This is a genomic window from Methanobrevibacter millerae, assembly GCF_900103415.1.
In the GTDB taxonomy this organism is placed as follows: domain Archaea; phylum Methanobacteriota; class Methanobacteria; order Methanobacteriales; family Methanobacteriaceae; genus Methanocatella; species Methanocatella millerae.
This window is the reverse complement of sequence record NZ_FMXB01000001.1, coordinates 115343-224934: the sequence shown is the minus strand read 5'-3', so window position 1 is coordinate 224934 and position 109592 is coordinate 115343. Positions and strand designations below refer to the sequence as shown.

Sequence of the window (109592 nt, the reverse complement as noted above, 5' to 3'; positions counted from 1 at the left end):
TTTTTTATATAATGATTTTTGAGTGTAGGGTTCATTTTGGAAGGATGCTTCATCAAATAAGACAATAATATCTTTTGAAGATAAATTGTGTTCTTCTAAGTTTTTTTTAGCTGTTCTTCTGCATCTTCAGGAGATTTCGAAAATTTAGGATATGCTTTACTGTAATTGTATCCTAATTTCCTCACAATTTTTCCTATTTGCTTTAAACTATAATCTACATTAAATTTTTCATTAACAAGAAGATGTACATCTTTCATTGACATATTTGGTGTTTCTTCAATGATTTTATCTAATTCAATTAATTGATCATAATTTAATTTTGATGGCCTCCCTCCGCCAAATGATGGTTTTAATCCTTCTAATCCTTCAGATTCGCAAATTTTTATCCATCTGTGGACTGTTTGATAGGATTTTCCCAATATATTTGCAGCATCTGCAATTGTATTTCCTTCACTAACTATTTTAACTGCAATTAACCTCTGATAGTACCTATGATAAGCCACATAAGCACTTATTTCTTCATCTAAAGCAGTTTTTGTCATTTTGTTAAAAACATTAATTTTAGATTTGCCTGACATAATTTATTATTTGTCAGTCATCTATAATAAAAGTTTGGTTAGTAACTATAAAAATAAAAAGTGTAAAAAGATAATAGCTAAAAGCTATTTCCATAGCCTTGGATAGGTGTCCGGTTTCATTAATACTTTGGAGGTATTGACTACAAAACCGCCTTCGGCTTCAAGAATCCCGTCGCTGTCAAACAATGCGTTACCGGCACCGACAAGTTCACCCTTGAGGGTTTCAATAGCTACTATATCACCCTTTTTAATATTATCAGACAGGTAAGCTACTCCGCCGCTTGCCAAATCGGCCCCATGACAGATTGCATCCACGGCAGAATCCTTAAGAATGACTTTCGGCAGGTAATCCGCCGCCCTTTCCATAGGCATTATTGCCTCACGAAGGAATGACTCGTCACCGTCTTCAATATAGAAATGATATGCGTCGGTTACGTCCTGGAGAGTAACCAGATTCTCCCTTTCACGAAAAGATCCAACCTGAGTTCTTCTCAGTTCAGCCATATGGGCTCCGACGCCCAGCGCTTCACCGATGTTGTGGCAGTAGGTTCTCACATAGGTTCCGGCTTCACAGCCTATTCTGAACAATACGTCACGGCCTTTTATTTCATAGATTGTGGCGTAATAGACATTACGGGTTCTCAGTTCACGCTTTACTGCAGACTTGACAGGAGGCAACTGGAAAATCTTTCCTGTGAACTCTTCAAAAACACGGCGAATCTCGCTTTCCTCAACGTCTGCGTGGAATGTAAGAAGACAGACGTATTCCTTTGGAGCTGTTAACAAGAGCTGAATTGCACGGGTGGCATCGGCAAGTCCTACAGGCAAAACCCCTGTGACCTTAGGATCAAGGGTACCGCCATGGCCGGTCTTGTCAAGCTTTAAAATTCGTTTAATCCAGGAGTCTACTTCATGTGATGTTGGTCCGGAAGGTTTGTCCAGATTGATAACTCCTTTAGAAATGTAATCGTTAATTTCCCTTTCTTCAGGCTTGCAGCCATATTCGGGATTGGTAAATGATTTGGATTTTGTAATTAAATTTGTTTTCATAAATGAAACCTAAAAAAATAGTAAAAATAATGAATAAAGTTAATTATTCATCTATAAATCTGCTAAAGCTGCTTTGATAGAGTCAGCGTCACCGGAAACATCGATAGAATCTTCGGTTGGTTCTAAGTGAGCGATGTTACATCTTCTGTTTTTAACAGCTTCACCAATAACTTCTACAAAGTTTTCATCGATAATTTCAACGATTGCACATTTTTCGCCAGCTTCTCTTCCAGCAGTTTTAATACATACTCTTCCTACTTCGATTGATGCCATTATATCACCTTTAATGTTGTTAAAATGATTTCTGATACCTGTTCGGGATCGAACGTACCAGTATTGATTATCAAATCATAAATATCCATGTTCTTAATGTCAATATTATGGATATCCATGTATCTTAAAGCTTCACTGTTTTCACGAGTAATTATTTCCTCTTTTGCCACTTCTACAGATTTGGATTCCCTTTCGGCAATTCTTGAAGAACGCACATCAAAGGGAGTCACTAACCAAAGTTTTAAGTCAGCTTCAACAAAGTAAGCTGATAACCTGCCTTCAACTATTAAATTTTCTGCAGATTTGGCCAGTTCAGCCTGTCTTTTGTCAATTTCTTTATCTATATCATCATTACCTTCAGCAAATTCACTGAACTCCAGAACGGACATTCCTCTCTCGCTTGCCATTTGCCTGAAAACAAATCCTGCAGAGATGTATGGAATATCCAATTTTTCACTGAGCAATTCAGCAGTGGTTGTTGTTCCGGTACCAGCCAATCCGCCAACAGTAATTATCATTATTTTCTAGCCTCTTGTTTGAAAAGTTTACGCATACATTTAGTACATAAGTACCCACCGTATGGACGGCTAGGTCTTTTAGCAGTTTTTGAAAGCTTACCAATTTCGTATGGACGTCCGCGAGGAACACCATGTAAAATTGCACCGCATTCAGCACAGACGTGCTTAGACGGTTTCTTCTTTTTGTATCTTAAAACATTTTCTCCACCAGGAGTGTTTTTTCTCATTCTTTTATATGATCTTGATCTAAACCTATTTGCAGGCATTTAATCACCTTGATTAATTTTATAATAAAAAATTTAATAATTGTGTAATAGCGTATTCAAAATAGAATACTATTACTATATCTTTCATCATTAATAAATGTATAAGATTCAAGGGTTAAATTAGAACCCTTGTTTGAATCCTAAGAATTTTCTTAATATCTGACTCATACCGAAAGTACAAATCATATACCATAATAACCAGCCAATACCATAAGGAATAGTAGCTTTTCCTCCATATAAGAATTGACCAATGAAATGCCATAATGGAGTTAAAGTAACCCAATAAGCCGGTACAGGCATGATAAGAACCAAATTATGAATAGCTGAAGTTCTCATCCAGAAGAAAATCAAAATGATTGGAATGAAAGTAACGAACATAGGCTTGAATGATTCCATCATGACCGCATTCTGGTTTTTGAGCATTTCAGTCTGCTCGGCCTGAAGTCTTGCGATTTCCTTGCCGTCTCCTTTCTTTTGGGCTTCTCTCATTTTGGAGGAAAGCTCCCTTGACTTTTTCTGATTTTCATTCATCTTGTCTTGGTCAACCAGATATTTGTTAGCAATAGTTGTAATCAATGAAACCAAAAATGCAATAACCAATACAGTTAACGCAGGATTTTGCGGATTTGGATCCATTGCTAAAATAGGATTGAATATGGTATTCAGCGCATCAATTGCGCCAGTTGAAAGCATACTAAAAATATCAGCCATTTAACTCACCTATTTTAAAACGTCAACCAGTTTTGAGATTGTTTGATCTAAATGATTATCATGGTTTTCGATGATCTTTACGGTAGCTCCAGTCATTGTTGCATATGCCATTGAAGCAGCCCTATTCATTTCCTGATGCAGTTGAATATTTTTAGCCTTTTCAACGTCTCTGGAACGGGTATCATCATTCATTCTTCTGTAAATAATCTCATCAGGATTTGCTTCTACCAAAATAAACAGGTCAGGTTGTAACTGTTCTAAAACCCAAATCGGAAGTCCCGGCAAGAATCCTGAAGGAGTGTTGATTGTACAATGAGTGTCTACAATAACATTATTTTCCTGGGACTTTTCATTGATTCTTTTAGCGGCTTTGGCCTGAATCTCCTTTTGAGTTTCAGCAGGCAATTTCCTTAAAGCATCCCTATCTTCAACAAGTTTTTCTTCGATTGCAAGTTCAGTCATTATGTCTCCATAATTTAAGTGCAAATAATCCACTTCTTCAAGTGCCTTATTTAGGATAGTGGTACTTCCTGAACCTGGAATTCCTGTTAATACTACAAGTTTCATAATAACCCCTCATTAAAAAATGTTGGAGAAGATTAATCTCCTCCCAAGAACTTTCTGAGTAGTGGATTTGATGACATGAGCTGTTCTTCAGCCATTTCTTCATAAAGCTTATGTACAATACCTACAGTAAGCAATACACCAGTACCTCCACCTAAAGCACCGGTTAAATCTGCAAAGAATGCAATGAGACCTACATATAAACCACTTAAAATGGTAAGTGCAGGAATATATTTCTTTAAAATCTTATATAACTGACGTTTACTACTTCTGAAACCAGGTATCTGAATACCTGAACTGTAAAGTTGTTCTGAAATTTTCTTAGCGTTCAATCCACTGATTTCAACCCACAGGTATGAGAACAGTACACAGCATGCAAGGAAGAAAATCGCATAGAAAATAACATGCACGGGCTCAGAAAAGAACATTGAAACATTGTTAGGCGTTGACAAAAGCCATGCCAGACCGCTTACGGCCTTACCCTGGTTGACTTCACCTAAAATAGGGAATCCAATCTTTTGGAAAACGTTTGCAAGAAGTGAAACGTTAACCAGAAGCGCACTTGTCAGAATAACAGGCATGTTACTTGCATAAACGAATTTCAATGGATATTTACCGACTGAACCTCTGATTCTTCCGTGACCTCTAACTGAACCGTGTGAAATCGGAATTTCAACGCGTATGGATTCACCATATACAACAACCGCAAATACACAGATAGTTGCAATCAATGGAATCAGCAATGAGAAATTGGCAGAGCCGTTGACTACGGACTGGATAAATCCAGGAATAGCTCCGGTGAATATTCCTTCTGCGTTAGGTATGAAATAGAACGTTCCGACAACGATAGCTTGACATACACCTGCAGCAATGAACAGACCGATACCACTTCCGAATCCCCATTTTGAAACAACTTCATCCAGATAAATTACTAAAACTGCACCGATTACAAGTTGAAGGAATAATACACCAAGATAAGAATTATCAATAGGTACTAAATTACCTGTTAATACTAAAACACCGGCTTCAAATATTGTAAAGACAATAGATAAAAGCTTTTGTGTAGCTTGAAAGTGTGATTTATCCTTGTGTGAAGAAAGATCCAAATCAAGAAGGTTTGAACCTACTAACAATTGCAATACAATAGACGCAGTAACGATAGGACCAATTCCTAAAGTAAGAATTGAACCGAAACTTCCAGCCATAACTGCCCTTAAAGCAGCAAAGTTGTCTACAGCAGCAGCGCTTAGACCATATAATGGTATTTCAGTTAAGAAATAATATAATACCAAAATAAGAGCAGTCCATTTAAGTTTTTCATTGAAGTCCTGATTGTGAACAGGAGATTTTACTTCAGGCAAAAACCTAAACAATGGCTCTAATACTTCGAGTGATGACATTTTATTCCTCTAAAAAATTTTTAAGGAAAAAACTATAATTCTATAGCTTCTCCTCCTACTTCTTCAATTTTTTCGATTGCAGATGCTGAGAATTTTGGAGCGGAAATCTTGAAAGTTTTAGAAATTTTTCCTTTTGCTAAAACTTTGTCATAACCTAATTCGGTTACGTCAATGACGATTGCATCTCCATCCATGGATGCCTTGCCACTGGCAATTAACTCATCTGCTTTTTCTTCTAAGTAACTTAAGTTAACAGAATTAACTTTTTTAATCATTTTTTGAGGTCTTTTGAAACCGTGTTTACCAAAGTGATCTGGGTCGTGAATTACTGTCCAGGTCCAGTGTTGTTTTCCGGCTCCAGCTTTACCTTTTCCACCTTTGTTACCTGCACCTCTACGTTTTTTAGTACAGCCTCCTCCGTTGGATCTAGAACCTCTGAGCTTGTTGATTTTACGTTTTGTTCTAATCATAATAAACACCTATTATTTAAAGCATTCTTTTTGCAAGATCTTTAATATCTTCGCCCCTGTAACCTAAGGATCCACCTTCGTTAATGGATAAACGGATGTCTTCGTATCCTTTTCTAGGAGGGTGTAAACGGAATACAGGTTTAATTCCTACATCAGCCAACTTAACATCAGAATTAATTAAAGCTTCAGCTAATTCAGCAATGTTTGCGTAATCAGAATTTTCAGCTACGAATTCATCAGTAACTTTGTTATTACCTTCGATTCTGCCTCTTTTAGCAATAATTTCAGCTAAAAGTTCAGCGTCAATTTCTCCCCAGGTAATGTAATCCTTTGATTTTTGAAGCATGCCTTCATAACTTGGATTTTCTTCAACTAATACTGCATGGTTGATTCTGTTAAGTCTTAACATGTGTAAGGTGTCAGCAACCTTTTGAATGACACCGGTTGTTCCTCTTACTCTAATAACTAAAAACATAATCATCACCAATTAATAGTTAACTCCCATTTTCTTAAGGTCTTCTTTACTTGCTTTAACTTCACTTAAAGTTTTTAATGCATCAAATACTGCATTTGCGAAGTTAACGGTAGTTTGAGTTTGACCGAAAGATTGAGACCATACGTCGTGAATACCAGCGAGTTTTAAAATGGTTTTACCAACATCACCAATTACCAGACCCACTCCTGCAGGTGCAGGCATTAATGTTACGTTTACACTACTGGTTTTACCTTGTACTTTGAATGGTACGGTGTGTTCTCTTCCACAAACACAACCCCAATCACCACAGCCTCTTCTTACTTTGATAATGTTGTATTTTGCATTATCGACTGCTTTTCTGATTGCAGGTCCAACCTCTTTAGCTTTACCTTGACCTAATCCAACATAACCATCTTTGTTACCTACAGCAACAATTACTCTGAAATTAACTTTTCTACCGGATTTGTGCATCCTTTGAACTAAGTTAACATCCATTACTTCCTCTTCTAAATCCGGAATCAAGGCATCAACTATTTCTAATTCCATAATTGGAAGACCTTTTTCAAAGATTTCATCGATGTCAGTAATGGTTCCATTCTTAACTAATTCACCCATTTTAGTTTTAGGTTCCCATTCATCAATATTAAAACTCATAGTTATTCCTCTGCCTCATCAATATTCTTAATAGTTTCATCAAAGTTTTCAGGTAAATCTGCAGGTTCAAGACCTCTTTCTAAATACTTTGAGAATTTTTTAGCTTTCTCTTCATCGTCTAAAGATCCGGCATATTCAGCTACATGTTCTCCCCTGATACGTTCATCTTCAGGGAAAATGAAGTCACCATGAGGTACTTCCAAACCAGCGTCAACAGCACCCTTGAGAGCTGCGAAGATTTTGGAACCTTTGATTGGGGATCTTAAACCGATGTCCAAAATTGCATAATCGACGCCAGCAGCCAATGCCCTTTTAGCACAAAGGTAACCGGTTAAGTAAACTCCGGTGATATTTCCGGTGTTTCCTAAATATCCATAGTTTGCTAATTGTTTACCAACAGCTGATGCAATTGTAATGTCTCCTTCAGGAGCATAATCAACAACTTGAACAGTAGCCTGAGCGTTAGAAATTCTAACGACTAGACGGGATTTTTCATAATCGATTAATTTAATCCTAGCACCGTAATCAGTTTTTCCTTCTCTTCTTCTTCTAAATGGTACTTTGTAATTTGATCCTTGAGCCATGTTTATTCCTCTCCTTTAATTAAATCATGGTCACGTGCGTAGTTTCTCATGTAAGATTTGCTTCTGAATGCTCCACCTTTAGCCATCTTGTATAACTTGCGGTATGTAGTAGCATCAATAATTTCTTCTTCACGCATTTCCTTAAGGTCTTTTCTTAAAGCCCTGATTGTAGTCATCCATTGTTTCTTCTTAGGAGTACGGGCTTTTTTAGCACCTTTTCTACTACCTGCACCTTTTCTTTTTCCTTTTTGCTTTTGTTCTGCGATTTTTTTAGATCTGTAGCTACTAATACCTTTTTGAGGTTTCGCTTTAATAGCTCCATCGTTAATTAACTGCTTTACGCCTTCCCTTGTAATCGCCATGGAAACTTCTTCGATTCTTTCAGGATCGATCCATACACGATTAAGCCCTACTTTGAGAATGCTTGCAGCTAATCTCTTTTGAGTTGTAAGATTCATATATATAATCCTCCATATTTCAGCTTAGCTGATAAATTTAGATAAATTATCTAAACTCCCTTAGTTTTTTTATTTTCAATGGTTAAACCAATTCTATAAAAGCCCCTGAATTGACATAACCTATAAACATAATTCATGATTTTAAATATTTTTATTTAAAACCTTAATTCCTAACTCAGATGCTTTATCTAACATCAAAAGTTTTTTTCTTTTACCCATAGAAGCACTGATTCTTGCAGCATCAGTTTCTGGGTTTAATGCTTCTAATTCTTTCATGTTGTGAACAAGAACGTCATTATATCCTGAAGGATGTAAATTCCTTATTGCTCTAGGGGTTCTGTATCCGATAGCAGGCATATCAGGTTTTCCTGCTTCGTATCTTCTCATTTTACTGGTTTTACCTCTAGGGCGTCTCCATTTTATTCCAAGTTTTTTATAACGAGCATATTCTTGTCTTTTAAATCTTTTATTAGCCATTATAATCACCAATTTATTCTTTGCTAGTTAAGTATATTCCGTCTTGGAATACTCTAGGATCTCTACCTTTAATTTTAGTTGCTTGTTCCAAGTTAGCCATGGTCTGGCCGACTTCTTCCTTATTGATACCGGTAATTGTTACCTCATCACCTTTTACTGCTACGTTAGCACGACCGACAATTTTAGCGGTTCTTGGGTGTCTTTCCCCGAGGAAATTATCTATAGTTACGATATCTTTTTCAACTTTTACAGTCATTGGAAAGTGAGCAAATACGATTTTCATGTGATATTCGAAACCGTCGGTTACACCGGTAATCATATTGTTGATGTGTGCCCTGGTGGTTCCAATCATTGCTTTGTCTTTCTTTTTTGGGAATGCTGTTTGTAAAACAACATTGTCTTCTTCTTTATTAATACTTACATTAGGATATGTAAATTTTCTGGAGTCTTCTCCATTAGGTCCTTTTACTGTGACCTCATTTTTTTCAATTATAACTTCGACGCCTTCAGGGATTTCAATTTCTTCCCTTATAGCTGCAGCTACTACCATTTTATCACCTAATACATGTAAGCCAACAAACGACCGCCAATTCCTCTTTCCTTAGCCTCATAGTGAGTCATAATTCCTTCAGGAGTTGTAACGATTAAAATACCAAAGTTCTTTGCTGGCAAATATCTTTTTTCAAATTTCTCAAATTCATCTTTCTTTACAGCGTGACGAGGCTTGATAACACCACATTTGTTAATGTTACCTAATAATTCAACTGTGAATTTTCCTGCCCTGTTGTCATCGATGTATTCAAAGTTTCCAATATAATTCTCTTTTTGCATTGTGCTTAAAACCTGTCCAATCAATTTGGAAGCAGGAGAAATAACGCAAGAGTCGTTTACCTGCAATTCGTTATTTCTGATGTTTGTTAAAGCATCTGCAAGAGGATCCATAAGACTCATATTATAACACCTTAATTATATTTTTTAAATCCGATTTTAGGAGCGATTTCTCTAAAACATTGTCTGCATAAATTTAGTCCGTATCTACTGACCATAGCAGAATGGTCTCCGCAACGGGTACATTTTTTTGATGCTTTTCCATATTTTCTTGGCAATCTAATCACCTATTTCAGTTACGTAATTAACGTTAAAGTTCTCTTCCATGTATTTCATGGTTTCTTCTTTGGAAATTCTGTGCTTTTGAGGAACCTTCTTTTGCTGGATTTTTCTTCTGGCAATTCTGTAACCAGGTTTTTCAAAAGTGATAGAAACGTTCATACCGAAAATACCGATATCAGGATTATATCTCATTCCAGGAATATCGATGTGTTCTTTAATACCAAAGGAAAGGTTTCCTTGAGCATCAAATTGAGTAGGTTTGATGTTTCTGCTGATTCCTTCCAAAACCATATCAATTGCTTTGTCAGCTTTTTCTCCACGTAAAGTTAATTTACATGCGATTGGTTGGCGTTTCCTGATTCCCCATTCAGGGTTGGTTACGGTGGAGTAAGTCTTAACAGGAGTTTGATCGAACATTTCTTCCAAAAGGGTAATTGCACGGGATAATTTTTCACCTGCTTCTCCTACACCAATGCTGACTGTAGCTTTTTCGATTCTAACTTCATTCATTGGGTTCATTTATTTACCTCCAATAAAGAAATTGCTGGAGCATCTCTGCCAACTACAAATGCATAATCTTTCAAAGTTAAAAATTCATCTTTAGCACTATTTTCAATTAAGATAGTGTTTGGATTTGATGATTTATTTTCAATAATTTCAGTTACGGTACCTAATTCACCGGTGTGTTTACCACCAGTAACTAGAACGGTAGCGCCGATTTCTAAAGGATAAACTTCAGCGATTTCCTGTTCAGGTACTTTTAAACTGATAACGTCCCCAACTGCGTAATCATTTTCTTCAAGGATTACGTTTTTACCATCGTGTAAGTTTAATTGGGTTTTACCTCCTTTGATGGTAGTTTTATTAACGATTTTAGCTAATTTTGAATCGTTTTCATCAATTGGGTGTAATTGTAATCTTCCTTTAGTATCTAAAAGAACTCTATAAATTTCTTCGGTTTTTGGGATTTCAATGATGTCCTGGAAACCGACTGGGAATTTATAATCTTTAACAACTCTGCCATCCACTAAAACGTTACCTGAGTTGATGATCCTTTTAGCTTCTCTGGAGTTATCAGCTAATTTTAAAATGTCTCTGATAACTAAAGTTAATGGAATTGCATCAACAATAGCGTGAGCACCTGCGGAAGGTTTTACTGTCCAGGTATCTTCTTTAGGATGAATTGGCCAAGTTTTAGGCGCTTTGTATCTTTTAAGATGTTTTCTTGATCCCATTTTAGCCATTTTAATTATCTCCTCTATTTTTAATTCTTCTATCGTCTTTTGTATCAGCGTCAATAATCATTAAGTTAGATGGGTCTACCGGAAGGAATACTGCAGTTCCGTCAGGTTTTGATAAGGTAACTTCTTCAATAGTAACTTTGTAAGAACCGTAATCAACACCTAAAACTTCTCCTTCGTGACCTTTGAAATCTCCACGGAGAACTCTAACTTTGTCCCCTGTTCTGATAGGTAATGATCTTTTACCTAAGTTAGCTCTCAAGTCTTTGCTTAAGGTAGCACTTAAGTGTTTACCGCGAGCGTGAGCAGGAGCATTATAAAGAGCTTTTCTTTGTTTTCTTGGTTGTTTTGACATTTTTTCACCTTATACTAAAATATTTGCTGCACTACCTACACTAGGCCATCTGTCAGCTGCTTCTTTAGCTACAGGACCCCTAATTTCTGATCCTTTTAATACTCCTTCAGGAGTGATGATAACAGCCGCATTATCTTCAAATTTAACACGAAGACCATCAGCACGTCTATATTCCTTTTTTTGTCTGATAACAACTGCGTTGACAATTTCTCTTCTCATGTCAGCAGTTCCTTTTTTAACAGAAGCAACAACTAAGTCTCCAACACCGGCAACGTCTAATCTTCTTCTTACCCCTTTGAATCCTTTTACGGAAATGATTTCGATTTCACGTGCACCAGTGTTATCGACACATTGGAGTCTTGCTCCAATAGGTAATGCTTTAGATACACTTGATGTTAATGGTTTCATATTATTTACTCTCCTTTAACCTCAACTAAAACAAAATGTTTAGTCTTACTTAATGGTCTGCATTCTGCAACTTTTACAGAATCACCAACGTTCACATGCATGCAATCTGGTTTGTGAACATTGATTTTAGATTTTCTCTTTTCGTATCTTTCATATTTTCTAATGAATTTATAGTAACTACGTTCTACACTGATAGTCCTTTCAGCCTTGTTACTGACAACAACTCCTTCAAGAACTTGACCTCTTACAGGTAAAGTCCCGTGGAAAGGGCAGTTAGGATCATCGCATGTAGTTTCTGGTTCTTGAACATTAAGCCCAACCATATTATCACCATTTAAATTTTTTTAAACCTTTTTTTTATTCTATCTTCAGGACGAATTGACAAAATGTCACCAATCACTTCGACTTTTTCACCAGACGGAATCTCGAAAGTGAAAATTGAACCTTTTTTGGGAATTATCTTTTCCTGACCCGACGATTCAATTTTGAAGGTGTTTTTTGTCTCATCAATAACCGTTCCAAATAAATTAAGAGATTTATCCGTTTTGCTTTTTACATCAACATTCAATCCGATGAACTCATGATGGACCAAATTATTTTTAGTTATCATGTTCCCAAATCTCTTAACTAAAACATTTATAATAAATCATGCAGAAAAATTATAAAATTTTATTGAACTATATCGAAGGATTATCTCCTCTTTTTACCGCCTTTTTTGGAATCACGAATTTCGATATTGTCGGATGAGAAACCCATTTCAGACAAGACCTCTTTGACTCTGACCTTGTGGTCTCCTTGAAGTTCAATTTGACCGTTTTTGGCGGTTCCGCCACAGGCGCATTTTGCTTTAAGAGTTTTTGTGAGATCTTTAATATCTATTTCGTGTTCATCGATACCTTCGATAATTGTCATGAGTTTTCCAAATCTTCTTCTGACTGTAAAGACCTTTACAGCCTGAACTTCACGTGCAAAGTCGTCGCAAGCGCAAAGTTCCTCAGGAAGCCCACATACATCACAGATTTTTGACATTTAATTCTCCTTCTGTTTTTCATTCAATATTGTAAGAACACGAGCAATTGTTCTTTTTAATTCTCTAATTTTTCCAGGGTTTTCGTTAACCCCGGCAGCTGCACTTTTAGAAACATTTTTGGATAATTCAGCTCTGAGTTCAATTAACTTTTCTTGAATCTCATCAACTTCCATGTCCCAAATTTCTTTACTTCTTAAAATCGCCATTGTTCCAACTCTTTTAAGATAATTAAATTTAGTATTTAACTATCATCTTCTTCTACTTCTTCAGTAGCTTCTTCTTCAACAACTTCTTCCAATTCCTCTAAATCTTCGATTTCCTCGATGATTTCTTCCTCTTCGATGACTTCTTCAGTTTCAACATCGATTTCTTCTTCAATGACTTCACCATCTTCTTCTTCGATGATTACTTTTGGAGGAAGGATTTCTACGGAATCAGGTAATACAGTATTAGGAGGCATGATTCTTACATAAATACCTAATACACCAGGCTTTAACTGTACGGTTGCAAAACCTTCTTCAACAAATCTGATTGAAGGTTCACCACATTTCTTGATATATCCTTCAACGAATTTAGCTACAGCAGATCTTGAACCTCTGATTTTACCTGAAATGGTAACTTCTACCCCTTGAGCTCCTGCTCCCATGATTCTGCGGATGGTGGAGTAAGCAACTCTTCTGAAGTGCATACCTCTCTGCAACATGTTAGCAATTTTGTAAGCCATAATTTTAGGGTTAAGTTCAGGAACAGCAACCTCTTTAACTTCAATTTGTGGATTGTCTAATCCGAATTCGTTTTTAAGAGTGTTGGTAATGGATCTGACGTTTTTTCCACCTCTACCAATAACCATACCAGGTCTTTCTGCGTAAACGATGACCATAGTACCTAAAGGTGTGATTTGAACTTCCATACCCCCGTATCCTGCTCTTTCGAGTTCTTTTTCTAAGTATTCATCAATCCTGGTTCTTCTAAGGCCCTCTGTGACAAAATCTTTTTCTATCATTAGTTAGCCTCCTGTAAAACTATTTGAATATGAGTTGTAGGTGTATTGAACGGAGTCATTCTACCGAATGCTCTTGGGATGTAACCTCTGATAATAATACCTCTGTGGCTTGAAATGTGTTCAATGAACAGTTTTTCAGTATCCATACCTTTGTATTCAGCATTAGCTTCAGCGTTTTCCAATACTTTTAATATTTGCTCAGCTGCTTTTACAGGGTATCTTCCGCTAGGCCATCCTTCCTGTCCTTTCCTGTGACCGACACCTTTGTTGTGTCTTTTGAAAGGAACAGACTTTTTCATTTCAATAACATCTTCCAAGTAAGCTTTAGCTTTAGCTACTTCCATTCCTCTGATTGCGTTACAAATTTCAACACTGTGTTTTGGGGAAATCTTGAGAGATTTTGCCATAGCACGTGCAGTTTTTGCCTCATCAACTTCTTCATTATAAGCATATTTATTATTAGCCATGATCTAATCCCCTATTTAAGTGGTACAAACATAGATGATCTTGTAGCTCCCATACCTGGGTCACCGTGCTGAACTCTTTGTCTGGTAGGTGCATATTCACCGAAGTAATGACCGAGCATTTCCGGTGTGATTTTCACTTCAACAAAGTTACGGCCATCGTAAATACCGAAAGTGGTTCCGACCATTTCAGGTAAAACGATCATATCTCTACAGTGGGTCCTGACGACAACAGGACGACCATCTTTAGTTCCTTCTTTATTCAACTTTCTCATTTTATCCAAAACTTTTTGCTGTCTTGGTAAGAATCCTCTTTTCAAAGACCTTCTTTGTCTTGCAGGATATAATTTCATTACTTCCTCCAAAGACATTTCCTGTAACTCTTCAAGAGTATAACCTTTATATTTAAATACTTTTCTTGCCAATGAAACACCCTCTATCTATCTTTTTAATCCAGTTCTTCTAGCTGCAATTGAACCAACTTTTCTTCCTGGTGGTGCGTGTCTTGAAATAGTGGTAGGACGACCAGGATGTTGTCTGTTACCTCCCCCGTGAGGGTGATCTACTGCGTTCATTGCTACTCCTCTAACGGTCATGCACTTCTTACCTTTAGCTTTAAGAGCATGCCATCTTTTACCTGCTTTAAGATAAGGTTTATCTTTTCTACCTCCACCGGCAACTACACCGATACTTGCACGGCAGTTAGGGTTAAGATATTTTAATTCTCCAGATGGTAATTCAACAACAGTTTGGTTAGCATCGTGAGTAATTAAAGAAGCATAAGTTCCGGAAGATCTTACGAAACGGCCTCCGTCTCCAGGAGTGTTTTCGATATCATAAATTGGAGTACCTTCAGGGATTTCAGCGAGCGGTAATGTGTTACCGAATTTGATAGGAGCGGAAATACCACATTCAATTTCGTCATCGACTTGAATGCTTTCAGGTGCCAATATAAATCTTTTTTCTCCGTTTTCGAATTTAACTTCTGCAATAGGAGCGGTTCTGGCTGGGTCGTGTACGATATCAGTTACGATACCTTTGAGACTGCCTTCTTTTTCCAATGCATCGAAAGATCTGTATCTGATTTTATCTTTAAAACGATGTGAAGCAACACGATGAGTAGGAGTTCCTTTACCTCTTCTTTGATGTATTAAACGTTTTCCCATTCAAATTCCTCCTTAGAATACTCCTATTCTGACAGCAAGTTCTTCTGCCATTTCTTCTTCGACAAGTTTAATGTATGCTACTTTTTCACCTTTAGGGGTAATGTGAGTATTCACTTTTGCTACTTTTTCTTCGTATAGCTCTTCAAAAGCCCTTTTGATTTGTCCTTTGTTGGCTGAACGGCGAACGACAAAAGTGATTTCATTATTTGCATCTATAAGGTTCATGGTTTTTTCAGTAACATGAGGTTTAATAATAATTGAGTATGAATCCATAATAATCACCTTAATTTATCCAAATTATTGGAATAAACCTCCTAACTTTTCTACAGCAGATTTAGTGTAAATAGTAAGTCTTCCTGGGTGAGTACCTGGTGCTAATAATTCTGCGTTTAAGTTTTCGACAACAACAACGTCAACACCAGCGTGGTTTCTTGCACCTAAGCTAATACCATCATCTTCACCGACAACTAAAAGAGGTCCTTTTACTTTTTTGTATTTTCTTCCTCTTGTTTTACCTCTACCTGCTCTGATTCTTTTACCTTCTTTTGCACGAATGATATCATCATAAACGCCTAAGCTCTGGAAGATTTCACGGGTTTGTTTTGTGGTTTTAACAGAACAGATTTCGTCTTCAACGATGATAGGAACCTGTTCGAGATCTTCTACCCTGTGACCCCTGTTTTCAACTAACTCTTTGTTTGCGGTTGCTGCAACAGCGGATCTGATTGCAAATCTTCTTTCTTTTATGTTGATTTTTTCGTGATGATTTTTCTCAGCTCTTGTTGGGTGAGCTTGTCTACCGCCAATAGCCATTGGTACAAAAGCTGCTCTTGAACCGTTTTTAATCCTAGGAACTCTAGCAGTACCTCTACCTGAACCCCATCCTTTAGCGGAAGTTCTTTTACCTGCCATAGGGTCATTACCCCAAGGTTGGATTCTAGCAGATTGTGCTGATAAAACAGCCCTTTTGATTAAATCTGGTCTGTATACTTCATCAAAAATTGCAGGAAGTTCGATTTCTTCTTTAACTTCCCCGTTAATAGAATAAACATTAGCCTTCATGATTATACCCCTTGTTTAGATTTTGTACTTATGTAAGTGATTTGAGGTATATCCTCAGATTTCTTGCTAGGTCTGATAGCTTGTCTTAAAATTACTAATCTTTTAGCTGGACCTGGGAGGGAACCTTTAACTAATACGTAATCGTTTTTAACGAGACCGTATTTGAGGAATCCACCATCAGGGTTGATTTGATCAACTTCATCAGCTGATGCAATTTTTAACACTTTTTTATTGAATTCAGTTCTTTTATGGTATCCCATTTGACCTGCCTGAGCTACAGTCCACATGGTTCTTCTTGGAGTCCAAGGACCAATTGAACCTACGTGTCTTCCTTTACCACTTCTAGTAGCTTTACCATACTGAATTCTAATATTCCATCTTTTAACTACACCTTGGAATCCTTTTCCTTTTGTAGTTGCGATTGCATCAACAAACTGACCTTCATTCAAGATGTCACTAGCTTTTACTTCGTTACCTAATAATTCCAAAGCAGTATTTAATTTTTCTTCAGGATTTGCTCCTCCTATACCACATTCAAATATATCCGGTTTCTTCTTAGGTACGCTAGTTACTTTCGGATTGGTGTGTACTAAGACTTTGATATCTTCTGTGCGATCTAAAACACCTTGTATTTTTGCAATAGCTTCAGACTTGTTGTATTCTTTAGGAAGTGAGATTTTCCTAGAGAGTTCTTCATCCAAATTATCTGCAAGTACTTCAGTGATTACTTTCAATCCACGAGAAGTTCTTTCATATGCTCTTATTCCCATCACTACGACCGGAGGGACTTCCAATACGGTTACTGGAGTAAATATTTCCATACCATTAGTTGGAGAGTTTTTATCGGTATCTGTGACCAAAGCATGAGTCATACCGACTTTATACCCTGCGAGGCCTAGTAATTTTGGTTCATCATTTTGCGGCCAAGCCTTTACTCTAGGGGTTTCTTTTGCTGCTCTTTTCCTTGGACTAAAAGCAACAGACCCTTTTCTTGGCTGGTGATGTCTTACCATTCATTAACCTCCTTAATATACATTTTTCCTTTATTTCAATTATTTTAAATTTTTTTTATGGCTTTAAAAAAAAAGCCATTTTGACAAAACCATGCAAGCACGATTTCATCGAATAATAAATAGCTGTAAAAATGATTACAACTAGATAAATATTATTTTAATATATTCTAAATGAGCTAAAATTCATTTGAAGCACAATAAAGAATTTATTCAATGCATAAATTATTCTGCGCTAAGTTATTTTTGGAGAGTCCCAAAAATATCAATGTATAAAAAGTTGAGCAAGTAATCTATTAGCAGTGTAAAAACTAATAAACGAAGTGAATTAATATCTCATAAAGTTGAATAAAGAAAGCGTAGCGACAACTGCCTCTTCAGTTCTAACAGTTTCAGTACCCTGATTCGGAATGGTATTTAATTTGATTAAATCCCAATTTGCATTAGATACATCTTCCTGAATTGAAGAATAAGGGCCACCAAATAAAATAGCAATACTTTTAGATTCTTCTACTTTATGCTTTAATTCATCAAAAATAGAATCAATATAATCTCCATATCTTGTAGTTTCAATTACAAGATCCGGTTTAATTAATTTTAAGCTATTTTTAAGACTCTTATTAGAGGATATTACATCATATCCCCAGTAAATGTCATCTGGTTTATCAGGTGTGACTATTACTTCTTTCTTAGCTATTTTAGCAATTTTAAAGTCAAAAATCTTTTTGACTGAAAGTTGCTCTTTGCAGAATGCAAGTTTATCCATACCAATATCCACAAACGTTCCCTTATTGTTTCGCTTGACTGTGAAACCTTGCCTATAATCACCGACGTCAGGTTGATTATTCAAGGGATGATGCGGAGTTCTAAGCGGCGGCAGTATTCCTACATGCTTGAGTTCCTTTTTAATCGGAAATGCCTGTTTCCTAAGGTACTGAGGCGTGTCCATAAAACTTAAAACTTCAGCCATGAATGCTGCGTCACTTTCCCCATCTTCATTTTTCACATGATCATCGTTGTAGATAATCACATTATCTGCTTGAAACACGGCCAAAGCCCTGCCTAGAATTCCCACTTTGTAAGTACGAACCTTCAGGTCTTTAGACTCAGATAAAAACGAATTTGGAATAAATATAGATAGCTCATCTTTATACATCATACATAATATATTATGTAAAGTATATAAAGATTACCCTACATCTATAGCTTCACTAAAATAGATTTACACATTTTTAAAGTATTATATCAATTATAATACCCGTAGCTCTTTTTATGCTACCAACTTTTTTATACTCAGAGAATATATTACTATTATATATCAAGTATCTACTATATAAAGGTATTGTTTTTTAGCATGAAAAATAGGAAAAAAATAAGGTTCTTAAAAAAATTAAATAGCTTTTTTAAGTTAAATTTCTGCCCGTATGACAATTACGTCAACATCACGTGATTCTTTGGTATGAAATTCATATATTTTTGGAATTGAGAATGAATACCTGAAGATATGGGTTATTGTAAATGACAGGCTTTCATAATAATTAATTAAAAAATCTTCAGTTGAGGCCATGTGAAAGGAATACAAAACATCAGGAGACAATTCATAAGCCTTTTTGACGAATTTCAAATCAGCTCCCCTGTCCGCCCTCTTTTGAGATCCGAAAGGGGGATTCTGGAATATCGTATCGACATCAAAATCATTTCCCAACTCACAGACATCACTTACTATATAATTAATATTGTCAATGCCAAAATCACCGGCACATTTACGAGCCATTTCAACTGCGTCCTCATCAATGTCAACGCCAATGGCTGAATTTGCCCCAAGAAGCATTGAACCGATTGAGAATATTCCGCAGCCACAACCCAAGTCAAGAATATTTCTGTTTTCGATATCTCCCAGAGATAAAGCGTTCCAGAGCAAATCGGAAGCTATGACTGAGGGAGTTGCGTACTGCTCAAGCTCCACTTTTGGTTTCGGATGATTTGGAATTGATTGAATTCTCATTTCAAGATGTTTTTTTCTGGTAATTTTTTTCATTTCATCAACATATTTATTATTTGTATTACATATAATTATATTATTAAAGAAAAATTTTTTCGAGGTTTCAAATGTTTGAAAAAGTATTAATTGCAAATAGAGGAGAAATTGCGATTAGGGTTATGCGTGCATGCCGTGAACTTGACATAAAAAGCGTAGCCGTATACTCTGATGCAGATAAGACCTCCCTTTATACAAATTATGCGGATGAAAGCTATCCTTTAGGTAATCCTTCACCTGCCAAATCCTATTTGAATATTGAAAAGATAATCAATATTGCCAATGAAGCTGGAGCTGATGCAATTCACCCAGGATACGGATTTTTAGCAGAAAATCCTAAATTTGGAGAAGAGTGTGAAAAAAACGGAATAAAGCTTATCGGCCCTAGCGGAAAGGTCATTCATGAAATGGGAGACAAGATTACGTCAAAGGCATTGATGAAAAAGGCCGGCGTTCCGGTCATTGAAGGTACTCCCGAAGGTGTCAGCGATATTGAAGAAGCAAAGGAAATAGCCAGACAAATCGGATATCCCGTAATTGTCAAGGCTTCTGCAGGAGGCGGAGGAATAGGTATGCGTGCTGTCTATGAGGAAGAGGAACTCGTGCGTGCAATCGAATCCACACAATCCGTTGCAGCCACAAACTTCGGTGATTCAACTGTATTCATTGAAAAGTACCTTGAAAAACCAAGGCACATTGAATTCCAACTGTTGGCTGACGAACATGGAAACATCATTCACGTGGCGGACAGGGAATGTTCAATCCAGAGAAGACACCAGAAGCTGCTTGAAGAAGCTCCTTCCCCAATCATGACCGATGAATTGCGTGAAGAGATGGGTGGAAGCGCCGTTAAGGCAGCAGAATACATCGGATACACAAGCGCAGGTACAGTAGAGTTCCTTTATGACAACGGAAACTACTATTTCCTTGAAATGAACACCCGTATTCAAGTGGAACACCCAATTACCGAGCTTGTAACCAATACGGACCTCATTAAAGAACAGATCAGGATTGCCGCCGGAGAAGAGTTAAGCTATGAGCAAAACGACATTAAGGTAAACGGCCACGCAATCGAATGCCGTATCAATGCAGAAGATCCTTTAAATGACTTTGCACCTAATCCTGGTAAAATTACAGGTTACAGATCTCCTGGAGGTCCGGGAGTACGTCTGGACAGTGGAGTCTACATGAACTATACCATTCCTACATTTTACGATTCAATGATTTCCAAACTGATTACCTATGGAAGAAACAGGGAAGACGCCATTAACAGAATGAAAAGAGCATTGAGCGAATACATCATTTTAGGCGTTAAAACCACAATTCCATTCCATAAGGCTGTTTTGAGAAACCCTAATTTCATTAGCGGAGATTTGAATACTCACTTTATTGACCAGTACAAGAAAGGAATCGAAAGCGAAATGGATAACGTCATTGCCGAGGATGCGGACTACGTTAACAGGCTCAAATCCACATTCATGCCTGGCAAAAAGATAGCTGCCATTTCTGCAGCGGTCGGTTCCTATCAAAACATGGCAATGAGTCATAAGGCTAAAAAATAATTTAATGGGGATTAAAATGGAAAATGAAATTATAAACCTGTTAAAAAGAGAAGAAAAGTTATCTGACAAGACTATTGATGAAATCCGTGAAGTCAAAATCCATGATTTTGCAGACATAATCAAGGAAATGGGACAGGAAGAAACCGAATACCTGAAAAGGGAAGAAATCGTTGATGGTTTGGATACAAAAATAATCGGAAAAGAGATGTATATCTTTAAGGAAGTAATGTCCACAAATACTGTTGCAAAATTCCTATCCCTAAACAATGTTTCAAACGGATGTGTAATTCTTTCAGAAAAGCAAAGCAAAGCAAAAGGAAGACTTGGAAAAGCATGGCAATCCCCGTTGGGCGGAATCTGGTTATCCATGGTTTTAAATCCTCAGGTGGACCATTCAAAGATTTCAATGATTACCTTAGCTACTGGCGTTGCAGTCGTGAAAACCCTTGAAAAGCTTGGAATCGAAAGTGCTGAAATCAAATGGCCTAATGACGTGATGATTAACGGCAAAAAAATCTGTGGAATCCTTACAGAAGCCATTACAAAATTCAACACCATTGAAAACGTCATTATCGGAGTCGGAATCGATGCCAACTTTGACGTTCATGAACTTCCAGAAGAGCTTCAGGAAGGAACAACGACTTTAGGCATTGAACTTGGCCATAAAGTCAACGAAAATGAAGTAATCAGAATCTTCCTTGAAGAGTTTGAAAAAATTGGCTCAATATTCATGGATGGAGAATATGAAGCCATTCTGAAAGAATGGAGAAAATATTCCTACTCAATCGGAAAGATTGTGGAAGTAAGGGAACCATTCAGTAAACCTTATGACGCTTACGTCTTAGGAATAAGCAGAGAAGGCGCACTGGTCGTTGAAAAGATTGACGGAAGTTTAGAAAAAGTAATTTCCGGAGAATGCATTATTAAAAATTAAATACAATCTCCCTACATTCATCTTCATTAATAACCAATTCCTTAAGGTTATTGAATGAAGATACTATTTTTTTATTTAAATCATCCAAATCCAACTTGAAAGCATCACTTGTTGATAAATCGAATCTTATTGTAGCGGATGCTCCCGGCATTGATACCGGAGGAATGGTGATTATTCCATGCTCCTTCAATAAGATAAATGAGAATACGTAAGCAACGTCATCATCTGAGAGATTATGCTCCACGTCAAGCTCTGATGCCAAATCCTCAGGAGTTATCATGACCCCGGTCGGAGTGGATTTGAAATTGGTGAAACTTAAAGACAACAATTCCAATAGCTCATCCTTTCTTGAAAAGCTGTTGATTAAGTTGTCTCCATCGAAATTCTTGATACCGTTTACCATTGCAAGAATAGCTGGAGGCTGAGCTTCCAAACCGAACTGATTGACCTTTACCTTAATCTCATCAATCAATTCCTTTCTACCTGCCATTAATCCTCCCCTAGGACCCGGCATTAACTTATCCGTACTTGTTATTGAAATGTCAGCACCCAGATCGCATGCCTTCGGCTGGTTGAACACAACAGTTCTAAGCCTTGCTCCAGAAGCGTCATCAACCATTACCGGAATATCCTTTTCATGAGCCATTTCAATGACCTTTTTGAAGTTGTCCAGGTCAATGACCTCATGGTCCATCGTGGAGCCGGTAATTACCACAAGGGAAGTGTTTTCAGGTATGAAAAATTCATCAAAATCATCTGTTTCACTGTAATTGGCACCTACTAGAGCACAGCTTCTTGGAATTGAAGGGTGCGCAGGCAGCTTGGCCAGGTAGTGAACCACATTAGTATTTTCACCTACAAGAGTTAATATCGTTGCAAGAATTCCTGATGAAGTCCTGTTTAGAGGGAGAACCTTTTCACCACCCATATGCTCAATTCCGACTTTTTGAAGTTCCTCTTCGAAAATGGCCGGACCGACATAGGTTTCCAGAAGGTTAATTTCGGAAGGACTTGCAATGAATCCTCCGGATAAACCTGTCAAGTCGTATAATGAATCACGGGACTTGTTTAAAACCCAATCCTTAATTATGGCAAGGGCATTTTCCCTTTTCTTGACTTCATCCAATGAGTTGTTAACTATCATTTAAATATCATCCATTTCTAATTTGAAATCTGATAAAGCTTCTAAAAATGGTTTTAAATCTTTTTCAGTTAATGGAATGGAAGTGTATTGTTCTTCTTCAGGTTCCTCATAGGAATATTCGGCGTCGAGAATCTTTCCTTCAGGAGTAACCCATATCATTAAACTGTCGCTGACGGTGTCAGATTTTTTGGTAGGCGGGAAAAATATTTCAAAAGAAGTACCTAATTGAGAAAAAAACTTTTCTTTTTCCTCTTCAGATTTATTACATTTTTTAATTTTCCTAATTCTTGATTTTAATCTTTTTTCTGCAAGTTCATTTAAGTCAGACATTTTCAAAAACTCCTTAATTTAGTAACTATACATATTTTTAAAATTATATTATATAATGGTATCTTCAATCATATAAACTGTTGCCTTTACTGTCCATTGCAACGATAAGCGGTCCGAAATCCTTGACCTTTAAATTCCATATTGCCTCAGGCATTCCCAAATCGAGCCAGTCAACGCTCTCTATTTCCTCAACAGCATCAACATACAAAGCGGCGCATCCTCCGGTCGCCACAACATAAATCGCCTCATTTTCAATCAGGGCTTGACGGACAGTGTCATCCATACCTCCCTTTCCGATAACTATTTTCGGACCCATTGCGATTACATCGCTTTGATAGGGATTCATACGCATGGAAGTTGTCGGTCCTATAGCCACCATTCTGTAATTTCCGTCCTCTTCGGCGATAATTGGTCCTGCATGGAAAATTGCGGCTCCGGAAATGTCTCTTGGAGCACCCTCTTCAAGTATTCTTTTGTGAGCCTGATCCCTTGCAGTCAGTATGTGTCCGGTCAGGCTGATTACGTCACCCGCTTTCAAATCAGCAAGACTTTCATTTTTAATCGGTACGTTAATATCTATCACCATTTATTACACCTATAATAAAATATATATTATTTAAAAAAACAAACTTAGATATATATAAATTTTTTAGATTTAATAAAGTTAATGGATAAAGTGTGAAAGTATGTCAAGTATGGGCAGCGTTGCAGGATTGTCAAAATATATTAAAACCCTTCCGAATACGGAAAAGTCAATTTGCGGTATTGCAGTAATAAGTTTCCTGACGGGAATTATCTATTTTTCCATTACGCTTAAGGAATTGACTTTCACAGACGTAATAACAGGAGGAATAATAAGCTTTGCAGTATTGGGAATAAGTTCCATACTGAGCGGAAGCCTTAACCAGCAGGGAGTGAAGGTACTGCATGGAATAAACCTGAAAATAAAGCATTCAATGTTTTTATCACTGCTTTCCATGTCTTTCCTTGCATTTGTAATCATTGTCGGCGGAATCATTACAAGGATATTTGGAATTGACCTCCTGATTAATTCCATGGTATTCGGATGCGTACTCATTTACGGGTTCAATACTCTTGTATTATGGAGTACAACCCAAATAGGATTCGGAAAATCCGCCGTTATCGCAACATTCCAGCCGTTATTAATACTGGCCATGGGCGTTCTGGTACTCTTTTTATCAACTGACGCGTCATTCTTTTCAACGCCGGTAATGGTCAACATAATCATCAAGACTGTTGTTGCATGCCTGATATTCGTTCTGGCAATATATTCATTCATCATAGTTGCCGCTTCACCTTTGAAAAAAAATCTTGGAATCGGAATGCTGGATTTGATAAGCCTATTTATTGCCCACATGAACGAAGGGTCAAACCTTCTGGAATCCACATTCGAGAATATGGGCGAATCAATTGATACATTAGTCACTTTCATAAGCTTTAAGGGCGAAAATGGCATCAAGTCATTATTCATTTCCCCGTCCGTGCATCCGGGACCTCTCGGCAACATCGGGGGATCCAACATGCCTACCATTCTTTCAGGCAAATTCGACCACTTCACCATGGTGGCTCACGGACCGTCCACACACGACTTCAACCCGATTTCAACTTCAGAAATCGACAAAATCGAAAAAAGCGTGAAGGAAGGCCTTGCAGAAGTGGAATATTCCAAAAAGGCAAGTACGTTCAAAAGGTATTCCTCCAATGCCGCAAACGTAGGAGTGCAGTTTTTCAACAAGGGAATGGTAATCCTTTCCACATTCGCACCGAACGGAAGCGACGACATTGAATTCGGCGTCGGCCTTACCATGATGACCCAGAGCATAAGCAAATGTAACGTTAAGGATTCCATAATCGTTGACTGCCACAATTCATTCACTCCGGAAAGCGGTGAAGTCCTTCCCGGAAATGCTGAGGTATTTGACCTTATAGACGTCATCAACAAGATTGAAGTGGAAAACGTCGAATACCAATCTATCAAGGTCGGATGTCATGCTGACGTCATGGGAGATCTTGACAAGCATGAGGGAATCGGAGAAAGCGGATTGAAGACCATGATCATTGAAGTTGACAATCAGAGAACTGCATATGTGCTATTTGATTCAAACAACATGGAAATAGGCTTCAGGCAGGAAATAATCGATGCAACAAAAGACCTGGACATCGACGAGATTGAAGTGATGACAACGGATACCCATACCGTAAATACATTGTCCAGGGGATACAATCCGGTCGGAATAGAAAAAAGGCCCGAAATAATAGAATATGTAATAAAAAGTATAAAATTAGCTATCGATGATTTGGAAGAAGTTGAAGTTGGAACTGGAACTAAAAAAATCAAGAATCTAAACACTTTCGGCCCTAAAAACTCAACCGAACTTATCTCAACGATAAGCTCAATCGTTGCCGTCAGTAAGATAATAGCTCCAGTTTTATTAATTACCGCGTTATTTATAGTATTTATATGGATATTTTACGGCTACATATAGTTAGCAATCAATACCCATACGATAATCCATGAGAAAAAGAACGGGAAAAACCAGTCCCATATTTTTTGAGATCGGTCTAATTCTTCATTTACTATCTTATTAGTAGTCTTAGATAATGCGTAAACAGCTATAATGGCAAGCAACAAGCCGACCATATCGTTTTTAAATCCTAATGCGCCTATTGTGAATAATCCTGATATGACACCGACAATTATTCCAACAATGACACTGACGGATGTAAGTTTAATTGTATCGTCCAAGATATTTCCTCCAAAAAATAAATTAAATAGAATAAATATAATTTAATAATTAATAGTATATTAAAGTATTGATAATTAAAGGTGTTTAATATGAAAGCAATGTCTAACGTAGACATTTTTACAATTAGTGATGAACTTAATAATTTATTGACTGGCGCAAGAGTGGACAAATCATTCCAGCCTACCAAAGATATCGTAGTTATGAGATTTCACGTTGCTGGAACCGGCAGAGTAGATTTGGTGATGCAGTGCGGTTCAAGAATACATACCAGCAAATATCCTCTTGAAAATCCCACCAATCCGCCAACGTTTCCAATGCTTTTAAGAAAAAGGGTTAAAGGAGCTCACGTTGAAAGCGTAAAGCAGCACAATTTCGACAGAGTAGTTGAAATTAGAGTCAAAAAGGATAAATACTACACCATCGTGGTTGAACTCTTCGACAAGGGAAACATCATTCTTTTAGATGAGGAAAACAATATCATATTGCCTCTTAAAAGGAAACACTGGTCAACAAGGGACATAAGCTCCAAAAAGGAATACATATTCCCTGAAGAAAGGGGCATCAATCCGATTACGGTTACCGAAGACGGCTTTAAGGAAATCATCATAAATTCCGAAAGCGACATCGTAAGAACCCTTGCAGTCAACGGTTTCGGAAGCCTATACGCGGAAGAGATAATCCAGAGAGCGGATATCGACAAGAACACCCCGACAAAGGATTTGACAGACGGTGAACTTTCAAGACTGTTCAACTCACTGAAGGAAGTCTTTGACATACTAAGAAACGAGGAATATAAGCCGCAGATTGTAAAGGACGGAAGAAAGGAAGACGTCGTTCCTTTGGATCTTGTTAAGTATGACGGCTTTGAAAAAACATACTATGAAAACTTCAATGAGGCCTGTGACGAATACTATTCCAAAAAGGTCAACACCGACATCAAGGATGTCAAGGAAAGAGCCTGGAACAAGAAAGTAAACAAGTTCGAAAAAAGATTGAATCTGCAGCAAGAAACCCTTGATAATTTTACAAGAACAATCGAAACTAGTCAACATAAGGGAGAGTTAATTTATTCTAATTACACGACCATTGAAAATATAGTAAATGTCGTCAACACAGCTATCAGTAAAGACTATTCTTATAAGGAAATCGGCAAAACTCTCAAGAAAGCCAAGGAGGACGGGATGGCCGAAGCCCAGATTTACGAGTCAATCGACAAGATGGGCGTTTTGACCTTGAACATTGAGGGCGAATCAATAATTATCGATCCAAGCCTTTCAATACCTGAGAACGCTGAAAACTATTATGAAAAAGCTAAAAAGGCCAAAAGAAAATCCAAAGGTGCCGTCATAGCTATTGAAAATACCAAAAAGCAGCTTGAAGAGATAAAGGCCAAAAAGGAAATTGCCATGGAGAACATTTCAATTCCTAAAAAGCGCGAGAAGAAGAATCTCAAATGGTATGAAAAACTCAGATGGTTCATCACCTCAGACAACACTTTGGTCGTCGGCGGTCGTGACGCTGCCACCAATGAAGCCATTGTGAAGAAATATCTTGACAATAATGATATTTATCTGCATGCAGATATACATGGTGCAACTTCAACTGCCGTAAAATTAGGTGGCAAGTCATTAAATGACACAATCCTTAAAGAATCCGGCGAGTTTGCAGCTTCATTTTCATCTGCTTGGTCGAAAGGTTTCACAACACAGGACGTATTTTGGGTTCATCCGGACCAGGTTTCAAAAACTCCCGAAGCGGGCGAATTTCTGGCCAAGGGATCATTCGTCATAAGGGGAAACCGAAACTATATCAGAAGCGCAAGGGTAAAGATAGCTATTGGAATAGTTGACTACGAAGGAAAAAGAATAATGGCCGGACCTGTGGAGGCACTTGAGGCACACTGTGACAATTATGTAGTTTTAAAGCCAGGATACACCAAAAAAGAGGCAATAGCCAAAAAGATACTGCATAAGATTAATGAGGATGATTTAATAACACTGGATGACATCATAAGAGTATTGCCATCCGGAAAATGCGATATCGATGAAGAGTATCATCAAAGAAAAAAATATGAGAATTAATCCTGATAGTTTTCAGGATTATATTCAAAGTATTCGTTAGGATTTAGGATTACTGTGTTTATTTTTGGATTAAACTGCATTACAAAGTTTGCAAATACAGTTGGGTCTTGTTCTATAGGCGGGAAAGTGTTATAATGCATAGGAATAGTAATTTTAGGGTTTAGCCACATAGAAGCAAGAGCCGCTTCGAAAGGTCCCATTGTGAACTTGTCACCGATAGGAACCATCACAATATCCGGTTTGTAAATATCACCGATTATCGTTTTCATATCACCAAATAAACCAGTATCACCACAGTGGAATATTGTAGTTCCGTCTTCAAAAGTAATCAGAAAGCTTGCAGCAACTCCGCCAGGAACGACTTCCTCGACCATGTCTATGTCTGAGGAGTGCTTTGCATCAAGCATCGTGAACTTGACGCCTCTGTAAATGAAGGAACCTCCTATATTAACGCCTATGGTTTCAATACCTTGCTTAGATAAGAATAAAGATATTTCATGAATAGCTGCAATGGGAGCGTTTGTGGAATTGGAAATATCCATTGCATCACCCAGATGGTCTGAATGACCGTGGGTAACAAGAATAATGTCCGGATTCAATTCCTCAACGGGAACAGGACAGGACGGATTGTTGCTGATAAAAGGATCAATCAGAATGTGAACGTCATCATCGGTTATGATTTCGAAAGCTGAATGACCCAGCCATCTAATCTCCATCAGGCTGTGCCCCCAATACTATTTAAGATTACGTTTTCATCCAGATTGGATGCTATGTTCCATGTTTTTTCAAAGTCGGAACGGATATTTGAAATAGATATTCTGTCATCATAAATAGCACCGTATTCACTGTCTCCTGCAGGATATCCGTCTGAAATAATCATTGCGTAAGAATCATCAGTAATCAAGTTGACAACATGCACTTTAGGCACGGTCTTGATGTGAACTCCCTGTTTTAAAAGGGAAGCGATTAATACTGTGTATGAAATGTCTGAGAGGTCAAATTCGTCTATGATGACTCTTGAATAGATTGTAGGCACGTGTGACAAGAACCTGTCAGATAATGTGTTCAGTGAAGGAATTTCAAGCATGATTTCCTTGTTAACACCGACAGCCAGTTCTTCAAATGCCTCTTGGGATGAAATCAGACTGTCGTCCTTTAAGACGCTGCCTTTAAGTGAAGATGGAACAGGAAGCTTTTCAGGATGGTTGATATCGATTTCAATGTCCCTTGCCTGAGGGGTTTCGGATACCCTGCTGATTTCAGGTTCGATTTCTTCAGATAATGCTTTCCTGATTTCTTCGGATTTGTCCTCGACAGGAGTAATTTCATCATAAATTTGATTAGCTGAACGTTTTTTAGGTTTTCTAGTAACTTTAATTGGTTTTTCATAGTAAGGAGTGAAATCTAATTCATTTTCCAAATCCAAATCCTTTTCTTCCCTGTTAACTACACGCAATACTGCTTTGGATTCGTCGATATCAGGGACAGCAAAGAATTCTCTAGGAGATTGGGAAGAAGGTTCTTCTGATTCGTAATATTCCCATAATCCACTGTCATCAATATCAGCACCGTAATCATAATCATCATTTTCATCCCTCATTATTAACGGACCATTATTGTCAAAATTCTTTCTTGAAGAAGATTTTCTTTTTGGCAAATTAATGGATGATGTATTGAAATCTGCTGAATTCAAGAACTCTTTAATTAGACCACTGGTTTTTTCGGCATTAGCATCCACGAAATAGCTAATGACCAGCACAATACCGACTATTGCTATTAAAAAACCGACCATCAATAAAACATCTACAAGGTTATAAACCATCACTTCATAGGTTATAACCACACCAACTACAAATAAAATAATTCCTGATACAAATTTTAATGAATTTCCCAATTTGTTCACCCTTCATCAATTAATATTCACTCTAATACTATTATCTATTGATTACACTACTTATAAACCTAATGGTTGAAAAACTCTAACAAAGCAATAAAATTGTTCTCAAAAAAACATTTTATTTAAATCTATCCGAAATATGACTTTAAGTAATGTTCATATCAAAGGGAATGCAACAGTAATATGGTGAAGAAAAATGAATATTCTGAAAAAAATACATAAAGACAATACCGGTCAAGGCGCCGCCGAATACATTCTTCTGTTCGGAGGCGTCATAGTAATTGCTCTTTTAGCACTAACCATCTACAGATCATATATGGAAACCAGTGACAAAAGTTTAAAAGCAAAAGACGACATAATTGATGTCAGGAATACTATATTGGACAACAGGACACATGTTTAGAAAAATAGACAATAAAGGACAAAGTAGTGCTGAATTAATACTCATAATTGGCGGGCTGCTGGTTGTGGTATTGTTTGTCGGGAGCTATATCTCAAGCATAACCGGCACTACTCAAAGCTCTTTCAAGACATTATTGAGTCAGGAAAGAGAAAAATTAATAAATAAAATATAAGGGGAGAGATTCTCTCCTTATTCATCTAAAACTTTGTTTAAACATTCATTCCAAGATTCGGAAGTGATGTTGGTTAACTTCATTGAAGTTCTGCTTATTTGCCTAATGTTTTGAGGACATGCGGTTATGCATGCTCCGCATAAATTACAGAAAGTCAAGTTAGTAACTGCTTTTCCGTCAACGATTTCAACCGCATTGCATGAACAGACGTCCTGACATGCGTGGCATGAATCGCCTTTACAGACGCTTTCTTCGGTTTCAACTACTTCTAGCTTACCTTCAAACGGTTTTGTGACGTTAATCGCATCAACCGGACAGATTTCCTTACACCAGCTGCAGTTAACGCACTCGTTTTCAATGATGAAAGTAGTACCGGTAACCTCAGGAACTTCAATTTGATCTTGCAGCATACAGGTTGAACAGATTTCGGTAATCGCATCCTGAGGACAAACTCTCTTACAAACTCCGCAGAATACGCATTTTGACGGATCAACTTCAATGCTGCTGTTTGATAAATCCACACTTGATGTCGGAACGTTAGTGATTGTTATTGCGCCCGGAGGACATAATTCAGCACAGAATGAACAATAGATACATTTCTCATCATCAATATCTATTTCCCCTCTGACCAGCGCTTCCCTTGCAGGCAAATTCCTTTCAAACACTATTGCGTCCCTTGGACATGCAATGGCGCATCTGCCGCAGTAAACACAATCATCTTCACATACATCAGATTCAACTTCCCAAGTAGGATAATTGGCCATTTCCTTAATGTCATTACCGTCAACTGTCAATGATAATGCATCGAACGGACAGGCAACTGAACATATACCGCATAAAACACATGAATCAGCGTTTACAGAAAGATAATCCATTTCAATCAATCCACGTGCTATCGGCACTATAGGTCCCAATCTTAAGGAAGTTGTTGGACAAACTTCACTGCAGATTCCGCATCCTAAACATTTGGAATCATCATATTTCAACTTACGAATTTCAGAACCAGTTCTCTCTACATTAAACATATACTATCCCTCTCATGCTTTGGATATAGCTTGGTTAGGACAATTCTGAATACATAAATCGCAATCATCACAATTTTCAGGGACGATTTTTACGTCACCGTCTTCTTCTATGATTGCTCCTTGTTCACAGAGTTTAATGCATAAACCTTGAACTGGACAATTTTCAATATGTCCGCAAACATCAGAATCAATTTTAACTGCCATATAACCACCTCTAATTACATAACTTCATTAATTTTTTTATAAAATTAACAGGTCATGCTAGTTAATTATTTATCGAAATGTATTAATAAACATATCGATTATATTTTCTGATTTTTTAGAATTAACCCGTTTTTATTTATTTCGCCCCTCCTAATTCTAGTGGACGAAATCGGATTTCCATCTTCGGCAAGTACAAAACTAACAACAACAATATCAAGAGGTTTCATATCTTTTGAAGCTCTAATCTCATTGATTTTAACTGCAGTAGGTTCAGTCTCTTCACTGACAACGATAGCGTCAAAATCCGCATCATAAATGGTAGTTCCATATGGGTCATCAAGTGACACAACATGAAAATTACTTTTGTTCGAGAAAAACAGCTTAAGATTTCCCATCCTCTCTTTACAAGAATCAATATCTCCCTTTTGTCCCCCGAAGGCATCTGAAGTCACGCCAATCTCGACCCGATTGCCTATTTCAAAAGCGGTTGATAATAATTTCTTATGGCCGTCATGAAATTTATCGAAAGTTCCACCAACAGCCACTTTATTATACCTATTATTTCCCATAATGTTGCCCGGTTAGTTTGTAATTAAGAATTTATGCAAACTATTATAAATTATTAGCTATTTGAAAAAAGAAATTAATCAGAAAGGAAGGGAAGCATAGTATCCCTTAAGCTGATAATTGTAGTTATTCCAGTTATTGACCTGGCCAGGCAAGTTTCTGCGGTTTATTGAATCGCTGACAATCCAAGTGTTTTCAACTAAAACCTGAGACCATACATGACCGTCAACGTCGCCGTCATTGAATACACACGTTCCGTGAACATATCTTGCAGGAAAACCGGCAGCCCTGTACAATGCAATTGACAGATGAGCCTGATCTACACAGTTTCCTGCCTTATTGTGCAAGGTTCCAACAGCGCCGTATTTGGTATTGTAATAGTAGCTGTAAGGTATGTCCCTAACGAATTCGAATATTGCCCAGACCTTATCCAAAGGATTTGTAAGGCCTTCGGTCAGCTGTCTTGCAAGGGCAACGATTTCGGCATTTGAAACCTGACAGTTTCTGGAATCTGACAGATATGCGTCCAAATTGGAAATAGTGTTTTTGACATTCAATACACTGTCAGATACATGGATGTATGACTGGCCGGCGTCATTTTCCTTAATGTAGTTATAGACGATAGGGAAATCTCCTCCCGGCAAATTGTTAACTTGGATTGTGGCTACACCCTGAGCATTGGTAGTTGCGCGCTTGGATACACCATTATACGTAAACTCGACGACCGCATTCGGAATCGGATTTCTATATGCGTCAAGAAGCGTCACTGAATAATCCCGGGTCATACGTGCAATGGTGTTTAAATCACTTGCAATGAAAATGCTGCCGTCAACCAGAATATGATTGGATTTGCTCTCTGCATTATAAATATTATTGTTCAATGAAGTTTTGATTTCATAATATCCCACCGGCTGATTTATGTTGAGTTTGGCAACGCCTGAAGCGTCCGTGGTTCTTGTGTATGAAGAACCGGAAAAATCAAAGATAACGTCAATTCCCTGCAAAGGAGCATTATTTGCATCGGTTAATGTTGCGGTAAATGCACCTCTTTCACCATAATCAAAGGCAAGGTCACTGGTAGTGAAATAGGCCGGAAGCTTTGATACGGTTATGGTATTTAATCCCCGGTTATAATCCAAATCGTCAACGTCGCCATGGCTGTATGAAATATCATAAGTGCCCGGAACCAGGTTAATGGTCAGGCCCGCAACTCCATTTTCATCGGTAGTGCGGTCATATGAATTACCGTTGATATTAAAGGTAATTGTCCTGTTTGCCAAAGGATTGGATTTCAAATCTGTTAAGGTAACCTGGAACTTGGAGCCGTCCTTATAAACCATCTTTAAATCCTTTCCGATTAATTTGGTGGTCGGATTTTCCACGGTTAAAGTTACTGATGACTTGTACGGATTATAGTTCTTGTTTCCCTTGAATTCAAATCCGAGAGTGTAATTGCCAACGGAAACGTCTGAAATGGTAATCGTTGCAACGCCTTCCTCATCAGTGACTGCAGTTACAGTGCCACCGTTGCAGCTGAAATCAATTGAGTTTAAAGGAATGGTCTTGTTGTTTGTGCCCATTAACGTAACGCTGTAGTCCCTTTCAAGGCCTGCGATAATATGAGCGTCACGGGCTTCAATGAGTGAATCTGATTTGGAAACTGTTATTGTATTTGAAACTGACAATCCTTTTGAATTAGTGGCCGTTATCACATATTCTCCAACGTCAAGATTGATATTCAAACGTGCATTGCCCTCATTATCGCTTGCACGCGTGTAATAAATACCGTTAATGTTGAAAGTTACATCGCTTTTGGCCAATGGATTGCCATTATCGTCAATAACATGAGCTGTGAATCGGCTTCCGTCCCTATAGCTCATTTTCAAATCTTCGGCAGTTATTGTGGGAAGCACTTCAATGTTGTTTGAGTGCATCTCGCCGTTAATTGGATGGGCTGAAGTGATTGTGTAGTTTCCGGGATTCAAATTGATATTCATTCTGGCAACGCCATTGTCATTAGTGGTTCTTGTATAGAAAACCCCATTGATGTTGAAGGTAACGTTCTGATTGGTTACAGGATTTCCCACATCGTTTACGACAGTTACATAATACTGGGAGTCATTTTTATAGTATTTTACAAGATCCTCCGCATATAAAGTGGTGAGTACAGATATATCATTTGAAGACATTTCACCGTTTGCGGGATTGATTGCGGTTAAAATGTATTCTCCTGAAGGCAGATTGATGTTAAGCCTTGCAGTGCCCTTTTCGTTGGTCTTTCTTTCATAATAAACGCCGTTGATGTTGAAGGTAACTGCGGTATCGACTAACAGATTGCCTTGGGTATCGACAAAGGTGGCATAATACTGGGTATCGTTTTTAAAGTACTTTTCAATGTCCTGCCCGCTGATTGTTGAGAGTACCTTAAGGACATTAGTGGCATTGCAGGCCGCATAAGTGTCCGTTCCGGAATAATAGGACGTTATATCATAGCTTCCGGAATTCAGGTTTATCTTTATGGAAGCAATACCATTATCATTGGTTACTCTCGTATAGTTATTGCCGTTGATGCTGAATATTACACTCTGATTTGACAGTGCTGTGCCGTTAACGTCAGATAATGCGACCTTAAATGAGGTCCCGTCCTTATAATACATTTCAGTATCATTTGCAGTTAATGAAGTAGTTACACTTCCATTAACCAGGATATCACCGAATTCATCCTGAGAAATCAGTTCTGATGAGAAATCGTCACTTGCATTATTTAAATCCAGCGCTGAAACTGAAGATACAGCAAAAAAGAATATTAAAACAATAGTAAAAATCATTGCGTATTTTTTGTTTGAAATTTTTCCACCCCAGTACTCATTACCAAAATTTTTATAATTTGATAATATATAAATTTTTTTGATAGAATAATCTACAAAATAAAGCAGAAAAATATGTTAAAATTAATAAAAAATAGAATATTTTGTTAAAAAAAATAAAAAAAGATAAAGGAATTAATTAGAATGATATAGCTGCATAATATCCTTTTAAAGAATAAGCATAGTTATTCCAATTAACAACTTTACCGAAAGAGTTTCTAGTACTCGTTGCATCAGCTACAACCCACGTATCACCGATTAGAACCTGAGTCCACACGTGTCCGTAAGTGCTTCCGCTACTGAATGTACATGTTCCGTGCACATATCTTGCAGGAAGGTCGGCTGCCCTGAACAATGCAATCAGCAGGTGAGAATGATCTACACAGTTTCCTGTTTTTGCATTTAAAGTGCCTACAGCACCGTATTTGGTATCATAATAGAAGCTGTAGGATACCGTATCCCTCACGTAATTGAAAATTGCGGTAGCCTTTTCCACGGAAGTGGTTAAACCTTTCGTCAATGATTCCGCTAAAGCAACTATCGTCGGATTATCTGCCTGACAATTCTTGGAAGGATTCAAATAAGGTTCCAAATTGGTAATAGTGTTCTTTGAATCCAATACGCTTTGGGAAGTATAGATTACCAAGGATTTGATAGCTACTGAAGTAGGCAGTTTGGCCATTGAACCATAGTACACCATAACTCTGGTAAAGGCATAGACGATTCCATCATAACCGATTTTGCCTAATTCTGAGTCCACTGAATTTGGAGTGGTGCCTGAATCCATACTGTCCAGTATGCTCCTTGCAACAGCAACGTATTTATTTAAAACACCCATATTTGCAGCTGCACCAGGATTTGTTGGATTATTAACGTTAAATACGTACAGATTAGACTTATCACCATTATTTAAATTGTAAATGGCTTCTGAAAGCAGATATAAATACTGAGCAGTGGTAAATGTCAAATCACCGATAGTAACAGTTGAAGGCAATTTTGCATTCTTTTCAATATAGAGATTTACAGTATTTGCTGCTGAAACCAAACTTGCAATTGGAATCGCTCCAAATACATGAATATTGGCTTCACCCGCAGTATTATCTCCAGTATACCTGTAGACAATGAGATAATCTCCTTTTGCCAAACCGTCAATGGTTATTGATGCAACACCTTTTGAATCCGTTGATGCTGTTTTGGTAACGCCCGCATAGGTAAATTCAACTTCAGCGTTCGCCCTAGGATTTCCATAAGGGTCAAAGAGATATGCTGAGTAAGTGAACTTGTTTCCTGCAACGACTTCAACATCCCCGTCACTGGTCAGGGTTGAACCGTTGACCAGAACGTGCCTGGATAACTCTTCAGCCGCATAAACCACATTGTCAATTGATGCAGTGATGGTATAGAACCCTACATTAAGGCCTATATTCAATTTGGCAACACCTGAAGCGTTGGTAGTTCTGTTATATGAAACTCCGTTGATTTTAAAGGTAACCTGCATGTCTTTAACAGGATCGGCGTTGGTATCAGCCAGCCTTACGATAAATGGAGCTGTTTCACCACCATTCATTACCAAATCTTCCCCATAGAAAATTGCAACGAGTTTAGCGACGTTAATGATATTGGAAGATTGATAATAGTCTTCCGCATCAACTTCACCATGGGTGTAGGTAATTTTGTAAGAGTTAGGGAACAGGTTGATTTTGATTCTGGCGGTTCCGTTCGCATCGGTCGTACGGTTATAGTCAACACCATTAAGATTGAAAGTTATGGTTTCGTTGGCTAATGGATTTGAATCCAAATCGGTTAATGTAACGTTGAAGCTGGATCCGTCCTTATAAACCATGTCCAGGTCTTCAGCGGACAATATCACGGTTGAATTTGCCACAACAAAAGTGCTGTTGGATTTGCATGGATAATAATTAATGTCTCCAAGGAATCCGTATTCAACAGAATATGTACCGATTGAAATGTTGGAAATCGTAATGGTTGCTTCACCGTTTTCATTGGTGAGTGCGGTCACGTTTCTTCCAGCATATGAGAAATATACTGTAGCTGAACGGACTGACTTATTGTTTAATCCCATTAATGTAACCGTGTAATCCCTGTCAACGCCATAAATTATATGGGCGTTGCTGCCTGAGATAGTTGAATTACATTTACTGATGTTGATTACATTGGAAACGGAGAGTCCCTTATCGTTTGTAGCGGTTATGACATACTGACCGACGTCAAGATTAATGTTTAAGTATGCATTACCCTCATCATCACTGACACGGGTATAGTGAATGCCGTTGATATTGAACGTCACATTGCTTTTAGCCAATGGGTTGCCATTACCATCCAAAACATGTGCCTTGAACCTGCTTCCGTTCCTATAAATCATATCCAAATCATCTGCGAATATTGTAGGCAATACCTCAATATTATTGGAATGCATTTCATCATTTACAGGATTGATTGTAGTAATAGTGTAATTTCCCGGATTAAGATTGATATTCATCTTAGCTATACCACTTGAATCAGTAGTACGATTATAATAAACACCATTAATGTTAAAGGTTACGCTTTTGTTGATTAATGGATTGCCTGTAGCGTTCAGGACACTAACATAATACTGAGTATCGTTCTTATAGTACTTTACAATATCAGCCGCATATAAAGTAGTCAATACAGTAACGTCATTTGAATGCATTTCACCGGTAACCGGGTTGATTGCAGTCAATACATAATCCCCTGAATGAAGATTGATGTTAAGTCTTGCCGTTCCGTTTTCATTGGTCTTCCGTTCATAATAAACGCCGTTGATGTTGAAAGCAACAGTGGTATTGTTCAGCAAGGCGCCCTGACTGTTGACGAATGTAGCGTAATATTGAGTAGCATTTCTATAATATTTCTCAATATCGTCTCCGGAAATCGTAGATAACACTTTAATAATATTTGTAGCATTGCAAGGTTCGTAAACACTTGTTCCTTCGTAATAAGATGCTATGTCATAGCTTCCTGAATTCAGATTGATCTTAATGGAAGCCGTACCGTTTTCATTAGTAATTCTAGTGTAATTATTACCGTTGATTGTAAAAATTACGCTCTGATTTGTTAATGGAGTACCGTTAACATCAGACAATGAAACTTTAAATGAATTTCCACTATTAAAGTAAAATTCGCTATCATTTCCAACCAATGACGTTGCAACTGTCCCATTAGCCAGAATATCATCAGAGATATATTGAGATTGCAAAAATCCTTCATCATCATGAGAAATAGTCTCTGAGATAGAATCATCACTAGAAACATCTAAAATTTGTGAAGAAAAAACAACTTTATTATTTTCGCCTAATAAATTTGCATCATCAATTGTACTGTCTAAATCTACTGCTGAAACTGAACCCAAAAACATGAACAGAATGCAGACAATAGAAATAAGCATTACATTTTTTATCTTAGAAATTTTTCCACCTCTTGGTTCTCATTACGAAAATTTTAATAAAAATATGATATATACTAAGATTAGTATTCATAATGAGTAAATTAATGTTATATTTTAATAATATATAAATGTTTTTCATAGATTAATATTGAAAAAAACTAATTTAAAGAAGTTAAATTAACCAAAATAGCTTAAAAATATGCATAAATTAATAATAAAAGAACATTTATGTTGAAATAAGCTAATGCAAGATTAAATATCTTGAATTTAAATTCATCAATAAGCGACCTATTGAAAGATAAATATTTAGTTCATAAGCCTATTAAATCGGAAATTATAAAAAATTATATAAAATCAATTAAAAATATAAACTATCAAATAAATTAATTGAAAAAATATTGAAAAATCATTCAGAAATCGAAAAAATAAGAAGAATAAAAGAAAAAATGAAAATCGGTGAAAAATGATAAGTGAAGACAATATTTTCATCAAGGATTATAAAAAGGTAGACATCAGATTTGCATTGACCTATCCGAATATTTATCGAACGGCCATGTCATCACTCGGCTATAATATATTATATAATTATATTAATGAAAGGGCAGACACATGGTGTGAGAGAATAACATACCCCAATATCCATTCAATTGAATCAAACACCCCCCTTAAAAGCTTTGATATCATCAGCTTCTCACTGCAGTTCGAAGAGGACTATTTCAATGTTTTAGAGATGCTGAAACAGACAGAAATCCCTTTAAGGCGGGAGGATAGAAGCTCTAAAGATCCATTAATTATAGCCGGCGGGCCGTGCGCCACCGCAAATCCAATGCCGATGTCACCATATATCGACATATTCATTATAGGCGAAGGTGAAGTGATTATAAACCAGTTCCTTGACAAATACCTTGAAAATAAGGAATTAAGTTCATTTTTAGACATTAAAGGCATCTACATTCCCGAATTCGACAATGATGCAAATATTGCTATCGTTAATGAGATGGAAGATGCGTACCACATTACCCGTCCGATAATATCCCGAAGCGACGATGACGAGTACAAAACCGTCTTCAGCGATTCGATAATGCTTAACGTGTCAAGGGGATGCACGAGAGGCTGCAGATTCTGCATGTCAAGCTATCTTTATAGGCCGATGAGGGAAACCAACATCGACAAGCTGGTTGAAACAGCCATCGAAAGCCGTGAAAACACCGGATTGAATAAAATCACGTTAATAGGGGCTGCGGTAAGTGACTATGATGGAATAGAAGAACTTATAAAAAGACTTGAAGGCAAGGGCTTTCAGATTTCAACCCCATCACTCAGGATAGAATCGATTACCTACGAAAGCCTCAGACTCCTTAAGGAAAGCGGGCTTAAAACTATTACGCTGGCTCCCGAGTCGATTGACTCCTTAAGAAAAAGAATCAATAAAAGCATTCCGGACGAAAAGATATTTTCAGTTATTGAGGATGCGGTGAAGCTTGACTTCAACATAAAACTTTACTTCCTCATCGGTCTTCCTCATGAAACGATGGATGACATAAAGGAACTTTGCGGGTACATCGAAAGGATTGCAAACATGCATACCTCAAGACACAAAATCAAATTCAGCATAAATCCCGTTGTCCCAAAACCCCACACTCCTATGCAATGGATGAGCTATGATTTTAAGGACATCAAACGAAAGAGCAAATATATTAAAAAGAATCTTCGAAAATATAGCATCAAAATAGAAAGTCCTAAAAAAGCATTAATCCAATATATATTGTCCTGTGGAAATAGTGAAGTTTCTGAAATTATTGAAAGGTCACTTACCCGAGACGTCAACATTCACGAGTGGATGGGCTACCTTCCCGAGTACGGCATTGACGATGAGCTTCCCTGGGACGGGATTGATGTGGGCGTGAAAAAGGAATTTCTTAAAATAGAATACAAAAGACTCGAGACCAAAAAGCAGACTCCATGGTGCAACAACTCGACATGCTATAACTGCGGGTCATGTGACTAACATTAATATTATATAATATATAATTATTATAGAGGAATTAATATGATAAATCCAGCACAAAGAACAAAAGCAATTGAACTGTCTCAAATCAGAAAAATGTTTGAAATTACAAATCCGGATGCCATCAATCTGGGAATTGGAGAACCTGATTTTGACGTACCTGAAAATATTAAAAATGCAATGATTGAATCAATCAATGAAAACGATACACATTACACTCCGAACAAGGGTTATATTGAGCTCAGGGAAGAGATTGTCAAGAAGTTCAAAGATGACAACGGAATAAAAACAAACCCTGAAAACATAATAGTGACCGTCGGAGCAAGCGAAGCGCTGTTCATGTGCGCACAGGCATTCGTTGAAAGTGGAAACGAAGTTCTGCTTCCAAATCCAAGCTTCCTGTCATATGAAGCATGCGTAAAGATTGCCGGAGGTAAAATTACTCCTGTTGAGTGCAGCATGGAAAACGAATTCAAGCTTAAGGCGGATGACGTTGCTGAAAAGATTAATGAAAACACAAAAGCCATCGTATTGAATTCCCCGTCAAACCCGACCGGAGCGGTAATGGAAAAGGAAGACATAAAGGCAATTGCTGATTTATCAATGGACAAAAATTTCCTCATCATTTCAGATGAAATCTATGAAAAAATCATTTACGATAAAAAGCATTATTCTCCTGCAAAATGGAGTGATAACGTAATTACAATCAACGGATTTTCAAAAACCTATGCAATGACCGGCTTAAGGATAGGCTATCTGAACGCAAACGAAGACTTGTGTGAAGAACTGCTTAAGATACACCAGTATAACCTTGCCTGCGCCACAACAACATCACAAAGAGGCGCAATTGAAGCACTTAGAGGACCGCAGGACGAAGCGGTGAAAATGGTTAACGAATTCAAAAGAAGAAGAGATTTGATTGTTGAAAGATTGAATAGAATGGGATATGAAACTGTCAATGCGGAAGGAGCATTCTACGTATTTCCAAAAATCGATGATGAAAACTTTGTCCAAAAGGCAGCCAAAGCAGGAGTCATAACGGTTCCCGGTGCAGCTTTCGGTTCAAACGGAAAGGGACACGTAAGAATGTCTTACGCAAATTCATATGAAAACATCGAAAAAGCTATGGATATTCTGGAGGAGCGTCTAGTTAATGGATGAGCTAAGAGAAAAAGGCGGTAAAAAGGCCGCAACGGTAGCAATAACAGCGAACTGTTTTTTAACGGCATTCAACATACTCGTCGGAGTGATGAGCGGAAGTTACGCTTTGATTGCTGAAGGAATGCATACCTTTTCAGACGTTACCACATCAGTTATAGCATATATAGGATTTAAAATCGGCCAGAAACCTGCGGATGAAGAGCATCCTAGAGGCCACGGCCGTGCAGAGGCAATAAGCGGACTTGTTATAGTAGTATTCTTAACGATTGTAGGATGGGAAATCATTGATACGGCCAAAGACCAGTTCTTAAATCCGAGTTTAATTACCGTTCCCAGCTTTTACGCTGCAATAATGGCAGTATTCGGAATATTCATTAATCTGGCCATAAGTACATATATCATTAAGATCGGTGAAGAGATACACAGTCCGGCCATTGTAGCTGACGGAAAACACCAAAGAACAGATATCTTTTCATCAATAGCTATTTTATGCGGCGTTGTAGCATCAAATATAGGTTATCCAATACTTGACCCAATAGTTGGATGTTTAATTGGACTTTTAATCCTAAAGACAGCATTTGAAATTGGAAAGGAAAACATTGACAACATCATGGGAAAAGTTACGGACGATAAAATCATCAGAAAGATTGAAAGGGTAGCAAATAAAACCCCGAATGCATATGAAGCCCACAACATTAAGGTAGACAACTATGGGGCTTACGTTCTTGTCAATCTTCACGTGAAAGTCAACGGCAGCCTTACAGTATCCCAGTCACATGAAATTGCGCATAATGTTGAGAAAAATATCCTTAAAAAGATCCCAATAGTAAAATCAGCGACAGTGCATGTCTGTCCATTGGGATCAGAGTACGACCATTCCCAAGATATAGATAAAAAATAATAAAAACGCCGGGACCGGGATTTGAACCCGGGTGGTCATATGACCATCGGATTAGCAGTCCGACGCCGTACCAGGCTGGGCCATCCCGACAACAAATAAAACAAGATATAACATTATATGTAAATAAGTTATTTATAAAGTTATTTATTTTTAAATAATGGCATGTCCAGAAGTGGACAAATCGCAAAAACATGAGTGATCTGAAAACCCGACTCCACCCCGGGATACTACAAGCATCAATTGTTAATAGTAGAGCTGCTCCCTTCCGGGCCTGACACGTTCCTATATCAAAGATGATTCTTCTTTACCCTCCAGTAAAGACCTCATCACCATTAATCCTGTAGGACGAAGTTTCTATGCCGTTTTTCCAGGCTCACATTTCATTGAAAAGCCGCCTTCTGAACTTCGACTGCACCAAAGGGGGTGTGTGCTTACAGAGGACCCCTAACCCTCCAGTCTAGCCACTATTATTTTATATCATTAATATTATATAAATGTTAACAATTACTTGAAAAAAATTATTATTACAGTAACTCGGTTAAAATCCATAAAATGATGATTAATTAATTCAAATAGAAGTAAATCAAAAAATACAATTAAACATTAATTAATGATAAATAATAAAAGAAAAAAAAGTGAAATTTTTAAAATCAAAAAGATATGAAAAAAATTAACAAGACCATTACTGGAAAAAATATGCTTTTACAGTAACTGGCTTAAAACAAGTAAAAAATAATAAAAAGAAAAAACAAGAGCTTTAATTAAAATAACTCTTGAATGATATCTCCATCGGAAATAATACCAACCAATTTATCATTTTCGACTACAGGCAACTGGTTCAAAATTCCGGAACCGGTGGCTTCCTTCATGACCTTGATTGCATCTTCAATGCTGTCCTTAGGGGAAACCGTTACAACATCCTTAATCATTATTTCCTTAACGCTGGTCCCCAGTTCATACTTGTCAAGGATTAAATTATGACCAACGTCAGTTGCAGTGATTATTCCCACCAGTTTATCGTCTTCAACGACAGGCAGAGAGCTGATTTTGCATTTCATCAGTTTTTCAAATGCACATACAACATCGATATCCGGAGTTGCTGTAATCACATCTTTAGTCATTATCTGTTCCACTTTCCTCGTTTCCATCGTTTTCACCTCCAAATTCTTTAATTATTTCATTAACCATTGAATCTATGGTAGTTCTGAAATCCACATTGTTAATAACATGAGTATTATGTATTTTGGCCTGATCAACCAGGAACTGCTGGGTCTTTCTAATCGTTTCGAAATTTTCCATATAATGCTCCAGAGACCTTTTTACCCAAGGCGGCCTGCATCGGGTGTAGAATCTTTGTTTGTGCGTTTCCTCATCGTCAACCGTCAGTATAAGCATGATTACGTTGTCTTTTTTGATTAAATCTTCACGGATAAATCCTGGAACTACATGGACTCCTTCAATAATTACGCTGATACCTTCTTTAAGTGATCTCTCGATAATGGCCTCAACGCCAACATTAACTACGTCAACGTGACTTATAAATCCTTCAATAACTGCATCTACACGGATTGCTGGAGTCCTTATGCTCTCATAAGCGTCAAAACTGGACTTGTGGATAACCGGATTCAAATCTTTGGATACGATTTTACGCATTACCTCACGAATCATATCCGTACTTATAATGTTTTTCAATCCCAAACGATTTGCAAGCTCGAAAGCCATTGAAGAGGTTCCAACACCGGAAGCACCTCCAATCAATATAATTAAAGGCTCATCGGACTTTCTGACCTCTCTCCAATTTTTGTATTTGGATGACACTTCGGGATCTACATTATTAAGGTAATCTGCAACATAAGTTGCCAAATCATTTACAGAAATCTCATTGATGTCCCGTTCAAGAAGTTCCTTTTCTATTTCATTTGCAATCTCATAAGCCTGGTCAAGTCCCAGTCTTGAAACACGCAGTGAACGGGCCAAAACACCTTTTGAAAAGGGTTCCTTATACTGATTTCCTTCAATATTTCCAACAACCCAAATCATAAATATCACTCTAAAATCATTTTGCTAAAAAGATATTTAAAAATAATAATAGATAAAATTTGTTATTTGATTTTTGTAAAAAAAAAGAGAGAAAAAGTCATTAGATTATTCATCTAATGAAATAACATTAATATCGAACGTAGCACCGTCTGTAATGTCAATGAGAACAGCGCCGTTGTCCTTTAACATTCCAGGATTGGCAACCTTAGTAGTATTGCCTATCTGGCTTAAGGATTTTGCTTCGTGGATATGTCCGCAAATGTTGATTTCAGGTTCAAATTCGTGAATTGACTTTAAAATTCCTGAACTTCCGACATGCTCGCCTGTTGAAGTCTTATCCGCATCAGTATTGAACGGTGGAGCGTGGGTAACAAGGATTCTGACCTTAGGAACATCCTTGTTGTAGACATAGTCATAGTTTGCCATCAATTCATAAACGTCACCGTAAATCTTTAAATCGTCGATTTCACCTGGAGTGTCGAATGGAGTCGGATTGGATCCCCCATATCCGAATAGGATAGCATCACCGTATCCGATGATTTCGTTGTGAAGACAGAATGCTCCGGATTCTCCGATTGCCTTACAGATTCCCGCAGGGTCGCAGTTTCCAGGGATTGCAATTACGTCACAGTCATATTCAAATATCTTGCCTATGAATTCGCCTACAAATTCAAGAGGTCCGAAATTTGTAATGTCTCCAAGTATAATGACCAAATCAATATCATTGTTGTCTAAGTATTTGTATAAGTTTTCGTTTTCTTCTCCATGAACATCACTAATAGCTAAAATTTTCATATTATTTATCTCCTATAATTCTTCCAAGAAAAAAGAACCCATTTCTTTCAAGCCAATCTGCAAATCAGGCTTGTCTCCATGAAGAGCAACAGTAACATCATCATCGAATTCAATGATTAAACCGTGCCATTCGGCGATTTCCTGAACTCTTTCTTCAGCTAAAGGAACCTTCAAATTGATTCTTCCGGTTGTCAGTCCCGGAGGAGAGTTGACCAGAAATGTTGAACGGGATTTTGGAAATTCAAAGACTTCTTCTCCCCTCATAGCCCTTTTGAAGTAACCAAGCCATTCGTCAACGTATTCTTCTCCTTCTTCTTCTGCAATAACAAGAATGGTTCCCTGAATTTTATTTAAAGACATCTCTGCCTGAGCCAAACCATTAATCAAATCCGGATGGGTAGGATCTCTTTTGTATGAACTGATAGATGACCTGATTAATCCCATCTCCGGGTTAATTCCTTCGGGAATCTCGTATCCCCTTTGAGTTAAGTCTGAAATAAGATTAAAAAGAACTAACCAATTTTGTTCGGAAGGCAAGCTCATAAATGTCCACCTATAATTTTTAAAGTAGTATGGTTGATTTTAGCGTCAGCTTCTTTCAATTCCTTTTCGATTTCTCTGGTATTTTTATATGAATCCAGGAATAAGACATGATGAGTTGAAGTGCCTGAAATGTTTAGAATAGCCAATTCATCATCAGCCTTAAGTTCTCTTTTTTCAATAGTCGCTTTGAACTGAACGTAAGGTTCATATTCTTCAGGAAGGTCTTCATATTTAAAAATACCGTCTAAAGTTGCCACAAACATATTTTATACCTCACTTATTTTATAACATTTAAATTTTTTAAATTAATGATATATAAAATTAATTAAAAATCATTCGTATGTTAACGAACAAAATAAAATTTTAAAAAAAAATTGCTACTTAAATAAGTAACAATACCCGAAATGTGTTTTCAATGCCTAAAAAATAAAAAAAGAATAAGGATAAAATCCTTAAACTTATTTAGCGTTTTCACCTAAAGCTTTAGCTAAAGCAGGAGCTGCATCGATTTTTTGTGCGTCTAAAGTTAATTCGTCAGCAGATAATCCCATAGCTAATCCGTATAATTGAGCTAAGTGGAATACAGGAATTGCGAAGTCAGTTCCGTATTTTTCGTTAACTTCGGTTTGTCCTTGATCGAATTGCATGTGACAGAATGGACATACGTCGATGATTGCGTCTACGCCTGCTTCGGCCATGTGGTCGAGTTTTTCTTTGGTGTAACTTGCGGTTACATCTAAATCTCTAGCTCTTAAACCTCCACCTGCACCACAGCACATCATTTTGTCTTTGTAGTCGACAGATTTAGCACCGGTGATTTCAACAAGATCATCTAAGATGGATGGGTTTTCAGCCTGTTCTTCGATACCGATTTCAGCTGTAGGTTTTAAGAAGTGGCATCCGTAGTGGACAGCAACGTTTAAATCTAATGGTTTTTCAATGAGGGATGCTAATTTTTCGTATCCGACATCGTCTCTTAAGATTTGAGCTAAGTGTTTTACGTTAGTAGTTCCTTTGAACTCTTTACCGATTTCTGCTAAGTTAGCGTTGATTTTAGCTCTTTTGTCATCGTCTTCTTTTAACATGTGGTTAGCTTCAAATAAAGAACCGAAACATCCGTTACATTCGGTTAAGATGTCAGCGCCCATGTCTTCTGCAAGAGTTAAGTTACGTGCAGCAATGGTAGCCCAGGTTTCTTCATCAAAAGATCCGAATACACCAGGAGCAGGACAACAGGAAGCTCCTTCCATGTCTTTTAATTCAATATCTAATGCGTCAAATAATATACGGGTTGCTTTTTCAATACCAGGATAACGGTTTGGCATGATACAACCTAAGAAATATGCGATTTCCATACTAATACTCTCCTAATCAAATCTATTCTTTTAATCCGCCGGTTGCTTCATCGTAACCGATTAATTCATCAAAAGCGGTAATTTTACATAATTTTTTAACTTCTTCTAATGCTCCAGCATCTGCGTGAGTAGTTGGAGGTACTTCTGAAAGACCAATTTGGCTTCTTAATGCTTTAGCAGCATCGTTGATAGGTACAGCGTGACCTGTGTTGATTACGAATACACCAGTCATTTTGTGTGGTTTTGCCATGTATCCAGCGTGTGCAGCAACGTTACGTGCTTTTTTGATGATTTCAACAATTTTAACACTTCTAGGACATCTTTCTTGGCAGGTGTAACAGGTAGTACACATCCATAATGCGTCGTCAGCGATTACTTCTTCTTTTAATCCGAGTAAACATTTTCTGACTATTTGTCTTACTTTATAAGGAGTTCTCCTTCCTGAAGGACATCCTCCACCACAGGTACCACATTGGAAACAATGTTTAACCGTTTCAATTCCAGCATCAATAAACTCAGCAGTAAATTCTGGGTCACGATTTGCGTCTGTTAATAATTCTTTATCAGTCAATAAAGTCATATTATCTCTCTTTTCTTCTTTATTTTCATTTTCAGATTCAGCTTTCTCAGCTGCTTCTTCTTCATTATCAGTGTTAACATCTTCCTCTTGTGAAGAAGTATTTTCTTCAACATCTAAAGATTCTTCCACAGGAACTTCTTCTTCAATTTCTGAAGTTTCATCGCCATCTTCCTCAGCTGCTTCTTCAACTGCTTCTTCAGCAGCTTCTTCAGCTGATTCAACTTCTTGAACTTCTTCTACATCAGAGTCTTCCTCTGCCTCAGGAATTTCTTCATCATTAGAAGGTTCAGCTTCTTCTATTATAGGAAGATCCTCTTCAACACTTTCTTCTTCGATGGAGCCGACATTCTTTTTGAATGTTATCTCCTTACTGATTGTGTCCCCTTCTTTTTTAACAACCTCTGAAATTGATACGGTTGTTTTTGTGCCGGACACAATAGTATTTCCCAAATTTGAAGATGTAACTTCGGCATCATCAGAAAACTTATCTGCGATGCCTTTTTCTTCCATATCTTTTTCCTCTTTAAACAAGGATTTAAGACGATTTATAATAGACATTGAAAACACACCTCGGATTTTCATTGGATTAAATTACCTCCAATCCTTAATTATAATTTATTTGAAAATCCTATATAAAGCTTACTAAATTTTTTGAATGTGTAATCAAAAAGCTTACACCCATTAAATTTTTTAGGATATCCTAAAATGCTATAAACTATGAAAAACAAAATTATTTTGATGATAAGAAAATACGAAATAAAATCACATGACGGACCCGGAAGATACGGCAAACTTGACGGCGAGAAAACCCCGAAAATATTTTATGAAGAGGACCTGAAAATAGCTCCGTCACATGGCTCAGCCTACAATATCGACAAGGAAATAGCCAAGCTCAACGTCAGGGAAACCTTAAGGCTTGCAAAAGAAAATGCCGATGAATGCGACTGCGCAGTAATTCAGGGATCAAAATACATCAACCTGAGAATAGAATGCCTTAAAGGCCTTGAGGAAATCGGATACAACGTATTCGTCATAGCAAACGGGGATGAACTGTTAACTAATCCGAGAGAGCTGGTTGACATTGTCGTTAATTTAAGGAAAAATGCTCATCCTTCAAGTGTGCTTATTTTCACTTTTGCCGAAAGCTCATTCATGCCCATATTAACATACATGGGAATAGACGGGTTTTTAAGCGATGCGAGCAATTACTACAGTTATTTGAATGTTCTGCAGACCCCGACAAAGGCATATGACCTGAACAGCTATGGGATTTATGAAGACCTCACTCCTGAGGAACTTGAAGAAAAAAATCTGGAATGCCTTGAATTCGTCATAAAGGAAATCCAAAGCCATATGGAAAACTCTTCCCTTAGAAACCTGGTTGAAGAGCGCTCAACTACATCACCACAAAACGTGTCAACATTGAAGCTTCTGGACAAGAATTACATGGACTTTATCCTCGAATACAGCCAGCTATTCTAATTTAAGGGAATCGACCATATCTTCATATTCGGATATTGTTTTTGATGAATAGTCAGTGGTTCTAAGCTCAAATATGTAGATATCGCCCTGCTCTATAAAAACGAAAGTGTGAATGTCAAAAGTGATTTGGGGAGTTTTGATATTTCCATGAAGCCTTATGGCATCCATTGAAGCTTTTTTTACAAAGACAGATTCGAAAATTGTTCCGCCATCATCGCTGATGCATGTCTCCATGAATTCCTTGTATCTTTCCAAATCGGTTTCTGTCGGAAAGGCAACGATGTTTAAAAGGTTATTTTCGCCCTTTGACAGGGTTGCAATGCAGTCGGGATTGTTTGAAGTGTCCGGATTTTCTGCCTGCCATGTATCTGGATATTCAAAGCTCAGGTTTCCTGAACGGAATAGGTTAAACTCCATGAATCATTCCTCTTCCTTTGAATTGATGTCAATGGTTTCGGGTGCTTCCTCAAGGGTGTCGATGTATTTGGAAAATGGTTCTGGAAGCTTAGGCATTACTTCCTTTAGTATTTCGGCGGCATCCAATTCAAGTGCCTGGCCTGAAAGCAGCTGCTCGACGTCAAAATCAAACTCAAAAGGTTTAAGCAAATCGTCTGTAGGTACCCTTAAGTTAATCTTCTTTTTGTTAAGTATCATTTTAAGAGTGCTTGTGTTTCGAATCTGCTCATTCATGTCATCGATTGTGCTGTTTATGTCATATGCTATAGCTTTATTCTTCTCATTTACTTCATGCTTTGATTTTGATATGGACTTTTCCAAATCGGCAACCAGCTGGGCGTTTCTCTTGTTGATGTTTTCCCTTGCCTCATCGATGACGACGTTAATGGCGTTCAGAATGGATTTGTTCAGCTCAACGTTGTAGGCAAGAATCATCTTGTTTTTATAGTCAAGTTCCTTGAAAATAGCTACCCTTTCTTCGTCAACGCTTACGAGTTTTTTGTTCAGCTCATAGATTTCATCCTTGGCCTGAATCAGCTGTTCCTTATCTGAAAGCTGATCCTTTAGGGAACCGACATCATCAAAGAATGAAGACTTCAAGGTATCAAGCTGGTCCTGCAGTTCTGCAATCTGGGCATCCTTTTCGGCTATGATATCCTCATCGACCGCTTCAGACGGATTGTTTGCAATAAGCTCTTCATATTCCTCTTTTGGAAGAACTTTAACAAGGTCATTGTCTTCAAATGGATCTTCTTTTTTAAGACTTACCTGTTTCTGCTTTGATTCCTTTTCTATTGAGTTACCATCTTTATCTTTACTTGAATATTTTTTAGTGTACACCCGTACGGTTCTGAATTCGTCATTTTCCATATCCAAACACCTACTTTAATTATATCTAAATTGTTCATAATTTAAATAGTTTGTCTAAAAAAATGCAATTGAGGAGAATTGAAAATATCCGAATCACTTCTCCTCATTTTCAATCCACAATATCATTGCTTCCTCAACAGCCTTTGAATACCATCCGCTGGTAAAAAGCAGCTTGGAGGAAGCCACTTTACGGAAATATATATCCAAATCATTATTAATGCTAATGGTAACTCTTTTGTTCTTTGTCATACATGAATATTAAAAAACTTCTAGTAAATAAACTAAGCAGTATTTTTTGAGCTTAATTTTACTCTTAAATGATAATAATTATGAGGGAAGGTAAAAACAAGGTAAATTAGAAAAGAAATCTTCTTGAAAATTAGCTAAAACAATTATCTTTGTGTTAATTAGCGGGTGAAATGAAAATCGAAAATCACCTTTTGAAATTTTCATGACAATATTATGGGCATTAACGAAAAATGATTTGACATCTTTGAAATTGAATTTTTGCCTCGGGCGAAATATTGGCCTGTATCATTTTTACAAAATTTTTTCAAAATACATTTTCATGAAGCAATTTCAAGAGGGATAATGTGGGCAATATATTTGATTGCATGTAGATACCTTTGATGAATAATGCCGGAAATAAAAATATACTTATGGATAATTGAAAAATCAGTTGAATAAATGATGAAGTCATGATGAAAGTATTGATTTGAGGACATGTTTGCCGCATTAAAAAATAGGAAAAAAACAGCTGAGAAAATTAATCTCAGCCGGTTACAGTAATTTTATTTGCGATATTGGTTCCGTCATAGCTTGAGGTTATGATGTATTCTCCAGGCATCAAGTTAATGTTGAGCTTGGATTGACCTTCGGAATCTGTTGTCTTGCTGTAGAAGACTCCATTGATGTTGAAGGTTACGTTTTGGCCTGTATAAGGGTTGCCCTGACCGTCAACGAGCGTTGCAACGAACTGGTCCGGAGTGCCGTACTTTTTAGTCATGTTATCGGCGGACAATACCTGAAGGACAGTGATGTTGTTTGAAACCATGCACCCCTCATACTCAGCAGTTATGACATAGTCTCCAGGCTGCAGGTTAATGTTGAGCTTGGCAATGCCTGATTCGTTGGTAGTCCTTTCATAGAAAACACCGTTGATGTTGAACTTGACCGTTACATTGGCGCCTACAGCTTTTCCATCATCACCTATGACTTTAACGGTGTACTGAGTGGCATTACGATAATATTTGGTTATGTCACTGTTTTCAATGATTTTAGGTAAAACTGTGATGTTATTAGCAGTGTTTTCTCCAGTAACCGTATTTATTGCAGTAATTATATATTCACCCTGTTCCAAGTTAATGTTTAATCTTGCCAGACCTTCATTTCCAGATACCTTGCGGTCATATAATACACCATTAATGTTAAATTGAACATCAGTTCCATTAGCCAGGAATTTGCCTTCGCTGTCAAGGAACGTTGCATAGTATTGGGTTGCGTTTCTAAATACTTTAACAACGTCAGTGCCATTAACGGTAGTCAAGACAGTGACTGTTGCATTAACGGAAGTGCCATCATAACTTACGACAACAGGATATTCACCGGAGTTCAGGTTAACGGCAATTGATGCTGAACCGTTTTCATCAGTAACCCTAACATAACCCAAACCGTTAAGAGTAATGCCTACAGTAGCATTTGCAATAGGATTGCCTTGTCTATCCGTAAGGTTTACTGAGAATCTTTCAGACCCGCCATAGTATTTGGTTAGATTCTCGGCTGTTATGATGAATTTGTCTTCAATGGAAATCGGACAGACAATTTCAAATCCGTTGTATATGTCATCTCCGCCATAGATTAAAGTTGCATTATATTCCCCTGAAGGAACATCGCTTAAGTCAAATGATGAGGTTCCGTTTTCAATCGGTGAGACAATAGTTCCATTGCCAATAGACAATGTGATATTGCCTTCTGCATCTTCAGGAACTTCAACCGTGACATTTGTATCGTTTACCGTGACGTTTGAAGTGCATGATACTTTTGAGACCTTGAAAGTGCCGTTTGCGCTTGACTGCTCGTATGAATCACTGCCGTAAACGGCTGAGATGTTGTAATCTCCCGCAGGATAGGCTTTGTTATAAACAGGCATTAACAATGCTCCGTTAATTCCCCTTACGGTAGTGGCGTTAATCTCTATCGTGAAATCATCGTCATTAATGCTTACGGATACGTTGCCTCTTGCATCGCCCGGCAATCTGATGAGCGCAACAGCAGCATTAACGTCAGTCACATTAATGTCAAAAGTGTTAATGGTAATGTTATAATCCGCTTTCAATACATTAAATACAGCGTTATCTCCTGATGAATTGTAATATTCATTTCCTTCATAGGTTGCTGAAATGTTATATTCACCGACATCCAAACTGCCGTTTCTGATGAAGAGAACTGTTTTATCTGAGATAATTTTGTGTTCGGATGAGTTGATGTCATAGACTGAAGTATCGTTTCCGATTGTTACTCTGACATTTCCTGTCGCATCGCCAGGTAAAAGGATATCTGCAATAATGCCGTTCCATTCGCTGTAGCTGACATTATGGGCTTCAACGGAAATGTTGGAATCTGCCTTAATCATAGTAATGTTATTTGCAGTATTTTCGCCCGTCACAGGATTGGTTGCAGTAACTATGTATTCGCCGGCAGGCAAATCTACGTTTAATTGCGCCAAACCACTATCTCCTGAAACGTTTGCATTATAGATTACGCCATTGATGTTGAACTTAACCCCGGTTCCGTTTTCAAGGAAATTGCCTTTACCGTCAAGGAATGTTGCATTATAGCTAGTTCCATCCTTATAGACCTTTGTAATGTCTGTTCCGTTAACGGTTGACAGTACAGTAACTGTCACATTAACTGTTTTATTTTCTAAGCTGGCACTCGCAGGATATTGCCCGGTGTTTAAATTAATATTGAGTCTGGCAATACCTCTTTCATTGGTAATCCTGTTATATGTAACTCCATTGATAGTAATCTGAACGGTTTTACCTCGTAAAGGCTGGCCTTTAACGTTGATTACTTCAACCAGAAACGCTTCGCTTCCGCCATAATATTTGGTAAGATTTTCAGCCATCATATTGAAGTCAGATTTGATTGAGACAGGCACGATTTCTTCAAATCCGTTATAAATGTCATCACCAGGATAGGTCAAATTAGCATCGTAATCGCCGTCAGGAATCTCCGATAAGTTAAATTCAGCAATTCCATCATTAATTTTAGATATTAATGTATTATTTCCAAGAGTTAATGTGATATTGCCTAAAGCATCATTAGAAACATTAACGGTCATTATAGTATCGTTTAAATTAATTTCTGGAGCAATATCAACTTTATTGATTGTCAGATTAACATCCATAATGTTAGTTTCATTGAAAATATCATCACCATGATAGTAAACAGACACAATATAATCTCCAGGATCCAAAGTATCAACAAAAGTGAGCGTTCCATTTAAAGTTTGATTTAAAGCAATAATAAAACCACCAGAACCAGCAATACCAATATCCACCATACCAGTAGCATTCTCATTATAATCCAAGTAAAGCACAATATCTTCACCGAATGTGATAGTCGGAGCTTCAACAGACAGCTCAGAATCCAGTTTGTTTATTATTAATGTTGCATTTGCAGTTGCACTTTCAAATATTTGGTTTCCAAAGTATTCAACGGTCACATTATAGACATCAGGAAGAAGGCTGAACTCTATAATGACTGTATTGTTTAAAGGCTCATACCATGCATCGCCACCATATTTTTCGCCTTTAAAGTAGATATTTGTCAATCCAGTTGCATTATCGTTGTAGTGAAGGATTATCATTATTATTTCACCATAAACGATGACGGAATCTTCAACTGACAATTCAGGTTTTAATTTATTGATAATTAATGTTGCATTTGCAGTTGCATTTGTGAATGTTTCATCCCCACTATATGAAACAGTTATATTATAATTGTCCGGCAAAATCATTTCTGGAAGCGTAATGCTTGCATTTAATGCAATATCTTCAAATGAGTAATTATATTCATCACCGGTTAAAGTTATATTGACCTTTCCTGTTGCATTAACATTATAGTCAAGGAGAATTGTGGTATTGCTGCCATAATCAGTCACCTGAGAATCAACTGCAACAGATAATTCAGGGTCTACATTCATGTTTTCTAAAAAGATTGTGCATTCTTCATCCCGAAGAGGAGAATTATCCAAAACACTTCTAAAATTATTATAAGAAGCAATATTAGAAGTATCACCTCCATCAGCCGCACTGGCATTCACATACCAGTCACGATTATCGCTTGAAATTACATTATCCTCACATGACAGGCCGACAGCATCATCAGATACGCCGGCTGACAATAATTCATTGTCTGCTGTATGGTTTACATAATCACTGGCTGATACGCCAGCTACTGACATTAAAAAAAGTACCATTAAACAGACACAAATCAAATATTTAATTTTCATAATAAATCATTCTCTCCATAATATATTTTTAGTTATGCTATATTATGCACAATATAATTTATAACAGCATACATTTTTTCTAAAAAAAAGGCGATTTAAACAAACATCACGCAACAAGGATTTCATGCCCTGAAAAATAACGGGCCAAAAAGATTGCACAAATGAAATTCAAAGAAAAGATTTATATAGTATGAAAACATAATAATAAACGATGTGAAATAAAATTCATGTCTACAATGAACATCAGTCGATCATTTTATAATCTCCAAATTTAGTTCATTGCAATTAAAAACACGAAGTAGAACTAAATGATTCTACTTCCCCCCTCCCCTAATCACCTACACCATAAAAATAACTATTGCTCCAACACAATCGCTTATTTTAACGTTTAACAAATAAAAACACAATATCAATAATTAACTTAATGATTTTATAGCCAAATTTCGAATTAAAACCGTGATTTTTAAAAAATACTAATCAAGACATCATTAAATATGGATTTAAAGCCTAAAACAAGAAAATTTTAATCATAATAGAGTATTACCATAAAAAGATTTATATATAATTAAAACATAATATTAAACGATATGAAAAAAACTTCATGTCTAATAGAACAAATTTAATATTATTTAATCTCCAGATTTGTTCAATACACCAAACAGAATGAAGTAGACAGTAAATCTCTACTTCTTCTTCCCCTATTTTTTATTAAACATCATCCAGAATGGAAGAATCGGCGCCTGCAATCTCAACGAGATACTCAGCCTCAACGATATGTAATTCGGCAGGTATAACGATGCAGTGAAGCGGTCCTCCAAAGTCAAAATCGATTAAATCAGATATTTTTCCCGCCTTTACGACAACGTCGCTTGAACCTACGCGGGCAATACCTACAGCCAGAGTATCTTCACCGACCAATCCGTCGTAATCCAGACTATCGCGTATATTCATCAGGTATTCCAGGCCTTCGTTAACCGTCATGTAGCGGTCATTGTGTGCCTGAATGTCAAGCAGAACGAGGGTGTGAAGATTTGACTTCAGGTTCTCTTCAATTGCCATATATGGAGATTTAGGATAGAAATTATAGTCCGGGAACGGAATGGTTGTCACCTTACCGAACTTGTATCCCTGAAGCCCGGAAATAGCCGGAGCGGAAGATAAAATTGATGATCCGTGAATGACCTCATATTCTATTCCCTTTTTGGAGCACTGAATAAGAAAATCACTGTGAGTAGTTGCAATAAGGGGATCTCCTCCGGTAATCAGCGCAACGTCAGAATCCCTTGCCTCTTCAATGAATTTGTGCTCCTCTTCGACTTCACCCCTGACAAGAACCTCAATCTTTTTACCGATTAAGGATTCAATTTCATCAAAACTTGAACCGAACAAGCGGGAAGTGAAGAATTCGGCATAAATCTTATCTACATTTTTTAAACATTCCAAACCCTTTAGGGAAATATCCTTTTCATCAAATAAACCTAAACCTACTAAATAAAACATGATATTAATATATATTGAATAAAACATAAAAAAGTTATTATGAAATCAGTGAAGGTTCCATTAAAAAAGCTTAATGACGTTCGAAAGGAGTTAATTGAAAAGGAATTAATGAGAATGGATTACCGCATAAAAGCCGAAAAGGACTACGGTTACATTCCGGTGAAGGAAGATATTGAAGGCTATGAAATCGTCGATGCTGACCTGGAAGAGCTAAATACCCATCCCCACAATTTCTCCGAACTGCTTGAAGACGAACTGAGCGAAGAAGAAATCGAGAATCTGAAAACTTCCTTCGACACTATCGGCGATATTGTTATTTTAGAGATTCCCGATGAACTGGAAGAAAAGAAAAACATTATAGGAAAGGCAACGCTGGACTTCACCAAAAGAAGGTCAATCTACATGAAGAAAAGCGCCGTGCATGGAACCATCAGAATAAGGGACCTGGAGCTGATTGCCGGTGAGGACAATCCCATTACAATCCACAAGGAGCATGGGGCAAGACTGAAGCTTAACGTCTGCGAAGTCTACTTTTCACCAAGGCTTGCAACCGAAAGAAAACGCGTAAGCGATAGCGTTCATGACGGAGAAAATATTCTGGACATGTTCTGCGGAATAGGTCCGTTTCCGGTGGTGATAGCCAGAAACAATGACGTTGAGATTACCGGCGTTGACATCAATGAAAATGCGATAAAGTATTTCAAAGAAAACATCAGGTTAAACAAGCTCAAAAACGTTGAAGCCATCTGCGGCGATGCGAGAGAAATATCTTCATCATTTAAATGCAAGTTCGACAGGATAATCATGAACCTTCCCGGCCTTGCCTATGATTTCCTTGATGTTGCAATGAATCTGATTGAAGATGGTGGAACAATCAACTATTATGAATTCTCAGATGGGTATGAACAGGGTACAAAAAGGTTAAGTGATGCTGCATTGAAAGCCGGCAAAAACGTTGAGATAACAAATACACGAAAGGTCAAGTCCACATCCCCAGGAGAGTGGCACGTGGCAATCGATGCAAGGATAACTTCCAAATGACCACCATTTCATTATGCGAAAAAAAATCTATTGAAAATTTAGGTATGAAAAAAAATATATATTTGTTCATGAACAAAATCATAATCATATAAAAAAGATATTCAATATGGAGTGAGATATTATAAACATCAATAGAGAAAAATCATTGATTCGTTCCAGAGAGCTTGATGAAATAGCTATTGACGATATGAAGCACAAGTCAAAGGTTAGAACCGGTTTTAGCGAATTTTCTAAAAAAATATATGAAAATAACAAAAGTAAAATCCTGAATGAATTGAATGCAGGTGAAGAAGACTGGAACAATCCGAAATGGCAATTAAAGAATCGCATTTGTACAGCTGACGAAATTTCAAAATACACAAGCCTTTCAGATGATGAATACGAACACATTAAAGAAGTCAGCGAAAGATACAGATTTGCAATAACTCCATATTACTTTTCACTTATTGATTTTGACAATCCCGACTGTCCCATAAAGCTGCAGTCCATTCCGAACATTGAGGAACTGGATGAGGACGGAGAGCTTGATCCCATGAAGGAGGAACAGTCCAATCCTTTAGGAAAAATCACAAGAAGATATCCCAACAAGCTGATAATCAATGTCACCAATGCCTGCCCGATGCTTTGCAGACACTGCCAGCGCCGCAGACTAATCGGAAACACCGAAAAGCACACTTCCAAATCAGACATTGACGAATCAATAGAATTCATTGAAAATCATGAAAGCATAAGGGAAGTGCTGGTTACCGGCGGAGACGCATTGCTATTGCCGAACGATAAATTGGAGTACATATTTAATAGATTGTCCCAGATAAATCATGTTGATGTGATGAGAGTCGGAACAAGGACACTGGCAACCCTTCCATTCAGAATTGACAATGAACTGGCCGTTCTTCTTAGAAAGTATAAGGTTAACGTGTCAACGCAGTTCAATCATGCCTGCGAGATTACTCCGGAGGCCGTAAGGGCTGTCGATACATTGACTGACCATGGAGTTCTCGTAAGAAATCAGATGGTGTTGTTGCATAACATTAATGACGACAAATACTGCATTCAAAAGACAAATGAGGAACTGCAGAAATACCGCGTAATACCGTATTATCTCTTCCATCCAAAAGACATCAAGGGCACCAAGCACTTCCAGGTCGATATTGAAAAAGGTCTGGAGATTATGAAGCATCTGGAAGGAAGAACCAGCGGAATGTGCAAGCCGACATACGTGTTCAATTCCCCCGGTGGGCTCGGCAAAATACCTCTGGTGCCTATGGAAAATATTGAACATCAAAAAAACGGCTATAAGTTAACTACGTGGGAAAACAAGACCATTATCCGTGATTAGAATTATTTCATTTATTTTAAATAGGATCAATAATGCCGTTTTCAGTAATGATACCGGTAATGAATTCGCTAGGAGTGATGTCGAAAGCCGGATTGATTACTTCAGTGCCTTCAGGACAGATCCTGGCACCACCATAATACCTTACCTCATCGCCATCACGCTCTTCTATAACCGTATCAAAGATTGATGCGTCAAAATCAAAGGTTGATAGGGGAGCTGCCACATAGAATGGAACGTCATGCTGTTTTGCTGCCATCGCAACCATGAATGAACCAATCTTGTTGACGACACCGCCTTTTGCAATCCTGTCTGCGCCGATTACGACCTTGTCGATTTTTCCCTGAGACATCAGAAATCCTGAAGCGACATCCGGAATCAGTTTGACCGGAATGTTTTCCTGCTGCATTTCCCAAACGCTCAAGCTGGCACCCTGGCCTCTTGGCCTTGTTTCATCACATATTACGTTAATGCTTTTTCCTGCATCACGGGCTGCCCTGAATACTCCAAGGGCGGTTCCGTAATCAACACATGCAAGAGCTCCAGCATTGCAGTGTGTCAATACCGTATCGCCGTCATCGATTACCTCAGCGCCGTACTTTCCGATTGCCATGTTGGTATCGATGTCTTCCTGATACATCTTCAGGGCTTCGTCAAGGGGATTATCGCTACCCAATACCCTGTCAACTGCCCAGAAGAGATTGATGGCCGTTGGTCTTGCGGCCTTGATTTCATCGGCTGCCTTATCCAAATCCTCGCCATCCAGATAGGCAAGAGCCATTCCAAATCCTGCGGCAACACCGATTGCCGGAGCGCCACGAACAATCATGTCTCGGATTGCCACAATGACCTCATGATAATTTTCGCAGTAAACGTAAGTCAATTCATCCGGAAGTTTCGTCTGGTCTATTAATTTCAATCTATTGTCTTCCCATTCCATAGTTCTCATAGTTTCACCAAAAATATTAATCCTTTGTTTTTCTCAATCATTTCTTCCAATCTATCGAATTTCCTATTAAATATTAAATCTGAATCATAGTTATCTTTATAAAAAAGAATATTTAATGCTATCATTTTTAATAATTTGTTAATCAAATAATAGAATATGCGAATGTCAAAATCGAAAATAAACACTTATATCAAATGTCCTAGGGAATTCAAATACCGTTATATCGACGAGATTGAAGTCCCTCCAAACGAATACATGGCACTGGGAAGCGACGTTCATCTAATAGCTGAAAAGTACGCCGAAATATACGGGGACAACCCTCAGGAAAATCCGAGATACTTCCTTGATTTGATATCCGAGCAGCTGAACATCGGCGTTGATGACATTGACGTTCATCTTGAAAGCCTGTCTGACTTTTTTAAGCTGGCGCTGATTGAAAAGGACTTTAAGATTTTCAGCCAGGAGGAATACCTTACAAATGAAACCCATAACTTTACGGGCATTACCGATTTGATTTTGGAAAATTCCTCAGGAGAACTGATAGTAATAGACTACAAGACAGGTTCCTCATCCTCGTTCAGCAAGTGCCGCCTGGAGCTTGGATACTACAAGATGCTTGTTGAAAGCGCCTATGACCGTGACGTCATCGGTGCAGGAATATTTTTCACAAAGGACAATAAGCTGAGAGTTTTGTACTTTGAAGACGAGGAAAACAAAAGGAAATTCATGCACTCAAAAGAGCTAGAAGAGGGAATAGATACATTATATAAAGTAAGAGAGAAAGTAAATGCCGGAAAATTCCCGAAAAACAGACAGTACATTTGCAGATTCTGCACTTACGAAGAAATCTGCTATAAGGATTTTGATTAAAAAAAAAAGAATTGAAAAAGTGATTATTTTTCTATTACATAACCACTGTTTTGACCTTTAGTTATAAATATTGGAGCGTCTTCGCCCAAAAATTCCCTGGTTGCTTTTAAGACGCTTTCACGGTTTCTATCATCTACAACGGAATAAATTGTAGGTCCGAATGAACTCATACCAACACCGTATGCACCGTTATCGCGCAAATGCTGCATCAGATTATGCATCCTTTCATCGTATAACGTTAATTCAGCCTTCTGGAAACCTCTTTTGTGAATTTCATCAATGCATTTGCCGAAAGCTTCAATATCCTTTTCAAGCATTGCAGGAATCATATTCATGAAAACGATGTGTGAGAGCTGTTCGACTTCCCTTTGCGGAAGCGGACAGAATTTCTGGAATAAATTAATCTCTTCACCGTCGTGAATTGAAAGTCCGTATGGTGGAATGGCTACCAGCACATCCCATTCCTGTGGAAACTCATATCTTCCAATAAGTGGCGGTGGAGATGCACTTGATGCTGAAGAAGGCAGGAATGTTGCCTTTTCCTTTAAACTGTGTCCTCCGTCAGCTATGAATCCTCCGTCTTCAAAGCCGTAAGTTCCAATACCTGAGGTTCCTCCCCTTCCAACGATTGTGGACAGTTCAACTGATCCCTTTTCGATTCCGACAGTTTCACAGATTAACTTAGCCGTTGCAAGGGCAATCTGAGTTCCGGATCCGAAACCTGAATGTGCTGAAAAGGCGTTGTGAACCTTAAAGTTGAATCCAATATCCAAATCGAAATGACTGCAGATGTCTTCATAAGCCTGTCTAATTTTCAGGTTACATTCTTCAATAGCTTCTTCATCAGTAATGCTTTCATCAAATTCAACGGTAACTCCGCTTTCAGTTTGAGTGCTTTCTAAAATAAACTGAGGGTTTTGCAAGGAAAATCCTATTCCCCCGTCAATTCTACCATAAGAACCATTTAAATCCAATAAGGTTATGTGTATTCTAGCAGGTGTTCTGATTATCATATTTTCGCCCATTAAAATTAAATATAATATTGTTTTTAGTTCATATTAAATAAAAGTTATGTTAATTCGTTATGAGGATTAGGCCTATCATGCAGACAACAATGCCTAAAATCTGCTTTAAATTAATATTCTCCTTATATAGGATGTATCCGACAAAAAGAAGCGTAATCGCAAGGCAGATATTGGCAACAATGGATCCGTTGCTTACTTTCCATCCCGCACGATACATCAGTATATAGCCGGTTTCAAGCCCAACGATTGAAATTCCCAAAACGATTGAAGTCCAGTTGACGTTAGCTATCTCACAGGTTATGTCACTTGAATTTCCGAAAAGGAAAAACAATACCAAAGTAACTGCCGCAGCAACCAGATATGTGAAAAACAGCGTAATGAACGGATTTACCTCTGAAGGCGTTGATTTGGTGCAGACGTTATACATCGTATTTGCCAAAACGACCATCAATACAGGCAGGAAAAGACCCAAAACGCTATTGTTCATATTATCACAAATTTATTCAACGTCAAAATCGACTATTTCACCATTGTCATTAACTATTTTTGCTATGGTATCCTGGGCGTCTTTCAGTTTATCGTCACAAGCTTTTACCAAATCCATGGCTTTTTTAAACTCTTCAATCGCATCATCCAATGGAACGTCACCTTTTTCCAATTTTGCAACGATTTCTTCCAATTCTTTTAAATTATCTTCAAAACTATCATTTTCCATACTAAATCACCTTCGTATTAACGTTACCATCCATAAATTCAACTTCCAGTACGTCACCAGATTTCAACTGCTTTGAACTTGAAATAACCTTTCCATCACTTTTCGCTAAAGTATAACCTCTTTTTAAAGTATTCAATGGATTTAAAATCTCCAGTTTGGAGAACTGCAAGAGATAGCTTTCTTTCTGCTTTGCAAAAATCTCTTGTGGATTCTTAAATACCTTTGAATTTTTAATCAAATCCAATTTTGCATTATTTTTCATAATCAATGAATCTGATGAATGCTCCAGGCGATTGACAATATTGTCAAGCATCATTTCCTTAGGAGCATAGATTTCGCGAGGATTTTTAAACAGTCTTTTTGAGACAATGGCTTCCAGTTTGGCCTTGTTTTCATCAAGTTTTTTGTTGATGGTAAGGTTTGCCCTTGACTCGAGCTGGTCCACGCCGTTTCTGATTTCAGCATAAGGCGGAACTGCAATCTCAGCTGCTGCTGTCGGAGTGGCCGCCCTCAAATCAGCGACAAAATCAGCTATCGTGAAATCGATTTCATGACCTACTGCACTTATTACAGGCGTGCGGCATTCATAAATTGCTCTTGCAACGATTTCCTCGTTGAATGACCACAAATCCTCAATGCTTCCTCCTCCCCTTCCAACAATCAGAGTATCCAAATCAAAGTTTTCAGACCTTTTGATTTGATATACAATGTTTTGGGCCGCATTTTCTCCCTGAACCAGTGAAGGGAAAAGGATTACTTCACACAATGGCCAGCGTCTCTTAATGGTTATTATGATGTCTCTAATGGCTGCACCGTTTGCAGCAGTTACAACGCCGATTCTTTTTGGAAAATTAGGAATTTTCTTTTTGTGTGCAGGGTCAAAGAGACCTTCTTTATTAAGTTTTTCCTTTAATTTTTCGTATTTCCTGTGCAAATCACCGATACCGTCTTTGGAAATCTCGCTTACATACAACTGATAGGTTCCATAATTCTTATAGACCTCGATTTTTCCTTCGATTAGTACTTTCATACCATCTTCGGGCTTGAATTTAAGTCTATGGCGAGCGCCGAACATCACTCCCTTGATTTGGCTGTTTTCATCCTTTAAAGTGAAATACAAATGCCCGCTTCTATATAATTTAACATTAGACAGCTCTCCCTTGATAAAGACATGCTTTAAATTCGAATCACTGCCGATGAGCCTAACAATATAATCCGTGATTTCAGATACAGTGATATACTCCCCGTCCATTAATATCACCTTGGTTAATACTTTAGCATTAATTAGTACAATAATCTTTTCCTTTTAAATAGCTTAATCAATAAAATATTAATTAGGAAATGATAACATGACCGATGAAGATTTGAGATTGGAAACAAAGTGTTATGACGCCAACGAATACGGATATTTATACGGCCTGAATAAGAGGATTCCAGATGAGGAATTTGAGAAAGTAAAGCCATACATGAGAAATTTCAGAAGAAAGGACTTTGTGGATGGCATCATTAAAGTCACCGGAAGACCTGAAGGCTACAGATGCCTTGAAAAGGACGTTTCAAAAGTCGAAGAGATACTGGGAATCGAAAAAACCATTGAAAAGAAATGGGCCAATATACATGCATCACTTGATGACCCCGTAAAAAGGGAAGCACTTCTGGATAAAACCTATGACTGGCTGAACCTTCTTTTCAAGAAAGGAACAAGACCAAAGCAGGATTTAAGCAGACTGGCAATTCATTCAACAAAAATATACGATCCTGAAGACAGCTTTAAAAACGAATCAAAAAACGGCGAAGGATCACTGTTCATTTACACTCCCCATGGAATGTGGTACATTATCAATAACTGTGGTCCCAACAGCGATTTATCATTAAACAATGTTAAAACGGATGCTGGCGGAGCCATTGGCTACAGGTTAATGTATGAGGATACGGTAGATACGCTAATCAGAATCTACACGGAAGAAAACGAGTATTCTGGTGAAAAATTATATTGAGGAAGTTTAAAACCTCCCGCTTTTCAATAATTCTGCATTGAATGCCTTTCCTGCAACATCACCTAAAACCCTGTAGTTTTTAGTGTTTCCGTCATAGGATATGAATTCAATAGCTTCAGTGTCAACGTTGCCTTCCTCATCGACGAATTCGTCATCAACGACAGCGTTAATTACCTTTCCGACAACAAGACACCTGTCCGGAACCACCTGATGCATGTCCATAAGTTCGCATTCCAGAGTGATTGGAAACTCTTCAACGATTGGAGCGTTTACATTTTCCGCTTTTTTAACTGTTACGCCAGTTCTTTCAACCTTGTCAGGAGTTTTTGAAGCTGAAACAAGACCGAAGTAATCTGCAATTTCCAAAGTGTCTTTGGTTGCGTAAGCTACAGTGAATTCCTTATTATTTTCAATGTTTTTGAGAGTCTGACGGTTCAGGGCAAAGGTAATTGCAACGTTTTCAGGACCGCACTGGCCTGCCCATGCAGCGTTCATAACATCCGGAGTTCCGTCTTCACAGTAAGTACCGACCATAAAGACCGGCAAAGGTTGTACAATTGCTTTTTTAATATTTTTTGCCATATTTATCACATTTAAAATTTATATTTGAAAATATATTTAAAAGTTTAGTTTTAATCATTCTATTTATTTTTAATGGTAATTACTGTACTGTTTAAACCCAATACTCTTGAGTAGTCTATTTTATCGGCAATACTGTTCAATACGGAGATGTTGTCAAATTCCAATTCTTCATTTTTAGCTACAGGATTGAAATCGATTCCCATATCCTTGACTGATATCAATATGTTTAGGGGCCTGAATTTTTTCGATTAAAATTCGACCTAATTTGTTCTATTTTTCTTATTTTTTATATTCATTTTCGATGGTTTGTAAAAATACAATTTCATTAGCATTAATTTTAATAAAAAGAGTCTTAATATCGTTAAATTTAAATACAATGCATTACATATATTTATTTGGCGATTTACATGAAACACAGATTAAATTTAGATATTAAAGACCAAATTATGCTTTGTTGAAAGAAATATTTAAAATTATGGATTCCAGAGAAACTTCCAAAATTTTAGCTTCATTTGGCTTTAAAAACTTGGATAAACAAGTATTTACTTTTAAAATTATATTTATTAGTATGTTTTTTGGTTTAGACATTCCTTTCATTTTAAATGAGCTTAAATCTGAAGAAAAGCTTCGTAAATACTTTAATATTTCTGAAGTTTTGAGTCCTGATCAAGTTTACAAAACTTTATCACTTCAGGACTCAGATAATCTAATGAAAGCCTTAAATCGTATTTTAAATTCAAGAAATCGTGTAAAAAGAAGAGGAAAAAAGATTTTTCTTGTTGATGCAACACCAGTGGACTTAGATTTTAATTTTCACAGAAATAAAAAGACAAAAGAACATCTTCAAACATTGAATTTGAAATGGAGCTACTCATCCTCCAAAGGATTTTATATCGGATTTAAAGCAACTGTAGTCATTGATTTCGATAGTATGAATCCTGTTTGTATTTTAATCCATTCTGGAGCCCCAAACGATGCAAAACTTTTTGACCCCATTATGGAAACTCTACAAAAAAGACGTATAATTCAAAAAGGAGACATATTAATTTATGATAAAGGTTATTACAGCTATGAAAACTACCAATTAGGAATTAGCAAATACAAAATCGTTCCTTTCATTTTCCCAAGAGACAATTTCAAAAAAAAAACAAACTCAATGACCAGTTATCCTACCCATTACAAGCTTTTAAGAAAACCAAGAAAATTTTAACCGAAAAAAGATTCTACGACAACTTAAAATATGAATTATTAAAAAAATTAGATAATTGGGAAAAATTCAAACCAATAAGGGAAAAAATAGAAGACTTTTTCAAATTACTCAAACAAGGACTCAACATGAGAGAAATACACAAATACACACCAAAATCCGTTGAAAAAACAGTATATTTAAATGTATTTTTAGGAGCCCTAATCATATCGCAAGGATTCTACTCAAAAACGGCCATACAACAATTATCTGAGAACTAAAAAATTCAGAACCCTAAATCATTGACATTCTCATCGCTTACATCAAACGTTTCAACATTAAAGTCATTGACATCCGCATAATACTGCTTAAAATCACCGTTTTCATCATGCATGATTTGTAAAGTCAGATAGCTTTTACTAATAGTTTCAATAGCTGATTTAACATATTCAAAATCCTCTAAAGCATAATCCTTCCTGAAATTAAGATAAAAAGAATCGTTTAAAGGATCGTTTATTTCCGAAAACAACAACATTTTCTGAGCTGAAGACAAGTTAAATAAATTCATTTTATTCACCACTATTCCCTGATTGCCTATTTTGGTATATAAAACCTGTTTATAAACTAAATGCTCCATAAATTAATTCAGATAATATTTGAATATTGTTTAAAATATCTAATTAATTTTGCATTATTTATTAATTATATATCAAGAATATTAAATATATAGTTTTTTGAGTGCAAGTACTCACATACAACATTAAAACCGTTAAATTAACTTATTTTGACTTTTAATGAGTATAATTAATGATAATTAAAATCACAACTGCAATTTCATAAATCATGGATTAATCATTATTGCCAAATTTACAATTAGATTAAAAAAAAATATTAGAAAATATTAAAAGTTAATGAAAAATAATATATTATCAATAATTAATGAAAAGAGATATCATGAACATTTCAAAAAATTATAATGAAAAAGAGTTGACATTAACTGTTGAAGGTCGCATTGATACAATCACTTCAAAGGAGTTGGAAAAAGAAATTAATGACGAAATCGGCAATTTTGACTCATTGATTTTGGATTTTACCGATTTGGAATACATTTCAAGTGCAGGACTTAGGGTGCTGATTGCAACCCAAAAGAAACTGAAAGCGGACAACATTCCTTTTGTCATTAAAAACATCAACGATACGATTAATGAAATATTCAGAATGTCAGGTTTTGATAAAATTTTAAAGATAGAATGAACTCAATAACATTAAAACCTGATTTGAACGAGCTATATGCTTTAAACGAACTTGTCTTAAATGAGCTTCCCGAAGAAAACCTTCAGGTCAATTTAATCGTGGAAGAGATATTCGTTAACATTGTATGCTATTCAAAATCAGAATTCATTACCGTTAATGCAGAATACATCGACTCAAAGCTAATACTGGAATTCATAGACAATGGAATTAGATTCATATCATTCATCATAGGAATAATAGGTATTTGGGTTTCCAAAAAGATTAATTTTATCCATACTCCTCAAAAATCCAAAAGAAAAGCAAACAAACGATTATATAAAATATTATTTTCCATCTTAATAATTCTCACGGCAGTTCTTTTTATCCAGTCCCACATGCAAATGAACATTGCGATAGCAATAGCGGAACTGGCACTTGTCATAATCATATTATATGCTTATCTGACAAAGCCTATCGAATCCGAAGTAGCTTCAATTCAAATCAGTCCGATATCTGAAAAAATCATGAACATATTCCTTTTTGCAACATTAATTATCGCAATATCCGGATTATTATTCTCAATCTTCGTAGCAAAAAGTTCATTCATAGATTTTGAGGAATTAGTTACCATTTCAGAACTTATGCCATTTTTAATGATTACTGACATCATAATCCTTTTGTTTTTCATACCCGGAATGATTGTTGTGAAATATGTTGAAAATACGCTAATCAACCCTATAAAATCATTTTCACAGATTGGAGAATTCGTGCATGAAAACCAGAAAATCGAAACGGAAGGACTGCTCGACATCTATTCAAAATATATTAATGAGAATAATGAAATCGGAACGCTCGCCCAGTCATACACTGATTTGATAAACTACAACAACAATTATATTGAAAACATCCAGGAAATTGAAGGTGAAAAGGAGCGTTTGAATGCGGAAATCGATATCGCAACCAAAATTCAGGCGGCCGCCCTTCCAACCGAAGCGATTATAACCGAGGATTTTACTGTTGACGGATATTCCCGTCCAGCAAAAGAGGTAGGAGGAGATTTCTTTGACTATTATCCATTGGACGATGATAATCTGGCCATTGTAATCGGTGACGCTTCAGGCAAGGGTATTCCGGCAGCAATCGTTGCAATGATTACTCAGGTCATGATTAAACAGATGCTTAAAGACAATCACAATCCTTCAGAAGTCCTATACTCATTAAACAATCAGCTGAATGAAAATAATCCCGAAACGATGTTCATTACATTATGGCTTGGAATCTATAACAGGACAACGAGCAAATTAACATTTTCCAATGCAGGACACAACCCCCCGTTAATCAATGAAAACGGTGAATTCAAATATTTGAATATGGATACAGGAATTGTTTTAGGAATTATGGAAGATTTCGAATACGAAAACGAAGAGATAACGTTAACAAATGGAATTGTCGCATACACTGACGGAATAACCGATGCAAACAATAAGAACAATGAAATGTACGGCGAAGAGAGACTTTTGAAGTTCTTCAATGAATTCAAAAGCGATGAAGACCCAATCGTGCCGTTATTGAATGACATCAACACTTTTACCGAAGGCAATGACCAGTTTGACGACATGACATTATTATATTTAAAGATCAAAAATGATTAAATTAGCTTACTGCAATGTGGAGAATCTGGATTTAAGCAAGGGTTACGCCCGAGTTTCACCGGAAAGACAAGAAAAAATCGATTTTTACAGATTTGAAAAGGACAAGAAACTCAGCTGCGGCGCATACTTACTTTTAATGAAACTTCTGGATGATATGGATATCACCAAACCTCACTTCAAAATAGGAAAATACGGTAAGGCATACATATCCAACTATGAAAATATTTATTTTAATATAAGTCATTCAAGCAAAATGGTTGCATGCACAATTTCCGATAGGGAAGTTGGCATTGATATTGAAAATATTGACCCTACAATTGATTTAAACATAGCTAAAAATTACTTCTTCAACAGAGAATATGAAAGCATAAAAAATTCTAAAAATCCGGCAGACGAATTCTTCAGCTATTGGGTTTTAAAGGAAAGCTACATGAAATACACTGGACTTGGATTTAATCTGGACTTGGACCGCTTTGAAATAGAAATCGATGATGAAATAAAACTTAAAGACGATAAAAACAACCTTAAATTCAACTTGTTTGACATGAAAGACTATAAGCTGGCGGTATGTTCACACTATGATGTTAGCGATTGTTTTGAATATTCGGCCAAAGAATTGCTTTAAATTTGAAAAAAATTTATATTCTAATATTTTAAAAATTAATATTAGTAATTATTTCTAAAAAATCAGATAGGATGTATAACCATGTTGATGAATGAACATGAAAAGCTTACAAAAGATCATTACAAGATTTTCGCATTAAGCTGGGCAGGATGGGTCTTTGATTTCTACGATTTGATGTTATTTACCTTTCTTGTATCACAGCTTCAAAGCAGTTTGAATTTTACAGCGGAAATGCTTTCCTTATGTTTGGGAGTATCACTTTTTGCCACAGGTTTAGGAGGAATTGTTTTCGGAGCGCTTGGAGACAAATACGGTCGTAAGACAGTGCTTCAATGGACAATCATAGTCTATTCTATAGGTACATTACTATCCGCATTTTCATGGTCATTCTATTCCCTGATAATATTCAGATTCATCACAGGGTTGGGTGTCGGTGGAGAATGGGCTACAGGACAGACCTACATTAACGAGACATTCCCGGATAAGCTGAGAGCCCGATACGGAGCTTTCATGCAGTCCGGAGCGCCTGTTGGAGTGATTCTGGCTTCAATAGTCGGAGGATTAATAAGCCCTATTATCGGCTGGAGACTTACATTTTTAATTTCAATCATTCCTGCAATTACAGTCATATTCATCAGAAGACATCTCAAGGAATCCGATGTCTGGATTCAAAACAGAGACGAATACGTCAATAAAAATATTTTCCAGGAGTTCAAGCAATTAATAACCAAAGAACACAGGAAAATATTTTTAATCTCATTAATTTTGTGTCTTTTCGGTATGTCAGCATACTGGTATACTTATTCCTGGCTTCCGACCTACCTTACAAAGGAAAGGGGTCTAGCTGCCGTTGGAACCACTCTCGGAATCATTCTAATCCAAAGCGGAGATTTCCTTGGATATACCTCATTCGGTTTTGTAGCCGAAAAGCTTGGAAGACGTCCTGCATTTACGATATACAGCTTCATTATGGGAATAAGCATATCCATGATAACCCTTTGCTGGAATCAGATTGAAGCAGTCCCAGATTTGATATTCGTATTCATGTTCCTCACAGGATTCGGAACCGGATTCTTCGGAGGATTCGGTGCGCTGTTCTCAGAACTTTTCCCGACAAAAATCAGAAATACGGCTGTTGGAACTGTATTCAACCTTGCACGTGGAGCGCAATTCGTAACTCCAGTAATCATTACTCTCGTTGCAACATATTTCGATTTAAGCTACGGAATAGCTATCGCATCAATATTTGCAATACTCTGCGGCATATGGATTTGGGTATTCCCTGAAACCAAAGGAACAGTCCTTAACGAGCTGGATTGAGTTAATGAATAAAATAATTTCGGTAAAAAAAGAAATTAAAAAAAAAAGATTTAGTAATGACTTTGTGGAGTCATTCCTAAATGATGATCTTCGCTTTTCTTACCAGGAATTCCGTATGCATCCGCCCTGCATTGAGTACATGCTCTGAATACCGGAATTATCTCTTCGACCTCTTCACGAACCCTTTCCATCATTGAACAGTCAGGGCGTGAATAATGCTTCATTTTTGCCAGAGGTATTAATGGCAAGATATTCATTAATGCAGCACCTCTTTTCTTGACTTCCTTTGCGATTTCAATGATGTGTTCGTCATTCAAACCAGGAATCAGTACTGAATTGACCTTTACGACCAATCCGTTGGCTGCCGCCTTTTCAACACCTTCCAGCTGATTTTTGATTAAGATTTCAACAGCCTCATAGCCTTTGTATACCTTTCCTTCATATTTGATGAATGAATAGATGTCAACTGCAATATCCGGGTCGATTGCATTAATCGTTACGGTAACTGAGTTAACTCCAAGCTCTGCAAGCCTGTCAGCATACTTTGGAAGCAAAAGCCCGTTTGTACTCATGCATTTTATCAGGTCAGGATGTTTTTCAGCCATCTTTTCAAAGAATTCAAAGGTTTCTTCATTGGCCAGAGAATCTCCAGGACCTGCAACACCAACAACTGAAATTGGACCGTCTGCGGTTACTTCATCGATATGTGCGATTGCATCGTCAGGATTCAAGATGCAGCCTGCAACCCCAGGCCTGTCCTCTTCGTTATTAATATCCCTTGTACAGAAGTTACAGAAGATATTGCATTTTGGTGCGATTGGAACATGAGCTCTACCAACTTTATCGTGCATTTTTTCATTAAAGCAGGGATGTGCTTTAGTTATATGTGCAAATCTGGAACCTTTATGTTCATTCATTTCAATCACTACTCTCCCTAATTGATTATAGATATTATATAACAGGTGTTATATAAATCTTTCTACATTCCATTTTCTAATTCACTTATATAAACATTAGCTTTTTCAATCCAAGCATCCATAATCAGCTCATCGGTAGCGACAACTGCAACAATATCCTTAGTGGACATGTCCTTGATAATCTTGAAGCCTTCAGGCAAAATCCTGAATATGGCATCGTAAATCCTTCTTTGAAGATTGGATTTAGGGTCGTCGATAATCAATGTTTCCAGATTCATCTGATTTCCTGAAATTTCAATGGTGAATCTGTTAGGCTGATAGATTTCATCCCTTGAAAACATCCTCCATAACCTTTTCAAGATGTTCGGAAGGTAATTTTCATCCTCAATGAAGATGCTTGTTATGTCGTTTTCCTTAACATAAGTAAAAGTGGCGACATCCTTGAATTCAACGACGGTTGAAGTCTTTTTCATTTTAATAGCTAATATAAATACAGGATCGTCAGGATTGACAAAAGCTTTTAAATCATCAACGGCCGTACCCAGAACCAAATCCTGGAAAATCTGCTTTATGATGATTTCATAAACCTCTGCGCCTTTCTCATCATAGCATTCAACTAACATATAACCAACTCTTCTTATTTGTTATCCTGCCTGTGTCCCATTCCCGATACGAGAAGAGCTGCGCCTACAGCACCGATGTGTTGGGAATATTCAGGAACTATAACGTCAATTCCACCCAGGGTTTCACTGACGGCTTCAACAAGACCTGAAATCAAACTTGTTCCCCCCACCTGTATCAGAGGTTCACGTATATCAATTTCCTGAAGTTGCTGTTCATAAACCTGCTCTGATACTGAGTGACATGCAGCCGCTGCAACGTCAGCCTTTGATCCGCCTGCAGCAAGAGTAGTAACAAGGTCCTGAATACCGAATACAATACAGTATGAGTTAAGCATAGCCTTTCTCCAGTCTCCCTGAACTGCCAAAGGACCAAGCTCAGTAATGTCAACGTCAAGCCTACGGGAGGTCATGTCCAGAAATCTTCCGGATGCCCCTGCACAGATACCACCCATGGTAAAGTTGTCCGGAATACCGTTGTTTACGGTAATTACCTTGTTGTCCATACCACCGATGTCCAATACTGTAGCTTCGCCTTTCTGACGGTCTGCAAGGTATACTGCGCCTTTTGCGTTAACGGACAGTTCTTCCTGAATGAGCTCGGCTCCGAATTCCTGACCCATGGTGAACCTTCCATAACCGGTGGTTCCGATACCGTCCAAATCATCCCAGTCATAATCGGTTTCGCCAAATGCTTCTGCTGCTGCAGTCTTTGCGGATTCGATAATGTCCTTGGTTGCGGTCCAGCCAGTTCCGATAACCTGGTTGTTTTCCATTAAAACAGCCTTTGTAGTGGTTGAGCCGGAGTCCAGACCGAGGGTAAGTCCTTCCTGCTTTTCACGTGCAAGAATACTTCTTCTGGTTACTGTAGTGGCCAGAGCTTCCATACGTATGAACAGTTCGTCAGCCTTAGTCCTTTCAGTGAATGAATAGGTAACTACAGGTATACGAGTATTGTTCTGAATGAAACGCCTTACCTCATTTCTGACAAGTGCTGCTTCGGCACATCTGAAACAGGTGGCGATAAATACTGCATCAGGCTTTGACCTGCCTTCGACAATGGCCATTGCCCTTGCAATCATTAACTTTAAACTTGAACTCTGAGCAGAAAAGCCGAATTTCTCATAAGCTTCATCAATGTAATCCAAATCGATTTCGGGAAGAATAATTTCTGCACCAAACTTGTTAGCTGCCTTTTCAATTTCCTTTTGAATTCCACTATATTCAGTTCCGCATGAAACTAAAGCAATTTTAACCATCTTTATTCCTCCTCAACTTTTTCTTCTAGTGAATCAACGAACTCATTGATGTTGTTTACCATAACGTAGGTTTCATCCTGATTTGTCGGATAATCCACTTCCAGAATAGGAATGTCACGATTCCTAAGTAAGAATATTGATAATTCGTTTGTTCTTGCACAACCAATACAACCGAAACCGTAAGGTGCGCCGTCAACGATGATTGCGGCTTCAGCCTCATCAATCAGAGGTCCGATAATTGCCATTCTGCCACGAACACCTGACGGAACCTCGATAGCCGCATATTTAAGACCCTGAATCGGGTCGTCTTCTGTAATGTTCATCGGAGGAGAATCAATCTCCGGATCTTTTATCTTTTGTCTAATTTGTTTTTGAAGAACCAAAGGAGTATGACCTTTCCTTTCAATTAAATCTGCCAAGATTAATGAATTTGGAGGATAAATAGCTACTTTAACCATATTTTCACCTGTTTTATTTGTTTTCTAAACTTTCATACATTATTTCTTTAAAATCATCAACTTTAACCGGTTTTTTCTTTTCAACCGTTACGTCTTTCGGATTTTCCAAAGCTTCGCCAACATAACCCAGTATTGTGTATTCCTTTTCCATTTGATGGAATCCTTCCCTAGGTCCGAATCTATGACCCCTGCATCTTCTAGGGTCACCCGGAGCGAATCCTCTTTCCTTTGTGAATATGTGCGGAGGGTCAAGCTTTCTGATTTCCTCAATCGCCTTGTAAACGTCTTCCTTTTTGCCACTAATCATTGATCCGTAGCATGTGTTCTTGATTGTTAAAGGAAGGCCAAGCATGTGGAATTCTCCCACAATCTCACTTTCACTTACGCGAGCTCCAGGTCCGAGAATTATCATACGAGTAATTACGTCCGGATCCCAATCTTCACTACTCATGTTAACTTTAGGACATAGATTCTCTGACATATACTTCAACTCCTTCTTTTAAATCTTCTAAACCTTCAGTATTGGCTACCATTTTACCTATAATGTTTGTAGCGCCAAATGATTCTGCAGTCGGTCCGAATTCCCTGTTAGGCTCAAACCTTACACCAATCAGTCCTGCTGCCTTTGCAGACATGTTGGTGATACCAATTTCACATTCATTTACAACATCTACAGGGTTGTTTTCGGGAATGAGTCCCTTAGCCAGTTTTTTGTCCCCTTCAAAGATGGTAATGTGCATTCCAGGCACCGCAAAGTGAATCTTGATTTTTCCGACAGGGTTTTCCAAAAGGCCGGATATTAACTTAAAGTACTTGACTGATCTTGGCGCATTGTCAACGAATTTAACTTCAACCACTTTTTCAGGATCAACGGCTTTTGTTACGACTTTTCCTTCATTTAAAATATCAATGGTATGTCTAGGAGACTGCTCTACGATTAATCCATCATCATCGGTAACTCCTTCACGGATATGCTCAATTCCGGCTTCGGCCAGCAATTTGCTTGCTTCGCCCTGACTTTTGCTGAGCAGAAGCAATCTTTTCTGCTTGGATTCAACAGTAATGAAATCATCCTTTTTCGCAATATCAATAAGCTCCATTCCTGCAGTGATTCTACCCACCGTAGTGTGATTTGGGGTTAAAACCCTGTTTTCACGATAAACGTACATTCTGCCTACGCCGCCACCATTATTTCTAATGGTTATGGTTCCTCGTACCCTTTGGGTAGTATTTTCCTTAGGTTTGTCAATGCCTTCAAGGTCATAAAAGCCCAAAAATGAATTTGAATCAAAGTGAACCTTAATCCTATTGCCCTTAATTAATGAAAACAAGTGTTCGACACAGACCGGTGAGTTCTCATCAATTTCAAAGGAAATGTAGGTGTAAAGTTCATTTCCCGCTTCAAGAACAGTGCTCAAATCGGAAACGGATGCGCTGTCCGTTGTTGTACTTCTTTCAATGATCGGTTCAATGGAAGTTACCTCATCGTCATCAGTCAATTCCGCCAAAGTCTTTTTACCACCGATAATGCGTGCAAAAATACCCTTGTTGTATGGGGGCACGCCATATACGTTAGTGGTATTTTCCTTAAGAAGAATCAAGTGCGTTGACTCGTTACTGAAACTAGATAAACTTAAAACAACATCACCCTCATAATACTTGAATTCGTCATGGGTAGGCTCCAAATCGGTTACGATAGGTCCGATTGCCACTTCCGTAGGGGTGGACCACCTTATGGATAAGTCGGTGAATTCCTCATACTGGTTTTTCCAAACGTCAACAAGAGGTTTTGCCTCCTCATCATCTAAAAGTTCGATAATGATAGAACCTTGGGTTGTCTTAATTTTATACTTAGTTATATTCTTTTCCAGTTCTTTTTTACCCTTAATTAGACAAATAATACTACCAGGAGTATATGGGGCATTGGTTTCATCAATAACGTCCTGGATTGTTGAACCTTCTGCCACATCAATCTCTTTGCCATTAACTTTAATTAACATACAATCTCCTAATATATTGTTTAATATGTTAACTTTATTTTTTAATATTAAAATAGTTACTTATTTGAATTGAATGGGATGGAAAAAAGTACGGGCATATTAAAAAAGAAGTGACGGATTATCCAAAATTAATTCAAAAAAATAAAATGGGAGAAATAAGTTCATCTTATTTGGCAAGGATACCTCAACCCCTGTAGATTGAGGAGGAATTGCCTTCTCCTTTTTATTAACTTAATCTCTTTTTAACTTGACAGAAGAATTTAATTATTCCACCATCAAGTTTTTAATTTGAAAGTTAATTCCTTATATACTTTATAATCAAATAGATTCCAAGAATTGCACTGAATAGAAATCCTAAAAATCCGATTGCAGAAATATCCCAAACTTTCGGTCCCTTATCCGCCATGATTGCAATGGATGAACCTACAAGCAATGCGGATACGATTAATGATATGGACAGCTGATTTTTCAAGTCATCCAAACCAGTGTGGTTCATAGTTAATTCAATTTCGCCTTTTTCAACCTTATCGAGAGTGCTGTTGAGCCTGTCAGGCAAATCTTTCAGCAAATGCTCGATTTCAACAATATAATTGAATCCGCCACCTACAAGATTTCCAGGTTCGAATTTTGACTTGATCATGTCCTTAGCGAATTTTTCAAGTTCAGCGGTTAAGTTGAAGTGAGGATCAAGCTTGTCTCCGGCTTCCTCAATGAGAATTATTCCCCTTCCAATCATTACGAATTCCCTTGGAAGGATAATATTGTGCCTAATCATGACATTCATCAAATCATCGAATATGCCGTCCATCTGGTCCATGTCAACGCCGAGGTATGAATTCAGCAAATCGTCAATGTCTTCCTTGAATTCATCAGTGTTCTGCTCAGGAGTTATGATGTTCATATAGAGCAACTGATTGATGAGATGATGTGAATTTCCATCCAGCAAGAGCAATACCAATTGGGCGAAGTTTGATCTGAAAGTATCATTTACGACACCTATCATTCCAAAATCAATGTAGCAGAGCCTATTGTCACGGGTTACAAAGAGATTTCCCGGATGAGGGTCTGCATGGAAAAATCCGTCAATCAACACTTGCTTTAGATAGGATTGACATCCGTACTGGGCAATTTCCGCGTTGTTGATTCCTTCAATTTCATTGTCATAGAGGTCAGGCAATTCATATCCGTCGATAAGCTCCATGTTAATGACTTTGGAGGTACAAAGCTGAGGATAGACTTCAGGTATCTTGATGTATTCAACATCTTCAAAGTTTTTGGTTATTTTACCGATGTTTTTAACTTCTTCCAGGTAGTTCAATTCTTTAAAGATGGATCTTTCAAATTCCTTGGCCATTGCAGGTAAATTATAGGTTCTTGATTTAGAAACATACTTGTCTACCGTTCCGGCAACTTTAATCAATATTTTTACATCAGGCTCGATAACTTCCCTGATTCCAGGCTTTTGAACCTTTACGGCAACATCCATGCCGTTTTCCTTTAACGTCGCCTTGTAAACCTGGCCGATTGATGCGAAACCGAGAGGTTCTTCATTGAATTCAGAATAGATTTCTTCCAACGGCTGTCCAAGTTCTCCTTCGATAACTTCCCTGATTTCATCAAAAGGAGTCAGTGGAGTATTGTCCCTAAGAAGTTTCAAGTCATCAGCAATCTCATTACCGACCATATCGGGCCTTGTAGCCAATAGCTGACCCAATTTGATGAATGCAGGACCCAATTCCTCCATTGCATACCTTAAATCTGAAACTTCAAAGTTCTCATCTTCACCTTTGTCCTTTAACAGATTTGCCAAATGGTGATTTTTTGCAACACCCATAATTTCATCAAAACGTTTTCTTGCAACTTTCTTTTCTTCTTTTCCCATTTTTTATCGCCTTGTGCTTTAAATTTTCTATTAACGTGAATATTAATCAATAATTCGTATTTTCAAGATAAATTCTTCTTTTTTGATTTTTCTTTGACCCTTTTTTTAAGAAATTTTTCCTTTTCTTGTTTTAAACCCTCAAATCACCCCATTTTTAAATCCATATAAAAATAGGGGGCATTAGATTATATGAAACTGACTATTTTATTTAATAAAATTCAATTATAATTATTAATTAAGTAACAAAATCATAATAACAAACACAACATTTTATGAAATTATTCAATTTCACTTTCATTTTTTCATGACTGCTTCATAAATATAATCAATCATTTATTATCAAAATCTAGAATAAAATATGGTTTCCTAAAAAAAATAGTAAAAAAGTGTGGTTAATTTATAATTTAAAGACAGGATTCTTATTTTGGTCAAATACTTCAATGGTCTGGCCTTCGTAAGTAACGTTAAGCGTCAATTCATCGGTTACTTCGCCGACCACATTGGCTTCTATTGAATATTTGGCAAGATACTCCTTAATGAAATCGCATTTATCCTCAGGAGCCGTAAATACAAAGCCGGATCCAGGATATGACTTTAGCCAGTCTGCCCATGGCACACTCTCATTTCTTGGAATGTCTGAAAGATTGACGTTAGCCCCTTTTCCGGAAGTCTCAAGAAGCATTTCCAGAGTCCCTAAAATTCCAGGGTTTGAAATGTCCTTTCCCGCCTTGATATAGTCATTTTCGGCCAAGTACTGGACTGCGGTAATCTGATCCTGAACAAGCTTGGCATCCTTGTCATAAGTGGTATCCCAGTTCAGTTTAAACATCTCATGAGGCTTGCCGTCCAAGTCAATGGCTACAATTACCTTATCGCCGGTTTTAGCACCGAAACTGGTAATTAGCTTGTCCTTTTGAGCTATACCGACAATGGCTACTCCAACTGAATCGCATTCTGCATCGGGATGCAGGTGTCCTCCGACCATAGGGACTCCGAATTTCATGCATCCGTCCTTTATTCCAGTCAATAATTCTTCATAAATCTCATCGTTGCTGATTGACATTATGTTAACCATTGCTAGAGGCTTTCCGCCCATGGCCGCAATGTCATTAACGTTAACGAGAACTGAACAGTAGCCTGCCCAATACGGATTGACATTCATAATCTGACCCCATATTCCATCGGCAGCCACCAGAATAACCTGATTATTTCCTATATCAACTGCTGATGCGTCATCACCGATGTCGATGATTACATCTCCTGAAACATTATAAGCTTCACCCAAAAGATTGATTACATTGTCTATTGAGCTTTTACGGGAAACTCCTTCGAATTCCTGTACTTCTTTTATGAGTTTTTCAAAGTCTAAAATAAACCCCACTTCCTTTAAATTCTATTGATTTTATATTTAATATTCCTATTATTTATGATTTCGATAATCTTTTTTTCCAAATCATCAATTGACTTGAAATCGGCCGAATTGACCAATTCATTTTCATTTTTAAAAATTAATTTATGGATTTCACCGCCGATAATGTCATCGTTTCCGCTTTCAACTTCAAAAATAACTGAATTTTTAGATTTAAATCCGCTTTCAACGACCTTATCCAAATCACCGTCGGTTATTCCTATTATCGGAATGCTGAATCTGTATAGGATGTCCGATGCTATTAATGTGGTGTCGTCGCCTATGGTGATTACCACTGAATGATTCCTGAACCGGTAAACGTCCTCGCCTGCATGGTCGAGAAATGCCACCTTAAAGTCTGAGGACTTCTCATTGTCCAGTACTCTCGGAGTGACTTTCGCCTTTCGCAAAAGCCCGGTCTTTACGATGGCTGAGCCTAAATCGACTTCACCCAATTTTTCAATGCCATGGGGCTTAATCTCGCCCCCAACGATTTCAACGATTCTGCCGTCCTTTGAAACCAGTATTAATTTATCAGAGGTTGATTTTCCAATAACCACGCCGTTAACCATTATGTTTTCGCTGGGGCTCACTCCATGAATCGTCCTTCGAGATTCGCTTTTCTCGTCATCCTTTATATGGGTTTCATAAATCTCTTCAGGCGTTACAATTTTTAAATTCAGCTTATCGGCAAATTCACAAGCCAAATCGGACTTGCATGCCCAGTTAATGACGCTTCCGTCCTTTTCGCCCGGCCTTTCAATCTGAATGACGGGAATATTATTGTCAGCAATTTTGTTTTCATAGTGAGTGTAGACCTTATAGCCGAAAACCTGGCCTGTAGTTGATGATTTGCCGTAATTCAAAAGGAAAATAACGTCAACGTTGTCATCGTGAAATATCTTTAAGGAATCGCTTGGAACAAGCTTTCGTGAGATGTCTATAACATTTTCAAGGGACTTGTCAATCACGGCAGTTCTTCCCATGGTTCCGCCGAGTCTTACAGAAACGTCACCGTATTCATTTATCAGGTCAATCAGTTTCAGGGCATAGCCGGAATCTATGATGTTTGGACCGTGAACCACAATTCCTATTCTCATTTCCTCACCCTGATTCTTTTTTTGAAAATCCTGGAGCCGCATACGTCGCAGTCGTCGAAAGGGTAATCCTCATCGAATTCCTTTTTGCATCCCTGACAGACTTTTTTCCAGTTATAGATTTCCTTTATTCCCTCGGTTATTATTCCGGAATAGTCGATTCCCATAATCTTCAAGGTGTTCTGGATGGTGTAGTCATCGCTTATCACCTTAACTGATTTTCCCTCATCGATTAGCATGAGGGCAAGTGCTATCAGCTTTTTATCTGGCAGTGACAGTCTCAAAACGTCTCCAGACTCTGATATTGACTCGTCAGTTTTATCCAGGTACTTTTGGGTTACGTCCTGAACTTTAAGCCTTCCCTCATCGACTGCGCTGTCATATGCCAGACGTGACTCAAAGTCCTTGATTTCGACAGTAATTTCAGGAACAGTATAATTATTTTTTGCGGTTAAATCAAAACCGTTGATGAAAGCTGATGCATCAAGAATATAGTAAATTTCCATAAACATATCTTTGATTTGAAAATCTATAAAAGTTTTCGGTTAATCTTCAGGGAAGTTTCATGGAATTTTCACCCAAGCTTCAGTGAAGTTTCACCCAAATTTCAGGATACTTTCAGAGAAGTTTCAGTCAATCTTCATGAAACGTTAAGGAAACTTTCAGTGAATGTTCATAGAATTTTCATGAAATATTAATGGAATATTCAGGGAATTTTCATATATTTATTTAAACATCATAGAAAAAAACTAATAACGTGAACATATTTCAATCACTGACAAGAATTGACCCGATTGAAAAAAATTATGCGGTGAAGAAAATGATAAGGGACAGCGATTATATTGACAACAAGATGATGTTTATCGTAAAGTCAGAAATTCGATTAAAAATACTAACAGAACTAAATGCAAGGCCACAGACAGTAAAAGAAATCGTAGACAATACCAATATGGTTTACAGCTCCGTTTCAAATAACATTAACAGATTAGAGCTCAATGATCATGTTCAAAAAATTGACAGAGTATATGAAATTACTCCCATGACAAGGCTTCACTTCAATCAGCTAATGGAATTCAAAAAAAGCATAGACGTTATCAAGAACTTTGACTCATTTTGGAGCAAACATAAGATAAAATACTTAAATAATGAGTTAATAGAAAATATAACAGAGCTTTATGAATCAAGGTTGATTGAAACGAATCCAACCGACATTTATAGAACTCACAATAATGTAAAGAAGCAGCTGAAAGAGTCTAAAAATGTGAAAGGGATACTGCCTTACATTCATCCGGACTATCCGGAATTGATTGAAGACATTTTAAGGGAAGACGGAAATGTCGAATTGATTATGGAGAGAAGGATATACAAAGGCATTATCAAACAGATTGACGAGGGCATTAAGCGCAAATCAATTAAAAGCGGACGGCTGAAGATTCATGTACTTAATGAAAGCATTGAGCTTTACCTGCTCATATGTGACAATTCAATGAATCTGGGACTGTTTCGCAATGATGGCAGCTACGATCAGAACAGAATACTGAACTGTGAATCAAAGGAATCACTGCATTGGGCGAATACGCTATTTGAAGACATCAAAGAAAGAGTGATTTAAATGACCTCCACAACGGAAAACTTCAACAATCTCAATGAATTCCAGAATGTCAAGTATCTGCTGACGTCCTCAATGCGCACGCTGATTCTGGTAGTCCTCTACAATGAAAGCAAAAACCTTAATGAAATAAGGGACGAGCTCAAAAAACCTTCCGCAACAATATTGCACGGCTTGAAAGAACTGGAAAGCGATGAATTGATTAAAAAAGACAAAAAAGACTATTCATTGACTTCCAACGGCTACTTACTTGCAACAAACGTTATCAAACTGATTGATAACTGGTATTCGATTGAAAAGAATAAGATCTTCTGGAACAACCACGACCTTCGAGGAATTCCGGATGATTACTTAAACAAATTATATCTTTTAAAAGACGCAAAATTCGTCTCGTCGACAACAAGTGACTTGTCCAACGCATACAACAGCTACGTTGAACTGATTTCAACATCAAGAGAACTGACAATAATTCTGCCGATTTATTCGGAGAATCATTTCAACAATCTCATAAAGCTTTTGAAAGAAAATCAGCTAATCAGCCTGACGATTTTAATCAATTCGAAAATTCTCAAGAACATGAGAAGGAACCGATATCTGAAAAAATCGCTGCTTGAAAACAGGAAAGTTACTGTGATAGAAACCAGGGAAGACCTGAAAATATTCCTGACCTTCTCTGAAAAGTTCATGGCCTTGACATTGTTTTTCAAGGATAATCATTACGATGATTCGCAAATGCTCATTGACAAACATGAAAATGCCTTGAAATGGAGCAAAGGAGTATTTAACGCATACAAAGGTGATAATGACTATGAATGACAATAAAGATATAAATACGCTAAAGGTTATCCTTCTTCAAAAAAAGGGAGGAAAAACCACTGCCAGAATAATCGAAAAGATTCTGGTAAGACCATACAATCCGAATCAAATAGCTAATATCCTCGATATCAGCTACAATACAGCCTATTATCATATGCAGATTATGCTGAAGCATAACCTGATTGAAAAGAAAAATACGGAATATGGTTCAATCTATGAAGCAACCCCAAAACTCATAAATGAGAGCGAAGCATTTTATAAGCTGAAAAAATTAATATAATTAATAGTAAGTTTATAAGATTTTTGCAAAATATGGTGATTTGATGGCAAGCAATACAACGAAAGAGCATCAAAACGAATCCTCAAAAAATATCAACTGCGCAATCATCACGCTAAGTGACAGCAGAAGCAAGAAAGAGGATTTGTCCGGAGACTATCTCCAGGATGAGATTGAAAAAAGATATAATTTGACTTCAAGAGAAGTAATAAAAGACGAAAAAGACGAATTAACAGAAGCGATAGAGAAAATGATTGAAAACGGTGCTGATGTAATTCTCACCACAGGCGGAACCGGCCTCGACATGAGAGACATTACCGTTGAAACCGTTGAGGAACTCTTTGACAAGAAAATCGACGGTTTTGGAGAAATATTCCGCCACCAGTCATATCTCGAAATCGGTTCAGGAGCGCTTATCTCAAGGGCTACGGCCGGTGTTTACAAAAAAACTTGTATATTTTCCATGCCCGGATCACCGAATGCAGTCAAAACGGCATGCAAAATAATAATCGATGAACTTCCACATATAGTTCATCACGCACAAAAATAATTGGTTGATGGATTTTAATCCATCACAATTTCTTTTTTTTAGAATTCATCTACCTTAATTAAAGGTTCTAAAGTAATTCCTTCTTTTTCAAACTCCTCAATGGCTCCTTCCTGTCTGTCAACGACAACAAAGGCCCTTGTTACATTACCACCATTATCCTGAATGGCTTTAATGGCTTTTAAAAGGGATCCACCGGTTGTGGTAACGTCTTCAACCACAATGACGTTATCGCCAGAGTTCAATTCACCTTCAATTAATTTGGATGTTCCATATCCTTTCTTTTCCTTTCGAATCATTAATAGAGGAGTTTCGCTTTCAAGAGATACTGCAGTAGCTATAGGAACGGCTCCAAGAGCAGGTCCTGCAACCTTGTCCACGTTATCGCCAGATATCATTTCAGTGATTAGTTTGGCTATGGTTGAGAGTATTTCAGGCTCTGTAATGGCCTTTTTCATGTTTATGTAATAATCACTCTTTTTACCTGAAGATAAAGTGAAATCCCCCTTAAGGAAAACTTCATTCTCCTTTAACAATTGAATTAAATAATCTTTAGATGGCATTAGATATCATCATCGCTTTTAAGTAATACTTTATCTCCTATAGCCTTTACAAGCTCTACAGGAATAACGTTTTCGCTGTCACGGATTTGTTCTGAAATTCCAATCTTTTTAACTACCAGATCGGTGATTTCAAAAGTGTCCTCATCAAAAATAATCTCTTGAACCTTACCGATAATTCTTATGTTTCCGTCCAAAACTTCTTTGTTAACCAATTCTTTCATTCTCATAAAAAAATCACCTTAATTCATAATAATATTTAGCTTTAATTTAATATAAATCTATGCTAGAAAAGCATTAATCCAATACAATAACAGTTTCCTGACATGATACCCGACACAATCATCTAAAATTGAATTTGCAATGTTGAAAGCAGTTTCTTTTTCGATTATGCCATTATCAGCGTCATCCATCAGGTTTAGGATTGACGAGGTTACGGCAATATTTTCCTGAATTTTCGAATCCGTTTTCAGCTGCATTATGAAGTCATGCTTATCTTCATCCAGGCTGTCATAAAATTCATTGATGTCAAGTTTGTATCTGTTTAACAATACCAGAACGTTGGATTGTGAACGTGGCGTAATCCAGACCTGTTTTCTGATAGCTGCACCTATAGATTCGATGACGGATTTGGCAATCAGTTCGCCTAACTTGGAATGTTTTCCCGCATTCGTCAATAAATTGGTTGAATCCAAATCAGAAGCTATTATAAGCCCGTCAGTACCTGTTCCGGTTGCAAAGGCATTGGAAAACTGTGAAGGAATCTTCAAATTATTCAAAGCAACGGTTTTTGCCTCGCTTGCCGTCATGAAGGCTTCCGTTAAAGCATTGTCATCCAGTCTTGAATTGATGAGCAGAATCGTATTGATTGTTCCTGCGTGAAACTTTCCGTCCTCTTCATAATATGACGCATCATCTCCTGCACACACCGCATTGACTCGGACTCCTGCGGTAGTAATGGCCGTTACCTCCAATTTTTTATACTTTTTAGTAATGATTGAAAGGTTTCTCATCCTGGCCAGAGTGACAAGTCCTGATGATTCGGATGCTTCAAAGCCATAATTTTCACAGAATTCGGTTAAATAATCGCTGAGGTCATGATTTTCCAGATAATTGATGTTTTCCTGTGAGAGATGATGATTGAAAAGGGTTTTCAGATTATCATTGATTCCGCCGTTTAAAACAGAATTGGAAATGACGTTTCTTTCATGATTGAAATTAATAAAAATAGAATCTTTAAAGTAATACACTTCGTCTGACGCTGAAGTCTTAAAAATAAGTCTGTTATCGTACATAAAAAAAGAGAAAAAAAGATGTAAATTGAATTTACATCATTGGTGGCATACCGCCGCCCATTCCTGGATCCATAGGAAGGTCGTCTGCTCCACCTTTAGATGCAATTACATCATCAATTCTTAAAATCATTTCAGCTGCTTCGGATGCAGATTGGATAGCTTGTTTTTTGACACGTTTAGGTTCAATTACACCAGCTTCCTTCATGTCTGCTACTTCACCGGAGAATACGTCTAATCCCATGTAGAATGAGTCTTCCTGAGCTGCTCTTAAGTCAACTAAGGAGTCAATGCTGTCTAAACCTGCGTTTTCAGCTAAGGTTTTTGGTACGATTTCTAAAGCTTCTGCAAATGCGTTTACAGCTAATTGTTCCCTTCCAGAAATGGATTCTGCGTAATCTTTGAGTTTTTTAGCCATAGCGATTTCAGGAGCACCTCCGCCAGCTACAACCTGGTCGTCTTCGAGGGTTGCTGCTACTACACCAATTGCGTCTTCGATAGCTCTTACGATTTCGTCAACGATGTGTTTGGTACTTCCCCTTACGAATAAGGTTACGGATTTAGCTGCGCTGCACTCTTCGACAAAGATCATTTCTTCACCGGAGATTTTTCTTTCTTCAACGATACCAGCTTCACCTAAGTCTTCAGCGGATAAGTCATCCAAGTTGGTAATGACAGTTGCGCCGGTAGCTCTGGATAATTTTTCGATGTCTGATTTTTTAACTCTTCTTACAGCTAAAACACCTGCTTTGGATAAGTAGTGCTGTGCTAAGTCATCAATACCTTTTTGTGCGAATAAGACGTTAGCTCCTGCATCAACGATTTGCTGAACCATGTCTTTAATCATTTTTTCTTCCTGTTCGATGAAAGCTTGCATTTGAGCAGGGTCGGTAATTGTGATTTGAGTGTCAGTTTCAGTTTCTTTAACTTCTAATGGAGTGTTGATTAAAGCGATTTTTGCACCTTTGATTTCGGATGGCATGCCTGGGTGTACCCTTTCCTTGTCAACGATTACTCCTTCAACTAAGCTGGATTCTTCGACAACAGCACCGTCTTTTTTCTCGATTTTGATGTTATCGGTGTCGACAACGTTTCCATCAGCCACTTTCTGTACAGCTTCAACGATTAATTTTGCTAATGGTTCACGTGCTGCTTCGGTTCCTTTACCTGTCATAGCAGTCATTGCGACTTTGGTTAAAGTTTCAGTATCAACGTCATCAATTGCAATGTTGTCTAAGATTTCCTGAGCTTTTTCAGCTGCTTTTCTGTATCCCATTGCAATGATTGTTGGGTGAATGTCTGAGTCTAATAAGCTTTCGGATTTTTTCAATAATTCACCTGCAATGATAACTGCGGTGGTAGTTCCATCTCCGACTTCGTCTTCTTGGGTTTTAGCAACTTCCACGAGCATTTTTGCTGCAGGGTGTTCAATATCCATTTCTTTTAAGATAGTTACACCGTCGTTGGTTACGACAATGTCTCCAAGTCCGTCCACTAACATTTTGTCCATTCCTTTTGGACCTAAAGTGGTTCTTACGGTTTCAGCCAATACTTTACCGGCTAAAATATTGTTTCTTTGTGCATCTCTACCGACGGATCTGTTAGTTCCTTCAGGTAAGATGAAAATTGGTTGTCCTTGTGCCATATAATCACCTTTTTTTAATTTAATAAATAATTAGATCAGTTTAACAATCAACATGAAAAAATAAGTTTATAGTGTTGAATGTACCTTTCTACATATAACATGAGTTTAAGGTTATATAAATACTTTACTATTTAGTAAATTTTTGTAAGAAAAAGAATTATACAATGGATGAATCGATGAATTTAATTGATAGAACATTAAAAAGGATAATTGTAAAATAGACCAAAATATTAAAACAATTCAAAAAATAAAGAAAAATTGAGAGATTTAATCCCGCAAAAGAGTTAAAAACTCCCAATAAAATTATGCTGCATTAGCACATGATCCTATAGTGCCTATCGGATATTTATTATCCTCAGCAGGTGTTGAATCTTGAACATGTTCATTTAAATCAATAGAAGAATCCTTACTTGAATCAGAATATCCTGAACTGGTAGTAGAATATCCGCCATATAACGTCATGACACTATCATCGTTTTCATCGTATTCAACATATATCGTATCTGCAGAATTTTTAATAATTTGATTATTTATTTCATTAATTGTAGCATCTTCCTGAGCAATATCTGTCGAATTTATTGCATTAACTGCAGTTTTCTCTTGATCAATATTTGATGTGGCAAAAGCATAACTACAAAGAATAATCAACAATACCACCACAATTAAAAGTATCTTTTTAATATTAAGACCTCCTTTTTAATCAGTTCTAATATAAAAAGTTTTTCATTGAAAATATATTAAAATCAAAATTATTTAATACATTAACATTAATATTATTTAAATTATTCGGTACTTGGAAACCATACATCCCCGAAGTACTATTTATACTATGCATAAAAATCAATTTTTTGCCAAACATTTTAATCACTCCTCAGTACATAATAATATATGATATTATGCATATAAAACCATGATATGAATAATATTTAATAACATCGAATATGGTGAAAATTAATTTAAAATAATAAATAATATCCTACAACACATCAAAAATGATTCCATAATAATTTAAGATGCTTGCGATAATTATAATGTTTAAAAGAATTACTCTAAGAATTATTAACTCTAAAATTAATTTATTCAAATACCTTAAAAAAACAATATGAAATTCGGTGGGATAGATAGGGCAATTAAATAAAAAAAGTAATTATGATGCATTAATGAAAATGCATCACTGAAGCGTTTCTAACGTCTAGGCTCTTTTTTCTCTAATCTGAAAGGAGGTGTCCTTTCGATAGTTTCATAAGAGTCCTGTTCTTCTTGAAGTTCATTGAAGAATGCATTAATTTCTTCCAAACGTTTGATTTTGTCGTTTTTACGCAACAATTCGTTTTGGAGGTTGATAAACTCTTCACGTGAAACAGTTTGCTCTTTCAGGTATTTGAGCTCATTATCCTTTGCATTAATCTCATTTTGAAGCTTGTTCTGCAAGTCAATGTACTCGGTACGAGGTATTGTCTGTTCCTTGAAGTACTTGAGCTCATTGTCCCTTGCGGACAGTTCATTTTCAAAGTGGGTTTGGAGATTAACATAATCTCTGCGCGGGATAGAATTTTCTTTAAGTGAGTTAATCTCTTGATCCATTGCTGCAACTTCATTTTCCAATAGCTTTTGAAGACTTAAATAATCTTCTTTAGGGATAGACTGTTCTTTAAGGGTAGCTATTTCGCTGTTCATTTCAGCAACTTCATATTCAAACTGACTCTGCAGACTGTCATAATCCTCTTTAGGGATAGACTGCTCCTTGAGAGTAGTTATTTGATTATTCATTGCGGCAACTTCATATTCAAACTGAGCCTGCAGATTATCATAATCCTCTTTAGGGATAGACTGCTCTTTTAACATGACAAGCTGGTTGTCAATCATGGTAATTTCATTATCCTTTTGCTGGAGTTCCCTGTTCTTGAATTCTATTTGCTTTTCAAGCTCCATAATTTCCTGCTGGGCGCCAGCGTCGTTTTCCAGCTTGATAACCTGAATCTTGTAATCGTCAATGGTCCTTGAAAGACTGTTGATTTGAGCATCCTTTTCGGCAATGCTTCTGTAAGACTCGTTTAATCTTTCATTAACTTCGGACAGTTCTTTCTTCTTGTAATCCATTAACTGCTCAGCAAAATAAGTCTTGATTTCTTCCAAGGAATTGTTAACGTAATCAAGTTCATAAATGCGATCTTCCTGATTTTTAATCAGCAAATCCTTTTCGTCCAGTTGATTCCGTAGTTGATTTACTTCTTCTTCTGCTTTGAATTTTATTACGGAAACTTCTTTTTCTTTGTCTACAATATCTTGTTCGAGTTCTCTAATCCGAGAGGCAGAGTTATCATTTGCTTTTTCTACCTCGAGCTCTGTTAAATCGAATTTAAGTTTATTGAGCTCTAATAAACAAGACCTGACTAAAGATTGTAAAGCTTCTTTTTCAGAGTCTATTCCATTTTCCATTTCTATCCCTTAACTTAAAATTTATCTCAATATTGGAATTTACATATGTTTAATTTTTAAATTTAAAAATTATGTAATACTGCACAATATAATTAATTAATATTTAATATAGATGTCATACTATTTAAATTAAACCCTTAAATTAACCAAAAATAGAAACTAAAAAGATATAGAAACCAGTTAAAAAATATAGAAAAAAATAGAAAAAATAAAAAAAATAAACGAGTTAAATTAGAGGATTCTCTCATTAATTAACTCTGCGTTTAATACTGATGCTCCAGCAGCACCACGAATAGTGTTATGTCCTACAAGAACATATTTTAAGCTATTATCAAAAGCTTGGTCTTTTCTTAATCTACCAACGCTAACGGACATACCATTGCCTGCATTTCTGTCCATTCTTGGCTGAGGCCTGTCCATTTCCTCTTTGACAATAACCGGATTTTCGGGAGCTGAGAATAAATTTAATTCTTGAGGCAATGCTTTGAAATTTGCCATTTTATCTTTAACATCATCAATGTCAAAGTCATCGTCCAACTCAATAAATACTGCCTCGGTATGACCATCAATAACGGGAACCCTATGACATGAAGCGCTTAATTTGAAATTTGCATCGGTGACTTTTTCGCCATCAAAAGAGCCCAATAAGTGCAATGTCTCGGTTTCCATCTTTTCCTCTTCGCTGCCGATGTATGGTACAAGATTATCAACAATGGCCATTGAAGGAACACCGTTATATCCTGCGCCGGATACAGCCTGCATGGTTGATACCCTGATTGAATTAATATTGAAATTATCGGCAATAGGTTTCAATGTCAAGGTCAATGCGATTGTTGAACAGTTAGGATTGGTTACAATGAATCCATCCCATTTATTTTCCTTCTGCTGAGCGTCAATCATGTCTAAATACTCAGGATTGACTTCAGGGATAACTAAAGGAATGTTCTTTTTCATCCTATGAGCACTGGCATTACTTGCAACAACGTAATCTTTTGCAAAGTCCTTTTCGACTTTGGCTGCAAATTCAGTTGGAAGTGATGAAAACACAATATCTACATCATTATCCATATCTTCAGGATTCGTTTCACAAACAATTATATCTTTTACGGATTCAGGCATGGCATCATTGAGATACCAAGTGGTAGCATCCTCATATCTTTTACCTGCGGAACGTGCGGAAGCCGCAAGCGCCGTAATTTCGAAATCAGGATGATTATCCAATAATTGGATGAATCTTTGGCCTACCATTCCTGTTGCGCCGAGTACACCTACATTTACCATAAAAACACCTATTCTAAACCTAAAACATCATTCATACTGCTTACAACACCTTTTTCTGCAGTAGGAACGTATCTGATAGCCCTTATTACACCAGCTATGAAAACTTCTCTTGTATGTGCCTGGTGTTTGACTTCAAGTCTTTCACCGTCACCGATAAACATTACGGTATGATCACCGACAATATCTCCACCACGGATTGCATGAACACCGATTTCTTCAGGAGTTCTTTTTCCGACAAGTCCTTTTCTTCCGAATACACCGACTTCTTCAGTATCACGGCCAAGTTCTGCGGCAATGACTTCAAAAGCGGTCACTGCGGTTCCGGATGGAGCATCCTTTTTCTGATTGTGGTGAGCTTCAATAATTTCTATGTCATAATCATATAATAACGGAGCCAATTTCTTTAAAGTGTTGAAAAACACGTTAACTCCGATAGCCATATTTGATGAGATGACCGCACCGACATTGTTGTCGGCAACGTTTTTAACGTTTGACGCCATCTGCTCTTCAGTGAAACCTGTAGTTCCGACTACAATATTGACGCCGCATGAAGTGGCTGTCTTGATTGTTTCGACTGCTGCATGTGCAATAGTGAAATCAACCAGAACATCCGGTTTTGCGGCATTTAAGGTTTCCTCGAGTTTTTCTGAACCTGTGATTTCCACGCCGAGCTCGTCAATTCCTGCCTGAAGGCCGGCGTCTTTTCCTGCCAATGGAGTGTTCGGCATTTCAATGGCAGCAACTACTTCCATATCATCTTGCGCTGTAATTTTTCTGATAATTCCGGAGCCCATTCTTCCTGCAGCTCCGGTTACTGCAACTCTAATCATCTTAACACCTTAGATAAAATTTGAATCTTTTAAAGCTTTTTTGAGAATTTCTAAACTTTCTTCTTTCAGTGGAGCTAATGGCTGTCTTAAAGGTCCTGACGGAAGTCCCATTAAGTTCATTCCGGTTTTTACAGGAACAGGATTACTTTCAACGAAACATGCTCTGATGAAATCTAGCATTTCATAGTGAAGCTCAAGAGCACGTTCATAGTCGTCGTTGAGGATGCTGTCAACCATTAAAACCATCCTTTTAACATCAATGTTTGCTGATGCGCTGATTACACCGGTTCCGCCCACAGCCATGATAGGCAAAGTCAGGGAGTCTTCACCGGATAAAATGTTGAATTCGTCTTCAAGGCCTTCAAGTGAGAGTGCCCTGTAGATGTCTGACACCTTATCGACGCTTCCGCTTGCTTCCTTAATAGCTTCGACATTATCGAGTTTAGCCAGTTCGACAACGGTATCAACGTCAATGTTTATTCCGGTACGGGATGGGACGTTATATGCTATAATCGGTATGTCAACATTATCGGAAATGGTTTCGAAATGTTTTACAAGCGCATGCTGTTGCGGTTTGTTGTAATACGGAGTGATAACCAATGCAGCGTCTGCACCTGCATCACAGGCAAACTGGGTCAAGTCCAAAGCTTCGGATGTTGCGTTGCTACCAGTTCCGGCAACAGTCTGAACCCTGCCGTCAACTTCGTCAACCAGAATCTCGATTACTCTTCTGTGTTCATCATGATCCATTGTAGCTGACTCACCGGTTGTTCCGGCACCGACCAAACCGGATACGCCGTTGTCAATCAAATAGTTAATATTTGACCTGAAACCTTCTTCGTCTATTTTCAAATCTTCGGTAAAAGGAGTTACCATTGCAACATAAGTTCCTTCAAAATTCATTCTAAAACCTCGTTAAGTAAATCTAATGCTTTTTCACCATCTTTTATATCCACATATAATACTATTGCCGTTTGAGAAGATGAAATCTCAATTATATTGATTTTGTTCTTTCTGAGCGGCTCCGTAATGTTTGAAATGATGCCCGGCGTTTCATCAGCAAAGTTAGGGCTGACGATTGTAATCATAGAAGCGTCTTCACCTAAAGATAAAGAGCTGAAGAACTCGTCTTCTATCACTAAATGATGTAATAAGTGATATGCCTTATTGGATTCTGTCTTTTCAACGAAGACTGTCATTGAATTCTGACCGGCAGAAATGCCAAATATATTGATGTTGTTGTCTGCCAAACAGGAAGTCACTTTAGCCAAAAGCCCAGATCTTTTAAGCATTCCATCTCCAACAATTGCTATAAGTGAAATAGGATTTTTATATATAGTTACAGATTTCAAAGAATCACCTTCAAAAGGCCCTACTATACGAGTACCTTTTGCAGATAAATTCCCATGTTCAAAATTAATAATCTTGGCTGATATTAATGGATCTTTGTATGTTAATGCGTGAGGATGCAGAACTTGAGCACCGTGTGTAGCCAAATCCCTCAATTCCTCAACGGTAATTTCAGGCAAAAGCTCTGCCTCTTCGATTTTGTTGGGATCGGTTGACATTACGCCTTCCACATCTGTAACGATAATTACTTCACTAACATCCAGGCAGTGACCAATTAAAAATGCCGTGATATCACTTCCTCCCCTTCCGAGGGTGGTGATTTCTCCGCTAGGTCCTTTGCCTAAGAATCCACAAATAACAGGAACGATGCCCTGATTCAGGAGTTCTCTAATGCCTTCAGCCTTTTCATTGGTGGTCTTGAAGTCTATTTTGGCTTCCAGAGGATTTGAATCAGTCATTATCGGCCATAATTTGTTATAAGGATCTATAAATTCAGATTTCACTCCTAATGATTCAATAGTTGCTGAGAACAATCTTGCGCTAGTTAACTCACCCATGGCCATGATTTCTGCCTTCTGCTTGTCAGTTAAACCAGCTCCAATAGCGTCAGTAGATAGTCCAATTAATTCATCAGTAGTCTTGTTGACTGCTGAAACCACTACTACGATTTGATTGCCTTTCATATACTCATTTACTACGGACTGCGCCGCCTTTTTAATTCTGGCCCCATCTCCTACCGATGTGCCACCGAATTTTGCTACTATTAAATCCATTAAAATTCACACCTATTTCTTGAAATTTATAAAAAAAATTTCACAAATTTTCGAATACAAAGATATTCATTTATATTTTTATTTCACCATATTAATAAACTTTTAAAAAAATAGTTTTAATTAAAAAAAGGTTCAGTTTTGAAAAAAAAGTAAATTATAAAAAAAGAGAATAAATATGTAGAAAGCTTATTCTTGAGTTTGTTCAATCTTAACAAGCCTTGTAACATATCCAGCTATTTTATTTCTTAAATGTTTAGTACTTACGGTTGAGTATTCAGATACTAATTTTTTGTTTTCTTCAAAATCAGTGGTGAAAACACCTTTGTGAGTATCTACAAGTTCCCTTGCTAAACGTTTAACAAATGAAGTTCTAATATTACCCATTATTATTCCTCCTCAATATTTCATTCTGCTCATTTTTACTTAATATAGTCAGCATATCAACGATTTGATCAATTATTACTGCATCAATACCGTTTTCCTCAGACAACTTCTCGATTTTTGCATGAACCGCCTCTTCCCTTGTCTTATCAAATACGGGCATTCCCAAGTACTCCTTGGCAAGTGCGATATCCTTTGCAATGTGAGTTCTCTGGTAAATTAAATTAAATAATTCATTATCAATTTCATCAATGCGATTTCTAGCTTCTTCTAAAAGAATTTCGGCTTCCTCTTTGTTTTCAAAAGAATTAATCTCATTTTCGCCAGTCAAAAAAATCACCATATCTGATAATAATGATAATAATATAATTTATAATAATCATAGTATATAAACTATGGCATGAAACGGCAATTTTTTAAGGAATTAAGAATTTTTTTCAGTTAATAAAACATGCATCCGTCATTATCCACATCAGTTTCGATGACCCGTCCTTCCAGATTACTCCATGCGTCTTTAATATTGTCACAGGAGCCTTCATCGCAAACTGCCACAAATGATGATCCCGTTCCTGAAAGGCCTGAGGCAACGGCACCCGCCTGAAGAGCATCGATTGCAATGGCCGGGTCAAAGCCCAGGGCTGATGCGTATATCAGGCCATTTAAGTTAAGAGCCTTGAAGTAATCCTTATCTTTAGCAAATCCGAATGCTGTTTTTACAAGAGGAGCCATCAGCTTCATGCGGTTAACGTCGCTGTCTCCGGATTTTGCATGGAAATTGGGCATGTAAACAAGTATCTTATAGTCATCCATTTTCTCTTTAATGATGAATTCCCTGGCTTTATTGTTGGTTACTACAACGCCTCCGAAGTAGGATGCGGTTGCATCATCAAATGAACCGGTTATGGTAACTCCCGCTTCGATTGAGGCATCAATAGCCAGATTGATGATTTCCATATCCGTTAATGGAGTCAGGTCAAACTCTTCACATATTATTTTGGATGATACGGCAACAACGGCGTTTGAAGAGGCGCTGCTGCTTGAAAGGCCTGAAGCCATCGGCAGGGTTGATTGCGTTTTGATTTCAAGACCGAAATCGTTTTTATCAATATCATACCTTTCAAAAACCTTATCAACACATAAATCCATTAAATCAGTGCTTGCTCCTACATCATTATAGCATTTCACTCCGGAATCGATTGATTTTGCCTCGCATTTAATGTTAAGACCTATTCCAAATGCGGATCCGCAGCCTGTTGCTATTGCATTAATTATCGTTGCTGAACCGGGACATCTAACTTTCTTTATCATTATTTCATCTCATCGTAAGGGATTTCAACTTCACTAAAATCACAGGCCCTGTTTCGGGCGTTTGAAGCTAATTTTTTTCTGAACTCGTCATTTCCAATTATCTTATCAATGGCATCGGACAATGTTGATGCGTCATTAGGATTTATCAATAAACCGACGTCGTCATTAATTATTTCTTTTATTCCGCCGACGTTGCTTCCGATAACCGGCTTTCCACATGCCAACGCTTCAATTAATACCAGTCCGAAGCTTTCGGAAAATGAAGGTAAAACCAGAACGTCACAGCCGGGAATTATATTTTCAACGTCATTTCGTGAGCCCAAAAATCTGACATCAGGAATGCTTTCCTTTTCGACCTTGCTTTCAAGCTCGTTTTTCAAAGGGCCGTCACCGACAACAACAACTTCATAATCGGTTTTTGACAGTTTTTTAGCTTCAAGAATTAAATTAACGTTTTTACGCTTAATGATATTTCCAACAAAAAGGACTATCGGCTTTCCATTACTTTCTAAAGTATTTTTATTGTCCATGGAAAATTTATCAATGTCAACGGAATTCCAGTAGAGTCTTGTTTTGGCCTCGATTCCACTGACTCCCGTTGCCAGAATCTCATCCTTTAAGGCATTGCTTACTGCAAAGACCACATCGGCCTTTTTAAGTACCTTTTTAATAAACGGCCTCATGAATGACTGCTTTTTATACATTTCAAACATGTCTGAACCGTGTGCGGTGACATATGTCTTAATTTTATGCTTTGAGCCCACATCAACGGCGGCAGCTCCAGCAGGGAATAGGTAATGTCCGTGAATGATGTCAATGTCAACTTCCTTTAAAAGATTTTCCAGTGCCTTTTCGGCATTTCTCTTAAACATCAGACCCCTGATTCCGGGAATGTTAATTCCTGTAGTGCCTATAACGTGAATACCGTCAATATCGGCCAAATCCTTGTGGGGATATGTTATTACGTAAACTTCATGACCCTGCTTTACGAGTTCCTTTGATAACGTGTGAATATGAACGCCTACGCCTCCGAAATGGGGCGGAAACTGACCGAGCATAGCTATTTTCATACAAAGCCCTCCATATTGTCATTCAAATAATTTCCTTCCATGTCAACGAGAATAACGTCAAGCTCCAATTCAAAGCGCTGGGCGCAACGCTGCTTTATTGCTGTTGCGATGCTGTTTGCAACTTCCTTCTGAAGGTTTATTTCGCTTAGAATATCGAGCATGTCATCGGTTGTGGCCGAATCGTACAGCCTTTCAAGAATTTCCCTTTCGGCACCGCAGATTCCCGCATGGGTAATCATTATCTCACGCCTTCCGTCTGCTACGGCATGCTTTGTATTGAATATTCCTCCGGCGACCTTAATCAATTTCCCGATATGTCCAAAGAAGGTAAATCTGTCGATTCCTCTCTTTTTGGCTTCCTCAAACATGAATCCGACATAGTTTCCGGTTTGGATAATCTGTTCTTTTGTAATGTCCAGTCTTTTTAAAGCCAATTTTTCACCGATATTTCCCGGAACGAATACCAGATTATCAACCTTTGTTGCAATGGCCACATCGATTTGAGTAACTATGGAATTCTTATAGGCTTCGCTGGACATTGATCTTGCGATTCCTGTTGTTCCCAGAACGGAAATGCCTCCGACAATTCCAAGCTTTGGATTCATTGTCTTTTTAGCGATTTCACAGCCTTTTGGAATGGAAATGGTAACTTTTGCGCTTTTGCCTTCAGGAACCTTATCTTCAAGGTTCTTTCTTATCATTTTTCGCGGAACGGGATTTATCGCGTAATCGCCGACCTCAATCTGAAGGCCGGGCTTTGTGATTATGCCGACTCCTTCGCCACCTGTAATGATAACCTTTTCGCCTTCAAAGTCAATCAGCTCCACATGGGCAACGATTGCCAGATTAACAGTAACGTCAGGATCGTTATATGGATTCTTGTGGGCTACTGCACATGCGGACGAATCGGACAGCTTGCGGCAGTCGTCAATGAGAATATCCAGTTTCTTTTTGGGAGTTTCAACATTAACGCAAACAATATCTGATGAATCCAAAATGGCATCTATGGCTGCAAGAGAACACGCAGTGGCTACGGTACCCGTTGTAACGCCAATAAAATTATCATCAGTCATTTTCACAAAAATAAAAAAAAGAGAGAATCTATAATAAAGATTCTAGTTTTTCAATCAGTTCATCGTCGCTAGGCGCACCAATAAAGACAACTTCACCGTCAATGACAACGGTAGGTACAGCCATTATTCTATATTCCCTGGCTCTGTCAATATTGGCTGGATCATTTGCGTTAACGATTTCAACGTCAATTTGATCGCCAAATTTAGCTTTTGCATTTTCAGCAGCACTTACTGCAGCAGGACAATGAGGACATGAATCAGTTTTGAATACTTCGATTTTAATTGCCATGTTAATACACCTTTATGTTAATTTTTTTGTAATTATTTTATATATAATAGTATTTAACTGTTACCTAATATTAATATTTGTTATCAAACGCTCTCTGCAAATATATTAATATATAAAAGGAACAATATTTAATTGATTAAAATGGAAAATTTACCTGAAGATATTAAAAAAATAATAAACAGTGCGTACCCATACATTAAGGAGTTCAATCCCGCACAAAAGGCAGTTATTGAATCAGGATATCTGGAGGATAAATCAAATTACATCATCTGCATTCCAACGGCAAGTGGAAAAACCGTTTTAGGAGTTTTGCCGGCACTTAAAACCATTTTAAATAATGGAAAGGCCGTTTATGCAGCACCTCTCTTATCAATTCAAAATGAAAAGGTGCAGGAGTTCAAGGCCTTTGAGGAACATGGAATCTCAGTTGGAAAGCATCCGTCAAGCTCAGATTTGTCAGTTATGGTTTTCGAATCCTTCGATGCCCTTACCAGATTTCAATGGGACGTTCTTCGTGACGTCGATACGTTGATTATCGATGAGTTTCACATGATCGGCGAATACACGAGAGGTCCTACATTAGAGGCAGCCATCACAAGGGCGAAGATTATCAATCCTGGCATGAGAATAATAGCTTTATCGGCCACTTTAAGAAACATTGAAGAGATTGAAGGATGGCTTGAAGGAAAGTGCGTCGAGCATGACTACAGGCCTGTTCCTTTAAACAAGGAAGTCCTTGATGCGGAGATGTTCAACACGAAAAACAAGAATGACGTTATCGTTAAAATCGTTGAAAAGGCAATGCAGGACGAATCACAGGCATTAACCTTTGTATCAACAAGGCGCTTTACAGAAAGCCTGGCCACTTACGTTGCCAAAAAAATCAACAAGAAGCTCACCAAGGAACAGAAGATTCGCTTTAAAGAAGTAGCCAATAAATTGCTTGAGGTTCCCAAAAACAAGGGGTCTCTACCGACCACAACCTGTACCAAACTGGCCGAAGCTGCCGAAAAGGGAGTTGCCTTTCACCATGCAGGACTTTTCAATGAACAGAAGGAAATCATTGAAGACGAGTTCAGAAAAGGCAACATATTAATGATCAGCGCAACGCCAAGTTTAATGTATGGAGTCAATTTGCCGTCAAAAGCAGTTGCAATTAGAGATACCACACGCTGGACAAGCAACGGACCGCAGCCAATTCCTGTCTTTGACTATGAGCAGATGTCAGGCCGTGCTGGAAGGCCACAATACGATGACGTGGGTTACTCATATCTCGTTGCAAAGACCTCGGATGAAGCCATTAACTTGCAGGATTACTATATTCACGGTGAAATCGAGATTACCAATTCAAAACTGGTTGACAACAAGGATGCAGTCTACAAACAGATTATTGCACAAATCGCATCAACCTTATCAAAGGATCTGGATGAGCTGACCGATTTCTTTGAAAAGACACTTTACGGATATCAGATGAGCAACAATCCGTCAATGTCTCTCTTTGCTGCGGACAGCCTTAGATGGGAGCTTGAAAATGCCTTGCAGTTCCTGCTTCAAAACGGAATAATAAGGGCAACGCCTGAAGGCCTCAAGACAACGGAATTCGGTAATCTGATAGCCAAATCAAACTATGCCGTTGAAACGGCGGTCAAGATAAAGGAATACATCTCAACAATGGATTCCTTCAACATTCCGGAGTTCATCTATGCCCTTGCCGAAACTCCTGATTTGCCTTTAATCACGTTTAAGGGAAGGAAAAACAAGGATCCTGTCCGTGACAAGATGTCTGAATCAGGCCTTTTTGCGGTCGATATAGGAAATCCCGAAGCCACAACGGTGTCACTGATTGAATGGATTAATGAGAGAAACGAGTTTGAAATCGAAAACAAGTACGGAGTCTATTCAGCCTCAACAAGAAGGTCAGCCTATGAAGCTTCAAGGCTTGTAAGGTTTGCAAAAAGCACTTCAGAGATTCTGGGAAGCTATTCAGACCTTAAGGATTATGATATCCTGTCCGCAAGACTCTATTACGGCGTAAAGGAAGATATCATTCCTCTTGTAGTGGGAGTTAAACGCCTCGGAAGAAAACGGGCCAGAAACGTTGTGGAAATATTTGGAACCGATTTGAAATCAGTTTCCGAAAAAGAGTTGCAAAAAATCGATGGTATCGGTGAAACGTTATCCAAAAAAATAAAGCAGTTTTCAGAAAATTATTAGGGGAGGATTATCCTCCACCTTCTGCAACACTAGAATCCATTTCCATGTTTTCTAATTTTGCAGCCTTTTCTTTGTATTCCTCAACATCAAAGTCACGACCTGTTGGTATGTCTTTAACGTTGATATCTTTTTCATCAAGGATTTCGACTAAATTGGATTTATACCATAAACCAGTCTTATCCAGTAAAACCCAGCCGATTTCGTCTTCAATTTTAGTGTCGACTACTTTTCCAACAGTTCCAGTATCGACATATCGAACGTAATCATCGACTGAGATTTCTTTATCACGAGCATCAAATGCCATGATATTACCTCATTATAATTATTCTTCTTCTACTTCAACTGTTACTTCTTCAGCTTCTTCAGCTTCTTTTTCAATTTCAGTGCTTAAGAGAACGTAATCACCGATGGTTGCAATGTTTGAAAAGTCAACTTCGATGTAATCGTTGGATAAGATACCTTTTTTCAAGGAAACAACGAGTGACTCTACATTACCTTCTTCAACATCAATGTCAACATCTTCAATTCTACCTACTTCTCTTACTTTGCTGTCTAAAACAGTCATTCCAAAAAGTTCTTTTGCACGCATTTTATCGCCTCAAAATAATTATATATTAATTACTTAAACATAACCAATATATAAAATTAACTATCATATAATTTAATAGGTGAATATTAATGGAAAAGGCATGTCGAATAATTATAAATGATATTATTGAAGGAAAAATATCCACTCGACGTGAATTGGAAGTCAAAAAAAGGCAGCTTTGCCGTGAACTGAAGCTATCAAGATTCATGAGCAATGCAGATATTCTTGAATATGCAAGCCCCGATGAAAAGGAACTGGTTTCCGATACGCTAAAGAAAAAGCCGACAAGAACCAAATCCGGCGTGGCAATCGTAGCGGTAATGTGCCATCCCCACAAATGCCCTCACGGAAGATGCATGTACTGTCCTGAAAGCGACATCGCCCCTCCAAGCTATACCGGTGAGGAGCCGGCGGCCTTAAGGGGAAGAATGTTTGAATATCATCCTTACGTTCAATGTTTTAACCGTTTAGCGCAGCTTAAAAAGATAGGCCATCCTGTAGACAAGGTGGAACTTATAATAATGGGAGGAACATTCCCTTCAAGAGACCTGTGCTATCAGGAATGGTTCGTTTCACAATGCCTCAAGGCCATGTGCGATTTTGGACTGATTTTAGAAAACAATGCGGAACTTGAAATCAATAGTGAATTAATTAGAGAATTTGAAAAAGATGTTTTGAAAACATATCCTCCAAACGATTATGTTTTGATAGATGAAGCCCAGAGAGTTAATGAAAACTCCAAGGTCAGATGTGTGGGAATGACATTCGAGACACGTCCGGATTACTGCAAAAAGGAACACATTAACAGGATGCTTAATTTCGGCGTTACAAGAGTAGAGCTGGGCGTTCAGACACTGTCCGATGAGATATATAAGAACGTCAAAAGGGGCCATACGATAGCGGACGTCATTGAGGCAAACCAGCTATTGAGGGATTCAGCCATCAAGGTGGCCATGCACATGATGCCTGGCCTCTTCGTTGACAAAAAGGAAGACATTAAAATGTTTAAACAGCTGTTCAGCGACGATAATTTCAAGCCGGACATGCTTAAAATCTATCCATGCCTCGTTACCAAGGGAAGCGAAATCTATGACATGTGGAAAGAGGGCACCTACAACCCATATAGCGATGAGGAAGCCGTTGATTTGATTGTGGAGATTAAAAGGATTCTTCCGAAATGGGTAAGGACCATGAGAATCCAAAGGGACATCCCGTCCACATTAATTGAGGCCGGCGTTCAGAAATCCAATCTCGGTGAGCTCGTATACAACAGGCTGGATGAAAATGATATTAACTGCCAGTGCATAAGATGCCGTGAAATCGGCCATAAAAAAACAAAGGAAAACTACACGCTGGAGGATTTCAAATTATTCAAGGAATCATACACCGCCTGCGCAGGAGAGGAAACCTTCATCTCAATTGAAGATAAAAACGAGGAAAGCATTGCAGGATTTTTGCGTTTCAGAATTCCTTCAGAAAATGCCTTCAGACCGGAAATTACGGATAAAACCGCATTAATACGTGAGCTCCACGTCTATGGAAACATGATTCAGATCGGAGATAAAAATCCGGCCATAGGCCAGCACACCGGCTTTGGTGAAAGGCTTTTAATGGAAGCGGAAAACCTGGCAGTTGATAATGGAAAGGATGAAATAGCTATCATAAGCGGTATCGGAACAAGAAATTACTACCGCAAATTCGGCTATGAGAGAAAAGGGCCATATATGGCCAAAAAACTAATTTAAAAAATCAAGTCACAAACTTTAAATAGTTTCATTCGTATATCTACAAACAAATTAAATAAATGAGAGTGGTAATAATGTATAAAATAAAAAGCTCAAATCACTTGGCTAGTCTTATTAACTACACAAACCTTAATAATATGATTAGCGAAGAGGAAATGAAACAGTTTTTAACTGAAGCATCTGAATTCGACTTCAATTCAGTAATTATTAATCCAACCTATGTCCCGTTAGCCAAAGAGATATTGGCAGAGCGTGACACAACCGTTGAAAGCGTTGTCGGATTTCCGTTGGGCTGTGAAAGTACCGAATCCAAAGTTGCAGAAGCCAAATCATTGATTGAAAACGGAGCCGACGCAGTAAATGCCGTGATTAATTTAAATCATGTTGCAAGTGAAAAATATGAATTGATTGAAGAGGAAGCCAGACTGCTTAAGGAGGCCGTTGGAGACAAAACATTAAAAATGATTATTGAAAGCAAGATTCTTGAAGACGAACAGAAGGCAAATATCGTCATAAGGCTTGAAAATGCCGGAGTTGACTATATCAAGACATCTACAGGATTTTTAACGCCAAACCACATTTATGAAATCGTTAATGACATCAACATATTCCAGAGATATGCTCCGAAAACTAAAATCGAGGTATATGACGGAATTGATATCTGGAAAATGGCCAATCAGGTATTGACCGCAGGCGCTGATTTGATTGCGTCAAATAACGGATATGAAATTGTTTCCAAATACAGGGAACTTAGAGAAAACACACAAGTAAAACCAAAACCAATTACCTTAAGGTAAAATTAAAAAAAAACCATCACCATATCATAGGGGATTTAAAAAAAGACCTACTTATTTTAGGTTAAAATTTAAAAAAAATAGAAAAGTGGATGCCATGGGCCGGACTTGAACCAGCGACATCTAGATCTTCAGTCTAGCGTTCTCCCATCTGAACTACCATGGCGTATGGACCGAACGAGATTCGAACTCGTGATCTCCTCCACGTCAAAGAGGAATCATACCCCTAGACCACCGGTCCTATACAACATTATATGTTTTATCAAAAGTAATATATAAAACTTTGCAATAATAGAACCGATAAAAAAGAAAAAAAATTGACCACAAGAAAATGGCCAATAGTTAAATAACAAGTAAAAAGCCTATTTGATTGCTAATTTAACATCTTCAGCTTTTACAGTTTTTCTACCAGCGTGGCGTGCGAAATTAACAGCTTTTTTAGCGATTTCGTCACCTTTTTCTTCTAATGCTTCAGCTAATGCAATTTTTGCTTCGTCGCTAACTCTTGCAGCTCCAGCATTTTTTAAGATACGACCTACTGGTGCGATTGGTAATTCACTCATATTTTCACCTCCAATTAAAAGGTAGTAATGCATAGTATATAAACTTTTTGGAAAAAAAGGCCTAATTTTTACCTAAACATTAACCATGAACCTATTAACAAAGTGTTTTAATAATAGAAAAATAATAAGAAAATAACTAATAATTAAAGACATTAAATATATGAAAATTATGAAAATAACACATTAAAATAATAAATTATTCTACAACACCCCTAAGATATGTGGCCGTTGCCTGAGTTATCTTTACACGAACAAATTCGCCTAAACTGACATTTTCAACTACAACAGGAATATATGAATCAGTCTTTGCAATAAATCCGCCTTTACTTCCCTTTTCGACAACCAGAATATTTTGATATGAATCCAATAATTCCTCGTTTTCTGCTTGGGTTATTTCACTCTTGATTTCGGATAAAAATTTGGATCTTTTCTTCATAACGTGATGAGGAATTTCCTTTAATGATGAAGATATTGCACCTTTCCTGTGCTGATATTTGGACAAGTGAATTATACTTGGTTTCACATCATTAAGCAATTCGACGGTTTTTTCAAAATCATCATCAGTCTCTGTTGGAAATCCGACAATGATATCTGTAGCCAAAGTCAAATCAGGAATTTCACTTTTGAATTTATCCACAATTTCAAGATATTGGGCTATGGTGTGACCACGCCTCATTTCCTTCAGGACCTTGTCACTTCCACTCTGTACAGGCAAATGAATAAAATCATATACCTTAGGATGTTTAATTGCATCGATTATTTCATCAACATCATTTAAAATATTTTTAGGGTGCATCATTCCAACACGAATTCTGAAATCTCCATCTAAATTAGCCACTTCTTTGATTAAATCAGACAGTTTTTCACCAGTGTCCCGGCCATACGCTGCAGTGTCCTGGGCAGTGAGCTGGATTTCACGGGCGCCGTTTTCTATTGCCCATTTCGCTTCAGCCTTAATATCTTCAATAGGATAGCTGTTGAGCGGTCCACGGGCAAATCGGGTACAGCAGAATGTGCACGCTCCCAGACAGCCTTCACAGATTTGAATGATGTGAATCAGACTGTCGTCAGTAATTTTAGGAACGTTGACTTTACTTTCCTTTGAAAATCCGGATTCGCGTATCACTTCACCGCAATATGTCTTTTCAACAACATCTGCAACCTTGTTCAACTGGTGAGGCCCAATCCAGCTGCAGTCAGGCCCAATGCTTTCCAGCTTTTCCGGATCGATTTCGACCATGCAGCCTCCGACGATGATTTTCTTGTCGGGATAATTCTTCTGCAGCTTTTGGATTTTATGAATCACCTTGTTTTCGGTAGGCAGCTTGACATAGCAGGTGTTTACGATAACGACATCAGCATCGTCAATAGTATCAACCAAATCAATGTCGTTTTCATTTAAAACACCAGCCATTATCTGGCCGTCTGCCTTGTTGAACGTGCATCCGTAGGATTCTATATATACTTTCATGAAAGATTCTCACTTGGTTTTCTTGAAGATATTGTCAGTCAGATCATAGTCGTAGTTGTTGAACTTGACCGGCTTTGAATAGACCCTTTTAATAACACTGGCCTTTGCAAAGCCTGAAGTGAGCTTGCGCTCAGCAGTCTTAATGACATGTACCTTGACGATATGGTTTTCAATTTTTACGACATCACCAGGTGCTATTTCAAAATCCCTATCCAAATCAAGCTTGTATGAGTCGACCTTTCCATGAAGGTCAACTGAAAATCCGATACGTGCAGGGATTTCAACTGAAGTCGCCCAGATTGTTCCGACGTCTTCCAGCAATGCCTTTTTAACTCTTTTGTCGTCAACTTCAATACTTGTAACTTCCACTTGACCCAAATCGGAAAGCAGAACGTCTCCAACTTTCAGTTCTTCACTTGGAGATAATTCGATTGTGGTTTTATGAGATTTATTTTGTTCAGATATGATAAGTCTATACTCTTTAGGTTTTTTTGCGGAAACAACATCCTTGAAAACGTGACCGCAGTCAAAACATTTCAAAAGATATTCTTCCATTATCTTCTTTTTTGATTCCTTCTGTTTTGAATTTAATATTTCAATATCGTCAGAACCGCAAATAGGACATTCCATTTTTTAATGCCTCCTTATAAAAATAAATAATTAATCGTTTTTTAGATGGTGATTTACCAAACCGCCATCTTCCAAAATGTCTAACATGAATTCCTTAAATGGCTCGAAGTTTGCTTCTTCGCCGGAAGTTTCATTGATTAAACTTCCTTTAGATAAGTCTATTTTAATAATGTCACCGTCTTTAGCTTCGATATCGCTTACGATAACCGGCAGACCTATATTAATTGCATTTCTATAAAATATTCTTGCAAATGACTTGGCGACTATTGCATCAACGCCTGCAGTCTTGATAGCTACCGGAGCCTGTTCTCTTGATGATCCGCATCCGAAGTTTTCATCTGCAACAATGATATCACCCTTTTGAACATTTTCAGTAAAATCAGGCCTTTCCCCTTCAAGGACGTGGTCTGCCAAATCCTGAGGATTGAATGTTCTCAAATATCTTCCGGGTATGATGACATCGGTGTCTATATTTTCACCGAATGTCCAGGTTTTTCCACGAATAATATCCATAATAATCACTATTTAGTAAGAATATGGCCATGATTTTGGGCTTTGGTCGTAATGACAATGCCGTCATCGCCAACGTAATCTTTAATTTCATCAACTATGTGCTTATTGGTTTCATCGTAAAACGAATAGACCGTCGGGCCAAAAGAGCTCATTCCAACGGCATAAGCACCTATTTCTCTTAATTTCTTCATCAGATTCTTGATATTGTCAGTCTGAAGAGAAACTTCAATATTCTTGAATCCTATTGTCTGTATCTTATTAATTATGTTTCCAAAGCATGGCAAATCCTTTTCAATCAAGAAAGGAATCATATTCATGAAAACAAGATGGGAATAAAGTTCCACTTCCTGGGTGTCAATAGGACAGTATTCCTGGAAGATGTTTACTTCCTTCTGGCCGTTGACGCTTACGTCTGACTTTAATATGACTAATAAAACACCCCATTCTTCAGGGAATTCGTAGCGTCCGAAAAGTTGTGGCGGACTGGCTTTGGAAGCTGAGGAAGGCAGAAAAGAATCCTTTTCCTTCTTGCTGTGTCCTCCGTCAACAATGAAACCACCATGGTCAAATGCAAAAACGCCTATGCCTGAGGTTCCTCCACGGCCGGTGATTTTACCGAGACTGACTCCGTTGGATTCCTCACCGATATGTTCTGTAATCAATTTTCCGGTGGACAAAGCTATCTGAGTTCCGGAACCAAGTCCTGAATGAGGAGGAAATGCCTTATCTACCCTAAAATAAAATCCTTCATCAACGTCATAATAGTCAATTACCTTTTGAGCGGCGTCATTGATTTTCTTTACGCATTCATTTCTTATTTCATCACTGAAATCATAGTTTTCGTTAAAGTCAATTGTAATTCCATTTTCAGCACTTTCACCATATAAACAAAAGTTAGGGTCTTGGATAGCAAGCCCGATTCCACCGTCGAGCCTCCCATAAGACCCATTCATGTCAATAAGGCCTAAATGGAGTCTTGAAGGTGATTTAATATACATGATAATATCCTCAGCAAATATGATTATTCTTTAGACTTGAATGGAGTTGAGAATTTTTCTTCAACACCATCACGATACATTGAGTTATAGCTGCAGAATGGAATGATTCTGCCGTCAGGAGTTGCATAGTGGATAACGCACTTTCTAACCCTGTCTTCATCGAAGTTAAATGAATCCATGAAGTGCATGCATGAAATGAGCATCGCATCTTTTGAGAATTCACCCAATGCTTCATAGGACCTGTGCGTAAACATGTTAAGGAAAATCTTTTTCGCATCCATGTTTTCCGGAGCCTCATCTTTGTCAATCAGCTTAGGAAGGTCTTTTGTAGCGCTTGCAAGAACCCTTTTCCTGATTGCGAATCCTCCTCCCATCAATCTTTCGGAGTATCCGTCCAATTTTTCAAACAATAAATCGATGTCAATGAATCTGTTGATTGGAGTTAACTTGTCCTTTCCAGGACCTTCGGTCTTGTCCCTGAATACATAGGTAGCGATACCACAGTGCTGATGGCAGTTAAGGGTAACGCTTGGCTCTTCACCGTCCAGGGCACCTATGAAATTAGCTACTGCTTCAACTGAAGAAGGCGGGTAGAAATCTGTTGTTTTGACTTGACCGTCAGTCTGTTCTTCTATTATCTTAATGAAATCAGGAATGGTTATTCTTTGCTCTTCCACCTGATCTGAAGGAGTTCTTCCGGCAAATGAAACAGGCTGGAAGTTAACACCATAAATAATGTCATTGTTGTCAAATGCGAACTTTATGATTTCGCCGACCTGGTCGTCATTAACTCCTTTGACCAATGTAGGAACCAGCACTACACCCAATCCGGCTTTTCTACAGTTTTCAATAGCCTGAATTTTTTGAGGAAGCAAATCCCTTCCCTTATTAATGATATAAGGCTCTGGAGTAACCCCTTCAAAAGACAGGTAAACTGTATTGAGACCTGCGTCTTTCATTTCCTTGGCCAGATTTTCCTTCAATGCTAATTTAATACCATTGGTAGCAATTTGAACGTGAGTAAAACCTTCTTCCTTAGCCATTGCAATTAATTCGACAATGTCTTTTCTGACTGTAGGCTCTCCGCCGGCATACTGGATAGCGAGAGCAGGATGAGGCTTTATATTTCTGAAATTCCTAAGCATCTGTCTAATTTCATCCTGGCTAGGCTCATAGAGATATCCTTTAGCTGCAGCATTGGCAAAACATACAGGACATCTTAAATTACATCTGTTCGTTACATCAATTAACCCTAAAACGGTAGAAGTTTCATGTTTTGAACAAAGTCCACAATTATGCGGGCAAGAAGTAAAATCTTCCACGTTTGGATTTGCAGGAGATGTAATGGACGGTTCATATTTATCCACTCTTTCATAAATCCCATCATCACTCCAATAAGTGTTAATAAAC

General features: G+C 37.6%; 124 protein-coding genes, 3 tRNA genes, 1 other RNA gene and 1 pseudogene (1 of these 129 cut by a window edge). 26 read left to right on the top strand and 103 right to left on the bottom strand.

The window, feature by feature from the left end; translation table 11 throughout:
- Positions 1 to 95 precede the first annotated feature (95 nt).
- The 34 genes from F3G70_RS01170 to F3G70_RS01005 form a co-directional block, all read right to left on the bottom strand.
- Positions 96 to 578 (bottom strand): helix-turn-helix domain-containing protein, encoded by a 483-nt coding sequence (locus F3G70_RS01170; protein WP_149730882.1) that lies wholly within the window; start codon positions 576 to 578, stop codon positions 96 to 98.
- Between the two features lie 84 nt (positions 579 to 662).
- Positions 663 to 1628, bottom strand: coding sequence for an RNA-guided pseudouridylation complex pseudouridine synthase subunit Cbf5 (locus tag F3G70_RS01165; protein WP_149730881.1), 966 nt, complete (start codon positions 1626 to 1628; stop codon positions 663 to 665).
- A gap of 51 nt (positions 1629 to 1679) precedes the next feature.
- Positions 1680 to 1901 carry a 50S ribosomal protein L14e gene (locus tag F3G70_RS01160; protein WP_149730880.1) on the bottom strand — a complete coding sequence of 74 codons (222 nt, stop codon included), beginning with the start codon at positions 1899 to 1901 and terminating at the stop codon, positions 1680 to 1682.
- Complete coding sequence (gene cmk, locus F3G70_RS01155) at positions 1901 to 2419, bottom strand: (d)CMP kinase (RefSeq protein ID WP_149730879.1); 519 nt, start codon at positions 2417 to 2419, stop codon at positions 1901 to 1903. Before cmk ends, F3G70_RS01160 begins: the two co-directional genes overlap by 1 nt.
- Positions 2419 to 2685, bottom strand: coding sequence for a 50S ribosomal protein L34e (locus tag F3G70_RS01150; RefSeq protein ID WP_149730878.1), 267 nt, complete (start codon positions 2683 to 2685; stop codon positions 2419 to 2421). The genes cmk and F3G70_RS01150 overlap by 1 nt, the downstream gene beginning before the upstream one ends.
- A 120-nt stretch (positions 2686 to 2805) precedes the next feature.
- Positions 2806 to 3396, bottom strand: coding sequence for a DUF106 domain-containing protein (locus tag F3G70_RS01145; protein WP_149730877.1), 591 nt, complete (start codon positions 3394 to 3396; stop codon positions 2806 to 2808).
- Between the two features lie 9 nt (positions 3397 to 3405).
- On the bottom strand, positions 3406 to 3963 hold the full coding sequence (locus F3G70_RS01140) for an adenylate kinase (RefSeq protein WP_149730876.1): 558 nt from the start codon (positions 3961 to 3963) through the stop codon (positions 3406 to 3408).
- A gap of 32 nt (positions 3964 to 3995) precedes the next feature.
- Positions 3996 to 5360: a preprotein translocase subunit SecY gene (secY, locus tag F3G70_RS01135; protein WP_149730875.1), complete on the bottom strand. Its 1365-nt coding sequence runs from the start codon at positions 5358 to 5360 to the stop codon at positions 3996 to 3998.
- A gap of 32 nt (positions 5361 to 5392) precedes the next feature.
- Positions 5393 to 5830, bottom strand: coding sequence for an uL15m family ribosomal protein (locus F3G70_RS01130; protein ID WP_149730874.1), 438 nt, complete (start codon positions 5828 to 5830; stop codon positions 5393 to 5395).
- A gap of 16 nt (positions 5831 to 5846) precedes the next feature.
- Positions 5847 to 6305, bottom strand: coding sequence for a 50S ribosomal protein L30 (locus F3G70_RS01125; RefSeq protein ID WP_149730873.1), 459 nt, complete (start codon positions 6303 to 6305; stop codon positions 5847 to 5849).
- A 12-nt stretch (positions 6306 to 6317) separates the two neighbouring features.
- Positions 6318 to 6959, bottom strand: a complete 642-nt coding sequence (gene rpsE, locus F3G70_RS01120; protein WP_149730872.1) for a 30S ribosomal protein S5 — start codon at positions 6957 to 6959, stop codon at positions 6318 to 6320.
- Positions 6960 to 6961: 2 nt separating this feature from the next.
- A complete protein-coding gene (locus F3G70_RS01115; RefSeq protein ID WP_149730871.1) occupies positions 6962 to 7543 on the bottom strand; it encodes a 50S ribosomal protein L18 in 582 nt (193 codons plus the stop codon).
- Between the two features lie 2 nt (positions 7544 to 7545).
- A complete protein-coding gene (locus tag F3G70_RS01110) occupies positions 7546 to 8001 on the bottom strand; it encodes a 50S ribosomal protein L19e (protein ID WP_149730870.1) in 456 nt (151 codons plus the stop codon).
- A 141-nt stretch (positions 8002 to 8142) separates the two neighbouring features.
- Complete coding sequence (locus F3G70_RS01105) at positions 8143 to 8478, bottom strand: 50S ribosomal protein L32e (RefSeq protein WP_149730869.1); 336 nt, start codon at positions 8476 to 8478, stop codon at positions 8143 to 8145.
- A 13-nt stretch (positions 8479 to 8491) separates the two neighbouring features.
- Entirely contained in the window at positions 8492 to 9028 is a 537-nt protein-coding gene (locus tag F3G70_RS01100; protein ID WP_149730868.1) for a 50S ribosomal protein L6, read from the bottom strand.
- 8 nt (positions 9029 to 9036) lie between these two features.
- Positions 9037 to 9429, bottom strand: a complete 393-nt coding sequence (locus tag F3G70_RS01095) for a 30S ribosomal protein S8 (protein WP_149730867.1) — start codon at positions 9427 to 9429, stop codon at positions 9037 to 9039.
- Between the two features lie 11 nt (positions 9430 to 9440).
- Positions 9441 to 9593 carry a 30S ribosomal protein S14 gene (locus F3G70_RS01090; protein ID WP_188118015.1) on the bottom strand — a complete coding sequence of 51 codons (153 nt, stop codon included), beginning with the start codon at positions 9591 to 9593 and terminating at the stop codon, positions 9441 to 9443.
- Complete coding sequence (locus tag F3G70_RS01085; protein WP_149730865.1) at positions 9586 to 10107, bottom strand: 50S ribosomal protein L5; 522 nt, start codon at positions 10105 to 10107, stop codon at positions 9586 to 9588. The genes F3G70_RS01090 and F3G70_RS01085 overlap by 8 nt, the downstream gene beginning before the upstream one ends.
- Positions 10104 to 10832, bottom strand: a complete 729-nt coding sequence (locus tag F3G70_RS01080; RefSeq protein WP_149730864.1) for a 30S ribosomal protein S4e — start codon at positions 10830 to 10832, stop codon at positions 10104 to 10106. The genes F3G70_RS01085 and F3G70_RS01080 overlap by 4 nt, the downstream gene beginning before the upstream one ends.
- 1 nt (position 10833) lies before the next feature.
- Positions 10834 to 11184 (bottom strand): 50S ribosomal protein L24, encoded by a 351-nt coding sequence (rplX, locus tag F3G70_RS01075; protein WP_149730863.1) that lies wholly within the window; start codon positions 11182 to 11184, stop codon positions 10834 to 10836.
- Positions 11185 to 11193: 9 nt separating this feature from the next.
- A complete protein-coding gene (locus F3G70_RS01070; RefSeq protein ID WP_149730862.1) occupies positions 11194 to 11592 on the bottom strand; it encodes a 50S ribosomal protein L14 in 399 nt (132 codons plus the stop codon).
- A gap of 5 nt (positions 11593 to 11597) precedes the next feature.
- Positions 11598 to 11915 (bottom strand): 30S ribosomal protein S17, encoded by a 318-nt coding sequence (locus F3G70_RS01065; protein WP_149730861.1) that lies wholly within the window; start codon positions 11913 to 11915, stop codon positions 11598 to 11600.
- 11 nt (positions 11916 to 11926) lie between these two features.
- Positions 11927 to 12202: a ribonuclease P protein component 1 gene (rnp1, locus tag F3G70_RS01060; RefSeq protein ID WP_149730860.1), complete on the bottom strand. Its 276-nt coding sequence runs from the start codon at positions 12200 to 12202 to the stop codon at positions 11927 to 11929.
- An 80-nt stretch (positions 12203 to 12282) separates the two neighbouring features.
- Positions 12283 to 12621 carry a stress response translation initiation inhibitor YciH gene (gene yciH, locus F3G70_RS01055; RefSeq protein ID WP_149730859.1) on the bottom strand — a complete coding sequence of 113 codons (339 nt, stop codon included), beginning with the start codon at positions 12619 to 12621 and terminating at the stop codon, positions 12283 to 12285.
- Positions 12622 to 12828: a 50S ribosomal protein L29 gene (gene rpmC / locus F3G70_RS01050; RefSeq protein ID WP_149730858.1), complete on the bottom strand. Its 207-nt coding sequence runs from the start codon at positions 12826 to 12828 to the stop codon at positions 12622 to 12624.
- Between the two features lie 35 nt (positions 12829 to 12863).
- Positions 12864 to 13625: a 30S ribosomal protein S3 gene (locus F3G70_RS01045; protein WP_149730857.1), complete on the bottom strand. Its 762-nt coding sequence runs from the start codon at positions 13623 to 13625 to the stop codon at positions 12864 to 12866.
- A complete protein-coding gene (locus tag F3G70_RS01040) occupies positions 13625 to 14092 on the bottom strand; it encodes a 50S ribosomal protein L22 (protein ID WP_149730856.1) in 468 nt (155 codons plus the stop codon). The genes F3G70_RS01045 and F3G70_RS01040 overlap by 1 nt, the downstream gene beginning before the upstream one ends.
- Positions 14093 to 14103: 11 nt before the next feature.
- On the bottom strand, positions 14104 to 14514 hold the full coding sequence (gene rpsS, locus F3G70_RS01035; protein WP_149730855.1) for a 30S ribosomal protein S19: 411 nt from the start codon (positions 14512 to 14514) through the stop codon (positions 14104 to 14106).
- Between the two features lie 15 nt (positions 14515 to 14529).
- Positions 14530 to 15255, bottom strand: a complete 726-nt coding sequence (locus tag F3G70_RS01030) for a 50S ribosomal protein L2 (protein ID WP_149730854.1) — start codon at positions 15253 to 15255, stop codon at positions 14530 to 14532.
- A 12-nt stretch (positions 15256 to 15267) separates the two neighbouring features.
- Positions 15268 to 15528: a 50S ribosomal protein L23 gene (locus F3G70_RS01025; protein ID WP_149730853.1), complete on the bottom strand. Its 261-nt coding sequence runs from the start codon at positions 15526 to 15528 to the stop codon at positions 15268 to 15270.
- Between the two features lie 24 nt (positions 15529 to 15552).
- On the bottom strand, positions 15553 to 16317 hold the full coding sequence (rpl4p, locus tag F3G70_RS01020; RefSeq protein WP_149730852.1) for a 50S ribosomal protein L4: 765 nt from the start codon (positions 16315 to 16317) through the stop codon (positions 15553 to 15555).
- Between the two features lie 2 nt (positions 16318 to 16319).
- Positions 16320 to 17330, bottom strand: coding sequence for a 50S ribosomal protein L3 (gene rpl3p, locus F3G70_RS01015; protein WP_149730851.1), 1011 nt, complete (start codon positions 17328 to 17330; stop codon positions 16320 to 16322).
- A gap of 325 nt (positions 17331 to 17655) precedes the next feature.
- Positions 17656 to 18483 (bottom strand): putative RNA uridine N3 methyltransferase, encoded by an 828-nt coding sequence (locus F3G70_RS01010; protein ID WP_149730850.1) that lies wholly within the window; start codon positions 18481 to 18483, stop codon positions 17656 to 17658.
- Positions 18484 to 18735: 252 nt separating this feature from the next.
- Entirely contained in the window at positions 18736 to 19365 is a 630-nt protein-coding gene (locus tag F3G70_RS01005) for an METTL5 family protein (RefSeq protein WP_149730849.1), read from the bottom strand.
- 71 nt (positions 19366 to 19436) lie between these two features.
- Here F3G70_RS01005 and F3G70_RS01000 point away from each other — a divergent pair, with 71 nt between their 5' ends.
- The gene (locus tag F3G70_RS01000) at positions 19437 to 20927 is read left to right on the top strand and encodes an acetyl-CoA carboxylase biotin carboxylase subunit (RefSeq protein ID WP_149730848.1); all 1491 of its coding nucleotides are present in this window, start codon (positions 19437 to 19439) and stop codon (positions 20925 to 20927) included.
- A gap of 16 nt (positions 20928 to 20943) precedes the next feature.
- Entirely contained in the window at positions 20944 to 21861 is a 918-nt protein-coding gene (locus F3G70_RS00995) for a biotin--[acetyl-CoA-carboxylase] ligase (protein ID WP_149730847.1), read from the top strand.
- Here the strand turns inward: F3G70_RS00995 and F3G70_RS00990 are convergent.
- From F3G70_RS00990 to F3G70_RS00980, 3 genes are all read right to left on the bottom strand, one after another.
- On the bottom strand, positions 21851 to 23005 hold the full coding sequence (locus F3G70_RS00990) for a TIGR03576 family pyridoxal phosphate-dependent enzyme (RefSeq protein WP_149730846.1): 1155 nt from the start codon (positions 23003 to 23005) through the stop codon (positions 21851 to 21853). The two genes, F3G70_RS00995 and F3G70_RS00990, sit on opposite strands and share 11 nt — an antisense overlap.
- Positions 23006 to 23335 carry a hypothetical protein gene (locus tag F3G70_RS00985; protein WP_149730845.1) on the bottom strand — a complete coding sequence of 110 codons (330 nt, stop codon included), beginning with the start codon at positions 23333 to 23335 and terminating at the stop codon, positions 23006 to 23008.
- A 64-nt stretch (positions 23336 to 23399) separates the two neighbouring features.
- Complete coding sequence (locus F3G70_RS00980; RefSeq protein WP_149730844.1) at positions 23400 to 23921, bottom strand: FumA C-terminus/TtdB family hydratase beta subunit; 522 nt, start codon at positions 23919 to 23921, stop codon at positions 23400 to 23402.
- Positions 23922 to 24021: 100 nt separating this feature from the next.
- Between F3G70_RS00980 and F3G70_RS00975 the strand changes: the two genes are divergently transcribed.
- Positions 24022 to 25842 (top strand): DUF2070 family protein, encoded by a 1821-nt coding sequence (locus F3G70_RS00975; protein WP_149730843.1) that lies wholly within the window; start codon positions 24022 to 24024, stop codon positions 25840 to 25842.
- Here F3G70_RS00975 and F3G70_RS00970 read toward each other — a convergent pair.
- Positions 25833 to 26102: an EMC6-like membrane protein gene (locus tag F3G70_RS00970; RefSeq protein WP_149730842.1), complete on the bottom strand. Its 270-nt coding sequence runs from the start codon at positions 26100 to 26102 to the stop codon at positions 25833 to 25835. The genes F3G70_RS00975 and F3G70_RS00970 overlap by 10 nt on opposite strands.
- Positions 26103 to 26192: 90 nt before the next feature.
- On the opposite strand from F3G70_RS00970, the gene rqcH reads away from it, so the two are divergent.
- Positions 26193 to 28184: a ribosome rescue protein RqcH gene (gene rqcH, locus F3G70_RS00965; protein ID WP_149730841.1), complete on the top strand. Its 1992-nt coding sequence runs from the start codon at positions 26193 to 26195 to the stop codon at positions 28182 to 28184.
- Here rqcH and F3G70_RS00960 read toward each other — a convergent pair.
- Together F3G70_RS00960 and F3G70_RS00955 are read right to left on the bottom strand one after the other, a co-directional pair.
- Entirely contained in the window at positions 28181 to 28900 is a 720-nt protein-coding gene (locus F3G70_RS00960; protein WP_149730840.1) for a metal-dependent hydrolase, read from the bottom strand. The two genes, rqcH and F3G70_RS00960, sit on opposite strands and share 4 nt — an antisense overlap.
- A complete protein-coding gene (locus F3G70_RS00955; RefSeq protein ID WP_149730839.1) occupies positions 28900 to 30078 on the bottom strand; it encodes a hypothetical protein in 1179 nt (392 codons plus the stop codon). Before F3G70_RS00955 ends, F3G70_RS00960 begins: the two co-directional genes overlap by 1 nt.
- 199 nt (positions 30079 to 30277) lie before the next feature.
- Between F3G70_RS00955 and F3G70_RS00950 the strand changes: the two genes are divergently transcribed.
- A complete protein-coding gene (locus F3G70_RS00950; protein WP_149730838.1) occupies positions 30278 to 30484 on the top strand; it encodes a class III signal peptide-containing protein in 207 nt (68 codons plus the stop codon).
- Positions 30444 to 30656, top strand: a complete 213-nt coding sequence (locus F3G70_RS00945) for a class III signal peptide-containing protein (protein WP_223165970.1) — start codon at positions 30444 to 30446, stop codon at positions 30654 to 30656. Before F3G70_RS00950 ends, F3G70_RS00945 begins: the two co-directional genes overlap by 41 nt.
- Positions 30657 to 30673: 17 nt before the next feature.
- Here F3G70_RS00945 and fwdF read toward each other — a convergent pair whose 3' ends face one another.
- The 5 genes from fwdF to F3G70_RS00920 form a co-directional block, all read right to left on the bottom strand.
- Positions 30674 to 31681 (bottom strand): tungsten-dependent formylmethanofuran dehydrogenase subunit FwdF, encoded by a 1008-nt coding sequence (gene fwdF, locus F3G70_RS00940; RefSeq protein ID WP_149730836.1) that lies wholly within the window; start codon positions 31679 to 31681, stop codon positions 30674 to 30676.
- A 12-nt stretch (positions 31682 to 31693) separates the two neighbouring features.
- Positions 31694 to 31885, bottom strand: coding sequence for a 4Fe-4S binding protein (locus F3G70_RS00935; protein ID WP_058739703.1), 192 nt, complete (start codon positions 31883 to 31885; stop codon positions 31694 to 31696).
- A 98-nt stretch (positions 31886 to 31983) separates the two neighbouring features.
- Positions 31984 to 32454 carry a phosphopantetheine adenylyltransferase gene (locus F3G70_RS00930; RefSeq protein ID WP_149730835.1) on the bottom strand — a complete coding sequence of 157 codons (471 nt, stop codon included), beginning with the start codon at positions 32452 to 32454 and terminating at the stop codon, positions 31984 to 31986.
- Between the two features lie 78 nt (positions 32455 to 32532).
- Positions 32533 to 35280, bottom strand: coding sequence for an Ig-like domain repeat protein (locus tag F3G70_RS00925; RefSeq protein WP_149730834.1), 2748 nt, complete (start codon positions 35278 to 35280; stop codon positions 32533 to 32535).
- 178 nt (positions 35281 to 35458) lie between these two features.
- Positions 35459 to 38746 (bottom strand): transglutaminase domain-containing protein, encoded by a 3288-nt coding sequence (locus tag F3G70_RS00920; RefSeq protein ID WP_149730833.1) that lies wholly within the window; start codon positions 38744 to 38746, stop codon positions 35459 to 35461.
- A 463-nt stretch (positions 38747 to 39209) separates the two neighbouring features.
- On the opposite strand from F3G70_RS00920, the gene F3G70_RS00915 reads away from it, so the two are divergent.
- From F3G70_RS00915 to F3G70_RS00905, 3 genes are read left to right on the top strand one after another with little or no spacing between them, the layout of a single operon-like run.
- Positions 39210 to 40754 (top strand): radical SAM protein, encoded by a 1545-nt coding sequence (locus tag F3G70_RS00915; RefSeq protein WP_149730832.1) that lies wholly within the window; start codon positions 39210 to 39212, stop codon positions 40752 to 40754.
- Positions 40755 to 40796: 42 nt separating this feature from the next.
- Complete coding sequence (locus F3G70_RS00910; protein WP_149730831.1) at positions 40797 to 41915, top strand: pyridoxal phosphate-dependent aminotransferase; 1119 nt, start codon at positions 40797 to 40799, stop codon at positions 41913 to 41915.
- Positions 41908 to 42816, top strand: a complete 909-nt coding sequence (locus tag F3G70_RS00905; protein WP_149730830.1) for a cation diffusion facilitator family transporter — start codon at positions 41908 to 41910, stop codon at positions 42814 to 42816. The genes F3G70_RS00910 and F3G70_RS00905 overlap by 8 nt, the downstream gene beginning before the upstream one ends.
- A 6-nt stretch (positions 42817 to 42822) precedes the next feature.
- Here F3G70_RS00905 and F3G70_RS00900 read toward each other — a convergent pair.
- The 9 genes from F3G70_RS00900 to hdrC all read right to left on the bottom strand — a co-directional run bounded on the left by F3G70_RS00900 (position 42823) and on the right by hdrC (position 48687).
- Positions 42823 to 42906: transfer RNA gene (locus tag F3G70_RS00900), tRNA-Ser, on the bottom strand.
- A 64-nt stretch (positions 42907 to 42970) separates the two neighbouring features.
- An RNA gene (gene ffs, locus F3G70_RS00895) (signal recognition particle sRNA) lies at positions 42971 to 43284 on the bottom strand.
- Between the two features lie 293 nt (positions 43285 to 43577).
- Positions 43578 to 43964, bottom strand: coding sequence for a CBS domain-containing protein (locus F3G70_RS00890; protein WP_149730829.1), 387 nt, complete (start codon positions 43962 to 43964; stop codon positions 43578 to 43580).
- On the bottom strand, positions 43930 to 44856 hold the full coding sequence (locus tag F3G70_RS00885; protein WP_149730828.1) for a 2-phosphoglycerate kinase: 927 nt from the start codon (positions 44854 to 44856) through the stop codon (positions 43930 to 43932). The genes F3G70_RS00890 and F3G70_RS00885 overlap by 35 nt, the downstream gene beginning before the upstream one ends.
- A gap of 105 nt (positions 44857 to 44961) precedes the next feature.
- Positions 44962 to 45651 carry a metallophosphoesterase family protein gene (locus tag F3G70_RS00880; RefSeq protein ID WP_149730827.1) on the bottom strand — a complete coding sequence of 230 codons (690 nt, stop codon included), beginning with the start codon at positions 45649 to 45651 and terminating at the stop codon, positions 44962 to 44964.
- Between the two features lie 12 nt (positions 45652 to 45663).
- Positions 45664 to 46194: a DUF2096 domain-containing protein gene (locus tag F3G70_RS00875; protein ID WP_149730826.1), complete on the bottom strand. Its 531-nt coding sequence runs from the start codon at positions 46192 to 46194 to the stop codon at positions 45664 to 45666.
- Complete coding sequence (locus tag F3G70_RS00870) at positions 46191 to 46457, bottom strand: DUF749 domain-containing protein (protein ID WP_149730825.1); 267 nt, start codon at positions 46455 to 46457, stop codon at positions 46191 to 46193. The genes F3G70_RS00875 and F3G70_RS00870 overlap by 4 nt, the downstream gene beginning before the upstream one ends.
- 195 nt (positions 46458 to 46652) lie before the next feature.
- Positions 46653 to 47549, bottom strand: coding sequence for a CoB--CoM heterodisulfide reductase subunit B (gene hdrB, locus F3G70_RS00865; protein WP_149730824.1), 897 nt, complete (start codon positions 47547 to 47549; stop codon positions 46653 to 46655).
- A gap of 22 nt (positions 47550 to 47571) precedes the next feature.
- Complete coding sequence (gene hdrC, locus F3G70_RS00860) at positions 47572 to 48687, bottom strand: CoB--CoM heterodisulfide reductase subunit C (protein ID WP_149730823.1); 1116 nt, start codon at positions 48685 to 48687, stop codon at positions 47572 to 47574.
- 180 nt (positions 48688 to 48867) lie between these two features.
- Here hdrC and F3G70_RS00855 point away from each other — a divergent pair, with 180 nt between their 5' ends.
- Positions 48868 to 49611: an archaeosine tRNA-ribosyltransferase gene (locus F3G70_RS00855; protein WP_223165969.1), complete on the top strand. Its 744-nt coding sequence runs from the start codon at positions 48868 to 48870 to the stop codon at positions 49609 to 49611.
- Here the strand turns inward: F3G70_RS00855 and F3G70_RS00850 are convergent.
- The 5 genes from F3G70_RS00850 to dph5 form a co-directional block, all read right to left on the bottom strand.
- Positions 49603 to 50028 carry a hypothetical protein gene (locus tag F3G70_RS00850; RefSeq protein ID WP_149730822.1) on the bottom strand — a complete coding sequence of 142 codons (426 nt, stop codon included), beginning with the start codon at positions 50026 to 50028 and terminating at the stop codon, positions 49603 to 49605. The genes F3G70_RS00855 and F3G70_RS00850 overlap by 9 nt on opposite strands.
- Before the next feature lie 3 nt (positions 50029 to 50031).
- Complete coding sequence (locus tag F3G70_RS00845; protein ID WP_149730821.1) at positions 50032 to 50937, bottom strand: hypothetical protein; 906 nt, start codon at positions 50935 to 50937, stop codon at positions 50032 to 50034.
- A gap of 93 nt (positions 50938 to 51030) precedes the next feature.
- Positions 51031 to 51186 (bottom strand): hypothetical protein, encoded by a 156-nt coding sequence (locus tag F3G70_RS11945; protein WP_188118014.1) that lies wholly within the window; start codon positions 51184 to 51186, stop codon positions 51031 to 51033.
- A 523-nt stretch (positions 51187 to 51709) separates the two neighbouring features.
- Positions 51710 to 55405, bottom strand: coding sequence for a carboxypeptidase-like regulatory domain-containing protein (locus F3G70_RS00840; RefSeq protein WP_149730820.1), 3696 nt, complete (start codon positions 55403 to 55405; stop codon positions 51710 to 51712).
- Between the two features lie 756 nt (positions 55406 to 56161).
- Complete coding sequence (gene dph5 / locus F3G70_RS00835; RefSeq protein ID WP_149730819.1) at positions 56162 to 56953, bottom strand: diphthine synthase; 792 nt, start codon at positions 56951 to 56953, stop codon at positions 56162 to 56164.
- 39 nt (positions 56954 to 56992) lie between these two features.
- On the opposite strand from dph5, the gene F3G70_RS00830 reads away from it, so the two are divergent.
- Both F3G70_RS00830 and F3G70_RS00825 read left to right on the top strand, forming a co-directional pair.
- The gene (locus F3G70_RS00830; protein ID WP_149730818.1) at positions 56993 to 57994 is read left to right on the top strand and encodes a class I SAM-dependent methyltransferase; all 1002 of its coding nucleotides are present in this window, start codon (positions 56993 to 56995) and stop codon (positions 57992 to 57994) included.
- Positions 57995 to 58139: 145 nt separating this feature from the next.
- Entirely contained in the window at positions 58140 to 59333 is a 1194-nt protein-coding gene (locus F3G70_RS00825) for a KamA family radical SAM protein (protein WP_149730817.1), read from the top strand.
- Positions 59334 to 59349: 16 nt separating this feature from the next.
- Here F3G70_RS00825 and mtnA read toward each other — a convergent pair whose 3' ends face one another.
- The gene (mtnA, locus tag F3G70_RS00820; RefSeq protein WP_149730816.1) at positions 59350 to 60279 is read right to left on the bottom strand and encodes an S-methyl-5-thioribose-1-phosphate isomerase; all 930 of its coding nucleotides are present in this window, start codon (positions 60277 to 60279) and stop codon (positions 59350 to 59352) included.
- Between the two features lie 162 nt (positions 60280 to 60441).
- On the opposite strand from mtnA, the gene F3G70_RS00815 reads away from it, so the two are divergent.
- Positions 60442 to 61149, top strand: coding sequence for a PD-(D/E)XK nuclease family protein (locus tag F3G70_RS00815; RefSeq protein WP_188118013.1), 708 nt, complete (start codon positions 60442 to 60444; stop codon positions 61147 to 61149).
- Positions 61150 to 61172: 23 nt separating this feature from the next.
- Here the strand turns inward: F3G70_RS00815 and F3G70_RS00810 are convergent, their stop codons facing one another.
- The 4 genes from F3G70_RS00810 to xseA form a co-directional block, all read right to left on the bottom strand.
- Positions 61173 to 62162 carry a beta-ribofuranosylaminobenzene 5'-phosphate synthase gene (locus F3G70_RS00810; protein ID WP_149730814.1) on the bottom strand — a complete coding sequence of 330 codons (990 nt, stop codon included), beginning with the start codon at positions 62160 to 62162 and terminating at the stop codon, positions 61173 to 61175.
- A 61-nt stretch (positions 62163 to 62223) separates the two neighbouring features.
- The gene (locus F3G70_RS00805) at positions 62224 to 62661 is read right to left on the bottom strand and encodes an EamA family transporter (RefSeq protein ID WP_149730813.1); all 438 of its coding nucleotides are present in this window, start codon (positions 62659 to 62661) and stop codon (positions 62224 to 62226) included.
- A gap of 12 nt (positions 62662 to 62673) precedes the next feature.
- Positions 62674 to 62889 carry an exodeoxyribonuclease VII small subunit gene (locus F3G70_RS00800; protein ID WP_149730812.1) on the bottom strand — a complete coding sequence of 72 codons (216 nt, stop codon included), beginning with the start codon at positions 62887 to 62889 and terminating at the stop codon, positions 62674 to 62676.
- Between the two features lies 1 nt (position 62890).
- On the bottom strand, positions 62891 to 64141 hold the full coding sequence (gene xseA / locus F3G70_RS00795; protein ID WP_149730811.1) for an exodeoxyribonuclease VII large subunit: 1251 nt from the start codon (positions 64139 to 64141) through the stop codon (positions 62891 to 62893).
- Positions 64142 to 64238: 97 nt separating this feature from the next.
- On the opposite strand from xseA, the gene F3G70_RS00790 reads away from it, so the two are divergent.
- Positions 64239 to 64886 (top strand): hypothetical protein, encoded by a 648-nt coding sequence (locus F3G70_RS00790; protein ID WP_149730810.1) that lies wholly within the window; start codon positions 64239 to 64241, stop codon positions 64884 to 64886.
- Between the two features lie 6 nt (positions 64887 to 64892).
- Here the strand turns inward: F3G70_RS00790 and F3G70_RS00785 are convergent, their stop codons facing one another.
- Both F3G70_RS00785 and F3G70_RS11940 read right to left on the bottom strand, forming a co-directional pair.
- Positions 64893 to 65468 carry a flavin reductase family protein gene (locus F3G70_RS00785; RefSeq protein ID WP_149730809.1) on the bottom strand — a complete coding sequence of 192 codons (576 nt, stop codon included), beginning with the start codon at positions 65466 to 65468 and terminating at the stop codon, positions 64893 to 64895.
- 59 nt (positions 65469 to 65527) lie between these two features.
- Positions 65528 to 65689, bottom strand: a complete 162-nt coding sequence (locus F3G70_RS11940) for a hypothetical protein (RefSeq protein WP_223165968.1) — start codon at positions 65687 to 65689, stop codon at positions 65528 to 65530.
- Positions 65690 to 65875: 186 nt separating this feature from the next.
- Here F3G70_RS11940 and F3G70_RS00780 point away from each other — a divergent pair.
- A pseudogene (locus F3G70_RS00780) lies at positions 65876 to 66935 on the top strand (transposase).
- Between the two features lie 5 nt (positions 66936 to 66940).
- Here F3G70_RS00780 and F3G70_RS00775 read toward each other — a convergent pair.
- Positions 66941 to 67222, bottom strand: a complete 282-nt coding sequence (locus F3G70_RS00775) for a hypothetical protein (protein ID WP_149730808.1) — start codon at positions 67220 to 67222, stop codon at positions 66941 to 66943.
- Positions 67223 to 67593: 371 nt separating this feature from the next.
- Here F3G70_RS00775 and F3G70_RS00770 point away from each other — a divergent pair, with 371 nt between their 5' ends.
- The 4 genes from F3G70_RS00770 (at position 67594) to F3G70_RS00755 (ending at position 71484) form a co-directional block, all read left to right on the top strand.
- On the top strand, positions 67594 to 67908 hold the full coding sequence (locus F3G70_RS00770) for an STAS domain-containing protein (protein ID WP_223165967.1): 315 nt from the start codon (positions 67594 to 67596) through the stop codon (positions 67906 to 67908).
- Positions 67905 to 69539 carry a PP2C family protein-serine/threonine phosphatase gene (locus F3G70_RS00765; RefSeq protein ID WP_149730806.1) on the top strand — a complete coding sequence of 545 codons (1635 nt, stop codon included), beginning with the start codon at positions 67905 to 67907 and terminating at the stop codon, positions 69537 to 69539. Before F3G70_RS00770 ends, F3G70_RS00765 begins: the two co-directional genes overlap by 4 nt.
- Entirely contained in the window at positions 69532 to 70164 is a 633-nt protein-coding gene (locus tag F3G70_RS00760; protein WP_149730805.1) for a 4'-phosphopantetheinyl transferase family protein, read from the top strand. Before F3G70_RS00765 ends, F3G70_RS00760 begins: the two co-directional genes overlap by 8 nt.
- 81 nt (positions 70165 to 70245) lie before the next feature.
- Positions 70246 to 71484, top strand: a complete 1239-nt coding sequence (locus tag F3G70_RS00755; RefSeq protein ID WP_149730804.1) for an MFS transporter — start codon at positions 70246 to 70248, stop codon at positions 71482 to 71484.
- A gap of 50 nt (positions 71485 to 71534) precedes the next feature.
- Here the strand turns inward: F3G70_RS00755 and F3G70_RS00750 are convergent, their stop codons facing one another.
- The 10 genes from F3G70_RS00750 to F3G70_RS00705 form a co-directional block, all read right to left on the bottom strand.
- The gene (locus F3G70_RS00750; RefSeq protein ID WP_149730803.1) at positions 71535 to 72401 is read right to left on the bottom strand and encodes a radical SAM protein; all 867 of its coding nucleotides are present in this window, start codon (positions 72399 to 72401) and stop codon (positions 71535 to 71537) included.
- A gap of 62 nt (positions 72402 to 72463) precedes the next feature.
- Entirely contained in the window at positions 72464 to 73024 is a 561-nt protein-coding gene (locus F3G70_RS00745; protein WP_149730802.1) for a methanogenesis marker 17 protein, read from the bottom strand.
- Between the two features lie 14 nt (positions 73025 to 73038).
- The gene (locus tag F3G70_RS00740; protein ID WP_149730801.1) at positions 73039 to 74280 is read right to left on the bottom strand and encodes a methanogenesis marker 15 protein; all 1242 of its coding nucleotides are present in this window, start codon (positions 74278 to 74280) and stop codon (positions 73039 to 73041) included.
- Positions 74281 to 74282: 2 nt separating this feature from the next.
- Positions 74283 to 74738 (bottom strand): methanogenesis marker 5 protein, encoded by a 456-nt coding sequence (locus F3G70_RS00735; RefSeq protein WP_149730800.1) that lies wholly within the window; start codon positions 74736 to 74738, stop codon positions 74283 to 74285.
- 13 nt (positions 74739 to 74751) lie between these two features.
- On the bottom strand, positions 74752 to 75219 hold the full coding sequence (locus tag F3G70_RS00730) for a methanogenesis marker 6 protein (RefSeq protein ID WP_149730799.1): 468 nt from the start codon (positions 75217 to 75219) through the stop codon (positions 74752 to 74754).
- Positions 75197 to 76738: a methyl-coenzyme M reductase-associated protein Mmp3 gene (gene mmp3 / locus F3G70_RS00725; protein WP_149730798.1), complete on the bottom strand. Its 1542-nt coding sequence runs from the start codon at positions 76736 to 76738 to the stop codon at positions 75197 to 75199. The genes F3G70_RS00730 and mmp3 overlap by 23 nt, the downstream gene beginning before the upstream one ends.
- 295 nt (positions 76739 to 77033) lie before the next feature.
- Positions 77034 to 78620: an ABC1 kinase family protein gene (locus tag F3G70_RS00720; RefSeq protein WP_149730797.1), complete on the bottom strand. Its 1587-nt coding sequence runs from the start codon at positions 78618 to 78620 to the stop codon at positions 77034 to 77036.
- Between the two features lie 397 nt (positions 78621 to 79017).
- A complete protein-coding gene (locus tag F3G70_RS00715) occupies positions 79018 to 80001 on the bottom strand; it encodes a methanogenesis marker 2 protein (protein WP_149730796.1) in 984 nt (327 codons plus the stop codon).
- Positions 80002 to 80006: 5 nt separating this feature from the next.
- Entirely contained in the window at positions 80007 to 81128 is a 1122-nt protein-coding gene (locus F3G70_RS00710) for a DUF2117 domain-containing protein (RefSeq protein WP_149730795.1), read from the bottom strand.
- On the bottom strand, positions 81125 to 81631 hold the full coding sequence (locus F3G70_RS00705; protein ID WP_149730794.1) for a ribonuclease VapC: 507 nt from the start codon (positions 81629 to 81631) through the stop codon (positions 81125 to 81127). The genes F3G70_RS00710 and F3G70_RS00705 overlap by 4 nt, the downstream gene beginning before the upstream one ends.
- Before the next feature lie 314 nt (positions 81632 to 81945).
- On the opposite strand from F3G70_RS00705, the gene F3G70_RS00700 reads away from it, so the two are divergent.
- Genes F3G70_RS00700 through F3G70_RS00685 form a run of 4 tightly spaced genes read left to right on the top strand, consistent with a single transcriptional unit; the run spans position 81946 to position 84377 of the window.
- Entirely contained in the window at positions 81946 to 82737 is a 792-nt protein-coding gene (locus F3G70_RS00700; RefSeq protein ID WP_223165966.1) for a helix-turn-helix transcriptional regulator, read from the top strand.
- Entirely contained in the window at positions 82738 to 83550 is an 813-nt protein-coding gene (locus F3G70_RS00695) for a helix-turn-helix transcriptional regulator (protein WP_149730793.1), read from the top strand. It abuts the gene before it with no gap.
- Positions 83543 to 83830, top strand: a complete 288-nt coding sequence (locus F3G70_RS00690) for an ArsR/SmtB family transcription factor (RefSeq protein ID WP_188118011.1) — start codon at positions 83543 to 83545, stop codon at positions 83828 to 83830. The genes F3G70_RS00695 and F3G70_RS00690 overlap by 8 nt, the downstream gene beginning before the upstream one ends.
- A 43-nt stretch (positions 83831 to 83873) precedes the next feature.
- Positions 83874 to 84377: a MogA/MoaB family molybdenum cofactor biosynthesis protein gene (locus tag F3G70_RS00685; protein WP_149730792.1), complete on the top strand. Its 504-nt coding sequence runs from the start codon at positions 83874 to 83876 to the stop codon at positions 84375 to 84377.
- Positions 84378 to 84415: 38 nt separating this feature from the next.
- On the opposite strand, the gene pyrE is transcribed toward F3G70_RS00685, so the two are convergent.
- The 16 genes from pyrE to F3G70_RS00605 all read right to left on the bottom strand — a co-directional run bounded on the left by pyrE (position 84416) and on the right by F3G70_RS00605 (position 98665).
- On the bottom strand, positions 84416 to 84937 hold the full coding sequence (gene pyrE / locus F3G70_RS00680; protein WP_149730791.1) for an orotate phosphoribosyltransferase: 522 nt from the start codon (positions 84935 to 84937) through the stop codon (positions 84416 to 84418).
- Positions 84937 to 85164 (bottom strand): PRC-barrel domain-containing protein, encoded by a 228-nt coding sequence (locus F3G70_RS00675; RefSeq protein WP_149730790.1) that lies wholly within the window; start codon positions 85162 to 85164, stop codon positions 84937 to 84939. The genes pyrE and F3G70_RS00675 overlap by 1 nt, the downstream gene beginning before the upstream one ends.
- Positions 85165 to 85215: 51 nt before the next feature.
- Positions 85216 to 86229: an adenosylcobinamide amidohydrolase gene (locus tag F3G70_RS00670; protein WP_149730789.1), complete on the bottom strand. Its 1014-nt coding sequence runs from the start codon at positions 86227 to 86229 to the stop codon at positions 85216 to 85218.
- A gap of 31 nt (positions 86230 to 86260) precedes the next feature.
- A complete protein-coding gene (gene thsA, locus F3G70_RS00665) occupies positions 86261 to 87871 on the bottom strand; it encodes a thermosome subunit alpha (protein WP_149730788.1) in 1611 nt (536 codons plus the stop codon).
- 303 nt (positions 87872 to 88174) lie between these two features.
- Complete coding sequence (locus F3G70_RS00660; RefSeq protein WP_188118010.1) at positions 88175 to 88519, bottom strand: hypothetical protein; 345 nt, start codon at positions 88517 to 88519, stop codon at positions 88175 to 88177.
- Between the two features lie 537 nt (positions 88520 to 89056).
- Positions 89057 to 90310: a hypothetical protein gene (locus F3G70_RS00655; protein ID WP_149730786.1), complete on the bottom strand. Its 1254-nt coding sequence runs from the start codon at positions 90308 to 90310 to the stop codon at positions 89057 to 89059.
- 231 nt (positions 90311 to 90541) lie between these two features.
- Positions 90542 to 91591 carry an aspartate-semialdehyde dehydrogenase gene (gene asd, locus F3G70_RS00650; RefSeq protein ID WP_149730785.1) on the bottom strand — a complete coding sequence of 350 codons (1050 nt, stop codon included), beginning with the start codon at positions 91589 to 91591 and terminating at the stop codon, positions 90542 to 90544.
- Positions 91592 to 91599: 8 nt separating this feature from the next.
- The gene (dapB, locus tag F3G70_RS00645) at positions 91600 to 92421 is read right to left on the bottom strand and encodes a 4-hydroxy-tetrahydrodipicolinate reductase (protein WP_149730784.1); all 822 of its coding nucleotides are present in this window, start codon (positions 92419 to 92421) and stop codon (positions 91600 to 91602) included.
- Positions 92422 to 92430: 9 nt separating this feature from the next.
- On the bottom strand, positions 92431 to 93324 hold the full coding sequence (dapA, locus tag F3G70_RS00640) for a 4-hydroxy-tetrahydrodipicolinate synthase (RefSeq protein ID WP_149730783.1): 894 nt from the start codon (positions 93322 to 93324) through the stop codon (positions 92431 to 92433).
- Positions 93321 to 94544: an aspartate kinase gene (locus tag F3G70_RS00635; RefSeq protein ID WP_149730782.1), complete on the bottom strand. Its 1224-nt coding sequence runs from the start codon at positions 94542 to 94544 to the stop codon at positions 93321 to 93323. Before F3G70_RS00635 ends, dapA begins: the two co-directional genes overlap by 4 nt.
- Before the next feature lie 186 nt (positions 94545 to 94730).
- Complete coding sequence (locus tag F3G70_RS00630; protein WP_149730781.1) at positions 94731 to 94928, bottom strand: 30S ribosomal protein S17e; 198 nt, start codon at positions 94926 to 94928, stop codon at positions 94731 to 94733.
- Positions 94921 to 95256: a chorismate mutase gene (locus F3G70_RS00625; protein ID WP_223165965.1), complete on the bottom strand. Its 336-nt coding sequence runs from the start codon at positions 95254 to 95256 to the stop codon at positions 94921 to 94923. The genes F3G70_RS00630 and F3G70_RS00625 overlap by 8 nt, the downstream gene beginning before the upstream one ends.
- 110 nt (positions 95257 to 95366) lie before the next feature.
- Positions 95367 to 96233, bottom strand: coding sequence for a shikimate kinase (locus F3G70_RS00620; RefSeq protein ID WP_149730779.1), 867 nt, complete (start codon positions 96231 to 96233; stop codon positions 95367 to 95369).
- Positions 96233 to 97303, bottom strand: a complete 1071-nt coding sequence (locus tag F3G70_RS00615; protein ID WP_149730778.1) for a glycosyltransferase family 4 protein — start codon at positions 97301 to 97303, stop codon at positions 96233 to 96235. Before F3G70_RS00615 ends, F3G70_RS00620 begins: the two co-directional genes overlap by 1 nt.
- Positions 97300 to 98376 (bottom strand): cobalt-precorrin-5B (C(1))-methyltransferase CbiD, encoded by a 1077-nt coding sequence (gene cbiD / locus F3G70_RS00610; protein ID WP_149730777.1) that lies wholly within the window; start codon positions 98374 to 98376, stop codon positions 97300 to 97302. Before cbiD ends, F3G70_RS00615 begins: the two co-directional genes overlap by 4 nt.
- A 28-nt stretch (positions 98377 to 98404) precedes the next feature.
- Entirely contained in the window at positions 98405 to 98665 is a 261-nt protein-coding gene (locus tag F3G70_RS00605) for a thioredoxin family protein (protein WP_149730776.1), read from the bottom strand.
- A gap of 132 nt (positions 98666 to 98797) precedes the next feature.
- Here F3G70_RS00605 and F3G70_RS00600 point away from each other — a divergent pair, with 132 nt between their 5' ends.
- A complete protein-coding gene (locus F3G70_RS00600) occupies positions 98798 to 100879 on the top strand; it encodes a DEAD/DEAH box helicase (protein WP_149730775.1) in 2082 nt (693 codons plus the stop codon).
- Between the two features lie 7 nt (positions 100880 to 100886).
- Here the strand turns inward: F3G70_RS00600 and F3G70_RS00595 are convergent, their stop codons facing one another.
- The gene (locus tag F3G70_RS00595) at positions 100887 to 101183 is read right to left on the bottom strand and encodes a DUF2098 domain-containing protein (protein ID WP_149730774.1); all 297 of its coding nucleotides are present in this window, start codon (positions 101181 to 101183) and stop codon (positions 100887 to 100889) included.
- An 18-nt stretch (positions 101184 to 101201) separates the two neighbouring features.
- Positions 101202 to 101468, bottom strand: a complete 267-nt coding sequence (locus F3G70_RS00590) for a PRC-barrel domain-containing protein (protein WP_149730773.1) — start codon at positions 101466 to 101468, stop codon at positions 101202 to 101204.
- A gap of 89 nt (positions 101469 to 101557) precedes the next feature.
- Here F3G70_RS00590 and F3G70_RS00585 point away from each other — a divergent pair, with 89 nt between their 5' ends.
- Together F3G70_RS00585 and deoC are read left to right on the top strand one after the other, a co-directional pair.
- A complete protein-coding gene (locus F3G70_RS00585) occupies positions 101558 to 103213 on the top strand; it encodes a tRNA uridine(34) 5-carboxymethylaminomethyl modification radical SAM/GNAT enzyme Elp3 (RefSeq protein ID WP_149730772.1) in 1656 nt (551 codons plus the stop codon).
- A 59-nt stretch (positions 103214 to 103272) separates the two neighbouring features.
- On the top strand, positions 103273 to 104010 hold the full coding sequence (deoC, locus tag F3G70_RS00580) for a deoxyribose-phosphate aldolase (RefSeq protein ID WP_316502624.1): 738 nt from the start codon (positions 103273 to 103275) through the stop codon (positions 104008 to 104010).
- A 90-nt stretch (positions 104011 to 104100) separates the two neighbouring features.
- Here the strand turns inward: deoC and F3G70_RS00575 are convergent.
- The 8 genes from F3G70_RS00575 to tes all read right to left on the bottom strand — a co-directional run.
- Positions 104101 to 104173: transfer RNA gene (locus F3G70_RS00575), tRNA-Phe, on the bottom strand.
- 3 nt (positions 104174 to 104176) lie between these two features.
- Positions 104177 to 104248 (bottom strand) — tRNA-Val (locus F3G70_RS00570).
- Positions 104249 to 104369: 121 nt separating this feature from the next.
- Complete coding sequence (locus F3G70_RS00565; RefSeq protein WP_149730770.1) at positions 104370 to 104570, bottom strand: histone family protein; 201 nt, start codon at positions 104568 to 104570, stop codon at positions 104370 to 104372.
- Between the two features lie 196 nt (positions 104571 to 104766).
- The gene (locus tag F3G70_RS00560; protein WP_149730769.1) at positions 104767 to 106041 is read right to left on the bottom strand and encodes a tRNA (N(6)-L-threonylcarbamoyladenosine(37)-C(2))-methylthiotransferase; all 1275 of its coding nucleotides are present in this window, start codon (positions 106039 to 106041) and stop codon (positions 104767 to 104769) included.
- A gap of 9 nt (positions 106042 to 106050) precedes the next feature.
- The gene (locus tag F3G70_RS00555; RefSeq protein ID WP_149730768.1) at positions 106051 to 106671 is read right to left on the bottom strand and encodes an HVO_0476 family zinc finger protein; all 621 of its coding nucleotides are present in this window, start codon (positions 106669 to 106671) and stop codon (positions 106051 to 106053) included.
- A gap of 30 nt (positions 106672 to 106701) precedes the next feature.
- Entirely contained in the window at positions 106702 to 107184 is a 483-nt protein-coding gene (gene hacB, locus F3G70_RS00550) for a homoaconitase small subunit (RefSeq protein WP_149730767.1), read from the bottom strand.
- Between the two features lie 8 nt (positions 107185 to 107192).
- Positions 107193 to 108182, bottom strand: coding sequence for a beta-ribofuranosylaminobenzene 5'-phosphate synthase (locus F3G70_RS00545; protein ID WP_149730766.1), 990 nt, complete (start codon positions 108180 to 108182; stop codon positions 107193 to 107195).
- A gap of 23 nt (positions 108183 to 108205) precedes the next feature.
- On the bottom strand, positions 108206 to 109592 hold the 3' portion of the coding sequence (tes, locus tag F3G70_RS00540; protein ID WP_149730765.1) for a tetraether lipid synthase Tes. Its footprint extends 116 nt past the window's final position; only the last 1387 of its 1503 coding nucleotides appear in the window; the start codon falls outside the window, past its right edge; the stop codon is at positions 108206 to 108208.

Bases quoted from the DNA above. Each gene is read 5' to 3' on its own strand.
- F3G70_RS01010 (WP_149730850.1), bottom strand. From the start codon at position 18,483: ATGTATAAAGATGAGCTATCTATATTTATTCCAAATTCGTTTTTATCT.
- F3G70_RS01130 (WP_149730874.1), bottom strand. From the start codon at position 5,830: ATGATTAGAACAAAACGTAAAATCAACAAGCTCAGAGGTTCTAGATCC.
- secY (WP_149730875.1), bottom strand. From the start codon at position 5,360: ATGTCATCACTCGAAGTATTAGAGCCATTGTTTAGGTTTTTGCCTGAA.
- F3G70_RS00770 (WP_223165967.1), top strand. From the start codon at position 67,594: ATGAAAAGAGATATCATGAACATTTCAAAAAATTATAATGAAAAAGAG.
- F3G70_RS00705 (WP_149730794.1), bottom strand. From the start codon at position 81,631: ATGGAAATTTACTATATTCTTGATGCATCAGCTTTCATCAACGGTTTT.
- F3G70_RS00815 (WP_188118013.1), top strand. From the start codon at position 60,442: ATGTCAAAATCGAAAATAAACACTTATATCAAATGTCCTAGGGAATTC.
- deoC (WP_316502624.1), top strand. From the start codon at position 103,273: ATGAGAGTGGTAATAATGTATAAAATAAAAAGCTCAAATCACTTGGCT.
- F3G70_RS00740 (WP_149730801.1), bottom strand. From the start codon at position 74,280: ATGGTTAAAATTGCTTTAGTTTCATGCGGAACTGAATATAGTGGAATT.
- yciH (WP_149730859.1), bottom strand. From the start codon at position 12,621: ATGTCAAAAATCTGTGATGTATGTGGGCTTCCTGAGGAACTTTGCGCT.
- F3G70_RS01145 (WP_149730877.1), bottom strand. From the start codon at position 3,396: ATGGCTGATATTTTTAGTATGCTTTCAACTGGCGCAATTGATGCGCTG.
- F3G70_RS00595 (WP_149730774.1), bottom strand. From the start codon at position 101,183: ATGGCATTTGATGCTCGTGATAAAGAAATCTCAGTCGATGATTACGTT.
- rpsE (WP_149730872.1), bottom strand. From the start codon at position 6,959: ATGAGTTTTAATATTGATGAATGGGAACCTAAAACTAAAATGGGTGAA.
- F3G70_RS00670 (WP_149730789.1), bottom strand. From the start codon at position 86,229: ATGTACGATAACAGACTTATTTTTAAGACTTCAGCGTCAGACGAAGTG.
- F3G70_RS00755 (WP_149730804.1), top strand. From the start codon at position 70,246: ATGTTGATGAATGAACATGAAAAGCTTACAAAAGATCATTACAAGATT.
- fwdF (WP_149730836.1), bottom strand. From the start codon at position 31,681: ATGTTTAATGTAGAGAGAACTGGTTCTGAAATTCGTAAGTTGAAATAT.
- F3G70_RS01070 (WP_149730862.1), bottom strand. From the start codon at position 11,592: ATGAAACCATTAACATCAAGTGTATCTAAAGCATTACCTATTGGAGCA.
- F3G70_RS00710 (WP_149730795.1), bottom strand. From the start codon at position 81,128: ATGAGAATAGGAATTGTGGTTCACGGTCCAAACATCATAGATTCCGGC.
- F3G70_RS00990 (WP_149730846.1), bottom strand. From the start codon at position 23,005: ATGATAGTTAACAACTCATTGGATGAAGTCAAGAAAAGGGAAAATGCC.
- F3G70_RS00800 (WP_149730812.1), bottom strand. From the start codon at position 62,889: ATGGAAAATGATAGTTTTGAAGATAATTTAAAAGAATTGGAAGAAATC.
- F3G70_RS01100 (WP_149730868.1), bottom strand. From the start codon at position 9,028: ATGGTAGTAGCTGCAGCTATAAGGGAAGAAATTGAAATCCCTGAAGGC.
- rpl3p (WP_149730851.1), bottom strand. From the start codon at position 17,330: ATGGTAAGACATCACCAGCCAAGAAAAGGGTCTGTTGCTTTTAGTCCA.
- F3G70_RS00980 (WP_149730844.1), bottom strand. From the start codon at position 23,921: ATGGTGATAGATATTAACGTACCGATTAAAAATGAAAGTCTTGCTGAT.
- F3G70_RS00810 (WP_149730814.1), bottom strand. From the start codon at position 62,162: ATGATAATCAGAACACCTGCTAGAATACACATAACCTTATTGGATTTA.
- F3G70_RS01115 (WP_149730871.1), bottom strand. From the start codon at position 7,543: ATGGCTCAAGGATCAAATTACAAAGTACCATTTAGAAGAAGAAGAGAA.
- dapA (WP_149730783.1), bottom strand. From the start codon at position 93,324: ATGAATTTTGAAGGAACTTATGTTGCAATGGTAACTCCTTTTACCGAA.
- F3G70_RS01085 (WP_149730865.1), bottom strand. From the start codon at position 10,107: ATGAACCCAATGAATGAAGTTAGAATCGAAAAAGCTACAGTCAGCATT.
- F3G70_RS00765 (WP_149730806.1), top strand. From the start codon at position 67,905: ATGAACTCAATAACATTAAAACCTGATTTGAACGAGCTATATGCTTTA.
- F3G70_RS00935 (WP_058739703.1), bottom strand. From the start codon at position 31,885: ATGGCAGTTAAAATTGATTCTGATGTTTGCGGACATATTGAAAATTGT.
- F3G70_RS00760 (WP_149730805.1), top strand. From the start codon at position 69,532: ATGATTAAATTAGCTTACTGCAATGTGGAGAATCTGGATTTAAGCAAG.
- F3G70_RS00850 (WP_149730822.1), bottom strand. From the start codon at position 50,028: ATGGAGTTTAACCTATTCCGTTCAGGAAACCTGAGCTTTGAATATCCA.
- xseA (WP_149730811.1), bottom strand. From the start codon at position 64,141: ATGGACGGGGAGTATATCACTGTATCTGAAATCACGGATTATATTGTT.
- F3G70_RS01110 (WP_149730870.1), bottom strand. From the start codon at position 8,001: ATGAATCTTACAACTCAAAAGAGATTAGCTGCAAGCATTCTCAAAGTA.
- rnp1 (WP_149730860.1), bottom strand. From the start codon at position 12,202: ATGATAACTAAAAATAATTTGGTCCATCATGAGTTCATCGGATTGAAT.
- F3G70_RS00615 (WP_149730778.1), bottom strand. From the start codon at position 97,303: ATGAAAATAGCTATGCTCGGTCAGTTTCCGCCCCATTTCGGAGGCGTA.
- F3G70_RS00920 (WP_149730833.1), bottom strand. From the start codon at position 38,746: ATGCTTATTTCTATTGTCTGCATTCTGTTCATGTTTTTGGGTTCAGTT.
- F3G70_RS01045 (WP_149730857.1), bottom strand. From the start codon at position 13,625: ATGATAGAAAAAGATTTTGTCACAGAGGGCCTTAGAAGAACCAGGATT.
- pyrE (WP_149730791.1), bottom strand. From the start codon at position 84,937: ATGCCATCTAAAGATTATTTAATTCAATTGTTAAAGGAGAATGAAGTT.
- hdrC (WP_149730823.1), bottom strand. From the start codon at position 48,687: ATGTCTATTATAAATCGTCTTAAATCCTTGTTTAAAGAGGAAAAAGAT.
- F3G70_RS00720 (WP_149730797.1), bottom strand. From the start codon at position 78,620: ATGGGAAAAGAAGAAAAGAAAGTTGCAAGAAAACGTTTTGATGAAATT.
- F3G70_RS01025 (WP_149730853.1), bottom strand. From the start codon at position 15,528: ATGGATTCATACTCAATTATTATTAAACCTCATGTTACTGAAAAAACC.
- F3G70_RS00870 (WP_149730825.1), bottom strand. From the start codon at position 46,457: ATGTTTGTGGCAACTTTAGACGGTATTTTTAAATATGAAGACCTTCCT.
- F3G70_RS00785 (WP_149730809.1), bottom strand. From the start codon at position 65,468: ATGGCAAAAAATATTAAAAAAGCAATTGTACAACCTTTGCCGGTCTTT.
- F3G70_RS00555 (WP_149730768.1), bottom strand. From the start codon at position 106,671: ATGGAATGTCCTATTTGCGGTTCTGACGATATTGAAATATTAAATTCA.
- dph5 (WP_149730819.1), bottom strand. From the start codon at position 56,953: ATGTTTTATTTAGTAGGTTTAGGTTTATTTGATGAAAAGGATATTTCC.
- F3G70_RS01080 (WP_149730864.1), bottom strand. From the start codon at position 10,832: ATGGCTAAAATGGGATCAAGAAAACATCTTAAAAGATACAAAGCGCCT.
- F3G70_RS00995 (WP_149730847.1), top strand. From the start codon at position 20,944: ATGGAAAATGAAATTATAAACCTGTTAAAAAGAGAAGAAAAGTTATCT.
- F3G70_RS01125 (WP_149730873.1), bottom strand. From the start codon at position 6,305: ATGTTTTTAGTTATTAGAGTAAGAGGAACAACCGGTGTCATTCAAAAG.
- F3G70_RS00730 (WP_149730799.1), bottom strand. From the start codon at position 75,219: ATGTCAGAGAATCTATGTCCTAAAGTTAACATGAGTAGTGAAGATTGG.
- F3G70_RS00985 (WP_149730845.1), bottom strand. From the start codon at position 23,335: ATGTCTGACTTAAATGAACTTGCAGAAAAAAGATTAAAATCAAGAATT.
- mmp3 (WP_149730798.1), bottom strand. From the start codon at position 76,738: ATGTTAATTAAAGTTAATGGCAAAGAGATTGATGTGGCAGAAGGTTCA.
- F3G70_RS00950 (WP_149730838.1), top strand. From the start codon at position 30,278: ATGAATATTCTGAAAAAAATACATAAAGACAATACCGGTCAAGGCGCC.
- rpmC (WP_149730858.1), bottom strand. From the start codon at position 12,828: ATGGCGATTTTAAGAAGTAAAGAAATTTGGGACATGGAAGTTGATGAG.
- rqcH (WP_149730841.1), top strand. From the start codon at position 26,193: ATGAAAGCAATGTCTAACGTAGACATTTTTACAATTAGTGATGAACTT.
- F3G70_RS01005 (WP_149730849.1), bottom strand. From the start codon at position 19,365: ATGAAAAAAATTACCAGAAAAAAACATCTTGAAATGAGAATTCAATCA.
- cbiD (WP_149730777.1), bottom strand. From the start codon at position 98,376: ATGACTGATGATAATTTTATTGGCGTTACAACGGGTACCGTAGCCACT.
- F3G70_RS11945 (WP_188118014.1), bottom strand. From the start codon at position 51,186: ATGACAAAGAACAAAAGAGTTACCATTAGCATTAATAATGATTTGGAT.
- F3G70_RS00840 (WP_149730820.1), bottom strand. From the start codon at position 55,405: ATGTCAGTAGCTGGCGTATCAGCCAGTGATTATGTAAACCATACAGCA.
- asd (WP_149730785.1), bottom strand. From the start codon at position 91,591: ATGGTAAATGTAGGTGTACTCGGCGCAACAGGAATGGTAGGCCAAAGA.
- F3G70_RS00945 (WP_223165970.1), top strand. From the start codon at position 30,444: ATGTCAGGAATACTATATTGGACAACAGGACACATGTTTAGAAAAATA.
- F3G70_RS00845 (WP_149730821.1), bottom strand. From the start codon at position 50,937: ATGGAAAATGACGAATTCAGAACCGTACGGGTGTACACTAAAAAATAT.
- F3G70_RS00910 (WP_149730831.1), top strand. From the start codon at position 40,797: ATGATAAATCCAGCACAAAGAACAAAAGCAATTGAACTGTCTCAAATC.
- F3G70_RS00890 (WP_149730829.1), bottom strand. From the start codon at position 43,964: ATGGAAACGAGGAAAGTGGAACAGATAATGACTAAAGATGTGATTACA.
- F3G70_RS00915 (WP_149730832.1), top strand. From the start codon at position 39,210: ATGATAAGTGAAGACAATATTTTCATCAAGGATTATAAAAAGGTAGAC.
- F3G70_RS01095 (WP_149730867.1), bottom strand. From the start codon at position 9,429: ATGAGTCTTATGGATCCTCTTGCAGATGCTTTAACAAACATCAGAAAT.
- F3G70_RS00620 (WP_149730779.1), bottom strand. From the start codon at position 96,233: ATGATAAAGAAAGTTAGATGTCCCGGTTCAGCAACGATAATTAATGCA.
- F3G70_RS00560 (WP_149730769.1), bottom strand. From the start codon at position 106,041: ATGAAAGTATATATAGAATCCTACGGATGCACGTTCAACAAGGCAGAC.
- rplX (WP_149730863.1), bottom strand. From the start codon at position 11,184: ATGTCAAAACAACCAAGAAAACAAAGAAAAGCTCTTTATAATGCTCCT.
- mtnA (WP_149730816.1), bottom strand. From the start codon at position 60,279: ATGAGAACTATGGAATGGGAAGACAATAGATTGAAATTAATAGACCAG.
- F3G70_RS00750 (WP_149730803.1), bottom strand. From the start codon at position 72,401: ATGAATGAACATAAAGGTTCCAGATTTGCACATATAACTAAAGCACAT.
- thsA (WP_149730788.1), bottom strand. From the start codon at position 87,871: ATGGCACAAGGACAACCAATTTTCATCTTACCTGAAGGAACTAACAGA.
- F3G70_RS00960 (WP_149730840.1), bottom strand. From the start codon at position 28,900: ATGGAGATTAGATGGCTGGGTCATTCAGCTTTCGAAATCATAACCGAT.
- F3G70_RS00790 (WP_149730810.1), top strand. From the start codon at position 64,239: ATGACCGATGAAGATTTGAGATTGGAAACAAAGTGTTATGACGCCAAC.
- F3G70_RS01170 (WP_149730882.1), bottom strand. From the start codon at position 578: ATGTCAGGCAAATCTAAAATTAATGTTTTTAACAAAATGACAAAAACT.
- F3G70_RS01160 (WP_149730880.1), bottom strand. From the start codon at position 1,901: ATGGCATCAATCGAAGTAGGAAGAGTATGTATTAAAACTGCTGGAAGA.
- F3G70_RS00830 (WP_149730818.1), top strand. From the start codon at position 56,993: ATGAAATCAGTGAAGGTTCCATTAAAAAAGCTTAATGACGTTCGAAAG.
- F3G70_RS00590 (WP_149730773.1), bottom strand. From the start codon at position 101,468: ATGCGTGCAAAAGAACTTTTTGGAATGACTGTTTTAGACAGCAAAGTA.
- F3G70_RS00685 (WP_149730792.1), top strand. From the start codon at position 83,874: ATGGCAAGCAATACAACGAAAGAGCATCAAAACGAATCCTCAAAAAAT.
- F3G70_RS00775 (WP_149730808.1), bottom strand. From the start codon at position 67,222: ATGAATTTATTTAACTTGTCTTCAGCTCAGAAAATGTTGTTGTTTTCG.
- F3G70_RS00855 (WP_223165969.1), top strand. From the start codon at position 48,868: ATGATAAGAAAATACGAAATAAAATCACATGACGGACCCGGAAGATAC.
- F3G70_RS00545 (WP_149730766.1), bottom strand. From the start codon at position 108,182: ATGTATATTAAATCACCTTCAAGACTCCATTTAGGCCTTATTGACATG.
- F3G70_RS00585 (WP_149730772.1), top strand. From the start codon at position 101,558: ATGGAAAAGGCATGTCGAATAATTATAAATGATATTATTGAAGGAAAA.
- F3G70_RS01065 (WP_149730861.1), bottom strand. From the start codon at position 11,915: ATGGTTGGGCTTAATGTTCAAGAACCAGAAACTACATGCGATGATCCT.
- rpl4p (WP_149730852.1), bottom strand. From the start codon at position 16,317: ATGAAGGCTAATGTTTATTCTATTAACGGGGAAGTTAAAGAAGAAATC.
- F3G70_RS00805 (WP_149730813.1), bottom strand. From the start codon at position 62,661: ATGAACAATAGCGTTTTGGGTCTTTTCCTGCCTGTATTGATGGTCGTT.
- F3G70_RS00905 (WP_149730830.1), top strand. From the start codon at position 41,908: ATGGATGAGCTAAGAGAAAAAGGCGGTAAAAAGGCCGCAACGGTAGCA.
- F3G70_RS01105 (WP_149730869.1), bottom strand. From the start codon at position 8,478: ATGGCTAATAAAAGATTTAAAAGACAAGAATATGCTCGTTATAAAAAA.
- F3G70_RS00605 (WP_149730776.1), bottom strand. From the start codon at position 98,665: ATGGCAATTAAAATCGAAGTATTCAAAACTGATTCATGTCCTCATTGT.
- F3G70_RS00875 (WP_149730826.1), bottom strand. From the start codon at position 46,194: ATGAGCTTGCCTTCCGAACAAAATTGGTTAGTTCTTTTTAATCTTATT.
- F3G70_RS01140 (WP_149730876.1), bottom strand. From the start codon at position 3,963: ATGAAACTTGTAGTATTAACAGGAATTCCAGGTTCAGGAAGTACCACT.
- F3G70_RS00880 (WP_149730827.1), bottom strand. From the start codon at position 45,651: ATGAAAATTTTAGCTATTAGTGATGTTCATGGAGAAGAAAACGAAAAC.
- F3G70_RS01000 (WP_149730848.1), top strand. From the start codon at position 19,437: ATGTTTGAAAAAGTATTAATTGCAAATAGAGGAGAAATTGCGATTAGG.
- F3G70_RS00565 (WP_149730770.1), bottom strand. From the start codon at position 104,570: ATGAGTGAATTACCAATCGCACCAGTAGGTCGTATCTTAAAAAATGCT.
- F3G70_RS00975 (WP_149730843.1), top strand. From the start codon at position 24,022: ATGTCAAGTATGGGCAGCGTTGCAGGATTGTCAAAATATATTAAAACC.
- F3G70_RS00885 (WP_149730828.1), bottom strand. From the start codon at position 44,856: ATGATTTGGGTTGTTGGAAATATTGAAGGAAATCAGTATAAGGAACCC.
- dapB (WP_149730784.1), bottom strand. From the start codon at position 92,421: ATGATTAGAGTTGCAGTAACCGGAGCTGCAGGAAGAATGGGCTCCGGA.
- F3G70_RS00655 (WP_149730786.1), bottom strand. From the start codon at position 90,310: ATGGAAAATGGAATAGACTCTGAAAAAGAAGCTTTACAATCTTTAGTC.
- F3G70_RS00700 (WP_223165966.1), top strand. From the start codon at position 81,946: ATGATAAGGGACAGCGATTATATTGACAACAAGATGATGTTTATCGTA.
- F3G70_RS00675 (WP_149730790.1), bottom strand. From the start codon at position 85,164: ATGAGAATGAAAGAATTGGTTAACAAAGAAGTTTTGGACGGAAACATA.
- F3G70_RS00930 (WP_149730835.1), bottom strand. From the start codon at position 32,454: ATGGGAAATAATAGGTATAATAAAGTGGCTGTTGGTGGAACTTTCGAT.
- cmk (WP_149730879.1), bottom strand. From the start codon at position 2,419: ATGATAATTACTGTTGGCGGATTGGCTGGTACCGGAACAACAACCACT.
- F3G70_RS00635 (WP_149730782.1), bottom strand. From the start codon at position 94,544: ATGGATTTAATAGTAGCAAAATTCGGTGGCACATCGGTAGGAGATGGG.
- hdrB (WP_149730824.1), bottom strand. From the start codon at position 47,549: ATGGAAATCGCATATTTCTTAGGTTGTATCATGCCAAACCGTTATCCT.
- F3G70_RS00925 (WP_149730834.1), bottom strand. From the start codon at position 35,280: ATGATTTTTACTATTGTTTTAATATTCTTTTTTGCTGTATCTTCAGTT.
- hacB (WP_149730767.1), bottom strand. From the start codon at position 107,184: ATGGATATTATTCGTGGAAAAACCTGGACATTCGGTGAAAATATAGAC.
- F3G70_RS01040 (WP_149730856.1), bottom strand. From the start codon at position 14,092: ATGGCTAATAATAAATATGCTTATAATGAAGAAGTTGATGAGGCAAAA.
- F3G70_RS00630 (WP_149730781.1), bottom strand. From the start codon at position 94,928: ATGGGTAATATTAGAACTTCATTTGTTAAACGTTTAGCAAGGGAACTT.
- F3G70_RS00690 (WP_188118011.1), top strand. From the start codon at position 83,543: ATGAATGACAATAAAGATATAAATACGCTAAAGGTTATCCTTCTTCAA.
- F3G70_RS00745 (WP_149730802.1), bottom strand. From the start codon at position 73,024: ATGTTAGTTGAATGCTATGATGAGAAAGGCGCAGAGGTTTATGAAATC.
- F3G70_RS01030 (WP_149730854.1), bottom strand. From the start codon at position 15,255: ATGGGAAAACGTTTAATACATCAAAGAAGAGGTAAAGGAACTCCTACT.
- F3G70_RS00735 (WP_149730800.1), bottom strand. From the start codon at position 74,738: ATGGTTAAAGTAGCTATTTATCCTCCAAATTCATTAATCTTGGCAGAT.
- F3G70_RS00695 (WP_149730793.1), top strand. From the start codon at position 82,738: ATGACCTCCACAACGGAAAACTTCAACAATCTCAATGAATTCCAGAAT.
- F3G70_RS01150 (WP_149730878.1), bottom strand. From the start codon at position 2,685: ATGCCTGCAAATAGGTTTAGATCAAGATCATATAAAAGAATGAGAAAA.
- F3G70_RS01165 (WP_149730881.1), bottom strand. From the start codon at position 1,628: ATGAAAACAAATTTAATTACAAAATCCAAATCATTTACCAATCCCGAA.